The organism is Endozoicomonas sp. Mp262 (assembly GCF_025643335.1).
GTDB lineage: Bacteria > Pseudomonadota > Gammaproteobacteria > Pseudomonadales > Endozoicomonadaceae > Endonucleibacter.
The window spans coordinates 1,100,172-1,215,514 of sequence record NZ_CP092489.1; the positions used below are offsets into that span (position 1 = coordinate 1,100,172).

Genomic DNA, 115,343 nt, shown 5'->3' on the forward strand with positions numbered 1-115,343 from the left:
TCCATTACCAGGCGATTCTGGGGAAACAGCGGGGTCAGGTTTTCAAATAAAATTTTATTACGGGCATTTTCAGGCTGATCAAAATTAATTTCATTCACCTTGAGAAGGGCAAAATAGCGTTCCCCCTCTTTTGGTGGTCTGATTTTGCCTGAAATAGTGTCCCCTGTTCTCAGGTTGAAACGCCTGATTTGGCTGGGGGAAACATAAATATCATCAGGTCCGGCAAGGTAAGAGCTGTCAGCAGAGCGGAGAAAACCAAAACCGTCCTGCAGAATTTCCAAAACGCCATCACCATAGATATCCTCACCACTACGGGCATGCCGCTTGAGAATAGTGAAAATAACATCCTGCTTCCGGGATCGTGCGAGGTTTTCCAGCCCCATTTCATTCGCGATTGCCAGAAGTTCAGGAACAGACTTTTTCTTCAGTTCGGTAAGATGCATAACAGTTTGCGAACATTATATTGAAAGGTAATTGGCCGTCGTCGTTGCAGGAAGATCAGATGTTGTTCGGCTTATATTCGTTCTGGACAGCTGCGCGTCGATGCCTGCGAGTTTGTTTATATCGGCTGTCCAGTTGGGCCAGACCTAGAATACGTCATTGAAATCTGACAGCCCTTGAATTCACAGTCTATATCCTTTATTGGAAAATAATCAAGGTTAAATCTCACGTCAACCAAGATCTTTATTTTTTAAAAAAAATAACAGGAAGACAATAAAGGATGCCTTCCACTCTAAATCACTTAAATGTTGCTGTCCAGAAATGCGGTCAGCTGTGATTTGGATAAGGCTCCCACTTTAGTTGCTTCAACACTTCCTCCCTTGAATAGCATCAGGGTAGGAATACCACGCACACCATACTTTGGAGGCGTTGCTTCGTTCTCATCGATGTTCAGCTTGCAGACTTTCAGTTTGCTTTCATAGTCCTGGGCTATTTCATCCAAAACAGGGGCAATCATCTTGCAAGGGCCACACCATTCAGCCCAATAATCCACCAGAACAGGGCTTTCAGCCTTCAGAACTTCCTCTTCAAAAGATGAGTCTGTCACATTGACAATCTCGCTCATGGAATGGACCTCCTAGCCACTTTGCTTTATGTCAAGAAGAGCATCATATCAAAGGCTGACCCCATGAAACAAATTCATCCCGTTTATCCCCTGAAAATGAATTATTTCCACATAAATTCAAGGCTCCACTCTAAAATTCTGTTGACAGCCCCTAACGTGATACCCAGCTTCTGTTATGCTGCATTATCGAACAGATAACCCTATTTAAAGAGACACGTTCCATGAGAGATAAGGACCACAATGGGGAGGACTGCCCTTCACTGGTGGCAGCCATTGACCTTGGTTCAAACAGTTTCCATATGATTGTCGCCCGGGTAGAACAGGGTGAAATCCGGCCGCTGGACAGGCTTGGAAAAAAAGTCCAGCTGGCAGCAGGACTCAGCCAAGAACATTCGTTGTCTGATGATGCCATTCAACGGGGCCTGGAGTGTTTGGCAGAATTTGCCCAATACCTCTCAGGCAAGCAAATTCAAACCGTTCGAATTGTGGGGACAAATGCGCTGAGAAAAGCCAAAAACAGTGCTATTTTTGTGGAAAAAGCCCAGGAAATTTTTCCGTATCCCATTGAAGTGATTGCGGGACGTGAAGAGGCGCGCCTGATTTATCTGGGCGTTGCACAAACCCAGTCTGACGACTCGGAGCGCCGCCTGGTGATAGATATCGGTGGTGGCAGTACCGAATTTATTATTGGTGAAAGGTTTGAACCCAAACTACTGGAAAGCCTGCATATGGGTTGTGTCACTTTCACTGAACGCTTTTTCAAAAACGGTCAGATTTCTTCCCAACGTTACCAGTCTGCCTATTATGCGGCACGACTGGAATTACTTAATATTGAAAAACAATACTGTAACCTGGGGTGGGTAGATACGGTTGGCTCTTCCGGTTCCATTAAAGCGGTGAGCAATATTCTCCAGCAGGAAACAGGCAGTGATATTATTACTTCCAGGGCCCTTGGGGAATTAAAGCAAAAAATGCTGGGCTACAGCCATATCAGACAGCTACAGATGCCCGGGTTAAGGCCGGATCGACAGACTATCTTTCCTGGTGGCCTGGCAATTTTACAAGCCAGCTTTGATGCCCTGAATATCAAACAGCTACGCTACTCTGAGGGCGCTCTCAGGGAAGGTGTACTGTATGACCTGATGGGACGTCAGCATCATGAGGATGTCAGGGAGCGAACCATCCAGGCCCTTATGACCCGCTATCACGTGGATCCAAAAGATGCCAAAGAACTGAGCACCCATGCAAAACAATGCTTTATGCATGTTTCGAAAGCCTGGGGGCTTTGCATAGAGCAAGATTTACCGTTACTGATCTGGGCTGCCAGAATTTGTAAAATCGGCCTGGATATCTCCCATACCCAGTTTAACAACCATGGCGCTTACCTGATCAGCCACTCTGACTTAATGGGGTTTAGCAAATTCCAGCAACAACAGCTTGCACTTTTAGTGGAAGGACATCGACGCTCTATTCCCAAAAGCAAACTTATCACCTTTCCGCCAGGTGATGCCCATCGCCTGCTGAAACTGATCATCTTGTTAAGAGTGGCCGGCGTTATTACCCATAGCTGTGGAAAACATATACAGCTAGCCTATCAGGTTGAAGCCTATAGACAGGAGATAAAAATCCATTTTGCAGAAAACTGGTTGAAAGAACACCCTTTAACCCGTGCAGAACTGGAAAGGGAGGCGTATTACCTGAAAAAAGCGAATTACACGCTTGAGGCATTTTAATCATGCTTGTGGCGACTATCTGTCACCTTCAGGCATATAGTTTTTAACCACTGAGGCACAGAGAAAAAGTGTTTTTTCTTCGTGCCTCCACGGCTATTTTCTTTCACAGCCGGCTCAATAAACTCCCCCCTTTCAACAATTGATGCTAGCCCTTATTCCCGGTATTCCTCCTTATCACGGGTGAGCATAATCACAGCACCATCGATCAGGCTGGTGCAGGCATCGTGAACATGAGCGCTATCATTAAGAAGGGAGCTGGCCATGTAAGAGTCCACTTGTTCCGACCGAATGAGCCTGTTTAACGTCTCATTGGTTTGCCGATCCTGCTCCAATAACTCCTGCTTTAACTGGACGGCATGTTCATGGATATGATCATAGTTTCGCCTAACCCCAAGGATATCGATAAGTTTTAGCACTGAGGCCAGACAAAGTCTTAGCTGATTATATTGATGACGGATTTGTTCATTATCTGACTCAATATAAAGCCCCATATTTTTATAAATATGCTTCACGTGCTTAATGGCCTGTACAAAATTTCTACAGGCTACTTTCAGGGCAAATAACTCCTGTGCCTGCTGTCTGGGAAGGTTTCCTTCCAGCGCCCCGCAAAAGTGAATAATATCGGCATAAATCCCTTTAATATGGCGAATATAGAGTCCTTTTATGGGCCACGGTTGATCGGTTCGCTTCCATGTCTCCACAAGATCAGGAAGATTATCCGCTTCCCTTAACTTTTCGCCGGTGAGGTAAATGCCATAACAAATCAGCTCAAGCGTATTTCTGTATAACCGCCCACACTCCTTGGTCATAGCTCTCATTGCCGCATCAGGATAAGAAAGAACGGCAGGATTCAGGTAAATAGCCTTCTCCATAGCGGGGTCATCCGCTTCAGCCAAATTTAACGGCATTGGGTCAGATGAATCGACAAACAGTGAGTTGAGCCAGCGAACCAGAGACTGGATAAATGGCAGAAAAACCATAATGCCCAGCACATTAAACAGCGTATGGAAAATAGTGAGTTTAATAGGGTAGTCGTTATCACTTATTCCAAAAAACAACGCCATTTCATCCACCACAGCCATCAGCGGCACTAGCATGACAATAGCAAGAAAGCCCGTGAGAATATTAAAAACGAAATGAGCAACCGCCAATCGTTTTCCCTGAGCATTGGCGCGAATAGAGCCGAGTACAGCGGTAACCGTTGTTCCAATATTTGAACCGATGGCAATGGCCAGTGCATTTTCATAACCCAGCTGGCCTCCTCCCAACGCCGATAGCACAAGCACCATCAGGGCATTCGTGGACTGCATAATCACCGTCGCCACAATACCAACCAGGGTATAAATAAAAATACCGTAACCACCCTGGACATGAAACTTGGTCAAATCAATGGATTCACTAAAGGCATCAAACCCCTCTTTCATATAGTGAATCCCTAAAAATAAAAAGCCGCCTCCCATCAAAATATAACCAATGCCTTTGAAGTGCTTGCCCTCCCGGGTATTCAGAATAAGGCCAAACACCAGCATAGGCATTGCATAAGTAGACAAGTTAATCTTCAGGCCAAAGATGGCCACAAGCCAGGCACCGGCTGTACTGCCCAGATTTGAACCAAAAATAATACCCACACCTGTTGTAAGGCCAATCAACCCCGCACTGAGAAATGAGATGACAATAACAGAAACAAGAGAGCTCGATTGCAATAATGAAGTGGTCACCAGGCCAAAACTGAAACTTTTCCAAACAGTATCAGTGGTTTTCTGAAGGATACTTTCAAGTAACCCTCCAGTATAAAGCTTGAACCCCTTCTCCAGATAAACCATACCCAGCAGGAATATTGCCACCCCCGCAGCAATCACCTTAAATTCCGAGCTTACCCAGAAACCATAAAGCAGGAGAAGTAAAATAGAGGGGAAAAAAAGCCGATTCAGCATAGTATATGATAACCTTCTGAATATTCAGGCAATAAACCCGCAGGTAACCTATTGATATCACTTCACCCAGGCATAATACAGGCAACGGATTTTATTCATTGTTATGCGTTCCCCCAGGCTTACACATTATTAGTCGGTTAAAAATCCATAAACCTGTATTTTTTTTAATCATTGGCAAGAATATATTTTTTTTCACTCAAGTTTTTCTCCCATGATTCGAAGTGATTATTCTTGGTTTTATCTACTTGATAAGTTTCAACCTACCTGCTAATTTCTTCAACTTATTGCTGTTAATTCGCTCCCAGCAGTCATTTATGGTTTCTAATCTCTTGCCAGCGACTTATCGCGGCCATTGCTTATAAAATCAAATGGGACTCGCCAAGCGGGGCATTTCATGAAATCAAGAGTCAATCTTATTAAAATATTATTCACAAAACACTATACCATTTAAAGCAATTCAACTGCTTATTAAATAAGCAACAATCACCTTAAACCCGGAGAGATCAATGGACACTTATATTGAAATACTAAACAGGCTTAGTAGCAAAACCCGTACAAGATCATTATTTAATGACGTGAAACCCTCTGTCATAAAAAAAATCATCATAAACATGAATAACGTGCTGCAAGAAAAACTTGAGCAAAAAGAAATAGAAAAACAGCAAAGGCTGGCAAAAGTGGAAATAATAACCAGTCTTAAAAAGACTTTACAAGACAATGGCTTGTCACTTTCAGACCTGCCTGGATTCGATTCAGAAAAATCCATGATTTCATTGAGAAAAACGACTAAAGAAAAATATACCTTTCAGTATATTTCCCTCTCCGGAGATACCGTATTCTGGTATGGAACAACCGCAGGGCGCCTGCCTAAAGCCTTCCAGGATTACCTTGATAGAACAGGGAAGAAAAGAATGGACTGTATTGTAAACAATGTCTGAAGAAAACAGTTTTTAATTATGCGGCTACAGCTGATCAATCGTAGACGCCATTAAGATTATCAACTTGAAAATATCATCCTGAGTGATATACCGAGGTACTACACTCAAGGTGGCCAGGCCGTTTTCCTGACTGCATATTTTTTCTTTACCAAAACCTTTGCCTAAACAAGCCATCAGGCTCTTTAACCTGGCTTGTCTTATTGATTTGATATCCATCAATAGAGGGAAGAGGGAATAGTTGCTCAAACTATCCTCTATCCCCATTTTAAGTAGTTATGGCAAATTTCTAACCAGCAGGGAAAGCTCATCGGGCTTCATGCCTTCCGGAACGGGGACTTTGACAACATGTCCGGAACCGGGAGCTACGGCAACAGATTCCCCTTGACGGTTTTCTATTTGATCCAATGTGAAAACCCTGTTGCCCTGAGGCGTCATCAGCTCCATAGTATCGCCCGCCTCAAACCTGTTTTTAACGTCAATGGTCATATGCTTACCATTACAATCTACCACTTCCCCTACAAACTGCTGACGGGTTCCCCTGGAGTTTCCAGAAAGATAGTTCTGGTACTCATCATGAACATGGCGACGATAAAAACCTTCGGTATAGCCACGGCTGGCCAAGTTTTCCAAGGTATCCATCATGCTCATATCAAAAGGAATGCCTGCCGCGGCATCATCAATGGTTTTGCGGTAGACCTGCGCCGTTCTGGCTACGTAATAAAAAGACTTGGTACGACCTTCAATTTTCAGGGAATGCACCCCCATGCCCGTTAAACGGTGAACATGTTGAACCGCCCTCAAATCCTTTGAATTCATGATATACGTGCCATGCTCATCTTCAAAAGCTGGCATATATTGATCCGGACGTCCCTGCTCCTGAAGCAGATACATATCATCACTGGTTTCCCCTTTTCCAAGAGTTGGGGTCGGGTTCTGATGAGCAGCCGGGTCAAAAGTCAGGGGAACCACATCGCCTTCATGAGTTTCTTTGGCTTCATGAGCCTGATACTTCCAGCGGCAGGCATTGGTACATGTACCCTGGTTAGGGTCTCGATGGTTGATATAACCCGATAACAGGCAACGGCCGGAATAAGCGATACACAGGGAGCCATGAACAAAAACTTCGAGTTCCATATTCGGGCACTCTTCCCTGATTTCCTGGATTTCATCCAGGGATAGCTCCCGGGAAAGAATAATTCGCTCAACCCCCTGGGTCGCCCAAAATTTCACGGTGGCAAAATTAACTACATTGGCCTGAACAGAAAGATGTACTGGCATATCTGGCCAACGCTCACGAACCATCATGATCAGTCCCGGATCAGACATGATCAGGGCATCAGGCTTCATTGCAATGACCGGCTCCATATCTCTCAGGTACGTTTTCACCTTGCTATTGTGAGGCGCAATATTACTGGCCAGGTAAAATTTCTTACCCTGGGCATGAGCCTCATCAATACCTTTTTGCAGGTTTTCCAGCTTGAAGTCGTTATTACGAACCCTCAGGCTGTACCGGGGCTGCCCGGCATAAACCGCATCTGCTCCATAGGCAAAAGCAAAACGCATGTTTTTCAGGGTTCCCGCAGGAGAAAGTAATTCTGGTTTCATGGCACCTGGTACTGCATATCTGGATAATTTCGTGTAAATACCAAGGGCTGTATATAACAAATACCAACAGTCCCCGGGTTTGGCTGAAAAGGGAAACAGTATTTTCAGGACTGGCATTATATCAGTGAAAACTGAATGAGAAATCAGCAATTTGGGAACTGATAGTAAGGGCTTCACAAGCCATTGAATAACTCAACAGAACCCTTGAGACGAGAAAAAGAGGAGGAATCAGGAAGAAAAAAGGGGCAGCCCTGACCCCAGGCCAGTCGGTTTCATGCTATCAGCAATTGACCGACGGAACCTTAGGGGCTGTTGACGTTTGCTCGTGTGCTCACGATCAAACGTCAACAGCCCCTAGGACAAGGCTTGAGTTCAAACAATAAAGATCTTACTTGATCTTGTATTCCTTGTACTCAACGTGCTTGCGAACCACCGGATCGTACTTCTTGAACACCAGCTTGTCAGGGGTGTTACGCTTGTTCTTGGTGGTTGTGTAGTAATGGCCGGTACCTGCAGAGGAAACCAGCTTGATCTTTTCACGGATGCCTTTTGCCATGACTTATAAGCTCCTGGTGTTAAACCTTCTGACCAGCGGAACGCAGATCAGCCAGAATGGCGTCAATGCCTTTCTTGTCGATAATACGCATGCCTTTAGCAGAAACACGCAGGCGCACAAAACGATTTTCACTGGCTACCCAGAAGCGCTTGTAGTGCAGGTTAGGCACAAAGCGACGACGAGTTTTGTTGTGTGCGTGGGATACGTTGTTCCCGGTGACCGGGCGCTTGCCGGTAACCTGACAAACCTTGGACATTTTGATGGCCTCTCAAACCAATAATCCAGCCATGAGGCCGGAAATCTTCACTGAATTCCAGAGTCTGCTTAGGGCAGAACTGCCCATGGTTTTATTAGCAGCTACCCTCTCACAAAGACCGGGCTTTATACCAGAGACAGGCGTCTGATGCAAATTTACGATGCTAGTAAAAACCACCACACCCCGCTATACATGAGGGATACCACGATTTTATGAATTATTTCCAAATTCACTTGACGGCTTTTTTTGATCGTTTAGTAATCCTTCACCCCCGATGAAATTTATTATTTCTTCGACCCGATCATTAGTCCTGAAATAATGTCCAATTATCCCCCAATCGCTCACATAACGCATTAGCGGTTGTTGTTTTACCCGTACCATGAGCACCTATCAGAGCCACCAGCATGTTGACATGATTCCTGTGAGTTCATCGGTAGCTATCAAAGATAGTTCTTTTTCTGAATAAAGTTGTCATATCAATGCAATTTCAGGTCGCATTCAGAAACATCCCAACCTCTAGTTTTTCTGATAATCACATAAAGAAACACATAGCAATAAATAGTCTCTCCAAAGCAGTAACATAAAAGCATGAATACTTTTAAAGACATTCGTAAGCTGACCATTGACCAGGTTCAGTCCTGGATTGCTGAACGGATGCCAGAACAGGCCAGCCTACAGGCTGGCCGTCTAGCCAACTATTACTTTCAGCGCACCCAGTCCCGGGATTTACTCAACATCTCCGTTGATAATTGCTATGGTTCGTTACTCTGCCTTTGGCAGTTTATCCAGCATAGAAAGTCCGGAGAAATAAAAGTAAGGGCCTATAATCCAGAGCCTGAAGAGCACTACTGGCATTCAACCCACAGTGTTATTGAGATTCTGGTGGATGACATGCCCTTTCTGGTAGCGTCCATCCTGATGGAGCTGGATCGCCAGGAAGTGCTGGTACATAACCTGAATCATCCGGTTATCCAGACCCAGCGAGATAATCAGGGCCAGCTTATTTCGCTGCTCGAGCCAACAGATAAAAAAACCGCGCTAGCACCTGAAGCGCTCATTCGCATAGAAATAGACCGTCAGGCTGATCAACACGAACTAAGCCTGATTGTTTCCGGTATTAAAAATGTTATTAGCGATGTCCTTCAGGTGGTAACAGACTGGTCTGCAATGGAAACCCATCTGAACGAAGCTGTTGACTGGTGTAAGAACCAGCCTCAACCCATTCCGAAAGCAGAACTGAAAGAAACCCTGGATTTCCTCCACTGGTTAAAAAACGACAATTTTCTTTTTATTGGCTATCGCTATTATGAGCTTTGCAACAAAGATCAAAATACTTACCTGAATATTCGCAAAGGCTCTGGACTGGGTACATTCAGGGAGGAGTATCGCAGCAGCCCCTCCAGCCAGCCTCTGTCTCCTTACTTACAGGCCCGGCTACAAGAACCGGAACTACTGGTTATCAGCAAATCATCAAGCCGGTCAACCATTCAGCGACCCGCCCACCTGGACTATCTGGGTATCAAACAGTTTAGTCCTGAAGGCAATATCATTGGAGAGTGGCGTTTTTTCGGTCTGTTCTCGTCCCAGGCATACTCAACCCCCCTGGAACAGGTGCCATTGATCAGAAAGAAAGTAGCAACCCTGCTTGAAGCGGCAGAAACCCCGGAAAACAGCCACCGGGGCAAGGCCCTTCGTCATATCGTCAGTAATTACCCAAGGGATGAAATACTCCAGGCCAGTCCGGATCAGCTGTTAAATACGGTTATGGGCATACTGGAGTGCCAGGAGCGTCGGCAACTCCGGGTGTTCCTGCGCCCCGATAGCTATGACCGGTTCATCACCGCCATGGTTTATGTTCCCAGGGATCATTTCAATACTGAACTGCGCCAGAAACTGCAACAAATTCTTTTGGATGAACTGGAAGGCAATAGCATAGACTTCAGTGTTCATCTATCAGAACACCCTCTTGTACAACTTCAGTTTACCGTACATTGCCATAATTCCCATGAGCTAAGCCTGGATATTGATGCCCTGGAAAAAGCCATGGCTGATGCCATTCTGGACTGGAAAGATCTATTACGTCAGGCCATCCTTGAGAAACACGGTGAAGCCACAGGCAGTCGCCTTTATCGATACTATGCCCAGGCCTTCCCTGCCGCTTACCGGGAAGATGTTCACCCCAGACAGGCTGTAGCAGACATCGAAAGATTTCATAGCCTGGACAGTGATAACCAGATCAGCACCTTCCTGTATCATCCGGTAAACGATTTCGACCGATGGCATTTCAGGGTACTTGGCAAAGGCGAGCCCCTGGCTTTATCCAACGTACTCCCCATACTGGAACAAATGGGCGTTAAGGTATTTAGTGCCCGCCCCTATGTTATCCATCCCCGAAAAAACGACGATGGATGGGTTCTTGACTTCAGCATTGCTCCCTGTAGCAGCCTGAATCTGGAAGACAGTGTGCTACGAGAGCAGTTCCAACAAGTGTTTGTTCGCACCTGGAAAGGCGAGCTGGAAAATGATGGCTTCAATGCCCTGGTGGTAAGCTGCGGACTGGCATGGCGGCAAGTGGTGCTGCTGAGGGCGCTGGCTAAATACCTGCTACAACTGCAAATCCCCTTTAGCCAAACCCATATGGAAGAGGTGCTGAATAGTAATCCAGATATTACCAAACAGCTGATCAAGCTATTTGAAACCCGTTTTAATGTTGAAAGGCAGAGTAATAGTGAAAAGCTGGCAACAGCCATCAAAGGAAAAATCAGTAAGCTGCTGGATGACGTTGCCAACCTTGATGAAGACCGGATTCTCAGACACTTCCTCAGTGTTATTGAAGCGATGCAAAGGACCAATGCCTACCAACTGGATAAAGACAACAACCCTAAGCCCTACCTCTCTTTCAAACTAAAACCCGAGACCATTCCCGCAGCGCCCCAGCCACGCCCTCTGTTTGAAATCTTTGTCTATTCCCCCTGGGTGGAAGGCATCCATATGCGTGGCGGTAAAATCGCCAGGGGAGGACTACGCTGGTCCGATCGCAGGGCTGATTTCAGAACAGAGATTCTGGGACTGGTCAAGGCACAGATGGTTAAAAATGCGATTATTGTCCCCCACGGTGCTAAAGGAGGCTTTATCCCCAAACAGCTTCCGGTTAATGGCTCAAGGGATGAGATCATTGCTGAAGGTATCAGAAGCTACAAAACCTTTATCTGCGGCCTTCTGGATATCACAGACAATCTCCAGCAGGGGGAAATCATTCCTCCTGCCAATGTCATTCGCTACGATGAAGACGACCCTTATCTTGTAGTTGCCGCTGATAAAGGCACAGCCACTTTCTCTGATATCGCCAATGAACTGTCAAACAGTTATGGCTTCTGGCTTGGTGATGCCTTTGCTTCTGGCGGTAGTCAGGGCTATGACCATAAAAAAATGGGTATTACCGCAAGAGGGGCCTGGGAATCCGTCAAGCGACTGTTTAAGGAGCAGGGTGTCGATACCCAGAGTCAGGACTTCACCGTTATCGGTATCGGCGATATGGCAGGGGATGTTTTTGGTAATGGTATGTTGCTATCCCGGCATATTCGCCTGGTGGCCGCCTTTAACCATATGCATATTTTTATCGATCCAGTGCCCAATGCTGAAAGCAGCTACCGGGAAAGAGAGCGGTTATTTAATCTGCCAAGATCCAGCTGGGATGATTATGACCGCAGCCTGATTTCCACTGGAGGCGGAATTTTCAGTCGCCAGGCCAAGAAGATTCGTTTAAGTCCAGAGGCCTGCGAGGCACTTAACATTTCAAAGGCGGTTATCACCCCGGCAGAGCTGATTCAGAACATTCTTAAAGCCCCTGCTGACCTGCTATGGAATGGCGGCATCGGCACCTATGTTAAAGCCAGTACAGAGTCTGACCGGGATGTTGGCGATCGTAATAACGACAGTGTACGTATTAGCGCCAATGAGTTGCAGGTGAAGGTAGTGGGAGAAGGCGGTAACCTGGGACTAACCCAGCAAGCCCGAATTGAATTCTCCCGAAAAGGAGGGCTGATTAATACGGATGCTGTTGATAACTCCGGGGGCGTGGATAGCTCAGACCACGAAGTCAATATCAAGATACTACTGGATCACATTGTTGCGGCTGGAGATATGACGCTGAAGCAGCGTAATCAGATATTGGCTGAAATGACCGATGAAATCGCCTCCCTGGTTCTGCGTCATAACTTCCTGCAAAGCCTGCGACTCAGTCTCAGCAACCACCAGAGCAGTGTCCTGTTCAATGACCACCGGTTCCTGATTCGCCAGTATGAGAAAGAAGGCAGACTAAAGCGTCGACTGGAATGCCTGCCTAGTGACTCGGAACTCAAGGCAAGGGGTAAGGCTGGAGAGGGACTTTCCCGCCCCGAAATATCAGTACTGCTTGCCCATACCAAACTGAAGCAATCAGAGGAACTGGTGACAGCTAAAGTGGATGAAGACAAGTACCTGTCCAGTGCCTTGTATCAGTATTTCCCAACGCCCCTTCGTGAGCGCTTTGAAGCACAGATCAATGAGCATCCCCTTAAAACTGAAATTCTGGCTACCCATCTGACCAATTATGTGGGTAACCGGATGGGAGCCACCTTTGTTGAATACATCCAGCAGGAAACCCGTTGCAGTACCATTGACGCAGTACGGGCTTTTGTAGCCCTGATCGAGATAGAATCCATTCAACCCCTGTGGGGTCAATTCGAGGCCATAGGGTTTGAGGTCAGAGATGCTGTCCAGCGGAATGAGCTGGTGAGGATTCAGCGCCAAATCGAAAAAGCCTGTATCTGGCTACTTCGCACCCACGGCAGCAATCTGGATATTCAGCAACTGATCGATACTTACAAAGAGGGCGTAAAAACCGTTGCCCAACATCTTGATGGACTTTTGGGTGCCAGCGACAGGGAGTGCCTGCAAGCGGTCACTGACCAGCTGGTTCATGAAGGTATGACACCGGAGCTGGCACATCGCTGTGCCACTTTGAGATATCACTACTATGCCCTGAGCATCGTTGCCATTGCCGACCGGAATGGTCAGTCCGTTGAAGATGCCGCCCGTATCTACTTTACCCTGGAAGACCACCTGGCCTTACCCTGGCTTCGCAGCCAGGTCAGGGAACTGCCTGACAGTGACCTCTGGCAACGCAAGGCACAGCTATCCCTTCGGGATCAGCTGGATCGAAGCCTGGGTGAAAACTGTGCACGGGCACTGCACTCCTCTGATAAAGGTGTGGATGCCTCTCTCGCCTCCTGGCTGGAGGATAATAATCAGCAGCTACAACGCTGGCAGGCCACCATCCGGGAAATCCAGTCTTCACCGGAACAAAACCTGGCCATGCTCTCTGTGGCTGTTCAGGAGCTGTCGCTAATGGCTTCAGCGTAAGTTAATTATTGGCTGGGTTCCTGGAGCCCAGCTTTTCTTTGGGGGAAAGATGTTTAAAGCCACCACCAACAATGAAAAAGTGGGTGAACGTATTCTGGATCACGCAGTCTACGGCCTCCACCGCCAGTAGATTACACTTCAAGAAGCGCTGTTTTTTTGGGGGCTGTTGACGTTTGCTCGTGTGCTCAGCCAAAACCAGCGGTTTCGTGGCTAGACGCAGTAGCGCAGGAATAACCTAAAGGTCACACGTACTCACGTCTTTCAAGCTACTGCAACGACGACACGGAATCGCTGGTTTTGGCCCTTCGGGTGGCTCGTAAAGCGGCTTTCCGACTGCGTTGGACTGGCTTAACGTAGAACAACTATGTCTGCACCAGTCCTCCCGGTGTGCCCCATTGGGTATTGCGGAAAACCGCTTTACGAGCCACTGAGCTCACGATCAAACGTCAACAGCCCCTATAAAATCGATAAAAAAGAAGGTCTAAATAATCCCCCTTTCAACCAGGGAAACGGTATCTCCGGCTCCAATAATCATATGATCCAGCACCCGGATATCCACCAGGCCAAGGGCATCAATAATGGTTTGGGTGATGCGGATATCTGCCTGGCTGGGTTCCGGATCACCGGAAGGATGGTTATGGGCCAGAATAACCGCACTGGCATTGAGCTCCAGAGCCCTTTTTACAATTTCCCGGGGATAGACCGCCGCACTGTCAATGGTTCCCTGAAACAGGGTTTCCAAAGACAATACCCGGTGCCGGGTATCCAGAAACAGGCAGGCAAATACCTCTCGCTCCAGCCCCTGAAAATGAAGCTGAAGATAGTGGCGTACCCTGTCAGGACTGGTTATGGCATTGGAACGGTCAACCCGTCGTTTCAGAACCCGACGACACATTTCCAGAATAGCGGCCAGTTGCGCAATTTTTGCCTGCCCCAATCCCTTTACAGAACGAAGCTGCCGGTGATCGGCATTGAGCAGGGCATCCAAACCGCCAAACTGTTCCAACAGAGAGGATGACAGCTCCAGAACAGGCATTCCCTGATAGCCTGTTCTTAACAATATGGCAATAAGCTCTATGTCTGATAATGCCCCGGGACCATACTTCAGCAATCGTTCCCGGGGTAATTCCTGTCCATCCCACGGGGCAGGCGTGTTATTTTTTTGCATATGACATTGACTGTTAAGTTGGAAGTAAATCAGACAAAATACAGTCCAGATAATTCCTGAGAACTTTCCGATCCATGCAACGTTTACGAAACAAACGAGTCGTACTGGGTGTAACCGGAGGCATTGCTGCCTACAAAAGTGCCGAGTTGATTCGACATCTGACTAAACTGGGTGCTGAAGTACAGGTCGTAATGACCTCAGCGGCCTGCGAATTTATCACTCCTTTGACCTTGCAGGCACTTTCCCATAACCCTGTTCACCTGGATCTTCTGGATACCAAAGCAGAAGCAGCCATGGGTCATATTGAGCTGGCACGCTGGGCAGACCTGGTGCTGGTGGCACCGGCAACCGCTGACTTTATGGCCCGGTTGGCAGGGGGGCTCGCCAATGATCTATTAACCACACTGTGCCTGGCTACCAGTGCGCCTCTGTGTCTGGCACCTGCCATGAACCAGGGAATGTGGCGGGACAGCAAAACCCAGCAAAACTGCCAGGAGCTGCTGGAACGAAATATCCGGCTATTTGGCCCTTCAGATGGCAGTCAGGCCTGTGGTGATATAGGCCCTGGACGGATGCTGGAGCCGGAACTCATCGTAGAACAGGCGGCAGATGTCTTTGAAAGCGATATCCTCACCGGTATCAATCTCATGATTACCGCCGGCCCCACCCGGGAAGAAATTGACCCGGTACGCTATATCTCAAACTACAGCTCCGGAAAAATGGGCTATGCCCTGGCAGAGGCTGCCGTTGAGGCAGGAGCAACAGTGACACTGGTTAGCGGCCCGGTCACTATTCCTGCTCCTGACCGGGTCAGCGTTATAGACGTTACCAGCGCACGGGAAATGCATCAAGCGGTTCATGGCAATATGAATGGGCAGGATATTTTTATTGGCTGTGCGGCCGTTTCCGACTACCGTCCGGAAGAGATACTCAGGGAGAAAATCAAAAAAGATCCCGATAATGCCAGTGAAACCCTGGATATAAGACTGGTGAGAAATCCGGATATTATTGCCTCCGTTAGCGCCTTGGAACAGCCGCCTTTTGTGGTAGGCTTTGCCGCTGAAACCCAAAATGTGCTGAACTATGCTGCAGACAAGCTAAACCGCAAACAGCTCGACCTGATCGTTGCCAATGATGTCTCTGACCGGGAGATTGGCTTTAGCAGTGATAATAACGAAGTGGCTATCCTGGGCAAAGACCTCGAAGAAACCTTGCCAAGGGCCTCCAAAAAAGTGCTGGCACGAAAGCTGTTAAAAATTATCGGGCGCAGCTATCACACATGGAAAACAGAACAGGAAAGTGCATGAAAAAGTTAAAAACCCGTATTCTGGATAGTCGACTGGGTACTGAGTTTCCACTGCCTACTCATGCTACATCAGGCTCTGCCGGCATTGATCTTCGAGCCTGCATAGACGCTCCCCTGTCACTGGAGCCAGGCCAGACCGAACTGCTTCCCACCGGCATGGCGATTCATATTGAAGACCCCTCCCTGGCTGCCATGATTCTGCCCCGTTCGGGTCTTGGCCATAAACACGGGATTGTGCTGGGCAACCTGGTTGGCCTGATAGATTCTGACTATCAGGGTCAGCTGATGGTTTCCTGCTGGAACCGGGGGCATAGCACCTTCACCATTAACCCGGGAGAGCGAATTGCCCAGCTGGTTCTGGTTCCTGTGGTGCAGGCAGAACTGGATATTGTTGATACCTTTGATGAAAGCCAGCGGGGAGCGGGTGGCTTTGGGCACTCAGGCAGGCATTAATCGTTGATGGTTGATGGTTGATGGTTGATGGGGAAGTATGGATTTCTACTCCCTATTTCCCATTAACCATTCCCTACTCTTATGCATTGCGACGCCACCCTATAAACCGGTTAAAAGTGCCGATTCACCCCTGAAACTCTATCTGATAATCTACCTTTCAAGCTATCTGACCGGTGTCTACTATAACAATAATTGGAGGATCAATGGACAATGATTCCCTGCCTGCTGAAGGTATCGCCACTGTTCTTACGCAAGCACTGCCTTATCTTCAGCACTTTGCCGGTAAGACTGTTGTCATCAAATATGGCGGCAATGCCATGGAGAATGATGGACTCAAAAGCAGTTTTGCCCGGGATATAGTGATGCTAAAAGCCGTGGGCATAAACCCTGTTGTTGTACATGGAGGAGGCCCGCAAATCGGTGCAATGCTCAAACGTCTGGATATTAGCAGCCGGTTTATACAAGGCATGCGAGTGACGGATCAAAAGGCCATGAGTGTTGTTGAAATGGTTCTTGGTGGACTGGTCAACAAAGAGGTGGTCACATTGATAAATAGTCATGGTGGCAACGCTGTGGGGATCACAGGAAAAGATGCATCCTTTATTGTGGCTGAACCGCTTCTGGTACCCCACCAAGCACCGACCATGCAAACGCCGGAAATGATTGACCTTGGCCATGTGGGGCAAGTTCGTCACATCAACAGGGAAATTATTGACCTGTTACAAAATTCAGGTTTTATACCTGTGGTTGCCCCTATTGGCACTGATGATAAAGGAACATCCTATAACATCAATGCTGACCTTGTGGCTGGCAAGCTGGCAGAAACCCTTCAGGCTGAAAAACTGCTGTTATTAACCAATACACCGGGTATCCTGAACCGGGACAAAGAGCTGTTCAACCACCTGAATCTGACACAAATTGAGTCATTGATTGCAGATGGTACAATACAAGGTGGCATGATCCCCAAGGTAAATTGCGCTACACAAGCCATTGACCAGGGTGTTAACACCGTCCATATCATGGATGGGCGAATTCCCCACGTATTACTTCTGGAGTTACTCACTGACCAGAAGGTTGGCACCTTGATCAGGAGTGCATGATGACCTGATAGCTCATATTTTCCGGTTATATTTCTCCTCTTCATGTGATGAAGCAGCATTATTTTAACGACCACAATACAGGCAGTAATGGATAAAGCGCAGAAACTTTCCAGAAAGGTACACATACTCCAGGCTTTGGCTCACATGCTGGAAACCTCTCCAGGCGAGCGAATCACTACCTCCGCGCTGGCAAAGGAAGTAGGTGTTTCAGAAGCTGCCCTGTATCGTCACTTTCCCAGCAAGGCAAAGATGTTCGAAGGGTTGATTGAGTTTATTGAAGAAACCCTTTTTTCACGTATTAGCCTCATCTTGACCGATGATGACCAAGCACTCATCCGGTGCGAAAAAATACTGTTATTGTTGCTTGGCTTTTGTGAAATGAATCCCGGATTAACCCGGCTTCTGACCGGTGATGCGCTGGCAGGAGAAACCGTTCGCTTAAGACAACGTATTACCCAACTCTTTGAGCGCCTGGAAACTCAAATCAAACAAATATTGAGAGAGGCTGAGTACAAGGAGGGCCTGCGTACTCAAATGACCATCAGTACAACCACAAACCTGATACTCGCCTGCGGGGAAGGACGTATAGGCCAGTATGTACGCAGTGAATTTAAACGACTCCCCACTGCCCACTGGTCTGAGCAGTGGCAGTCGTTATCAACGGTTATCTTTCGCTAGATCCCATACCGTTCCCTGTACGCTTTAATAGACGCCGCATGACTCTTAATTGAGTCATTGCTTTCGGCGTACTCCAACAGGTGTTCCAGAGTAACAATGCTTATTACCGGAATACCAAAGTCACGCTCAACCTCTTGAATGGCAGAGAGTTCTCCCTTTCCCCTTTCTTGCCTGTCAAGGGCAATCATAACGGCTGCCGGTGTTGCTTCTGAACCCTTGATGATCTCCATCACCTCCCGAACGGCAGTCCCTGCGGTAATAACATCATCCACAATAATGGCTTTTCCTTTGAGAGAAGCGCCGACAATATTGCCCCCTTCCCCATGATCCTTGACTTCTTTTCGGTTAAAACACCAGGGAATATTGCAACCATGATGCTCTGATAAAGCAATGGCGGTGGCTGTTGCCAGGGGAATTCCCTTATAGGCAGGCCCGAACAAAATATCAAAGTCGACCCCTGAAGCCATAAGGGCACTGGCATAGAACTGCCCCAGCTTGTTCATGGCTTCGCCCGTATTAAACAACCCGGCATTAAAAAAATAAGGAGACTGTCGTCCCGATTTTAGCGTGAAATCACCAAATCGAATCACTTCCTGTTGAAGGGCAAAGTCCAGGAACTCTTTCTGATAACTCAACATAAATGATGCCTGTTCGTAATTTGAAGCATATAGTGTAACTGCGGATTGCGACCGACAGAAGATGCCGCATTTATGCGGATAAACAATGTGGTTATGACCCGCTATTATTGATTTTTTATAGTTTTTTATTTCCTGTACCGTTGTGCTGCACTGTTTATTCATAAACAAATAACAGTTGCTGTGCGTTATACACGGACGCGCCTACTGCATTATTCCAATCATTTCACTGATAAAGAGTAATGTATTCGCAACGTGATTTAGCAGGAGTAAGCTCAAGCACCGGCGACGGTATATGAAGATAGCTGGGTTTTACCCCTATAGCTAGGAGGTAGCCGGTAATCCCCATAGCCACTAAGCGCCTGTCGCCAACAATATTGTGGTAGTTGCTTTATGTCCGAGTGCTCACTGACTCTGGCAAGGTGTAATCAATGAGAGTAATAAGTTTCAATTGCGAAGGCATTAATAACGCAAGAGAAAAAGGCTTGTTCGACTGGCTTATGGAACAAGATGCCGATGTCGTATGCCTTCAGGATATACGTGAAGATGAATATGCCATGCAGGAGGATAAATACCTTCTGGATGGTTATTTCTGCTATGCCTTTGAAGGGTATAACAGAAAAGATAAAGGTGGCGTTGCCATTTATACACGACAAGCGCCAAAAGCAATAATTAGCGGCTTAGGGTATCCGGAAGCCGATGAAACAGGACGCTTTTTACAAGCTGATTTCGATAAAATAAGTATCGCCAACATCTATGTACCAGAGGGTCATGATGAAGACAGTCAAAACTTCAAGTATCGTTTTTTAGATGGCTACTCTCATACCCTCAACAAGCAGCGTCGTAAAAGACGTGAGTTCATCATGAGCGGTACCTGGAATATTGCCCACCGGAAAATTGATGTGGCTAACTGGAGAGAAGCAGAAGAAATCTCCGGCTTCCAGCTGGCTGAAAGAAACTGGATGGAAGGCTTGCTTGGGGATATGGGCTATTTTGATGCTTATCGTGAAGTAGACCGTGAATCCGGGAAGTACACCTGGTGGCAAGACGAACACCTGAGACACGATAACCTGGGTATGCGTATTGATTACCAAATCATCACCTCCGGTATGCGTCACAGGGTGCTGAATGGTGGCATATACAAGTCACAGATTTTCTCATCCCATGCTCCGGTGATCATTGACTACGACTGGGAACTGAGCATTTAACCTGAAGCCAATGAACCAGCTACCGGCAGACTCTGATGAGCGTCGGTGGCTGGATAGGAAGAGATTCAAACTGATCGTAAAAAGCGATCAACTGCCAAAACAGGTATTATTCCGCCAGCACCTTCTTCTGAAGCTCCACAAGCTCCCCAATACCCTGACGCGCCAGGGCCAGCATAGCTGTCATTTCATTCTGGCTAAACGGAGCACCTTCCGCAGTGCCCTGAATCTCAATAAAGCCCCCCTCTTCTGTCATCACAACATTCATATCCGTTTCAGCGGAGGAGTCTTCAGGATAGTCCAGGTCAAGAACCGGACTTCCCTTGTAGATGCCCACAGAAACAGAAGCAATCATCTGCAATAAGGGGTCGGTTTTAATAATTTTTCTGCGCTGCATATAACGGATAGCATCAACCAGTGCTACACAGGCGCCGGTTATCGATGCAGTTCGGGTGCCACCATCAGCCTGGATCACATCACAATCGATGGTAATCGTGTTTTCGCCCAGCATCTTTAAATCTAATGCCGCACGCAGGGACCGGCCTATCAGCCGCTGAATTTCCAACGTGCGCCCTCCCTGCTTGCCTCGGGCTGCTTCACGTCCCATGCGGTCTGTGGTGGAACGAGGAAGCATACCATACTCTGCGGTAACCCAACCCTGGCCAGAACCTTTAAGAAACCGGGGAACATTTTTTTCAACAGACGCGGTACAAATCACTTTGGTATCGCCGAACTCCACCAGCACCGAACCTTCGGCGTGTTTGGTGTAATTCCGGGTAATAGTGACTTCACGCAGCTGGTCTGCTGTTCTACGACTAGGACGCATGGGTGCTACCTTAGATAACTGCTAAAGACCCCGATTATAACCACTATGACCCTCTGCTAAAACGACAATAGCTCCCAGGGGCTGTTGAGATTTTATCATGTGTTCAGCCAAAGCCCTTGGTTTCGTGGCTAGGCGCAGTAGTGCAGGAATAACCTAAAGGTCACACGTACCCGTGTATTTCAAGCTACTGCAACGACGGCACGGAAACACGGGCTTTGGCCCTTCCAGGTGGTTCGTAAAGCGGCCCTCCGACTGCGTTGAACTGGCTTGACGTAGAATAACTACGCGCTGCGCCAGTTCGCCTTGCGTAAAACCGCTTTACGAACCACTGAACTCACGATAAAACCTCTACAGCCCCTGATGGCTTTATTGAGGATAAAAGGTAAAATCTTCTCCTTTCACTAACCCACTATTGAGTTATTCATGACTTCCAGCATGACCGCATTCGCCCGAGTCCATATCCAGGAGGATTGGGGTGGCCTGGTATGGGAAATTCGCTCAGTCAACCACCGTTATCTTGAGCCTTATTTCAGACTGCCAGAACTAATCCGCGATATAGAGCCATCGATAAGGGAAACCCTGAGAAACAAGCTGAAACGTGGAAAGGTTGAGTGCAGTCTGAAGCTACAGCTTTCTGAATCAGAACAGTCCTTAAGCATCAATCGCCCTGTGCTCGAAAAGGTCAAAAAGGCACTGACTGAAATCGAAGCAGAAATATCAAACTGCCAGGGTGTTAATCCGATGGATATTCTTCAGTGGCCCGGCATGCAGGTCACTGAAGAAAATAACCTCATACCCGTTCGCACGGCAGCGCAAAAAGGCTTTCAAGAAGCCATCAACCAGCTTTCTGATATGCGGAAAAGTGAAGGGGCTGAACTCTCACAGTTTATCCTCACGCGTCTGGAAAACATTACAGAAGAGGTTGCCACCCTCAGGGCGGCTCTGCCAGAAATCCTCAATGGCCAAAGGCAGCGCCTGCTTAATCGCCTTGAAGAGGTAAAACAGGAGCTGGATTCAGACCGTCTGGAACAGGAGATGGTGATACTGGCGCAAAAGCTCGACGTTGAAGAGGAGCTTGACCGGCTGGGTGCCCACATTTCCGAGGTGCAGAGAACCTTAACCAAAAAAGGTGCAATAGGGCGGCGTCTGGATTTCCTGATGCAGGAACTGAACCGTGAGGCCAATACCCTTTCATCCAAATCTATAGATGCCGGACTCACTCAGGCGGCTGTCAATATTAAAGTATTGATAGAGCAGATGAGAGAACAGGTTCAAAATATTGAATAACGGAGCAGTTATGCACAAAGGCAAGCTTTATATTATCGCAGCACCTTCCGGTGCCGGAAAAACCAGCCTGGTTAAGGCGATGGTGGAGTCGACTCCCCATGTAAAAGTGTCCGTTTCCCATACCACCCGCCCCATCCGCCCGGGCGAGCAAGACGGGGTTAACTATCACTTCACCACTGTAGAGAACTTCAAGGAGCTGCTGGGACAAGGCCTGTTTCTCGAGCATGCTGAGGTTTTTGGCAATTTCTATGGCACCTCCAAGACCTGGGTTCGGGAACAGCTTGAACGGGGTGAAGACGTTATTCTGGAAATCGACTGGCAGGGTGCCCAGCAGGTCAGACGCTTGATGCCAGAAGCAGTGAGCATCTTTATTCTTCCTCCTTCCAGAGAAGCACTGCACGAACGGCTGGTTGGTCGTGGCCAGGATCCCGAGGAAGTGATAGAGGGGCGTATGGCCCAGGCCGTCAATGAAATGTCACATTATAATGAATTCGAATATATTGTGATTAATGATGAATTTGATCTGGCTCTGAGAGATCTTCAGACTATTATCAGAAGCCGCCGGTTGTCCCTCGGCTGGATTCAGCACTATAAGGAAGACTTGATACAATCTCTTATTAATTGAAAAAGCTGGCTAAATGCCAGCTTTTTCACAGCTGTTATAGCTAAACAGTGCTAAAAATTAAATATGAAGTATTAGAATATTCAACGACCTGAGCCAGGGAGTGCCTTATGAGTAGAAATGGGGAAATAAAACCAGGGGGGTTAGATTCAATAACTCTTTCCTTGCACAGTGAACTGGATATCCCTACTAAAAAACATCAATCAACCCTAGCTCCTGAAACCCGGGAAGCCATAAGAAAACCCAACGGGCACGAAAAGAAACCACTAACTGATCGAAATATCTCCTTAATAAAGGATACAGAAGAAAGAGAGCAACCAACCCGGTATATGGTAGCCCCCTCCTCTGCTTCTTCATCTTCTTCTTGTGACTCCGATACTGACTTTGAAAAAAAAGAGAGTCCATTTGATAGAAATGATCCCTTAAGAAAAAATATGACACGGTCGGAGGCCAAAAAACTAAAAGGTAATATGAAGGGGTCATCACCACATCTCCCTCACCACTCTACTGATATGACCGCCCCAAAAATCCAAATAGCCGGTTGTACAACAGATAGTAGTACTGATAACTCCGATGACTTACCCCATGTCAAAGCGGAAGTAAGCCTGACCGTTGATAACAAGCCTCATGACAGTACGGCTAAACTTGTTTTTGATAAAAAAATAAAACTCACAAAGGCAAGAAAAAAACAGCAAAAAAAAGCCTTAAAGAAAAAACATGAGGCGAAAAAAAGTATAAAAGCCATCAGAAAATCAAAAAAACCAAAAGAAGCACTTAACAATTACCTTGAAAAATTCTGGGTCGCATTACTAAATCCACACAATGACCCAACGGCTGTTTTCAATGATGTAAGAATAACACCCCTTAGCAAAAATGGAATGCTCCAGCCTGAACATGAAAAAACAACCAACGATGAAAAGTTTAAAATAGATGCATTAAATATTGTTCAGCATGTAAAAAGTTTTATGCGGGAATCCGCAATGGGCCCGGAACTGGACAGGCAAATATTTGAACAGCTGATTAGCCCAAATAAAGAAACCTATGATAGAACCTCTGAAGAGCATAAGGCTAAATTAGGAGCTTATCTATCTGACTCATACCTTGATTTTCTCAGTAAAGTAGCGCATCCAGGCCCTGATTGTAGCAATGAAGAGAGTACTCAAATCAATCAATTTGCCCGCTGGCAGGCCTCTACACAGGCGGTTTTTAAAGAAGCACAAACCACACTGGATCAAGCCATCGAAACAAAATCTCTCAGCCAGTTTCAACAGGAACAACAACGGCATCTGTCAGACTTAAAACAGAAAGCAGCAGAGGGACAGGCCTTGCTTAAGGAGGTGCAGGATCATCAAGATAAAACCCCCATGGAGCCATTAGCTGACCGTATATGCGACAGAATTAATAACGGCGTGGAAAACGTCGCCCCCGGAATAAGTGATTTAAAGAAAACAGAAGAAAAATTTAGTTATGTTGAAAAAATGTTGCACTATAAAGAGCTTATTTCGAACAAGGTAAAAACACACCCGTTGACCAAAACCTTAACCGTCAAATTAGATGATTCCCTGGAAATTAAGCTCGATGAAAAAAATCCGGGAGAGCTTTCTATAAAACTAACAGGGTTTACTGACGAAGCTCAGCGTTTTATAGAAACACCTACAAATATAATGACGCTAAAAAAGGTGTGTCGATCTGCATGGTTTGACCCCATTGGAGAAGCCCCGCTTTAATAATCACGGGGCCATTGATGAAATACCCGGGTGATTAAATCGCCTGAGTCGCTTCTTTCAACCAGACTAAATCATCACCATCCAGCACGCCGGAAAGCTCCTTCAGTACTTTGGCATGATATTGATTAAGCCACTCAACCTCTTCACCGGTTAGCAGATCCATCACCAGAGGCTTGGTATCAATGGGTGCCAGAGTCAATGGTTCCAGCTTGTAGAACTGGCCAAATTCATTTTCCATATCCTCGGTCACCAGCATGATATTCTCGATACGGATCCCGTGCTTACCGGCTCGATACATGCCTGGCTCATTGGTAATCAGCATACCCGGCTTCAAAGGAACGTCCAGACAGCGAGGGCTGACACTCTGGGGCCCTTCATGCACATTCAGGAAATAGCCCACACCGTGACCCGTGCCGTGGTTAAAGTCCATACCCAGTTCCCACAGTGGCATGCGGGTCATCATATCCAGCTGTATCCCCCGGGCACCTTTTTTGAAGCGAGCCTTGGCAAGATTGATATGGCTTTTCAATACCAGAGTGTAATCCCGTTTTTCTTCATCCGTCATATCACCACAGGCAAAGGTACGGGTGATATCAGTGGTACCATCAGGATACTGTCCGCCGGAGTCAACCAATAACAATCCTCGTGGCTCAACAGTCAGGCAGGTGGCTTTTTCAGCCCGGTAGTGGCAAATAGCCCCGTTCGGACCATAACCTGCAATGGTTGGGAAACTGGGTCCCTTAAACTCTGGAGACTCCGCACGAAAACCTTCCAGTTTTTCGTCCAGACTCACCTCATCCTCAGCACGAGTCGGAATCGCACCCTCAAGCCAACGCATAAAGCGGACAATGGCAACTCCGTCCCTGCGATGGCAGTGCTTCATGGACGCAATTTCCACTTCGTTCTTTACCGCCTTCATGAGGTTGGAAGGGGAAGCGCCTTCAATAATCTGAACAGATTCAGGCAAAGATTCAATTAACCAGCGACTGGTGGTTGCCGGATCCAGCTGGATAGTACTGCCACCAGCCAGTTTACCTAGGTCTGCGGCAATAGCATCATAGCTACGCATTACAACATTGGATGCTTTCAGTGCCTGTAATGCCACAGGTTCAATTCTGGCATCATTGATATACAGCTGAACCTGATCCTTTGAGAAAATGGTATAGGCAAGGAATACCGGATTACACTCGATATCAGAACCCCGCAGGTTAAACAGCCAGGCAATATCGTCCAGGCTACTGATCAGGAGGTGATCAGCCCCCTTGGCCGCCATTGCCTTACGAACCTGCTCAAACTTCTGCTCCCGGGTTCTGCCGGCATAGTGATCCTCATGAAGGAATACTTTCTCGGCAGGCAGGGATGGGCGATCAGTCCAGATACCCTCCAAAAGGTCCCGGTCACTGTTAATGACAAAAGACCGATTACCAAAGCTTTTCTCAAGTCGGCGTACCGCTGCCAGGCTCATGGTTTTACCATCGAAGCCTATAGTGCTGCCAGACTCCAGTTGTGCCTGCAGCCATTCACCCATGGTGGGTACACCAGCGTTACCTTCACGCATCAACTGGACACCTGTACCCTGCAACTCTTGCTCGGCCTGAATAAAATAGCGACCGTCGGTCCAGAGACCGGCCTGCTCGCCCAGAACCACCAGAGTTCCTGCAGAACCGCTAAAGCCAGAGGCCCATGCCCGGCCTGTCCAGTGTTCAGCAACATACTCACTCTGATGGGGATCGGAGCTGGGGACAATCCAGGCGTCTATTTGATGCTCTTTCATAGCGGCACGCAGAGCCGCCAGTCTTTCAGATATCCTGACCATTCTGGTTATTTTCCATCAACTACTTATGTATAAAACCCGATAACTATACGCCTAGTTAACATTCGGCTAAAGCTTGTCTGCTTTTGGGTCGTAAAGTACACTGTAAGGTCCGGCGAACTCTCTTATAACCATTGACGATGGAGTAAACATGGCTCGCGTAACTGTTGAAGATTGCCTCGATCACGTAGATAACCGTTTTGAACTGGTAATGGTCGCTTCCAAGCGTGCGCGCCAGCTCACCATTGGCGGCAAGGACCCAAAGCTGGCCTGGGAAAATGACAAGCCCACCGTTATGGCGCTCCGTGAAATTGCCGACGGCCTGGTCACAGCCAAGACCATTGAAGAAAGCAACCTCGAAGATGATGAAGCAGCTATGTTTCTGACCGGAGTTGAAGGATAAGAAGTATAACCCTGGCCGCAATGATTCCTTTGAGGCCAGCCTAATCTGCACGGGAGGAGCGGGCTTTGCTGACCATCAACGAGTTTGCCAGCCGCTTGAAGTCCTACCTGAGTACCGAGCAGGTTAATCTTGTTCGCAGGGCGTACTATTTTGCCGAACAAGCCCATGACGGCCAGATTCGCCGCAGTGGTGAACCTTATATCACCCATCCGCTGGAAGTTGCTGCCATCCTGGCAGATATGCATATGGACCACCCCAGCCTGATGGCGGCGATGCTCCATGATGTGATCGAAGATACCGGTATCGAAAAGCAAGCTATTCAGAAGCAGTTTGGTGAAGTTGTCGCCAACCTGGTGGACGGGGTCAGCAAACTGACCCATATGCACTTCGAAAACAAAACCCTGGCCCAGGCTGAAAACTTCCAGAAAATGGCCCTGGCCATGGCCCGGGATATCCGGGTTATTCTGGTCAAGCTTGCTGACCGCCTTCACAACATGCGAACCCTGGGTGTACTTCGCCCCGAAAAACGCTTTCGAATTGCCCGGGAAACCCTGGATATTTATGTCCCCATAGCCAACCGACTGGGTATGCACACCCTCAGGGTCGAGCTGGAAGACCTTGGCTTTACAGCCATGTATCCCATGCGCTCCCGATTAATACGCCAAGCCGTTCAGCGCGCCAGAAAAAACAGAAAGGATCTGGTCAGCCAGGTTCAGAAAGCCATCGCAACCCGGCTTGAGGAAGAAGGTCTGAAAGGCCGTGTGGTTGGCCGGGAAAAACATCTCTACAGCATCTACCGGAAAATGCGTAACCAGCGGAAGTCCTTTTCCGAAATCATGGATATGTTCGCCTTTCGGATTATCGTGGACAGTGTCGACAGTAGTTATCGAGCCCTGGGTATTTCCCATAATCTCTATAAACCCATCCCCGGCCGTTTTAAAGACTACATCGCCATACCCAAGGCCAATGGTTATCAATCGCTCCATACCACGTTATTTGGCATGCATGGAGTCCCCGTCGAAATCCAGATCCGAACCCAGGAAATGGAAGACATGGCCAATAACGGCATTGCCGCCCACTGGCTTTATAAGAGTGGTGAAGAGGCCCTTTCCGGCAGTCATGCCAGAACACGGCAATGGCTGAAGGGCGTTCTGGAGTTACAGCGCAATGCCGGAGATTCCCTGGAGTTTATAGAAAACGTTAAAATCGACCTGTTCCCCGACGAAGTCTATGTCTTCACCCCCAAGGGGCATATTCTTGAACTGCCGAAAGGGGCTACCCCCGTTGACTTTGCCTATGCTGTCCATACCGATGTAGGTAATGCCTGTGTTGCCTGCCGTATTGATAAAAAACTGGCATCTCTTAGCCAGCCCCTGCAAAGTGGCCAGACCGTTGAAATAGTCACTGCATCGGAGGCAAAACCCAACGCAGCCTGGCTAAATTTTGTGCTGACAGGAAAAGCACGCTCCAATATCCGTCATCTGTTAAAGAGCCAACGCAGAAACGAATCCATTTCTCTCGGCAAACGCCTGCTCAATAAAGCATTAATTGGTTTTGAAACCTCTCTGGAGTTGATAGGCGAAAAGTCTATAGTCCAACAACTGGAACAACTTGGCATAAATTCCCTGGATGATTTTCTGGAAGACATTGGTCTTGGCAACCGCATGGCCTATATAGCCGCCAGGATGTTGATAGAGCCCGAAGATAGCAGCGAAAAGAAAAGCCAGCTGGAAAGCTCGAAGTCCGAGTCCCCTCTCTCCATCAGGGGAACAGAAGGTATGGTCATCAGTTTTGCCCGCTGTTGTTACCCCATTCCCGGAGACCCTATTGTTGGTCATGTGAGTTCTGGACGAGGCATCGTCATACACAGCGACAGCTGCCATAACATTGCTGAAATACGCCACAATCCGAACAAGGTTCTGGAAGTTGAGTGGGATAAAGATGTTAAGGGTGAATTTACCGTTGAACTACAGGTCGAGCTTGAACACCAGAGAGGGATGATTGCCTCTATTGCCACCAGCATCACCGCTGTGGAAGGCAATATCGAAAAGATCAGCATGGAAGAAAAGGATGCCCGTTTCTGTGTAGTTCAGTTGCTGGTGAATGTCACCGACCGATTGCATTTAGCCCGGGTAATTAAACGCCTGCGGGTGATTAAAGGCGTTCATTCTATTAACCGGCTTCGGGAGATATAGTTTTAAAAGTAATTATTTTCACTCCGCTCCCATATAACCATCCCATAAGACATTGAGACAAGAACTTAATAAATCTTTTTCCTTTAATAACTTCACAAATTCTGGATCTAGTTCAAGGAGTATAGTTGTTAAATTCCTTGAATTATTAAGACAACTTGGGTCTTCAGCTATATGCACAGGTGCCCCACTGAAAACAGTTAGATGATTAGCAAAGCCTCTAGTTAACAAATTATTTTCGGATAATTGTGTAATTAGTTTTTCATTATCAGCTTTCAATTCATTAAATTGTTTTTCACATTTACCCATTAGGAGTAATAATTCAATATGGGGTGGAAGTCTTACCTTATCTTTGCAAAAAAAACCTGGTGCTGTAGCGGTGGTTGGCGATTGACTGATAAAAGACTGTGATAACAGTGTACTCCTGTCCTCACCATCTGTATGAACAAAGCCTGCTGTGCTTTTATCATATACCCCATATTTTATAGGACCAATAACAGTCATTTTCAGGTGATTTTTATGGGGCAGTGTACTCAAATTATTTTCTTTTACAAATGTAGCTAGCCTTGCAAAAGCTTGTTTATAGGTTTCCGAGTTCATCAACTCTTTAATAATATGTGATTTCAGCCTACAGTGCTTAATTTCTGGTTCTTCAGCTTCAGTATGTAAGTGATCAGAAAAAGTACTTTCCTCATTTTCATCTAAGGTTGGAATCTGGTCTATTTGAATAACTGAAGGATTTGAGGGCCATTGATATATTGGTTTATAGCTCTCAACTATAACGCCATTATTTTCTCTAGGATTATCTAAAACCATAGCAGTTAGCTTTTTATCACAGTTAAAATAAAATTCATGCCTTCGATTCGCAAAATCACAAGCCAAATGACCACTATTTTCTTCGTAAGGCTCAACCGGAATTGATTCAATATTTCTAATAGTTTGGCTTTCACCATTTTTCACTTCAACAAACATATCAGCTATTCCCGCATGATGAACGTCGATGATCGTTGGTATTGACAATAAGGCAGCAAAAATAATGAAGCCGATCAAAACTGAGCCGCCAATTAACAAAGCGGAGCTTTAAAGAAAAAATGTCACCCCTGAACGTAGCTACGATATGGCCGGTTATGATGTATCGAATGGAATCACCCTTTTCTCTTCAATACCATGAGTTACTGTGTAAAAAAGCCCCTCCCACGTTTTTATCAGCCAATGCAAAAAATAGCCCTGTATCCATTTCCATAATGCTATACGGACTCCTTTTGAGCGGGTTCTTAAAGCTTCCTGAAACTGGGGACAGCACAGTTCCTGTATTTGATCTACGAGAAAAGCAAGCATCGTCAGATAGGCCAGATTTGTGGCTAAGTGCTTCTCACCGTGACCGTAGTTATGTTCGAGATCGTAGCCTTGATTTTTCAGGGTGTTAAACGTCTGGTTCTCAATATGCCATCGGCAGCGCCCTCCTTTCATGACGGGTTCTATGGTTTCTTCGTTAAGCGGAATATCAGTCACCCAGCACCAGATATGCTGTTTACCTTTTTTATCGGTTTCGACAAAATCAAGCACATTAACCTGTTCTGCATATTTTGCCTTGTTCAGCCTGACGTCATTGGCATAGCGAAACCACCACTTAATTCCAGTCTCTTCATTAACTTTTTCAGCACGGTGAACTTTTCCTTCTTTATCCAGCTCATCCATCGCTTCAACCAGCGAGGCATGGTTGCCATCTTTCGCGACAATGATGTAATGCCAGCCATAACTCTTAATCAGTTGGACAGTGGGGTTGTCAGCATAAAGACTGTCCAGAAGAATAACGAACTTTAGACGTGGGTGATGCTCTCGTATGGTGGCAAACAACCGTTTAATGGCATTTTTTTCACAGTCATTTTTGGTCGAACCGTCCTGGCAAACTATGGCTTCCGGTGCCAATGGCAAGACTGTTTTTTGATCCGGGTGAGCAATGCATGCTGCCATTAACTGGTGGTAGTGAGCTTCGTTGGCCTTTCCCTTATTTTTAGTACAGCACTCCTGACAAGGTTTTTTATTATTGCAGGAGTAAAATAGCCCAGTTCCATCGATCGGGAGCAAGTAGTGATTTTTCAAGTTCCCGCAGTGAAATTCGAATGCCTTCAGTAATCCGCCCCTTTGGACGTTAGACAGCAATGTCTTAAAAGGCTTTTTGAACTCTACGGGATCTATTGGATCCAGGATTTCCCGCATACTGGTATCACAGGGAGCACGTTTTTTTATCTGATACAGGTGCTCAAGGTTATGCCTTACTTCTTGCTCTGTTTTATCACGCTCAAACGAGAGGAGCGATGGGTACTTGAGATGCATCATGGCAAAAGCGGACATGGAGGCATCATGTATTGTTATTTTTCTGGAATCCTTGTTTGGTCGGACATCTGGAATTTGCTCATAACTTTCAGAAATCGTAGTAATTAAACTGTTTGCACAAAGATGCTTACGACTTTTTTGGAATGGATAAGCCATGAGAGACAGCCATTGATAAAGTATCCCTATCAAAAGTAGACGTTATTTTGTGCGAAATCACTCCATTTGGAATTTACTGTAAGCCTTGCTGTTGCAGTGATTTAATTGATGTCACGGGAATAGCTGCAAACATATGCTTATCAATATCACTTTCTTTAAGAAATGTTTCTGTTGATGGCATTTTAAATCGTGATAATTCTAATTCCGAAGCTCCCGTGGTTTCAGCAGAATAACCACCAATATCCTCAAGCATAACGACTCTTTTTTGAGAGGGGGGTGGAATAGCTGTTGTAACTACTCGTACTTTTCGTATTGTATTGACAATATTTTCTAAACCCCATCTACAGCTCATTGAAATAGCTGAAAAAACGGTTGAGATCACATTCTTACCAATAGAACATGAACTGTTACCAGTCATTGTATCAGTACTCGTTGACGGTATGTACCTGTTGTCACCAGACAGAGGCTTACACAAAGTTGTTTCACTACTAAGCCTCATACTCTTTGGCTCGACTCCTGGACTGTCCGAACCCGGTGGAATTTTTCTTTTTACACCCTTTATAGATTGAACACGAGAACCTTCAACTGTTTGCTGAGGATTATTATCTGTGCCTGTTACCCCATAGGGCTGAGCTGTCGCCGGTAATATATTCATACTAAATAAGACAGCCAATAGTAGTTTTTTATCCCAAAACACCACTATGTACCTCTGGATAGTAAACAACAACGGCTATAACTCTAGCAGGCTGTACAAAAACTGACTTATTAATCAAAAGCTTCGACTGTTGACCCCAGTAAGTCATCCTCCTACTATTTCAAAGCTTTTTAACAAATAATTAATGTGAACAACCATGAGCAACAGGCAAACCATCCATACTGATAAAGCGCCCAGCGCCATTGGCACTTATTCCCAAGCCGTAAAGGCGGGCACTACCGTCTATATCTCTGGCCAGATTCCACTGATTCCGGAAACCATGGAGTTGGAGGCCGGTGACTTTAAAAACCTGACCCGTCGCTGCTTTGAAAACCTGAAGGCGGTGGCTGAAGCTTCAGGTGGCACTCTGGCAGATGCTGCCAAAGTCACCATTTTCCTGACGGATTTAAGCAACTTTGCGGATGTTAATGAAATTATGGCGGAGTATTTCCAGCAACCCTATCCTGCACGGGCAGCCGTAGGTGTAAAAGAACTGCCAAAAGGGGTTCCTGTGGAAATTGAAGCCATTCTTGAACTGAAGTAAGGAGCTATTGATTTTCCGGTTCCCGAGTACCCCACCCGAGCTGTTTCAGCTTATCCATGTTTCGCCAGGCCGCTTCATGATAGGACGGCGCACTGTCGATAGCATTTTGAAACAGCTCTGCCGCCTTTGCCTCATCGCCCGCCATCATAGCCAGATAACCCACATCATTACTGGCTTCGTGAGGTTCCATATACCGTTCCAGTAGCTCAAGTGCCCTGTCATAACGCCTTGCCCGAATATTCACCAACGCCAGATTATAAATAGCTCGTGTAAACCGGGGACGAATACTCAACGCTTCATGAAGTAAACCTTCAGCCCTTCGCCAGTCGCCTGAGAGATATAGGGAGTAAGCCATATTATTGATTAATTCCGGTGACTCCGGCTCTTGCTCCAGGCCTTGCTGGTAATACGCCTGTGCTTTCTGGTAATCCCCTTCAATATCTGCCAGCTGCCCCAGTCCATTGTAAGCCCCCACAGGGATATAGCTTTGTGAAGCTCTCTCTTTGGCTGTTTGGTTATGGTAAACCGCAACCGCCTTAACCAGAAGACGCCTTGCCTCTTTGATATTGTTTTGCTTTAACAAAATCAGGCCAGCTCCTTCCAGGCTGGCAATATGCCTTGGGGTGCTTTTTAAAACAAAACGATAGATTTGTTCGGCCTGCCCACTATTACCTGCCTGTTGATGAAGGTTCGCCAACTTATAACCGGCACTGGCATTTTTTTTATCCAGTTCAATAGCCCTGGCATAGAATGCCGCAGCCTTATTCATGTTGTTACGCTGCAAAGCCTTATCGGCCAATTGTTCTGCCTCTGTGGATGTTCTGGCTCCTGTTGCATACTGGACACTTTCATCCCAGGCTCCCTCGTAAAGCGCCAACCCGGGTTCATTTTTTTCGGATACCTGTTGCCCACCTGTTTTATTTTTTACGGATAATGATTCTGGCGTAGAACAGCCAGAAACCATGCCAAAAAATAGGATCAACACGGGAGCACAGGATTTTTTTATCATTATTAATACACTGGATGAATGGTTAATCTATCCCGGATATTTCATAAACTGCCCCGAGCATTGCGCTGGACTTTGTGGCTCTAAGAAGTTTTGTGAAGGAGTGCCGTACCGGGGAGTACGGTCAACTGAACAAAACTCCTTAGGGCCACAAAGGACAAGCAAGGCCGGGAGCACGTTTATGAAATATCCGGGCTATCCCCGGCAGCAGGGGCAGCTTCGCTGTCCCTTGCCTGCTGTTGTTAGGTGTCTAAACTTAGCACTATCATTTCTTAGGATGAGTGAAAAGTGAAAGAGTTAGTACTATTGACAGTAATAATATCCTGCTCAAACGCAATAGCTGTAGATATATCTAGTTATGAACAAGATTATGTCATTTATATTGATGACAGTCGCTCTTATGTAGTAATGCCTGAAGATTTGAATGTTTTTAAGATAATGAGCATCACTCATGAAAGCACATTCGTTACAATAGATGGCGACACGATAGTCCAGTTTATGGCCAAAACGAAACAAATAAATACTGATTATACAGAAAACACAGTATTTCAAATATCATATAGAACAAATATTGTCTCTATAGGAAGACAGTATACAGACCCTAACGTCATGACAGTTGATGCTGAAAGCGTTTCTCGAACGAGGAAATCAAGAACACGCTTTACAGCACAACAGTTGATTATATTAAATAATAAATTTAAAGAAAATAAATTTTTAACCCCGGATGTGCGAAATGCTATTTGTACTGAAACAGGTATAGTAGATCCAAAAGTTATTACGGTATGGTTTCAAAACAAAAGAGATAAAATCAAAAAACAGCAAAAAACAATGAAGCCAACAAGTACTGTAACTAATCAAGAAGCTAGCTTTACCAGTGATAGTATTGGCCAATGACACCTAACACCATATTAACCAGCACTCCCCTTAGCTGTCACATAACAGGGATCGGTAGCCTTGACGATAGTCCGGATAAATAAAGCGATACCCGGAAACCAGAATTTTCTTATTGGAACAGCGCCTGTTACCTCTGGCAGGCGGTGAACCCTCATTATGTAATGTCACCTTTAACTGGCTTGCCAACCACTGTAAAACGTCATAAACAGGCGCAGGGTCATGATCAACACCAAGATAAAGAGGCTTCACTGGCTGCCCTTGTAAATCCAGTGCTATCAGATGAGCGAGTATGCCAGCACAGTCATCCCGATGAATCCGGTTGCCATAGACTGCCGGACTGGAAAAACAGCCATTCCCCTCTTTAACACGGTTAATCAAACGGGATCTGCCCGGGCCGTAAATACCACCAAAGCGAACGGTGGTGGTTGGGAAGGAAGCTGCCTGTAACACCGCTTCTGCTTTCAACATGGTTTGTCCGGCAAAAGAGTGTGGCTTTGTTTCGGAGGTTTCATCCACCCATTCGCCACTGGATTGATGGTAAACACTGGTGCTTGAAGTAAAAAAAATTCTGGCAGGATGGTAATTATCACCACTGATCCGCTGGAGTACATGACTCAGTCCCTGGGTATAAGCCCTGTGATAGCCCTCTTCACTGCGTTCATTGGCTGCCGCACAATAAACCACATAATCAATGGATGCGGGCCAGTCTCCCAGGTCACTGGCTGACTCCAGATCTCCCCGCACAGGATAAATCCCCGCCGGCAAACGGTCTGGGTTACGTCTGAGTCCCCAGACATTAAACCGACCCTGCTTCAATAGGGCCAACCCCAGGGCCGAGCCCACATCGCCACATCCAGCAATCAATACATTATTTTTTTTCATAGAAAGCGTCTATCACTTGATATATAAATCAATAAAATCATAATAGATTCAACCCCTACCAATCTATCCAAGCACTTAGAACACAATGACTCTGACAGAACTTCGGTACATAGTTACTCTTGCCAGAGAGCAGCACTTTGGTCAGGCGGCTGCCAAATGCTTTGTTAGCCAGCCAACACTCAGTGTTGGGGTTAAAAAGCTGGAGGATGAACTGGGTATCGCACTGTTTGAACGTACCCGCAGCTCTGTTCGGGTAACCCCCATGGGCGAGAAAGTGGTTCGGCAGGCGCAGAAAGTCCTGGAAGAGGCCGCTGCCGTCAAACAGCTAGCCAATACCGGGCGTGACCAACTCTCAACCCCCTTAAGGGTAGGTGCAATATATACCATTGGCCCTTATTTATTTCCCCACCTGGTTCCCCAGTTAGCCCAGGCTGCACCCAATATGCCACTTTATATAGAAGAAAACTTTACTTCTGTATTACGCCATAAGCTCAGAATGGGTGAACTGGATGCTGTTATCATTGCTCTCCCCTTTACCGAGGCCGATGTACTGACCCAGCCTCTTTATGATGAACCCTTCCGGGTGCTGTTACCTGGAGGGCACCCCTGGGAGGCAAAAAAAGAAATCTGTCCCCTGGAATTAAATGAAGTGGAACTTTTGTTGCTGGGAGAAGGTCACTGTTTCAGGGATCAGGTGCTGGAGGCTTGTCCGACGCTGGTTCAGAAGAAAGATACCGGTAGAGACAATGGCGGCATTGAAGCCACCTCCCTGGAAACCATCAGGCATATGGTGGCTTCAGGTATGGGGATCAGTGTACTGCCACAATCAGCACTGGTTGACAGCCACTATGCCCCCAATGTGCTAATTACCAGACCCTTTAAGTCTCCTGCGCCGTGCCGTACCGTAGCCCTGGCCTGGCGTGCCAGTTTCCCGAGACCGAAGGCTATTGAGATACTTTCACTGGCACTGCGACAGTGTTCTGTGACAAAACCTTAGGAGATAACCACGCCGTGTCCCAGTCGCTCCACGAAATCCCTGTAACGACACTCAAGGGCGTGGGCGATGCCCTGGCCAGCAAGCTGGCAAAGCTGAATATTTTCTCATTGCAGGATTTACTGTTTCACCTGCCCCTGCGGTATCAGGATAGAACCCGTGTGACGCCAATCAGGGAATTACAGCTAGAGGGTGAAACGGTCATTCAGGGAACCGTTGCTTCTTCTGAGATCCTCATGGGAAAACGACGCAGCCTGCTGTGCAAAATTAATGATGGTACCGGAACTGTTGGTTTGCGGTTTTACCACTTTTCAGGAGCACAAAAAAATAATTTAAGCCCTGGTGCCACTATCCGCTGCTTTGGAGAGCCACGCCGTGGTGCCAGTGGCTGGGAGCTTTACCATCCGGAATATCGGGTCATCCAGCCTGATGCTCCTGTTGAGACCGAAGAGAACCTGACACCTGTCTATCCTACAACCGATGGATTAACCCAGCAGCGTATACGTTCTCTTTGTGAGCAGGCACTGGATTGGGTAACCCGTAATGAAGCCCTTCAGGAATGGCTACCCGATAACCTGCTGAACCGGTTCCGGTTGCCCTCCCTCACAGAGGCCGTCCAGCTACTTCACCAGCCTCCCACAAGCCTGGCCTCATCACTTCAGGGGAATGAACGGCATCCTGCGCAAAGGCGACTGGCCTTTGAAGAACTGCTAGCCCATAACCTGAGTTTTCAAAAACGCCGGTTACAGATTCGAAATGTGGGTGGCTTTAGTTTGCCACCAACAGGTCAATTGATTCAGGCTCTGAAAACACAACTGCCTTTCACTCTAACCCGGGCACAAAATAAAGTACTGGATGAAATCAGCACGGATATGACAAGTTCAGCCCCCATGCTAAGGCTGGTTCAGGGGGATGTGGGATCAGGCAAGACTGTAGTGGCCGCCATGGCCGCTCTACAGGCGCTGGAAAATGGCTATCAGGCCGCCATTATGGCACCAACGGAAATTCTTGCAGAACAACATGCCCGTAACTTTAGCGACTGGTTTAAAGCGTTGGGTATTAGCGTTGCCTATCTTTCCGGAAAAACCAAGGGCAAGAAGCGGCAGGAGGCGCTGGAGCATATTGCCAGTGGTGAAGCCATGATGGTTGTTGGGACCCATGCCTTATTCCAGGCCGACGTAGTCTTTAAAAAACTGGGATTGGCCATTATTGACGAACAGCACCGTTTTGGTGTCCACCAGCGCCTTGCCCTTCGTCAGAAAGGTGAAAATGGCGGCGGTGGTCAGCCCGATCAATTGATCATGACCGCTACCCCTATCCCCCGAACACTGGCAATGACCGCTTATGCGGACCTGGACTGTTCAATCATTGATGAACTGCCGCCGGGAAGAACCCCCATTAACACTGCAGTCATTGGCGATGACCGGCGACAGTTGGTCATGGAACGCCTCAGAAACGCCTGTCTGGAAGGGCGTCAGGCCTACTGGGTATGCACCTTGATTGAAGAATCCGAGGCCCTGCAATGTCAGGCAGCCGAAGTCACAGCAGACCAATTGAAAGAGGCATTGCCAGAGTTATCCATAGGGTTGGTTCACGGCCGAATGAAGCCTGCCGAAAAAGCCGAAGTGATGACAGCTTTCAAAGAGGGGCATCTCCATCTTCTGGTGGCAACCACCGTGATAGAAGTAGGCGTGGATGTACCCAACGCCAGCCTGATGATTATCGAAAACCCTGAACGCCTCGGCCTCTCTCAGCTACACCAGCTCAGAGGACGGGTTGGGCGGGGCAGTATTGCCAGCCACTGCCTGCTGATGTATCACGCACCACTTTCCCAACCAAGCAAAGAGCGGCTGCTGGTCATGCGAAATTCATCCGATGGCTTTGTTATTGCCGAAAAAGACCTGGAACTCCGTGGCCCCGGTGAAGTACTCGGAACCCGTCAAACGGGATTAGCCCAGTTTAAGGTTGCTGACCTTGAGCGGGACAACGATCTTCTTGATGATGTTCGTACCGCCGCAGAACATTTAATTAATGAAGCCCCGGACCACTCCAAATCTTTAATTAACCGCTGGCTTGGTGCAGGGGAGCAGTATGCTGGTGTTTAGGGGCTGTTGACGGGGAATTGTAGCCAGTAACGATTCTATAATGAAAATTGACACTTAATAAATGTTATATTATAACATCTCATTTTTAAGAAGTACTTTCCATCCATGATGCACTTGCTAACTAAATCCTATAAAGCCTGGATATCAGGTCTTCTGTTGGCGGCAGCTACCCATTTATATGCCGGTGAACCTCCAAAAGTATTGGCCTCCATCAAGCCTCTTCAGCTTATTGCCCAGGCTATTACCAGCAATGTATCCAACACTGAAGTACTTCTTCCACCGGGAGCATCCCCTCATGACTACAGCCTGAGGTTCTCTGACCGAAGAAAACTGGATTCAGCTGACCTGATTCTATGGGTGGGTCCAAATATGGAAGTGTCCCTCAATAAAATACTTGAGAATGCCAATGGCGATAAAGCCATGAAAATGATGGCAATCCAGGGGATTCACCAGCATAAGGATCATAGCCACCAGGCAGAAAAAGACACCAAAAAACATGATCATGACCATCATCACCACCATGATCACGGCCATCATCACCATGGTGGTGTCGATCCCCATATCTGGCTAAGTACCAATAATGCCCTGTTAATGGCTCGGGCAATTAATACAAAGCTACAGGCCATTGACCAAAACCCGGAGCATCGAAAAATATACAGTGCCAATCTAAAGGCTTTCGAAGCGAGGCTAAAACAGGCTGACGAGAAAAACAATCAGCAACTTGAAGCCGTCAGACATAAACCCTTTTTTGTATTTCATGATGCCTATGGTCATCTTCAGGATAGTTATAATCTGAATATTGCAGGCCACTTTACCTTAAACCCTCAACAGCCGCCTGGAGCAAAACATCTAGAGGAATTAAGAAATAAACTGAAGCACGCTGGCGCTACCTGTGTATTCAGAGAACCCCAATTCAAACCCACTTATATAGATAGCCTGACAAAAGGACTCCCGGTACAGATCGCCGAGCTGGACCCTCTGGGTGAAAACATTGCAGTTGATGAACAAGGCTATATTCACTTTATCAACTCACTGGTTAACGGTATCTATAATTGCTTGAATCGTGATATAGCCAATGCTGGTTGATGGTTGATGGTTGATGGTTGATGGTTGATGGTTGATGGTTGATGGTGAATAGTCTGAAGCCTTATCCTCCATCAACCCAATCCTCATTTCCAAAATGTCATGCCAGCCAGACCTCCCGCAAAAAAAGAGGCTACGGCAAAAAAAGGAACCAGGGCTGCCAGGGCTGTTAACCACGTTTTTAATCGTGCTTTTTCCTGACGTAGATTCCAGCGATCCCGGCAATATGCTCTGTCTTCATCGTACTCTGTAGACAGACCACACTGCTCACAAGTCACCTGCCACATTCGCAGCTCGTTTGCGGTTATGTCTGCAAAATAAGCCTTTCCACCACAACACGGACAGCTTTCCAGCTTCATTTTCACCTCCCTGGCATTGCTTTCAACTATAAGAGGCAGCCCTGAAAGACTATTTCCCTAAAAGTTATTCACAGCTAAAAAGCTCGGAAATAAAAATATAAAAAAAGTTATCCACAAGAAACTCAGTCCAGGATAATAGTTTTTGCCCCATCAACAATCACCCGGTCTTCCAGATGATATCGAAGACCTCGAGCTAACACTGTTTTTTCCACATCCTTTCCTAAACGTACCATGTCTTCAGGCAGGTGATGATGCCCAACCCGAACCACATCCTGCTCAATGATCGGGCCAGCATCCAGCTCGGAGGTCACATAATGACAGGTAGCCCCCACCAGCTTAACTCCCCTTTCATAGGCCTGGTGATAGGGTTTTGCACCAACAAAGGAAGGCAAAAAACTGTGATGGATATTAATCACCTGATTAACATAGTCCTGGCATAAATCAGGTGGCAGTATTTGCATGTATCTGGCCAGGACAACAGTATCAATATTATGCCCGGCCAACAGCTCAGTCATTTTATTGAAAGCGGCTTCTTTATTGCTCTTATCAACGGGGACACAGTGATAAGGAATATCATGCCATTCTACATAGTCCCTCAAGTCTTCATGATTGGAAATAACACAGGGAATATCCATCACCAGGTCGCCACTTCGCCAACGGTACAATAAATCAGACAGGCAGTGGGCTTGCTTACTGGCTAGCAGGGCGACACGGCGTGGAATATCAGAATCCGTAATGCTCCAGGAAAAATTCCATTTTTGCGCGAGGTCACAAAACAAGTCATAAAACGGGTAAATAGTAAGCGGAATACTATTTGCCAGAATTTCATACCGCATATAAAAGCGGTGATTGATGGGGTCTGAATGATGATTGGCTTCAGCAATCCAGCCTCCCTGTGACGCAATAAAACTGCTAACGGCCGCTACAATCCCCTTGGCATCAGGGCATGAAATCAAAAGGCGGTAGGTTCTTGGCATACTGACTTTGACCTATGACAGCTTGGGTGACATCTAGCCCGGGTATTTCATAAACTGCCCCGAGCATTGCGCTGGACTTTGTGGGCTCTAAGGAATTTTGTGAAGGAGCGCCGTACCGGGGAGTACGGTCGACTGAACAAAATTTTCTTAGAGCCGCAAAGGACAAGCAAGGCCGGGAGCATGTTTATGAAATACCCGGGCCAGTACATCATTTCAATATGTTGGACGTGATGTACTAGTATATGCCGAACAGTCACAAATAATAGAGAACTGTTCTTTATGAAACGACCTGACAAACCAGATGTCCCGATGATGGATTATCCTGTTTTATTTGAAAAACAGCCTCCGGTGAGCAGAGATAGCATCACCGACAACGCATTTCAGGATACGCTAAATTAAACTGTCATCATTATCGAGAAGCTGAGTGGTATCTTTGTTATTTTTTAGCTCTTCCCTGTAGCGCCGCCTGTTCAATAGTTTAGTTTGAACCGGCCCGGGCAGCTCAGTAAACTGAATCAGCTCCTTGTGGATCAAAAGATCAATGACATCTTCCAACACCCGAATAAAGTCGGCATCCGCCGCCTGCATCACTTTATTGCCAATAGCAGGGTTGTTATTTAAAAAAGCGTGAAGCGCCTCATCTTCCAGACTAACAGGCTTCCAGTCAGACGTAATGGCCTTTTCAGAAACAGCCATAATTGCACCCTTCTCATCCCTGAGAGCATAAAGCATTAAAAATGCCTCCTTAATTAGGTTCTGTTGACATAAGATTGCGAGCTCAGTGGTTTGTAAGGCCGCATTCCGCAATACCCAAAGGGCTCAATCGGGAGCGATTGTGGACTGCGTTACGATCACTTGAAAGACATCAGTATTCCTGCGTAATCGCGCCTTGCCACAATCGCTCCCGGTTGAGCTGAGCACGTAATCTTATGTCAACAGAACCTATAGTCCTATTGCCGCCGATTGACAGGCATGGACTCCAGAAGATCAACAATCAGGTTCTGGCATACTTTATGGATATTTTCACCCGCCATTCCCTCACTTGCCCCGCTGACACTCCAAAGCCCCTGTCCTGTCCTGGCATCAGTAACATACAGCGTCAAGGCAACCTGGGGGCGCCCATCCCGGTCAATAAACCAGTCTTGAATTTCCCCTCCAATGGCAAACCCGACACCCTGAACATCCGCCCAGTTTTTAGCCCGCTTTAAACTTCCAGGCTTCGCAAGCTTTTCAGTAGAACCGGAAGCTACAGAGTCTGGATACAGTACAGGATTGTCCACACCCACTGAGGGCAGTAGGACAAAAAGCATTCGCTCCACCTGGGCTCCCACCCCCTCAGCCTGTGAATAATTGATAAATGGCAAAATACTCCAAGAGGCCGTGCCAGGAAACCCATCCCGGTACAAGCCCGAGACACTTCCCTGACATCCTGTAAGAAGAATTAAAAAAGCCAATAAAGTATGAGCAGCAGTGGCTTTAACCATATTCCTCCTCCGGCGTCCTGATGCCAAAAGTAGATCCCGGTAGACCTATATCCCTAGCAGCCTGTCGGACTTAGCCGATCGTAGCGAGAAAAAGACCGGTTTGAGCCATTTTTTATGCTGATTCGAGGCGAATAGTGGTTCTATTTAACGAGAATCAGCATAAAAAATGGCCAAATCCGGCTTTTTCGCAGTAGGTCAGAGCTAAGTCCGACAGGCTGCTAGGGGCTGTTGACGTTTGCTCGTGTGCTCACGATCAAACGTCAACAGCCCCTAATTCTTTATGATGCAATTTTAACCACTGCAGGGCAATCACTGCCGGAGCATTGGCAATGCGTCCATCAGTCACCATTGAATAGGCTTCATCAAAAGGAATGACATGCACCTTGATATCTTCTCCTTCCTCAGCCAGGCCAAAAGTGCCTCCCGCTTCACTGGCATCAACAATACCGCAGAAAAGCTTCATTTTTTCATTGGAAGCCCCGGGACTCATATAAAAATCAGCAATTGACATTAACTTCTGTATGGAACAGTCAGATTCTTCCTGTACTTCCCGATAAGCCACACTCTCCAGGCTTTCCCCGGGTTCGGAAATACCCGCAACGATCTCCAGCAACCAGGGATCCTCACCTGATGCAAAAGGACCAAGCCGAAACTGTTCAACTAATACAACGCAGTGAAGTACAGGGTCATATAACAGAACGCCCACAGAGGGAGGCCGGATAATGGTTTCCCGATCAAGCAGCCTGCTTTCCCTGCCATCAAATAAACGATGGCGAAGTTTAAACAACCAGACTTTCAAAAACCCTGAAGAAAGGGCCGTCTTCTCTTCAATATCTACGTCTTGGCAACCCAAGCCCGAGAGCTTCATAGTCATTCCTTCAGGATTGATATAAACCTTTACCTTGAATGTAGTCCTGGACTGTCGGTAAAAGCAATGAATTCAAAACACATCCATTTTCACATCGAGACTCCAGCAGGCCGCCAGCAATGGCTTGACGAACCTGACTGCTTCTTGCCTGGACTCTTTCTTTTGCCGTAAACAGTTTCCAGCGCTTTTCGATATCACCGGCCCTGTAAAACCTGTTCCAAACTTCAGGCACGGCATTATCCGGGCCTCGAATAAAACTGAGCTCCACCGTCTTACCATAATATGTTTCAAGAGCATCCATCAAATCGTAGGTATAGACTGCCGAGTCCGGAGTCTCTGCCAACAACTGATATTCCAGGTCACATACTTCCATATCACATGAGTCAATGGCTGCCTCTGTTACAAAACAGTCAAGCATTGCAAGTCTGTGGGAAAATAATTGCATGGTCTTGGCAAATGCATGAGATGCGCTGGGAACCAGAAGAATCTTATCAAAATAAGGAGCTGCCTGGCTGATCACATCAAGATGCCCCCGGGTTGGAGGATCAAATGCGGAACCAAAAACACCAATTTTTACTTTACTCATATAATTTCAGGTTATGTCAAACTGCATATAAAAAAGGAAGGAATACCAATAAGACCAGATGAATAAACTATGACTACAACAGCAGTACAAAAAACAGAATTTCCACCTAAAAAATAAGTATTACACTCTGACTTTACAACAAAAACATTCGCATGATCACATCACCACAGCTAAAGCTAACTAATCTCATCAGACAAAAAATATTATACCCGACACCCTGCCGATATCGACCACCAAACCTGTCAGTCCGATTACGTATCAACCAACGACCATCTACTGATGGCAATAAAACGTTGCTGACGTATTATTAATGGCGTTAATTACTCCCTGACTCTGGTTGGAATTTTGTTAAGACTTGGCATCACCCCTCCTCCTTCCCCCTCCGATGCCAAGTCTTTTTTTATTCTCACTTCAAACGACTTCTGTTTGACCTGACATATTAACTGTCACTATTTTTCTAATTATCCCTTCATAAATTAATTAAAAAGCCTCTTATTTTTGCGGAAATGTTCCCGGTATCTCAACTTCGACAGCAACGGGTAGGTGATCAGAAACAGGCATATTAAGAACATTGACCTGGTTAACCTGTAAGGATGGACTCACCAGAACATGATCCAGAGAACGTTTGGGTCGCCAGCTTGGAAAGGTGTTTTCCCCCCAATTAACAGCATGAAGGTCGATATCTTTCAAAGGAGAGTCATGTAACAACTGATCCGCATGGGTGTTCATATCCCCCATCAATACTACATGGTCATACCCCTCAATAAGCTCCCTGATGTAAGACAACTGAATGTTTCGCGTCCTCTGGCTCAAAGACAGATGCATCATTACAACTATCAGAGGATTTTGCTCTTCTCCGAAACGCGCCATAATAGCGCCTCGCCCGGGAATCAGTCCCGGCAACTTGTGGTCTTCCAGGGCCAAAGGCCGAAACCGGCTTAGCAGGCCATTACTGTGCTGGGCAAGTTTTCCAAGATTCCGGTTTAATTGTTGATACCAGTAGGGAAAATGTCCTTTAAGGGCAAGGTATTCGGTTTGATTGACAAATCCTGTTCTCAGGCTGCCACCATCCACTTCCTGCAGGGCTACAATATCAAAGTCAGGCAATACTGAAGCAATCCTGTCAAGATTGCCAACCCTGTCAGAATGAGGAAGTACGTGCTGCCAACCCTTGGTTATATAGTGCCGGTAAAACTGCGTATTAATTCCAACCTGTATATTGTAACTAAGCAATCGAATAGGGCGGTTCAAAAAAGGATAAGAGTTGTTGAATTCCAGCTCTCTACAATGAACCTGGCGAGACATTTGTCTGTTTATACGGCGGGAAATAGCACCTTTTAATGATCGGATAGGCATTTTATCAATTGCCTCAGCCCTGATGTCTATAAACACTCAGGGCTTATCTATGACTAAGAGAAAACCAGGCTTCAGGGTCAAGCAGCCGGAGCTACTTCTGGAAGCTTACCTGGTGTCTTATCACCTTTTAGTTTCTTATCGGCCTTTTCTTTCTCTCGATCAGCTTTAACCTTGGTAATCAGGTAGTCGCTAATGGCTGTCATATTTTCAAGTGAACCGGCAAGGCGTGGCTCAACAACATAGCGCCCATCAACTACAATGGCAGGAACGCCTGTTAAACCATAGCTTCTGATCATGGAAGATGCTTTCAGCAACTGATGGACAATTCCTATGGAATTAAAGCTGCTTTCAAATTTTGCTTTTTCTACCCCATAATTTTTATTTAAAAACGCTGCCATGGCATCGCTATTTTTCAGATAGTTCTTCTTGTTTTGAATTTCGTTAAAGACTGCATCATGCACCTTCTCCAGGATCCCCATGCTGTCAAGAGTATAGTAAAGCTGGGCATGGGTTTTCCAAATATTGGGGCCGTAGAAAGCAGGCACCCGAACAAAATGAGCATCCTTTGGCAACTTCGGCTTCCACGCATCCACAATGCCTTCCAGAGAGTAGCAATGAGGGCAGCCGTACCAAAATACTTCAGCAACTTCCACCTGGTCAGCCTTTGTATCGGTCTGGGCTGGCATTTTCAGCACTCGATAGTCCTTGCCTTCCTTATAAATAGTTTTGGCAACAGAAGGCTTTTTATCCCCGGCAACAGCTGCCGGCTTAAGGCTATCAACAGGCTTGGCCACCTCAGCCTGAACAGCAAGAGGTATAAGAACAAGCAACCACAGGTACCGCACCAGTTTTGCCATAGAGAACTCCTGAACAAATAAATAGGTCATTAAACACTAACGAATGATGCGATAGAGTCCAACAAGGAACTCTACCCACTGGAGTCTTACCAGGCAGAATAGGCATACGGATAAGTAGATTATCCTGCCACCATCTATGTTATGCAGAAGCTACATACCCAGTCCCTGGATATAGTGAGATACAGCCTCAACTTCCTTATTACTGAGTTTTTCTGCAATCATTCTCATAATTTTGGTATCTCCATCATTCATCCGCTCTCCTTCCCTGAAGTCACGCAGCTGTTTGGCAGTATACTGGGCATGTTGACCGCTGATATACGGGAATCCCGCCAATGAATTTCCCTGGCCTGAAGGAGAATGACATGCCCCACAGGCAGGAATCCCTTTTTTGGCATTCCCTGCGCGATAGAGTTCTTCACCAAGAGAAATATATTTTTTATCCGTAACACCTGTTGGTGCTGACTGGCTGGCATAAAATGCCGCCATATCTTCAGCGTCCTCAAGAGTGATATTGCTGACAAAGGGCATCATTTCAGGAACACTACGGACTCCAGACTTGATATCCATTATTTGTTTAACCAGATAGCGTTCCCCCTGACCAGCAAGGTTGGGATAATTCGGTACCAGGCTAACCCCTGTAGCACCATGACATGCTGTGCAATTGGAAACTTTTGACTTACCTATGGCAGCATCTCCTTTGGCAAGCGCCAAACCTGTTACTCCCAAAGATACTACCAGACTGAGAATGACTTTATTCATACCTGACCCAGCTACGGCATTTGCCACGAATGGCTGTTATTATTCGTCTGACCCTACTACGCTTTAAAAGCCATAGCAGGAGACTCAATCTTACTGCATATGCCCCTGAAAAGCTGAAAGTATATAATAAGGGGCTAGTACTATTGTCACTACTTTTGGCTCCCCATGCAAAGCCGACTTTCTCTATGACTGAACAAACTACTTTGAATTATCAAAAAACCCACTTTCTGAAAAGTGCCGCCAAGCTAAATCAGTGTCCTCCTGACACTGGCCGTGAAGTTGCCTTTGCAGGCCGTTCCAATGCCGGTAAGTCCAGCGCCCTTAATGCACTCACAGGCTCCAGCAAACTGGCAAGAACCAGTAAAACCCCGGGTCGAACCCAGCTGATTAACTTTTTTACCGTTGAAGAAGGGCTTTACCTGGTAGACCTGCCAGGATATGGCTATGCCAAGGTCCCGGAAGCCATGAAAAAAGAGTGGCAGTATCACCTTAATGATTACCTGTCCCGCAGGGAATCCCTGTGCGGCTTGGTGCTGCTGGTTGATATCCGACATCCTATGAAGGAGTTCGACCAGATGATGCTTCAGTGGAGCATTGAATCACAGCTGCCACTGCATATATTGCTAACAAAAGCAGATAAACTAAAACAGGGGGCTGCCAAACAAGTTCTGAACAAACTTAAAAATCAGCTTCGGGACTATCCTCTTGTCAGTATCCAGCTTTTTTCTTCCCTGAAGAAGGCAGGCGTTGAACAATTGTCTGCAACCCTTGATGACTGGCTATTGGAAGAAGCATCTAACCTATCTGAAGAATAATAGCGGGTTTGCTAGCACAAGGCTCAGCACCAATGTGCAGCCTTGTGCCCCTACCCGAGGTGAAGACTAAGTCACTGTTTTTACAATAGAGACAGAATATTCCTCCGGTTATCAGGCATTTTATTTATCTTCTTCATCCATTTTGACACTTCATTTACTTTTTCTTGAGATTCACGGGAAGCTTTTGTAGAGTGACTCGCAGGTGGTGATGGGCTTGGTTGATTTGCCATCAATCGAATAAGCAAGACAGGAATGCCGCTTATAGTTGTTGCCTTTCTTACTTCCTTCCTCAAAGTGTAAAAGCCTGTTGCTCCCTGTTTTATTATCGTTGTATTGATTTATATGGTGGCCCTCCTTCCCTGGCCATCATTATTTTTTTATACAGAAAGCTTTGCTTTATCTACTCCCTCAAAATAATTCCCTCTCTCCTTTAACTATACTGTTGTGCTGACCAGCTCGTTTACTGCTTTGTTTACCTCAAAGAAGTAATCCTGATATAGAAAACCATGACAGGTATTGGAGTAGACTTCGGGATATACCTGGATCGCACTGAAAGCAAGGCACAGAGGGTTTGGTTACCATAAAAAAAACCAGTTACCTTTGGGGGGGGAGGTGGTAACTGGTTATATAAACTGCAACGTCTATAGGGGAATAGAGGCTGCATTTTGTCAACACTAAACACACAAGGAGTTTATGAGTGCCACTCTTGGCTGCTCATATAACATCAGACTCCCCTTTTCCGGAAAAGTTCCCGGTATTCGAAAAAAAAAGCAAAAAAAACCAGTTACCTTCGGGGGAGACGGTAACTGGTTATATAGTTCGCAACATCTATCGGGAATAGAGGCTGCATTTTGCCAACACTAAACACACAAGGAGTTTATGAGTGCCACTCTTGGCTGCTCATATAACATCAGACTCCCCTTTTCCGGAAAAGTTCCGGGTCTTTGAAAAAAATATAAAAAAGTTATTTAGTGCGCCTGATCCCAATTATCACCTGCGCCCACCTCAACAAGTAATGGAACATCCAGACTGGCGGCCTTCTCCATTTTATCTTTTATACCTACAACAACCACCTCAAGATCCTTATCTGCAACCTCCAATACCAGTTCATCATGAACCTGCATAATGACCTTGGCATCCATAGCGCTGTTTACCAGCCATTGATCCACAGATAACATGGCTTTTTTAATAATATCTGCCGCTGTTCCCTGCATAGGGGCATTGATGGCTGTCCTTTCTGCTGCTTGTCGGCGCATACCGTTGCGGGCGTTAATCTCGGATAAGTACAGCCGTCTGCCAAAGAGTGTTTCTACATAGCCTTTTTCCTTTGCTGAGGCCTTGGTTTCTTCCATATATCGAAGTACACCGGGATAACGATCAAAGTAGAGATCGATATACTCCTGGGCAGACTGTCTGGAAACCCCTAACTGACGGGCTAACCCAAAAGCAGACATACCATAGATCAAACCAAAGTTAATGGCCTTGGCGCTGCGACGCTGTTCCGTGGACACCTGATCCAGTGCAACACCAAAAACTTCCGCAGCAGTGGCCTTATGGATATCCAGGCCATTGGCAAAGGCATCCAGTAATCCTTTATCCCCGGATAAGTGAGCCATAATCCTTAGCTCAATCTGTGAATAGTCCGCTGCAACCAGGGTATAGCCTTCAGGCGCAACAAATGCCTGGCGAACCCTGCGTCCTTCCTCAGTACGAATCGGAATATTTTGTAAGTTAGGGTCTGATGAAGAGAGTCTTCCGGTTGCGGTTCCCGCCTGATGATAGGAGGTGTGTATACGGCTAGTAGCCGGATTAATCATCTGGGGAAGTTTATCCGTATAGGTGGATTTCAACTTACTCAGGCTTCTGTGCTCAAGGATTAGGCGGGGCAAAGGGTAATCCAGGGCCAACTCCTGTAACACTTCCTCCGCTGTTGAAGGCTGGCCTTTTGGTGTTTTTTTAATAACTGGAAGTCCCAGCTTGTTGAATAGCAGCTCTTGGAGCTGTTTTGGAGAACTCAGGTTAAACACTTCTCCCGCATCTTCATGAGCCTGCTTTTCCAGCTCAGACAACCGTTTGCCGATTTCGATACTCTGCTGCCCCAACAATGTACCATCAACCAATGCCCCATTTCTTTCGATTCTGGAAATAACATCCACCAGCGGCATTTCAATATCATCAAATACCTTTTTCAGGGATTCTTCCTGTTCCAGCTGAGGCCAGAGTGCCTGATGAAGCCTGAGGGTAATATCTGCATCTTCTGCCGCGTAGGGTCCGGCCTTATCCAGCTCTATCTGGTTAAAGGTCAGCTGCTTTACCCCTTTACCGGCAATAGCCTCAAAAGAGACGGTTGAAACGCCAAGATACCGTTTGGCAAGGCTATCCATATCATGTCGGGAAGCGGTGGAGTTGAGGACATAAGACTCCAGCATGGTATCAAATGCCATCCCTCTCAGTTCTATGCCATGGCGAGCCAGAACACTTTGGTCATACTTGAGGTTCTGACCCACTTTTCTCCGTTGCGGATTTTCCAGTAATGGTTTCAGCTGTTCCAATACCCACTGTCGGTCCAGCTGTTGCGGAGCACCAATATAGTCATGGGCAACAGGAACATAAGCCGCCTTTCCCGGTTCACAGGCAAAGGATACCCCTACCAGTTCTGCGGTCATGTAGTCCAGACTGGTGGTTTCCGTATCAAAGGCAAAAAGATCAGACCGGTTCAGTTGGTCAAGCCACTGAAGGAACTCTTTTTGCTCTGTAATAACTGTATAGTCAGCCACAACCGCAGGCTGTTCATCTTCCCCGGCTTCACCCTTTTCCAGCTCACTGATCATGGACCGGAATTCAAACTCACGATAAAGCGTCAGCAATGCTTCAGTATCTGCCGGTGTTGATTTGAGATCCTCGATAGAGTGGGGTAACTCAACATCGGTTTTAATGGTGGCCAGTTCCCGGGAAAGCAGAACCATGTCTTTATGTTCTTCAAATTTTTTGGCGAATGTTTTACTTCCCCTAAATCCCAGGGCAGCCACCTTATCAAGATTCTCCGATAGGGTGTCAATGCTGCCGATACCCTGCAACAAAGCCAGTGCCGTTTTTTGGCCTACGCCAGGCATACCCGGAATGTTATCACTGGAATCGCCCATCAGTGCCAGATAATCTATTATCAGCTCCGCCGGAATACCAAACTTATCCACCACCCCATCCCTATCTGTCTTCACGTCATTCATGGTGTCAATCAGGGTGACATGCTCGGTAACCAGTTGGGCGATATCCTTATCCCCGGTGGAAATAACCGTATCGATCTTCTTTTCCGTAGCCTCCCGGGCCAGGGTTCCGATAACATCATCCGCCTCCACGCCATCAACCATCAAAAGAGGCAACCCCAAGGCCCTGACAATGTCATGGATTGGTTTAACCTGGGAACGCAGATCATCAGGCATAGGTTTTCTGGTGGCCTTATACTCATCAAAGAGTTCATGGCGAAAGTTCTTGCCCCTGGCATCAAAGATCACCACAACATGGCTTTCCGGATATTGACGCACCAGGCTTTTAAGCATATTGGTCATCACCCGGATCGCACCGGTGGGTCGCCCATCGGACGTGCGCAAATTGGCTCGTTCAGAAGCATGGAATGCCCTGTAGAGATATGAAGACCCATCCACCAGAATCAGGGGGGCGCTGGCTTGTTCAGACATTGGCTGCTTCCATTATGATATGGCTGTTTACAGACATTAGAGTAAAATAATGAGGCTATTCTAATAAACTTTGAGGTCCGCCATGAAATACCGCTTGCTGGGGATAGTGATTCCCTTAGTACTGGCAGGCTGCACAAGTCCTTCCCCAACCAGCCCTGATGTTCAGGGCAAGAGTCACGGAAAGGAAGCCTCTCCTACAGAAACCCTGACCAAAGAATTAAAGAGGTTACCCAAAGATCTCCGGCCAGAAGACCTGGAACGACGGGATGACACCACCGTAGTCATCAGGGAAAGCAAAGAACACAAAATCAAAGAGTACCGTGTTGCCGGTGTTCTGTATGGTATTCAGGTTATTCCCAAAGTAGGGTCCCCTTACTTCCTGATTCCCGCCAAAGACCCCAACTTCTTTATACGACAGGACAAGCCTGACATACTGATACCCTCCTGGCAGGTATTTAAATGGAAATAATGTTATTTATGTAGCCAGCATAAAAAAAACAGGCTGGCTTCTATCGCAATATGGGGGGGGAAATATGGCTGTTTACACCCGGCTGGATAAAAAAGGTATCTGCTCTTTGTTGTCCCGGTATCACCTTGGAGAACTGGTGACATTCCAGGGCATTGCCGGTGGGGTGGAAAACACCAACTACTTCCTCGATATTGCCACGCCTCTTCACACCCAACGCTATGTACTCACCATTTTTGAATACTTGCCTGAAAGCAGCCTGCCATTTTTTATCGATTATACCGATGAGCTCAACAGCGCTGGCTTACCTGTACCCGCTGCCATCAGGGACAAACAAGAAAAGGCCGTGCAACGGATAAAAGGAAAGCCGGCAGTTATAGTCCCCTGCCTTCCCGGTGAACATTTAAAAAAACTTAATGGCAATCACTGCCAGCAGGTAGGTGAGTTGCTGGGTAAAATTCATCAGGCAGGCCTTCAATCCCGCTTAAAGCAGAGCAATATAAGGGGGATTGACTGGCTGGATACACAACAGAAGCGGCTATCCAACTTGCTGCCAAAGGAAGAAGTACACTATATGCAGGGGCAATGGCAAGGCATAAAAAACGAACTTCCTTCCACCTCAGAATTACCAAAGGGCCTGATTCACGGTGACCTCTTTCATGACAACGCCCTGTTCACCGGGGATAAGTTAACCGGTGTGATTGATTTCTATCAGTCCTGCCATGACTATTTATTGTATGACCTCGCAGTGACGGTTAATGACTGGTGCATCAATTCAGACCTGGAGCTGGATCATTTAAAAACATCCGCTCTGCTAAAAGCCTATGGGTCTATTCGCCCCTTCACCCCAACCGAACAAGATGCCTGGCCCTTAATGCTAAGGCTGGCAGCCTTCCGTTTCTGGATATCAAGAATTATTACCTTCGTACACCCCGAGCAAGCCATGGACTCCGCCCACCAGCAAATGCTGGAACGCTGCTTTCTTGATCCCGAGAAATTCAAGGCAATGCTGGAGCTGAGAAATATAAGGGATACCTCTTTGCCTTGTTTTTTGAGTGATTGATGGAAGCAAGCGTCATTAACTATTTTCATGCAAAAGCACGTTTTCTGGTCTAAAAAATATTATGATATAACATACCCAGCTAGTACAGATCAGGTAAACAATGGCCACTCCACAGGATAATGCCTATAAACCCCACAACCATAACCTTTGCATCAAAAGCGCACTGCAAGAGGCCAGAACCCTTTGCCAGAACCGTGGTGCAAGATTAACCCCTCTCAGGGAAAAGGTTTTAGAACTGGTCTGGCAGAACCATCAACCAGTAGGCGCCTATGATATTCTGGCAGAGCTGGCAAGGCAGGAGTCCCGTCCTGCCCAGCCCCCCACCGTATACAGAGCTCTGGAATTCCTGCTGGAACAGGGACTGGTGCATCGCCTGTCATCAATCAATGCCTATATTGGCTGTCCTAACCCTGACTCACATTCCAGCAAGGTGGATCAAAGCTGTTTCCTGATCTGTGAAAATTGCCGGATTACCATTGAAATGGAGAATCCGGTGATCACTCAGGCTCTCAATGACTGTGCCAAAGAACATCGTTTCTCCGTTTCCAGTTCCACCATAGAGCTAACAGGACTCTGTACCAACTGTTCTAAATCAAAGCACTCCCATGACTGACTCTTTAATCAATCTGCGTGATGTTCATATCCGCTTTCAGGAGCAAAAAATACTCTCTGGCGTTGACCTGGAGGTAAAACCCGGGGAAATAGTCACCCTGATTGGGCCTAATGGAGCGGGTAAAACCACCCTGGTTCGTGTTGTTCTTGGGTTACAGAAACCGGATTCCGGTGTGCGATGGATTCAGTCCGGCCTGAAAATTGGCTATATGCCCCAAAAGCTCCATGTAGATAACAGTATGCCGCTGGTGGTCAGACGGTTTCTGTCGCTGACAGGTGGAAAATTGCCAGCCATAGAGTCTGCCCTTGAGCGAACCGGCGTTCTCAATGTAATCAATTCCCCCGTTCAGTCTCTTTCCGGCGGTGAACTACAGCGTGTTCTTCTGGCCAGGGCATTACTCAAGAAACCCCATCTGCTGGTTCTTGATGAGCCGGTGCAAGGGGTGGATGTTAATGGACAGCGGGAGCTTTACCACTTAATCACCGAACTGAGAAACGAACAAAATTGCTCAGTACTGATGGTATCTCATGACTTGCACCTGGTGATGGCATCCACAGACAAGGTGGTCTGCCTGAACCAACATGTTTGCTGCTCTGGCCATCCCCATCAGGTCAGACGTCACCCCGCCTACCTGAAACTCTTTGGGGGAGAATCCAACGAGCTGGCTATTTATACCCATCACCATGACCACCAGCACGATGTTAATGGCAAGGTCATTCCTAGTAGTGGAGAAGGGAAATAATGTCTGAGCTATTGCTCTATGCTTTATTGGCTGGCTATGGTGTAGCCGTTATAACCGGCCCTTTGGGCTGCTTTGTTATCTGGCGGAGAATGGCGTACTTTGGAGACACACTGTCCCATTCAGCACTTCTTGGTGTCTCACTGGGATTACTGCTTGAGGTTAACCTCAACCTTGCAGTGATTGTCTGTTCACTGTTTCTGGCAGTGGTGCTTGCCGGTCTTCAAAACAAACGGGATATCGCATCGGACACATTGTTGGGTATCCTTGCCCACAGCAGTCTCTCCCTGGGCCTGGTGGCCGTCAGCTTCGCGGATAACGTGCGGGTTGACATGATGTCTTATCTGTTTGGAGATCTGTTGGCTGTTAATCTTCAGGATCTTTTCTGGATATATGGCGGTGGCAGTATTGTACTGGCTCTGCTGACCTGGCTATGGCGGCCTTTGCTGGCTATGTCGGTGCATGCTGAGCTGGCTCAGGTTGAAGGGATTCCGGTAAAAAAAGTCAGGCTGGTATTAACCCTGCTGATGGCTCTAGTGATTGCCGTTGCCATGAAGATTGTGGGAGTACTACTGATTACCGCCCTGTTGATTATCCCTGCTGCTGCCGCCCAGCGTTTTTCCAATACTCCCGAACAGATGGCCGTTAAAGCCAGTTTATTTGGTATGGCTGGCGTCACCGGTGGTCTTGCGGCATCCTGGTATATTGACACTCCCGCAGGGCCTTCAGTGGTTGTTAGCTGCTTTGCTCTATTCCTCGTCAGCCTTTTGCATCAGCCACGATAGTCCTTTTCGATAGCGCTCAAAATAATGCTGAGTTTTTCCGGCTCCAGAGGGGGTCGGATAAAGCCATGATAATCCCCCCGCGGATTAATTATCACCAGATTTGCGCTATGATCCACCAGATAAAACTCATCCTCCTGTTCAACCACTGGCGTAAAGGCAATGTTCAACTGTTGGGTTAAGTGATAAATTCCTGTGATACTGCCGGTAACACCTACAAAGTCACGGTTAAAATAAGGTATATAACTCCCCAGTTTTTCCACCGTATCCCTGCGCGGATCCACCGACACCATCATATAACGCATTTGCTGTGCCAGCAGAGGGTCGTTTTCTTTCAGCGCTTTATCCAGCTTATTTAATTGCCCCAGGGATGCCGGACAAATATCCGGACAGAAGGTGTAACCAAAGTAAATCAGTCCCCACCCACCACTAAGGTTTGCTTCAGTAAAAGGCTGCCCTTTATGATTGACCAACTCCTTAACCTCAAAGGATCTCGGGTTTTCAAAAACCACAGCGCCCATTGACTGCAACTGGTCTTTGGTCAGGGCTGGTTTATTCATATATTGATAAAATGTCAGCCCTGACACTGCAGCAATAATGGCCAATAGAAAAAATACGGTTTTGGTGACGGCAGGTTGACTCCCCATCCTTATTAACTCCGGTTATTGTTATATTTATTTAAAAACTATACCCACAAATAAAATACATAGTGATCCACCAGCAGGAATATGAAAAGTACCATTAAATAGGTAATGGAATACTTAAACGTCTTGATGGCAGCATGGGGGCGGCTGTTTTTCATCAATACCACGGACCAGTACAAAAACCGTCCTCCCAATACCAGCGCCCCTAACAGGTAGATCAAGCCACTCATGCCCGTTAAAAATGGCAGGACACTCACCAATAACATAATGACGGTATAGAGCAGAATATGAAGCCGGGTATAGGACTCACCATGGGTGACAGGCAACATGGGAATATCCGCCTTGGCATATTCATCTTTTCGGTGAATGGCAAGAGCCCAGAAATGGGGTGGTGTCCAGGCAAAAATAATCAAAACCAGCAGCAGCGCATGGCCTTCAAAATAACCGGTTACAGATGTCCAACCCAACAAGGGCGGAGCGGCACCCGCAAGGCCACCAATCACAATATTCTGGGGGGTTGCCCTCTTTAATACCGTGGTATAAATAACTGCATATCCCAATAGTGACGCCAGGGTTAGCCAAGCCGTCAGCGGGTTTACCAGAAAGACCAGCGTTGCCATCCCTATGGAGCCAATCACCAGGGCAAAACAAAGCGCCTGAACCGGCCCCACCCTCCCCTGGGCAACCGGCCGCTTTTGGGTACGGGCCATAAGGGTATCAATGCGACGATCCACAACATGATTAATCACCGCTGCTGAACCTGCGCAAAGGGCAATACCAAGGTTGCCAAATATCAGGGCATTCCATGGAACCCAACCGGGGGTGGCCAGGCACATACCGATCAGAGAGGTAAGAATCATCAGGGCAACCACTTTAGGCTTGGTGAGCTCCAGATAATCCTTCCAGCCTGCCCGAACATTTTCTGGACCAGCCCTGCCTGAAAGCGTCGAACCCATTATTTTACTTTGAGCCATTTCCTTTACTCCTGTTTATCCATCCCTTTCAACCAGAGCACTGAGCCGATAATTAAAAGCAACCAGTGATAGCAGCAGCAGCGCCCCTCCCAGATTATGGGCAACCGCAATAAACAGGGGTAAATGCCAGATAATATTACTGATACCCAGAGTCAGCTGCAGAACCAATGCCAACAGAATTAAGAAAGACAACTGTTGCACACTTTGCCTTTCATCACTGGCAAGCCCCTTGGCATACTCTTTTGCAGCAAAGAGCATAAAAAGCAGTATCCCGAAGACTATGATCGCGCCTATTCGATGCCCCATATGAATTGCTGTTCTGGCGTCAGAATCCAGCTGGCCACCCAGATAGTTAGGCCCTATGGATTGTCCAATATCAAAGCCTTTCTGAAAATTCATATCAGGCCAATAGACACCCTGACAGGTGGGTAAATCAGGGCAGGCCAGTGCCGCATAATTAGAACTGGTCCAGCCTCCCAAGGTAATCTGGACAATGACTGCCAGTAAACTGATCAGGGCAAGTCCTTTCAAGCGCCCCAACCGCCAGGTAGAAGGTAACCGGATCCAGCCTGTATCTGATAATCGGAGCGTCAGTAAAAAAAGCAGGCTCAAGGTGGCAAAACCTCCCAGCAAATGAGCTGTCACTACCTGAGGCCAAAGCTTGAGAGTCACAGTCCACATACCGAAGACAGCCTGTAATGAGATCAGACCAAGAATAAAGAGAGGCAATAACCAGGGCTGATTGATGTTACGACGATGGCGGAATGTTTGAACCGTTAACACCAGCACCAGAATCATTAACAATCCCGCAATATACCGATGCCCCATTTCAGCCCAGCCTTTGGCAATATCCACGGGAGCATCAGGAAAACGGTTTTCGGCGGTTTCAATAGCCTCTTTGGATTCCGGTACGGTTAAAAAGCCATAGCATCCGGGCCAGTCAGGACAACCCAGCCCCGCATGAACCAGTCGGGTATAAGCACCCACCCCAACCACAATGAAAGCGAGAAAGGTAGCGGCTAAAGCCAGATAGTAGCCTTTCTTGTTTTTCTTATTCGCTGGCATACTCATTATTCCATTTCAGTGAAATTCCATCTAAAACAACGTGCCTTATCCTATTTTCGAGGCTTTTAACAGCCGTTGCATATCTTTCAGAAGATCTCCCCCTTCCTGACCTGGCTGATAACTCATCATCATGTTGCCCAATGGATCAACAATAAAGTACTGGTCTTCAGGCCAATGATCCAGAGACAGAGCCTTCTGCACTGAATCCATTTGAGTGCTTAGCCAGAAAACGGCAGGATGTTCCTCAACCAAAGCCTTATCAAGCGTTGGTGTTTCCTCTGCAATATAAACCCGTGCCACTCGATCAGCCTCACGCCCAAGACCTATATGAACCTGACGTGTCTTATAAAGGACATCCTGGCATTGTTCCCCAGTGCAATGGGAAGAACCAAAAATAACAATCACCCACTTTCCTTCAAGCTGCTTTATTGGAAAGGAGTGGTTCTTATCAATCAGCTGTAACTGGCCAAAATCACCGGGGGGCAGTAACAACGCTCCTTTATTGGTTCTACCTTCCGGTAGCCATTGCCCCGAGAAATACATAAACCAGGCCAGACCAAACATTAAGAAAGGTAATATAAAAACAATGGCCGCCTGAAATCGTCCCCTGACAAGCCCTCTCTTTTTTCCAGGTAATGTCCCCTGCATTGCTACTGCTCCCTTTTTCTTATTTGAATTCCGTATAACCCTGACAATACCAGAGCCATGGTGAACCATTGCAGGGCATAACCCAGATGTTTAGCCGATGACATAACAGCCTTTATCGGTCTGACCTGTAATGATCCGGGTTCATTGGCATTTAAAACCAGCAAAAGTGGTGGAATAGCCTGGCTTAAAACACTGGATATTCTGGAATAATCCACCGCCTGAATAACTTTGGGCCAGCCCTCTTGCCACTGATCCTCTGCCAATAAAAAAGGCTTACCCATAGCCCGGTAAATGGTACCGGAAAGCTCGTACTGGCGGTTATCAATACCAGCAGCCGGTAACTCTTCTCTTGATCCGGTGGATGGCAACCAGCCGCGATTAACTAAAATCCACTGACCTTCGTTGGTGACAAAGGGCATAAGTAACTCATACCCTGCCTGGCCATTGAAAACCTGATTATCCAGTAGAAAATAAGTGTCGCTTACAAAACGGCCCTGGACTTTTATGGGGAGGTAAAGAGGATCCTGATAGTCGTTTAATCGACTGATAGGCATTGGTGCCAGTTGCTTGCGAGCTTCCCAGGTCTGCTCAAGCTCCAGTTTCTGCTGATAGCGGGACAGTTGCCAAAGCCCGAGCCCCACAAGCAGCGGGAGAAGCAGTAATACCAACAGTGACAACCTTAACTTAAATACTGACATCTGGTTAATATCGTTTGAGGCGTGCCTGCTTATAACTCCGAAGACTGTTATGCTTCCAACAGTAAAAATAAAAACAACTGCTTCAGGAAATGGTTATGTGGCACACAATAATGATTGTTATTCTTTTCCTTGCCATTCTTATCAGCCTGGGTTCCGGTCTCTATTTTTTATTAATGGACAGAAACAGTTCTGCCAGACTGGTGACTTCTCTCACTATCCGTATTGTTCTTACCTTACTGTTAATGCTGGTGGTTATTATTGCATGGCTACAGGGTGATATCAGCAGCCATGCCCCCTGGCTTTATCGCTAGAGACTGTTGAGGTTATACAAGATAAACAAAAATAAATAACCCCACCCAGACCACGTCAACAAAGTGCCAGTACCAGCTGGCCGCTTCAAAGGCAAAATGTTTTTCTGGCTCAAAGTGGCCTTTATACACCCTGAACAGCATGACCGTTAGAATTATCGCACCCAGGGTAACATGAGCCCCGTGGAACCCGGTCAAAATAAAAAATGTTGATCCGTAGATTCCTGCTTGCAGGGTTAACCCAAGTTCTGTGTAGGCTTCAATATATTCTTCCACCTGGAAGAATAGAAATGCAAAGCCAAAAACCAACGTTGCAATTAGCCACAGCTTAAGCTTATAGCGGTCATTCCTTCTAAGGGCATGATGAGCAAAGGTAACAGTGACACTGGAGGTTATCAAAAGCAGGGTATTTAACAGGGGCAAATGGAAAGGATCAATTAGCCCGGAAGCTCCGGGATACCGCTCGTTATCAGGGTTCTGCATCAATGGCCAGTCTGCGGTAAATCCGGGCCAGAGCAGCTCATTGGTCATGGCTCCCACCCCCTCGCCCCCCAGCCAGGGAATAGAAAAAAAGCGGACATAAAACAGGACACCAAAAAAAGCGCCAAAAAACATCACTTCAGAGAAAATAAACCAGCCCATCCCCCAGCGGAAGCTACGATCCATCTGTGGGCTATACAGACCAGACCTGGACTCCTGAATAACGTTGCCAAACCAGCCAAACAGCATCCACGCCATCAATAGGCCGCCGGCAAACAGTATCCAGTGCGGAGTGGAGCTTTTTTCCCCAGCACTCATATCATTCATCATCATGGCCGTACCCGTCAGGGTCAAAAACAGACCAATGGATGCAATTATTGGCCATTTACTCTGGGCGGGTACGTAATAAGATCCTTCATTAGCCATTATAATCTCCTGAAACCCCTGTAAATGCTCAACCTATTTATTCTGTTACATCAAACAGTGTGTAAGACAGCGTTAACTTATTGATATGCTTCGGCAGTTCCTGGTCCACAATAACCCTTAACGGCATTTCTTTTTCTTCACCGGCTTCCAGGGTCTGGGTTGTAAAGCAAAAGCACTCAACCTTATGCAAAAAATTTGTGGCCTGAAACGGTGAAACACTGGGAATCGCCTGCCCGACAATGCGCCTGTCCCCCGGGTTTCTGGCAAAAAAAACCAGCTTTCCCACTTCACCAGGATGGAGATTGATTTCTGAGATGCTGGGAGCAAAATCCCAGCTCATATCTCCATTTTTTGTGGCCACAAACTGCACCTTGATGGTTCTACTGGTATCAATGCTGGATTCTTTTGCCTGATAGGGAACCGGGTCAGTCTTTCCATTCAAGCCTGTTACCTGACAAAACACGTCATACAAGGGCACCATGGCAAAGCCAAAGCCAAACATGCCCAGGGCTATAAGTATCAAACGAATCAGAGTGCGTCTGGTTTGTTTCTCCAGCGGTTCATCCATTTTTTTCCACCTACAGCATTTTTTGTTATCCGGTAACCCGCCCGGTTACTTCACTTCCGGTGGTGTAGAAAATGTATGATAGGGTGCAGGAGAGGGCACACTCCATTCGAGTCCTTCTGCACCTTCCCAGGATTTAGCCTCACTCTTTTTGCCCCCTAAAATGCACTTGACCACAATAAACAGGAACAGTAACTGGGTCAGTCCAAACATAAATCCGCCAACACTGGAAATCTGGTTAAAGTCAGCAAACTGCAGGGCATAATCCGGTATCCGGCGCGGCATACCCGCTAGACCCACAAAGTGCATCGGGAAGAAAGTTAAGTTCATCCCGATAAATGACATCCAGAAATGCACTTTAGCCAGGGTTTCGTCATACATATGCCCGGTCCATTTGGGCAGCCAGTAGTAAGTACCGGCAAAAATGGCAAAGATCGCCCCGGGCACCAGAACATAATGGAAGTGGGCAACTACGAAATAGGTATCGTGGTACTGGAAATCAGCCGGGGCAATGGACAGCATCAGCCCCGAAAAACCACCCAGAGTAAATAGCACAACAAAGGCAATTGAGAATAACATGGGGGTTTCAAAGGTCATTGACCCCCTGAACATGGTTGTTACCCAGTTGAAGATTTTTACGCCAGTGGGCACTGCAATCAGCATGGTGGCATACATAAAGAACAGCTCGCCTACCAAAGGAATACCCACCGTAAACATATGGTGAACCCAGACAATAAACGACAAAAATGCAATACTGGCCGTGGCATAAACCATGGAGGTATAACCAAAGAGTGGCTTACGGGCAAACGCCGGAATAATGCAGGAAACAATGCCGAAGGAAGGCAGGATCATTATATAAACTTCAGGATGCCCGAAGAACCAGAATATATGCTGGAACAGAACCGGGTCACCACCACCTCCGGCATTAAAGAAGCTGGTACCAAAGTGAATATCCATCAGCATCATGGTGACAGCCCCCGCCAATACAGGCATGACGGCAATCAACAAATAAGCGGTAATAAGCCAGGTCCAGCAAAACAGCGGCATCTTCATCAGGGTCATGCCGGGGGCACGCATATTCAGGATGGTGGCAATAATATTAATCGCTCCCATAATGGAAGAGATACCCAGCATATGGATGGCAAAAATAAAATAGGTGGTTGAAGGGGGTGCATAATCGGTGGATAGCGGCGCATAAAAGGTCCAGCCAAAGTTAGGTCCACCTCCTTCCATAAAGAGCGTGCTCACCAGCATCAATGCCGCAAAGGGCAAAATCCAGAAACTCCAGTTATTCATTCTGGGCAGTGCCATGTCAGGAGCACCCACCATCAGAGGAATCATCCAGTTGGCCAATCCAACAAACGCCGGCATTACGGCTCCGAACACCATAATAAGGCCATGCATGGTGGTCATCTGGTTAAAAAACCCCGGATCCACAATATGCAACCCGGGCTGAAACAGTTCAGCCCGAATCACCATGGCCATGGCGCCTCCCACCAGGAACATGACAAAGCTGAACCACAGGTACATTGAGCCAATATCTTTATGATTGGTGGTATATACCCAGCGCATCAGTCCCTTGGCAGGGCCATGATGATGCTCATCGTGATTATCGTTATTCTGATCACCTGTCACAGCTGTCATAATTGCGCTCCTTACAGACCAGCCTTAAATTCACCTGTTTCCTTAAACTCAAGGATCTGTTTAGGTGTCACCATCTCCCCGGTGTTATTGCCCCAGGCATTTCTTTCATAGGTAATCACTGCCGCCAGGTCCACTTCACTTAACTGACCGGCAAATGCCTGCATGGCACTACCCTTTTTGCCGTTCATTACAATGGCTACATGCGCTCCAATCATGTCTTTTGACGTGACCATGGGAGTGCCTTTCAGAGATGGGAATACCGGTGGCATGCCTTGTCCACCCGGCATATGGCAAGCGGCACAAACTTTGTTATAAACCGGCTCACCTTTGGCCACCAATTCCTCAAGTGTCCAGTCCTTGCTGGTCAACTCCCTGATTTTCGCAGCTTCAGCTTTCTTCTCCGCCAACCAGGCCTGATAGTCTTCTTCTGTTCGGGCATCTACCACCACAGGCATATAGCCATGGTCTTTACCGCAAAGCTCTGCACACTGCCCCCTGTAAATTCCCGGCTCCTCGATGCGGGTCCATGCCTCATTTATAAATCCGGGAATGGCATCTCGTTTAACAGCAAGGTCTGGGACCCACCATGAGTGAATAACATCTGCCGCCGTCACCAGAAAACGAACTTTTTTACCTACCGGTATAACCAGTGGCTCATCAACTTCCAAAAGATACTCAGGGCTTTTAGCTCTCAGGTTATAAATTTGTTCTTTCGATGTATTGAGATTACTGAAGAATGAGACGTCCTCTCCCAGATATTCATACTGCCATTTCCACTGATAGCCGGTAATTTTGATATCGATATCCGCTTCATCCGTATCATAAATTTCAATCAGGGTTTTTGTGGCGGGAATAGCCATTAACACAAGAATTATGAAGGGAATCGCGGTCCAGGCCACTTCCGCTAACGTACTATCATGAAATTGGGCAGGCTTGGCTCCCCGGGATTTTCTATGGGCAAAAATAGAGTAAAACATGACTCCAAAGACAATAACCCCGATTGCAACGCAAATCAGAAATATGGTCATATGCAAGTCATAGATGGAGCGACTGATGGCCGTCACCCCTTCCGGCATATTGACTTCCCAGGCTGCCCTGGCATTGGCTGACAGCATCAGCCCCACAAGAAGAAACAGAGTTCGTGCTCGCTGCATCATTCCCTTACATCCCCTGATTTTCCGCCCAACAAGCGGAAACTTCTTATTATTATTAGGTAGACTCCAAGTCCTTCATTCAGAGGTTTTACCACAAAAAACGGTAGAAACTCCGTTATCTATACCACTAACCCTGATTACAACACTGGCTATACTTATACTCTATACATGTAACCTTATAATTCCAATAGATAAAGTTAATAGAAGCAAGAAAAAAATAAACTTATACTTAAAATATCAATGATATACTTGCCATCAAGGTATTAAACGACAAATACACATTATATAAAAATAGACAACAAGCTGTTTATAAACTAGTGTTTATAGTTCTTATTTTTCACCGCCATTCTTAAGAGTGCTTCAACACTCTTTATCTTATCTGACTTATTTTCTTTACTTACATCCTTATTAAAAGTATTTTGGATCTCAAAATGACTTCGTTTTTTCGCACTTTATTAACCTTATCATTTTTAATCCATATATGTGGAGCTATAGCCCATATTGATAACAATAAAACCAGCCACCTAAGCAGGCAGCCAACCCATGTTTTACAGAGTAGTATTCACAAAGATCACATTAGAGGAACAGCACAATATGTCAGAAAAAGTATTATCAGAACAACAGAGGAAGAAAAAAGAACAGAAAATCATTTACCAGAAGCTCCTGATAAGAGCAGTGTAGCTTTACCTGAAGAGTTTAATTCCCACGCAACGGTACCAAAACAAGTACCCCTTATTAGCCCCTATAAAGCAATATTACCAGAACTGGATTCTGCTAATTCCAGTGGACAATGTTCAGAGGCCTTCTTGAATAGGGATAAAGAAAAATATCAACAACTAACAAAAAAATGTGAAGCTTTTTTACACTCAGACCTCATAAAAAGCATCCGTGTACATGACCAGCATTGCAGCCACTGGTACTCCATCTCAATTTCAGAAGTAACTCATAACAGTTCTCTTGCAACAATATATACACTCAAAGGACATCCTTCTATAGAAACAGTCACAGCAATCAGCACAACACAGACTCTGGCAGGTACATCAAAAGAAAAAACAGGAATCTCTAAAACCTATAATTTCTTATCATTACAAAAATTAATATTCACTTTACATAATCAAACTAAAAGACAAGTAACTTTTGATATCAGAAAAAACAAAAGAATAGATCAAACGGTCTTGCTAATGGTATATAGCCCTAGGTATTTATCCAGAAATTTTTTCCCCCAACTCACTCAACCAAAATATAGGAAAGCGGATAAACAGGCCAGGGGCCAGAATAAATCAGCTCCTTCTACCCTGGATTTAGCGCTATATGAAGCAGAAGCACTCGTAGCAAATGGTCAATTGGTAAAATATACTCCATTATGCCAAAGCATAATGCTCAACCCTTTATCCCCTGACTTGCTGGATGTTATCCTCGCTATGGATGAGCATGAAATAACGGAAGCCCAATTTTTCACCAATATCAATAGACATGCAAACAGATTCTATCCATTTGACTTCCAGACCTCATTCTATGAAGAGTCTATTTCATTCTGGGATAGCATCAGAACCCACTTCACTCCTGCACATTATTTTATTAGGCATAGAGAGGTCATAAATACGATAATAAAGCTAAGAGAAGACGCATTATCAGCAGTCCAATCAAGAAAACAGACATTTATACAAGAATCTAAAATTTTGGAAGACTCTATAAGCCCTTCGTTACAATTCACTATAGATAAAGTCACTGGTGAAGTCTCCACCATGGTTGTAGACACATTTGATAAATTCTCCTTTGCTATAACAGTAAAACACCATGAGTCTCACATATACCCTTACTCAATCACTACATTATTGTAACGGTAATCTTACATCTGAGTTCAGAAAGCAAGCTTATGCCAAAGCCTGGAAGACACAACAACACTTCCAACCATTCTGCTTTGGCAAAGAGATAATCACTGCTACACTACCGCGCCAGCAAAACCATAAGCTGAGGAGTCATCATGGGTTTTCTTGAGCAAATAGATAGAGCAATGGAAACAAACAACTCTCTGGTATGCGTGGGATTAGACCCCCTTCCAGAACGTTTTCCCATGGTACTAAAAAACCATCACCAGGCCATCTTTGAATTCAACAAAGCCATCATTGATGCAACTGCCGACCTGGTATGTGCCTATAAGCCCCAGGCTGCCCATTATCATGCTCAGGGCGCAGAGGATCAACTGGCTCTCACTATTGAGTATCTTCATACTAATTACCCTAATATCCCGGTAATACTGGATTCTAAACGAGGTGATATCGGTAGCACTGCAGATCAGTACGCCAAAGAAGCCTTTGAACGCTACAAGGCAGATGCAGTGACTGTTAACCCTTATATGGGCATCGATACCATTGAACCTTTCAGCCGCTATCAGGATAAAGGCGTTATTGTACTTTGCCGAACATCGAATCCGGGTGCTGGAGCCATACAAAATCTGAAAATAGAAGGACGTCCTCTCTATCAACTCCTAGCAGAAAAAGCGGTGCAGGAATGGAATGGCAACAATAATATTCTATTAGTTGTAGGAGCAACCAATCCGGATGAACTTGGCCATATCCGTCAATTAACCAATGAAATGACCTTCCTGGTACCCGGTCTTGGTGCCCAAGGCGGCAGTGTAGAAGCTACCGTAAGGAATGGCCTGAATAGTCAGGGTAAAGGAATGATTGTTAATTCATCCAGGGGAATTATTTATGCCGGTTCTGGTAACGACTTTGCCACCTCTGCAAGACAGGCAACCATTGAACTAAAAGATACTATCAATAAATTTCGTTAATCTATCCTGATTCATTACCTGTCAGCTAAGGTTTTATAAACCTTGGCTGACAAAATAGAGTTTATTATAAATATAAAAAATCTAACCTAATGAAAAAATAAATTTTCAAGCTATCCTACAGTTTTATATTGATTGAAAGGTCAGCCTGTATTTAAAGTAAATAGTACTTTAATGCAAAACCCATTAACAAATAAATCAGGATAAAACTTATGGACAACCAAAAATACCATATAACCATGCGGTTAATTCACTGGCTAATGGCGCTTATGCTATTAAGCCTTATCACTAGTGGTTGGTATATGACCCACCTGGAAGACAGTGTCAACTATAAATATGATATTTACCACTGGCATAAATCTTTTGGTGTCCTTGTACTCTTTTTATTAGTAGCCAGAATATTTTTTAGATGGGTTTATAAAGTGCCTCCTATACCTCATAGTCTTCCCCATCACGAAAAAAAATTAGCCAAAATTACACACTGGGTACTTTATCTCTTTATGTTTCTGGTTCCTGCCAGTGGGTACCTGATGTCCGGAGCAGCCCCTAACAGAAAGGTCCCATTTTTCGGGCTGACTATGCCTGATATTGTTGATAAAAATCGAGAACTCGCTGATATTCTGCACAGTGTGCATATTTGGATTCCCTATATTTTTCTTGGAATCATTACTCTACATGTGATAGGGGCACTGAAACACCGGTACTTTGACAAGCCTGAAAATGATGTATTCCGTCGTATACTCTAATATTAATGGGGAATAGTGTAAACCACGATTCCCCATTTAGTAATGAGATAATATGGATATTAAAGCTTAGCAGGTTGGCTCACGGGTTTTCTGCCACTGTGCCCCCCTTCCCCGTCCTTCTGCTATCAATAATCCCTCATCCCTGAATTGTTGGATCACTTTTTTCACCAGCTCCCGACTGACGGTTGGTAGTTGAATACAAATATCTGCCACTGAAAACAGACCTTCAGATTGTTCAATAGCCGTTCTGATTAACTGTGTTTTCGGAGCCCTGATTCCCTGCCGTCTCAGCGCACTAACCCGGTGTTCCCATTCCGAGTACGCCCCAATTAAAACATCCAGAAAAAACTCAATCCAGGGCATGGGATTATGAATACCCTGGTGCCAATTCCTGACACTTTCTTTCAGTGCTTCATTATAGGCATCTTCATGCTGTGCAAAAATACGTTCAATGCTTATAAACTGTCCCACCCGGTAGCCATTCAGCGATAGCATTAATAGCATTAACAATCGGCTAATACGGCCATTACCATCACTGAACGGGTGTATGCATAAAAAATCAAGAATCGCGGCACTGATTAGCAGTAGCGGATCGACTCCAGCTCTAAGCCCTTTGTGATATTGCCTGATAGTCTCACACATGGCCTGGTCAATATCTGCCGCTGGAATGGTACGATAGAGAGTACCGGTAATTATTCCTTTAGCATTCCGCTCGATAATATCCTTGTTAGTTGCTCGCCAACGTCCTCCTTCATGAAGTAAATGCCCATACAACATGGCATGCAGCTGTCCGACCAAGCCTACAGAAACCTCCATATGCTCTGCTGGATCTACCACTAAGTCCAATCCATCTGAATAACCTGCAACTTGTCTTTCCAATGGTGTCGTGGGCTTTGCCTCTTTGAGAACCAGCTTCCTCACCACATTCGGAGAAATAAAGACGCTATCAAGATGATTACTCCTCTCAACAGACTCCAGCCAGGCAACCTGCCTCAAGGTGTCAAGTATTTCAGGTTGTTGCCTGATAATCTGATGCTGTCGCCCTTTGAACTCACCCAGCTGCCTGAAGGTTCGTAAATGCTGTGCTTTAAAACGGTATTCTGACAATTTGATCAATGTCTTCATGATACCCCCATTATCAGATAATTATCGGGTACTAATTTATCAAACTAACCTATAAAAATCATTTAATAACCATAAAGTTAGAAGCTATATTTAGCCTTAAAAAATAAGATAAAAAATGTGTAATTCGTACGTTTTTTATACGATTTAGCGGTAATCTTACCTTATCCTCTTCAATTAGCAGAAAATAGATCAAAAAACGTACTCCATACAACCAAATCAAACACTCATCTCCTACAGAACTGTGTTAATTGATTCTGGGAGTGAGATACAGATATTAAAGAATCGAACCTGCAACCAGCTCTTGCAAATGAAAGGCTTTATCATTCTGCTTTTTTAGTTTAACAGTGGAAATTGTATTATAACTATAGGTTTTTATAACAGAAGCTTTAACTAACCTATCTTCTTTTATTAATTTTATTTTTTCCCTATCAGCAAAATCATTTAACACATTTATTTGCTTTTTAATTACAGGTATTTCAACTTGTTTTTCAACTTCGCTATTATAACCTGCCCAGTAATTTTCAGTTTCTTCCACATCTAAATCAAGAACCCTGGCAACTATGACAGGCTCTTTTTCCCTTTCAGGAATTTTCAAAACTGCAGAAACCTTAATTTTATTGATATTTTTCCCAATAAATGCATCTGGATTCACCCTGGCAATTTCTTTCATCAAATGTTTCCAGGACTTTATATCAGGATAATATTTTTTTAATTTCATTGCGATTGAACTAAGAGAGTCACCTGATTTTACAGTATAAAAGTCCAGATTAAAAATATCTTTATGGCTCTTATACCCCCCTAAACTTTGTACCACCTGTATTTTTTTATTTAGACTTTTCTTGTCAACAGGCACAGCATTTATTCTATGCTGCTTCTTACTCGCAACTGCTAGTTTAGGCTTTTTGATACCATGTAGCCGGGCAAATAACTTTCTGGAAGGCAAATTCCGCAAGTCTTTTCTTTGAAAAAAACCATGCTTCTTACTGGCTGGTTTTACCTTATGGCTATCATCACCAGCATAATTTTCTATGGGGCTTTTTGGAGGAGTGGGGTCAACCTTACCCGCTATTTTTTTGAGTTTTTGTTGACTTACTTCTTTAGCTGACATTTTTTGTTTTGAAATCAGTTCAACGGTTGACGGTCCAAATTTTTTTTCCACTCTTGATTTTGAAGCTAATAGCCTGTCTTTTTTCCAGGGTATAGACAACCTGTTAGCGGCCACAACCGGTGGTTGACTGGTTAAACGTATCTGCGGCAACAAAAAGTGGTATTTACCAAAAGACTTTCCTTCAGCTGAAAGCATCATCACCAATAAGTCAATATTCTGATCCATCATAGGCTCATTACTTTTGACTCGAATACTGGATTTACCTCGAAGATCCTTTTCTATAGAGGCTTGGAGGTCAGAAATATAGTACTTTCTATCTACTCTATGACGCATAAAATCGATTTTCGATGCCAGATCAACAATCACCGGACCTTTCATCATTTCTTCAGATTCAGCTATGTCAATCCTGGCTTCAAGAGGCTCATTGAGAGAGGACAAAACACGTATAGCCCCCATCTCATAAGCCAAACTGCCGGGCATAAAGCAGCCTATGATAAAAAAAACAGGCCATCTAGAAAGTTTTTTTAGCACCATTTACCCCAAGCACAGGTTTCATTGCGATTAAACGCCATGAATGCACTATCGGCACTTTTTTAGTGTACTCAAGTAACTGGCAACCACTTTTGTGGAATGCTTTCTTCCCAACAAAATTTTCTGATTATATTTGACATTGTTTGGTCCAAAGGTGCTACAAAACTGAGTCCTGAACCAGTAACCGGATGAGTCAATGACATTTCCACACAAGACAGTAATAAACGGCCAGCTGCCAGGTGCCTGGCAAAATAGCGATTATGCTTCCCCTTGCCATGCTTGGCATCACCAATAATTGGATGAGATATATGTTTCAGATGCCTGCGAATTTGGTGCTTTCGACCTGTTTCCGGTGTTAACTGAAGCAATGAATAGCGACTTGTTGGATAGCGATCTATACACACAGGCAATTCAATATCAGCCAGGCGCCTATAGTGGGTAATCGCATCCTGGGCAGGCTTATCTTTTTGCGCTTTTCTATCCGTTATTTTATCAAGTTGCTCTCTTAAAGCATGATCAATCAAACCTTTTTCATCTGTAACCCCTCGAACTATAGCCAGGTAGCTTTTTGATACGCTATGCTGCTGAAACTGCTCTCCGGCCAGTTTTGCCACCTCTGGAGACAAAGCAAATAATAGTACCCCTGAGGTGGGTTTATCTAATCTGTGTAGTGGGTAGACGCGCTGGCCAATCTGATCACGAACCATCTGCATAGCAAAGCGAGTTTCATGACGATCAATCATTGAGCGGTGAACCAATAGCCCTGAAGGTTTATTAATAGCAACAAGATATTCATCCTGGTAAATGATAGGCAGTTGTTCTGGAAGTGGGTTCATTATTTAGCAGCAAAACGTAGTATTTTATAAATTAAATAAAGCAAAGTCACTGTATAAACATACATTCGCCCCTTTTTTTATTCCGGCTCAACCACAGAAGGGAGCTTTTCTGAAAAAGCTTTTATTTTATTAAAGTAAGGCCCGGAATGATAAATATTATTCCAACCCAGCAAAATAATAGATAATGTATTTCTAATCTGAGCCATATCAAAATCGATATTGCCGTCTAATGCTTGAACCATTTTCTGCGAGGGGCTATAGGCTGATAATATAGCTTTCTTTGTTTTTTCAACGGCAGGCACAGACTGCTTTCCCATCAAAAGAAAGCTAATTCCAACTTCAGCAATAATTACCGATTCTACACGGGTAATAATTTCATCAATATTCTTTTCAAAATAATCAGTAATCCACTCAAGACTTTGATCACTCACAGGCTCTTGGAAATTACCACTTGCTGCAATAACTAAATGAGCCATGCTGGTGATTTTTGTCATATATTGCTGGTCACTTAAAAGCACATCCTTATTATCAGGAAAAACTTTCTTAAAGGAGTTGGTAAATATCTCTCTATAGTCACCGAGGTCAATATCTTTTAGCCAATACACCTGATAGGCTTGACGAGAAGCCCAGGCTCTTATCATATCAGGGTTAGTAAAACCTGGTTCAAAGTCAAAAGCTGATATTTTTTGTATTATTTTTTCATTATCATTTTTTAATTGCATGCCAAACTCACTAACCCTGTGTAACTCCGGTAATAATAAATTTGCATAAAATATATGGTCATTAAACCATCTTGCCGTTTCACTTCTAAGTGCACGACAGACTTTATTGACACCCAAAAAACAAGATCCATCATCAATCTCTCTTTTTATTCTCTGGGTTCTATAGGTTGCGCAATAGACTCCTCTACTCAGTTCACTTAACCGGTCAGCAGATATATACAACTCATGCAAAATCGCATTAAGATAACTTTTATCACCGGTTGTTCGGTACATTTTTACAGCATATTCACCATCTTTCCTGAAAGAAAATCTGTAGGATAAATTATTTAAATTTTCCCTGATCTGCTCAGATACCACCTCAGGGGCAATATTTTTTGGATTTAGGTCATCAGCAGCCAGTTTGGAGGTCGCAGGTTGATTTTGAACAGCACCTCCCATAACCAATGATGACTGATATATAAATACGACAACAATAAATAATCTAAATAGTAGCATTATATTTACTTTTAAAAAGTGACTATCAATCAGGGCAATCATAGTTTTTTTACACATAACCGCCACTCAAGTATTCAGATATTAAAATAGTTACAAGAGCTGGTTGCAGATAGACTAGACAAGATGACTCATAACTCGACTCACTAAAACGATTGCAATACACTGCTTATCTTTTAACACTTGGAATAGCTGTACATGTCAAACGACCTTCTTGTGGAGCAGATTTACAACGGTGCCAATGAACTGTCTCTGCCACTCACTGAAATCCAAGCAAGGTCTCTGGGCCAATACGTCGAACTTCTGGCCAAGTGGAATAAAGCCTATAACTTAACAGCAGTTCGTGAACCTGATCAGATGGTATCCCGCCATATTCTTGATAGCCTTAGCATTGTCCCTTACATCAAGGGAGATAATATCCTGGATGTGGGTTCTGGCCCTGGATTACCCGGTATACCTCTAGCTATCATGTATCCTGAAAAGCGTATTACGACCCTTGACAGTAATGGCAAAAAAACCCGCTTTATGACCCAGGCAAAGATAGAAATGGGCTTAAAAAACCTCACTGTGGTGAATACCCGGGTTGAATCCTATCAACCAGACCATCTCTTCGATGGTATAACATCCCGGGCTTTTAGCTCACTATCTGATATGGTAGAAGGAACAAAACACCTATTAGCTGACTCAGGTGTTTATCTGGCGATGAAAGGGCTATATCCTGAAGAAGAGCTTAGCGAGCTGACGCAACAATTCAGCTGTGAACTGGTAGAGTCTATATCTCTTAACGTTCCAGGCAGTGATGGAGAACGTCATCTCGTGATTCTGCGAAACAAGTATTAAACGGTGGCAGAAGATTGTGGGAAAAATTCTTGCGATAACCAATCAAAAAGGGGGAGTGGGCAAGACTACTTCCTGCGTTAACCTGGCAGCCTCCCTGGCTGCCTCCGGCAGCCGGGTTCTGCTGGTAGACCTGGATCCACAAGGTAATGCCACCATGGGCAGTGGCGTCAATAAACATGACCTGAAATTTTCGGTTTACCATGTTCTAACCGGGCGCTGCGAAGTAGAAAGCGCCCTATGCCAGCCCACTGACTCAGGCTTTGACGTGCTGCCAGCCAATGCAGATTTAACGGCAGCTGAAGTAGAACTGGTGAAAAAAAAGAATAAAGAGTCCAGGCTAAAAATGGCTTTGGAAAAAATACTGGATCAGTATGACTTCATTCTCATTGACTGCCCTCCCTCCCTTAATATGTTAACAGTCAATGCCATGGTGGCCGCACGAGGGGTAATTATCCCCATGCAATGCGAATACTATGCCTTGGAAGGGCTAACATCACTCATGGATACCATCTCGGGAATAAGGAAAACCATTAATCCTGACCTGCATATTGAAGGCCTGCTGCGAACCATGTATGACCCCAGAACGAGTTTGACAACAGAGGTTTCAAGGCAATTAATCAGCCACTTTGGTGACCAGGTATATAAAACAGTGATTCCCAGAAATATCCGGTTGGCAGAGGCTCCCAGCCACGGCAAGCCCGTTATCACCTACGACAAAAACTCCCGTGGGGCCATTGCCTATTTAGCCTTGGCTGGAGAACTTCTTCGTAAGCAGGATTCCAGCAAAACAGTTAAGAAAACAGGAACCCGGTAACCCATGGCGAAACAACGTTTAGGCACCAATCTGAATGCATTGTTGGGCAGTGCTAATCTGGATGCCTCAACCCCGGAGCATCTTTCAACAGACTCATCAGCTCTTCCTGAACGCTCTGTCGAGCTTTTGGACTTGCCTGTAGAGTTCATTACCAGGGGCAAATACCAGCCACGAAGAGATATGCACCCTGATGCTCTTGAGGAGCTTGCAGAAAGCATTAAGGCGCAAGGTGTAATGCAACCCATTGTTGTTCGCCCCGTTACAGAGAATCGCTATGAAATTATTGCAGGTGAACGACGCTGGCGAGCAGCCCAGATTGCCGGATTGGCAGATATCCCGGCATTGATTCGCGAAGTTCCCGACGAAGCTGCCGTGGCAATGGCCTTGATTGAAAATATTCAGCGGGAAGACCTGAATCCGATAGAGGAAGCTATTGCCCTCTCGCGATTACAAAAGGAATTTGAACTAACCCAGCAGGAAGTCGCCCAGGCTGTTGGAAAATCCAGAACCGCCGTTACCAATCTCCTGAGGCTTATGTCCCTCGGATCTGAAGTGAAGAAAATGCTGGAGTACGGTGACCTGGAAATGGGACATGCCAGAGCACTGCTTACTCTTTCAGAAAAAGATCAACTGGACATCGCGCGAACTATTGTTGCCAAGGGACTATCTGTCAGGCAGGCAGAAGCATTGGTTAGACGCCTTCAACAGCAGAGCCAGAAAAGCAATAAAAATAAAAAACGGATTGATCCTGATATTAAACGGCTTGAGGAAGATTTGGCCGAACGTATAGGAGCCAAGGTAGCGATACAATGCAATGCCAAAGGCAAAGGCAAGCTGGTTATCTCCTACAACAGTCTTGATGAACTGGATGGTGTTTTAGAACATATAAAATAAAACAGGTGAGGTGTATAAACTCACCTCACTCACTTTTCAGGAATATATCTCGATAAGCCACATAGCTTCCAGCAATAATAACTGGTACGGCCACTAATAAACCAACACCTAAGAGTAAAGTACCAATAATAGCAATAAAAATTGCCAGGATATTAAACACTGTTAATGGAATGATATTTTTAAGGCTACCACTAAAGCTCATTTTTATTGCTTCAATAACAGGCACCTCATTAATTACGATAAGCGGCCCTGCAAAGAAATACCCCATCATAAGCAGGAGAAAAACTACGGATAATAAAATACCAGGTATCAGAGCACCTGCCCCTGAAGCGGCTCCCATGAATGTGATAAAGAACCCGCCAACCATGACTACAGACATGACTATACATAAACCAATTAAGGGCAATGATTTTTTTAATGCCTTAAATGTATCACCGACTTTTAAATCATTACCATTATCTTGCTGATAAGCACCGTACATCAGCCCTGGATACATTGCCAACCCCAGAATCATTCCTGCTACCTGACCAATAATAGGAATAATATTGACAACAACTGACACAATAATCCAGGCTAGCAGAGCCAAAATCCAGCTAACCGGATTTTGCTTGAAAAAATAAATCCCTTCTTTAATCCATTTTAAACCATTTCCTGCCTTTCCTGATTTCACCTCACTAACAGCATCATCACTATCATCTTCAAAATATATTTCATTAAGATCGTTATGTTTAAATGAATGATTAGCTTGAACAAACAGGGATTCTTTTTCAGAACCAGACTTTTTGCTTTCTTCTAAATCTACCTCCTCTCCATCAACACTTAATATAATGCATTCAAGACCCATTTTTTTAAGATTCTTTTTATAGCGAATGGCATCCGATTTACTGACACTCTTTTTTATCGTGACATTTTTTCCCGCATGAAAAATTTTATTAACCCTGTTTTTATCATTAATCTTAAAAAATTTGGAAAAATGTAATTTAGCTTGGTCGAGAGAAAAACCTGCTAGTGTTTTTCCCGTCAATTGCAGTGAATAATTCATATAACATTCCATGTAACAAAATAAGCCAATTGATAGCAGACAACCGTCATTTTTTCGACAGCCTTAGAAGGTTTTAAATAAATCTATAAGTAAAACTATAGTTTATAATAGAGCTGACAGTTACCCATGATAAATCTCTGACCAACGAATAAAAAACGCGCTCACAGCATTCAAGCTGGCTATAAAAACATCTGAAAAGAAGAATATCGTGAACCTGACCACAAACAAGCCACTCTGCACTAGCTATGTATGGTGCACTAAAGCACTATTTTGGGGCACCCCCTCTCTCAGTCTCAATGATTCGTTGACGTCTTAAGCCCGATAACCACTCAACAAAATAGTAAGCTGATCCATCTATTTAGACTGGCATCTTAATTGCATTACTCAAGTTAGTTTTTTTTGGCCACTATCACATAGCTGTCATCCTATGGGTTAATGGTTAGGATCAGAAAATGGCAGATTTTTTAAGGAAAATCGATACTGAAACAAAGCTGTCATAAAAAGTTCAACTTTACTCACTAATAATAAATAAAAAAGAAATGGAGCACCTAATGACATCTTGTCAGCTATTCCCGCATGATGAACGTCGATGATCGTTGGTATTGACAATAAGGCAGCAAAAATAATGAAGCCGATCAAAACTGAGCCGCCAATTAACAAAGCGGAGCTTTAAAGAAAAAATGTCACCCCTGAACGTAGCTACGATATGGCCGGTTATGATGTATCGAATGGAATCACCCTTTTCTCTTCAATACCATGAGTTACTGTGTAAAAAAGCCCCTCCCACGTTTTTATCAGCCAATGCAAAAAATAGCCCTGTATCCATTTCCATAATGCTATACGGACTCCTTTTGAGCGGGTTCTTAAAGCTTCCTGAAACTGGGGACAGCACAGTTCCTGTATTTGATCTACGAGAAAAGCAAGCATCGTCAGATAGGCCAGATTTGTGGCTAAGTGCTTCTCACCGTGACCGTAGTTATGTTCGAGATCGTAGCCTTGATTTTTCAGGGTGTTAAACGTCTGGTTCTCAATATGCCATCGGCAGCGCCCTCCTTTCATGACGGGTTCTATGGTTTCTTCGTTAAGCGGAATATCAGTCACCCAGCACCAGATATGCTGTTTACCTTTTTTATCGGTTTCGACAAAATCAAGCACATTAACCTGTTCTGCATATTTTGCCTTGTTCAGCCTGACGTCATTGGCATAGCGAAACCACCACTTAATTCCAGTCTCTTCATTAACTTTTTCAGCACGGTGAACTTTTCCTTCTTTATCCAGCTCATCCATCGCTTCAACCAGCGAGGCATGGTTGCCATCTTTCGCGACAATGATGTAATGCCAGCCATAACTCTTAATCAGTTGGACAGTGGGGTTGTCAGCATAAAGACTGTCCAGAAGAATAACGAACTTTAGACGTGGGTGATGCTCTCGTATGGTGGCAAACAACCGTTTAATGGCATTTTTTTCACAGTCATTTTTGGTCGAACCGTCCTGGCAAACTATGGCTTCCGGTGCCAATGGCAAGACTGTTTTTTGATCCGGGTGAGCAATGCATGCTGCCATTAACTGGTGGTAGTGAGCTTCGTTGGCCTTTCCCTTATTTTTAGTACAGCACTCCTGACAAGGTTTTTTATTATTGCAGGAGTAAAATAGCCCAGTTCCATCGATCGGGAGCAAGTAGTGATTTTTCAAGTTCCCGCAGTGAAATTCGAATGCCTTCAGTAATCCGCCCCTTTGGACGTTAGACAGCAATGTCTTAAAAGGCTTTTTGAACTCTACGGGATCTATTGGATCCAGGATTTCCCGCATACTGGTATCACAGGGAGCACGTTTTTTTATCTGATACAGGTGCTCAAGGTTATGCCTTACTTCTTGCTCTGTTTTATCACGCTCAAACGAGAGGAGCGATGGGTACTTGAGATGCATCATGGCAAAAGCGGACATGGAGGCATCATGTATTGTTATTTTTCTGGAATCCTTGTTTGGTCGGACATCTGGAATTTGCTCATAACTTTCAGAAATCGTAGTAATTAAACTGTTTGCACAAAGATGCTTACGACTTTTTTGGAATGGATAAGCCATGAGAGACAGCCATTGATAAAGTATCCCTATCAAAAGTAGACGTTATTTTGTGCGAAATCACTCCATTTGGAATTTACTGTAAGCCTTGCTGTTGCAGTGATTTAATTGATGTCACGGGAATAGCTGACATCTTGTCATATTGTATTTTTACCTGGATTATTTGCCCGGGGTTGGATCTGGAATACTGTTGCCCAGGAATTTAGAAAACAGGGGCACACTGTTACAGTGCTTGAACCATCAATTCCCGAGATATTTGGCGGAGGACTCTCTAGCGCCCAAGTTATAAGTAGTGTATAGATTGCTTTCGAATAATTTAACCATCCAGTCGGACAGTATTAGAAAATGAGATCATATACTCCTCTCCAAATGAAAAAAGCACCCGTTCAACTTCTTTTTCAAATTCCGCAAAGCTCTTGATTGACAAGAGGTTGAGCCATTCATACTTTATTTTCCTCCACAGGATTTCAATCAGGTTGAGCTCAGGTGAATATGTTGGCAGAAAGCAGACCAGCAATTTCTTTTCAATCATCCAGTCATCAATTCTGGCACAAAACTTTTTGCTGGTGTGAATGCTGGCATTATCCACCATAACTACCGTGTAACGATCATTTGAGCTGTATTTTTCATCTGCCATTTTCTCTGCAAAGTCATCAAAGGCCGCAATCACCGTATCGCTATTCACTGAACCCACAACAGGATAATGAAATAGCTCACAGCTTCGGTTCATAAACCCCAGTACGTTGATGCGTTTACTTTTGACTGATGGTATTCTGAGCTGCTTTCCTTTTTCCTGCCAACCGTATGGCACACAAGGTTCCTGGGTAAAGCCGGACTCATCAAAATAAAATAAATTGATTAACCCTTTGCTCTCGGCTTCCTGGGCATCTTTCAGAGCAGTTTTACAGTCATGGAATTGCTCTTCGTCCCGTTTATGTTTGCATGATTTACGGAGTCTTTTGTAAACCAGCCCTGCTTTTTTACAATGTTTGCCAGAGTAATTTTTGATGAAGATTTACCGGTTTCATCCTCGATCTTGGATTTGACATACGATAAGCGACGAGGCTCTTCAGCCACTAATTCTTTTATGCGTTGCACTTCGGATTCGTCATATATGCACGGCCTACCGCCACCATGCCCCTTGTACAAGGCACGAATACCATATTCTTCCCAATCATCAATCCACTGAGAAGCAGTTTGATATCTAATTTCAAGTATTTCGGCAATTTGCTCAAGGGTAAAGCCACGATTGCTCAATAAAAGGCTATGGGCTCTTTCCCTTATACATCTCAGAGGTCCGTAGTGTTTGGCGAATTTCAAAGTTAATAAAACAGCTTCATCAGTGATTGTAGTGACGTACTTCATAGGGAGAGGGATTTAAAGACCAGTACTCTCTTTATAATAGAGTAAATGTATCATTCAATAGCTATCTGATCGTTAGATCAAGAAGTAGATTTCTCGTACTGGCCGAACATCCAGTTTATTTGAAACCAAACTATGACCTACTTACTACAGGACTGCCTCTATCGAAAATCCGGTATCAGACCTGTGGTGTTAGTCGGTAACTCCATGAGCGGCCTGATTGCTCTTGATTTTGCCAGTAACTTCCCAGAAGCCGTTGATGGTTTGATTATGAGTGGTTCACCAGGACTTGTTGAATTAAACGCCGGTGTTTCACTCAATAGTTTAAGAAAGGGATCAATGGAAACCGCTCAAAGTCTTGGCAACAGGGTCTTTTATGATATAGAGAAAGTTCCCCCAAGAGGCATTGAAGATATCCAGAAAATCTGCTCTCAGCCTGAAAATATGAAAGCGATGATCAAATGGCTCAATATCAGCAGAAAGTATGATATTGAATCAGCTGCTGCACAACTGGAATGCCCTGTTCAACTTATTTGGGGGGATCATGATCTGATTACCCCAGGGAAGGAATGGTCCGAATTTGCAGAAAAAAATAGCGGAATAACCTATAACGAAGTAGCTTTCTGTGGACATAGCCCCATGCTGGAAAGGCCTTTTGAGTTTATAGAACTTATGTCGTTTTATATAAATTCCATACAACAACCACTAATCCAAACAGCCTAGGATTCTATTCTGGAATAGTACCAGTAGCGAAAGTCTCAGAATAAGGAAGCAATAATGAAAATTATAAAAATAATCGCCACTTGTCTTACAGTAGCTACAACGTCACTCACTTTTGCTATGGGTGGAACCTATGTACGGGACAAAACTTTAAGTAAAATCTGAAAATCAATCTGATCACTTTTTGAACATCCATTCTTCAAAACTCTTCGGAGCATATCCAACCCCAGTCGGAACAGGCTTTTGGCTGGTCGCCAGTGCTTATTGAGAGGCAGCCCTTCCGCTTCCCCGTATTTCCAATGCCCTGCTATCAGACACCAGGCAAATGCCAGTGCAAGAACCCCCATCAGCTTATCCATACGGTCAAGCTCAGTCATATGAGTCGATTCAAGGTCAAATCCCCTGCTTTTAAGGCAGCCAAACAGAGTCTCAATAGACCAGCGCTTATAATAGTCTTCGATCATAGTTTCAGGTTTCTTCGTTGCCACTACAATCAAAAGACCTTTTATCGTGCGTCTGGCAGCGATATATAAACAGACACCAGATACTTTACGCTTGGTGAACCAAGTTTCTGTCTGATTGAGTTTTACATTCCTGAATAGTTGTTTGGCATTAATGTCTTTACCACAGCTACCAAGAACAGGAGTGTCTTCCTTTATTCGAAGCCGACAGATAATGCCTTGCTCATCCAGCCACTTAAACCAATCACGGCCAACAAACTCCCGGTCGGCGAGCAGTTCATCAATCTTGTCTGCCGGGATCAACGCCAGCACTCTCTTCATGATGGCTATGCGCTCGGCGGTATTAGAGTTGCCGCCTGACTTATCCAGACATACCCAGGCGATAGGAATGGCAGCACCCTGCCAGGCAATTGAAACCACCAGATAGTTGACGTGATGAGAGCCAAATTTCCAGTTAGTTCTATCCATGCAGAGTGTGTAGGTGGTGAGACTCAGCCAATGTAAAATCAACCGTCCGAGCTGCTCATAGCAATATGTGTAGCCTGAAAAAAATCGTTTTATGCGCCGATAGCTGGAGTCTTCCAGCGCTTTGCTCTGGAACTCTTCTGCCACACGGCAAAGGTTGCAGGAGCGTGCCCTTATGAGAGCAAGTATGAACTGGGCAAGAAATATAATCCGGGCTTGATGCCAGGGGAGATGAGCTTTAAGCTCTTGGGCTAATGAGCTGACGTCTTCCATGTACGACTACGGTAACTGTACGGAGGTTAGAGACCATACAGGTTACTCTACATGGGCGTCAGCTCATACCCCTTGGTTTTTCTAGCTTTCCTGATTTTTGTCCCGTACACAGGGGTGGAACCCCATCTGCGGTCTGTTATGTCAATGGAAAACTAGTCTCTACCAACATGCCTGTCAGTCACTGCCAGTATCAACTGAAGGGAGATCCCAGTATGGATATATCAACTGAGAAAGCAAAGAAGAAAAAAGAAGAAATTAATAAGTAAAAAAAAGACTGCACATATGTGCAGTCTAATGCGTCTTCTGCGGTAACATCAGGTACAGAAAATTCGGTCTTACTTCAAGTGTTTGTCTGCTTCACGGAAGAAGAGTGCCATATCATTCCAGGGTGTAGACTTCCTGAGGATACGCTTGCAGTTTAGTACAGTCTCAAAATTACGGGACTGCTTCTTCAGTTCTATCCAATTATTGATTGAAGAATTTTTCATTACCTGCTCCTCAAAGCGTCCTGAAGAATCAGGGGTATCTAAAGAATAAAATCAGTATATGGTGACTATTGACCAGTGAATAATCAATAAAATTTTGGCATCCCATCAACCCTGCTTATGACTTCTGGCAATTGATGCAGTATTAATGCTCACATGTACTTTTGTCCATTCTGGAATAAAGTAAACTTTCTTCCCGGATATCACAGTACTCCCCTTCTCTTTGTGCTGGATATAACACATAGCCTGCATGCCTGACCATACACCAGACAAACAGAGTACTAGACTGGGGGAGTTATACAGCAAACCTGCACAAGCGAAATTTAACGGAGTACGCCCCATGCATATCACTTTGCGCCAGCTTGAAATATTCAGAGCTGTCGCCCAGAGTGGTCGGGTTACAGCTGCCGCTGAAGCCCTTCATATTTCCCAGCCTGCTGCCAGCATGGCGCTATCGGAACTGGAGAAGCACTTGGGTCCACTTTTTGATCGGCACCAGGGGGCGTGTTTAAGTCTAAATGATTCTGGTCGTGCTTTACTATCAAAAGCCTGTGAAATGATGGATCGTGCCCTTGAGATTGAGCAGCAATTTTCACGGGATGCCTGCTACCAGGAAGGCTCATTAATCATTAACTCCAGCTCAACCGTTGGCAATAACCTGATGCCCGCCATCATTGGTGAATTTACTGATATTAACCCGGGAATAAGTGTAGACCTGAAAGTAGACAACACTCGTCAGATAGAACAGCGATTACTAGGCTTTGAAATTGATATGGCTGTGGTTGAAGGTATTTGTCTACACCCTGATATTGAAGTGAAAACATGGCGGAGTGATGAACTGGTTATCGTTTGCCATCCATCACACCCTCTTGCGAATAAAGATGATGTCAGCCTGAACGAACTGGCAGATGATCCCTGGTTGTTGAGAGAGTCTGGATCAGGTACCCGGGAAGTATTCGATGAAGTTATCGCTACCCGGTTAGGTGAACCCAAAGTGAAAATGGTATTAAACCGCGCCGAAGCCATCAAACAGGCTGCTGCTGATGGCCAGGGCATCGCCTGTCTTTCCCGTCTGGCCGTATGGCGAGCTTTGCGCAAAAATGACCTGGCCACTATCAACGTGAAAGACCTGGCTCTAAAACGACACTTCTATCTAATTATGCATAAACATAAATACCGTAGTGGTGTAATAAAAAAATTCTCGGAATTTATCTTAAGTTATAAAAACCATAGATAACTGGTATTAGTGAATGGCCTCTGCTGTATAATCGGGGGTCGTTATATTTATTAACTTCTGCGATACCTTATGCTGCGGCAATTGGTAATTCCAAGGGATATTGGTAATAAAGTTCCTATTAAGTCAACAACCATGGGTGTTTAGTTATTTTCACCAGTAAAATTAGGTGATTAACACCTCAACAACCGGTTGATTTATAGGTATTACTACTAATATACTGACGCGCACCAGGGAGTCGAAATAAAGTTAATAAATAGCTCTTTGTGTGTTTCTTTATTGAACGATTGTATTGTTGACTCTTTTACGTACAATCGCGACTCCCTCGTATATGATTCCAGGTTTTTACATACGGCCAGCAATGGATGTGTGTAAGAGTTACAGTAGCCTTGTACATTTCAGGGTCTAGCTGATTTAGCAGGACTGGGTCAGCACCAGACCTGCTTGACTGGTGTAATCGTACAAGAGCAGAATGGTTGGCAACGATAAACAGCGAACATATGTCCGAAGTTAAATTCTGGCAATTCAGCAAGAAGTACCTGCAGCAACAGGCCGGATTCTATGAAAGTAGAGGGCAACACCCTCACCTTCGCAAACCGGCTATGCACAGAGTGTCAGTTGCACAGTTTGTCTTAACACTACTTCTGTCTCTGATACTTTTACCTGTTAGTATCAATACTGCTGTGTCCGCCTTTATGGGGGGGCTTTGCTGTAGCATTCCGAATGCCTTTCTGATCTGGAGGGCATTTCGTTACAGGGGTGCCAGTGCTGCGAAGCAAATCGCAAGCTCTTTTTACCAGGGAGAAGCTGGCAAGTTTGTTTTAACCATCATCGCATTCGTGTTGGTTTTCACACTGGTAAAGCCGATTGAGCCACTAGCACTCTTTGGTGCTTTTGCAGTGGTTCAATCGATTAACTGGTTAACGCCTTTGCTGATAAAAAACTGATGGTGTACAGGAAAAGCCATGGCAAGCGAAAATCTGACTGCATCTGAATATATCGTGCATCACTTGCAGAACCTGACGTTCGGCAAGCTGCCTGCAGGATTCGAGAGATACGATGGTTCAGTGCTAACTGACCCGATTTGGACTATAGCCCATGGCAGTGCGGAAGCTAAAGCCATGGGATTCTGGGCCTTCCACCTGGATAGCCTGTTCTGGTCGGTATTTCTCGGACTGGTGTTTATTGTTTTGTTCCGTTCGGTAGCCAAAAAGGCAACCAGTGGTGTTCCCGGTGGCTTGCAAAATGCCATCGAGAGTGTCGTGGAATTCGTTGACGGCAGCGTCAAGGATACATTCCATGGTAAGAATCCACTGATAGCCCCTCTGGCTCTGACTATTTTTGTGTGGGTGTTCTTTATGAACCTTATGGATCTGGTTCCAGTTGACTGGATTCCAGGCCTTGCAGGTGCCGCAGGGATCCCCCACATGAAAATAGTTCCGAGTACCGATCCGAACATAACACTGGGCATGTCTCTTACTGTGTTCGCGTTAATTATATTTTACTCGATCAAGGTAAAAGGCATTGGTGGATTTATCGGAGAGTTAACACTGCATCCATTTAACAGCCCTAACAAGGCTGTGCAGGCTCTGTTGATCCCCGTAAACTTCCTGCTGGAATCCGTTACCCTGCTGGCCAAGCCAATTTCTTTGGCCTTGCGTTTGTTTGGTAACCTCTATGCGGGTGAGCTGATCTTCATCCTTATAGCCATGGTAGGGTATTTCCAATTACCTCTGCACTTTGGCTGGGCGGTGTTCCATATTCTGGTTATTACTTTGCAGGCATTCATTTTTATGATGCTGACCATTGTATACCTGAGTCTGGCCCATGAAGATCACTAGGGACCATGAAGTTGTAGGGCTTATACCTGAAAATATAAGTCCTGCGTTTCCCTGGAGTTCATTCCAGGCCCTTATTATATGACCATAGTTGTTTACAACTTTTTCTGATTTATCACACAAGACGACATACTCGGGAGAGGAAATATGGATTTGGTAGTTGGTCTGACCGCTGTTGCAGTTGCTCTGCTAATTGGTTTTGGTGCCCTGGGTACTGCGATCGGCTTTGGACTGCTGGGTGGTAAATTCCTGGAAGGTGCTGCTCGCCAGCCAGAAATGGTACCTATGCTACAGGTTAAGATGTTCATCGTCGCAGGTCTGCTGGATGCCGTAACCATGATCGGTGTAGGTATTGCACTGTTCTTCACCTTCGCCAACCCATTCCTGGATCTGGTGAAGTAAGGCCGAAGTTAATGAGTAGCCGTGAGCTACGAGCATTGGGAGCTCTTTCGCTCGTAGCCCTAAGCTCGGAGCTTTTGAAACCATTAGCTCGTGTAACCATTAACTGAAGCGAGAGGTGTTGGCGTGAATATTAATGCAACCCTGATCGGTCAGAGCATCGCATTTGCCGTCTTCGTGTGGTTCTGCATGAAGTACGTGTGGCCACCGCTGATGCAGGCTCTGAGCGATCGACAAAAGAAAATTGCCGATGGCCTGGCTGCCGCTGAAAAAGCACAAAAGGATCTTGATCTGGCTCGGGAAAAAGCCAGTGCTCAGCTGCGTGAAGCCCGGGCTCAGGCTCAGGAAATTATTGACCAGGCTAACAAGCGTGCCACCCAAATCATTGACGAGTCTAAAGAACAGGCCCGTGAAGAGGGCGCTCGCCTGAAAGTCGCAGCTGAAGCAGAAATCGAACAGGAAGCCAATCGCGCCCGTGAAGCCCTGCGCTCCCAGGTGGCAGCCCTTGCTGTTGCCGGTGCCGAGAGGATACTTGGCGAACAGCTCAACGAAGCTGCCAACAGCCGACTGGTCGACGACCTGGCCGCTCAGCTGTAAAGGAGTGTTTCCATGGAATTGACCACCTGTGCCCGTCCCTATGCGCGGGCTGCATTTGAACATGCAAAGCAAGCAGGTCAACTCTCTGAGTGGGCTGGCATGCTTTTATTGTGTGCTGATGTTGCCCGCCAAGACAGTGTTGACCTGTTATTAACCAAACCATCGTTAACGGGTGAACAGCAGGCAAATGCTTTTCTTGCCATCTGTGAGGGAAGCCTGAGCAGTGACGTGGAAAATTTTATCCGTGTTCTTTCAGAGAACCGGCGAATTCCACTTCTGCCAGAAATTCACTCACTGTTTGAGCAATTAAAAGCAGAGGAAGAGCGCTCCCAGGATGTGAGTGTCACCTCAGCCTTTCCGTTGTCTGAAGATCAGCTGAGTATTTTGGCGAAAAAAGTAGAAACTCGCCTGGGACGCAGTGTCAAACTAAATACCCAGGTAGACAAAGATCTGATCGGCGGTGTCATTATCAAGGCGGGTGACCTGGTCATAGATGGTAGCCTCCGGGCCCGGCTGACAAAGCTGGCCGATGCGATGATTTCCTGAGTACAAACAGCCATGCGCCAAGAAAATACGGAGCGTGTACCAACAACAATGACATCTGTATTTTCAAGGTAAACTGGGCAGGTAAGCTATGCAGCAACTGAATCCTTCCGAGATCAGCGACATCATCAAGACTCGTATTGAGCAACTTGATATGTCCAGTGAAGCCCAAAATGAGGGCACCATCGTCAGTGTTACTGACGGTATTGTTCGTATACATGGCCTGGCAGATGTCATGTATGGGGAAATGATTAAATTCCCTGGCGGTGTATACGGTATGGCACTGAACCTGGAGCAAGACTCCGTTGGTGCTGTAGTATTAGGCGACTACGGTCATCTTGCAGAAGGCCAGACCGTACAATGTACTGGCCGAATTCTGGAAGTACCGGTTGGCCCTGAACTTCTGGGCCGCGTCGTGGACCCATTGGGCAACCCTATTGATGGAAAAGGCCCAATCGAGAGCGCTGAAACCTCTCCTATTGAAAAAGTAGCGCCGGGAGTAATTGCCCGTCAGTCCGTAGATGAACCGGTTCAAACCGGTTATAAGTCTGTGGACTCCATGGTTCCTATCGGTCGTGGCCAGCGAGAGCTGATCATCGGCGACCGTCAGACCGGTAAGAGTGCGCTAGCTATTGATGCCATCATCAACCAGAAAAGCTCTGGTATTAAGTGTATCTATGTTGCCATTGGACAAAAGCAGTCGTCTATTGCGGGCGTTGTTCGCAAGCTTGAAGAACATGGCGCCATGGATCACACCATTGTAGTAGCAGCCGGTGCCGCAGATCCTGCCGCTATGCAATATCTGGCTCCTTTTGCCGGTTGTTCCATGGGAGAGTACTTCCGTGACCGTGGCGAAGATGCGCTTATCATTTATGATGACCTGACCAAGCAGGCATGGGCTTATCGTCAGATTTCCCTGTTGCTGCGTCGTCCACCCGGTCGTGAAGCCTATCCTGGCGATGTCTTCTATTTGCACTCCCGTCTGCTTGAACGTGCTGCCCGTGTTAATGCGGATCATGTGGAAAAGCTGACCAATGGTGCGGTAAAAGGCCAGACAGGCTCATTAACAGCACTGCCGATCATCGAAACCCAGGCGGGTGACGTATCTGCATTCGTACCCACCAACGTAATCTCCATTACCGATGGTCAGATATTCCTGGAAACAGACCTGTTTAATGCGGGTATCCGCCCGGCAATGAACGCCGGTATTTCTGTATCCCGGGTAGGTGGTGCAGCGCAGACCAAGATCATCAAGAAGCTCGGTGGGGGTATTCGTCTCGCCCTGGCTCAGTACCGTGAACTCCAGGCATTTGCCCAGTTTGCGTCAGACCTTGATGAGGCCACTCGTAAACAGCTTGAGCATGGTGTTCGGGTAACCGAGCTGATGAAGCAGAAACAGTACGCACCTCTCTCTGTAGCAGAAATGGGCGTGGTGATTTATGCGGCTGAAAAAGGGTATCTGGAAGATGTGGAGCTGAAGAAGATTGGTGACTTTGAGGCTGCCCTGCTGAGTTTTGCCAATGCCGAGTATTCTGAGCTGATGGCCCAGATTAATAATACCGGTGATTACAATGGCGAAATTGAGGCGAGCCTTAAAGAGCTTATCGAGAAGTTCAAAGCCACCCAGAGCTGGTAAGAAGCAACAAGTCATTCAGCTGCAGGTTTTATTGCTTGCAGCCTGAAGCTTGCAGCTGAGGATTACACTATGGCAGGCGCAAAAGAAATCAGGACGCAGATTGCGTCCATTAAAAGTACTCAAAAAATCACCAATGCCATGGAAATGGTAGCGGCCAGTAAAATGCGCAAAGCCCAGGATCGGATGCAAACCAGCCGACCCTACGCAGAGCGTATTCGCCAGGTAGTTGGTCATGTTGCCCATGCCAACGCTGAGTACAAACACACCTTTATGACTGAACGGGACGTCAAACGGGTCGGTTTTATTGTTGTTGCTACCGACCGGGGGCTTTGTGGTGGTTTGAATATCAATCTGTTCAAACAAACCATTGAAAGCATGTCGGCCTGGCGGAATAAGGGTGCTGAAATCGATCTTTGCCTGATTGGCAGCAAGGCTGTTTCTTTTTTCCGCAATTACGGTGGAAATGTGGTTGCAGCCATGACCCAAATTGGTGATACCCCAAATATTGCCGACCTGATCGGTGGGGTAAAAGTCATGCTGGACAGCTATGAAAAGGGACGAATTGATCGTCTGTTTGTGGTTCACAACGAATTTATCAATACCATGACCCAGAAGCCGCTGGTACAGCAACTTCTGCCACTGGTACCTGATGAAGATGAATCACTGAATAAGCCCTGGGACTATATTTACGAACCCGATGCCAAACAGCTATTGGATGGTCTGTTGGTCCGTTATATCGAGTCACAGGTGTTTCAGGCAGTGGTAGAAAACAACGCCTGTGAACAGGCGGCAAGAATGGTTGCCATGAAGAGTGCAACCGATAACGCCGGCAACCTGATTGATGATTTGCAGCTGGTCTACAACAAGGCCCGTCAGGCTGCTATTACCCAGGAACTTTCTGAAATCGTCGGTGGCGCAGCAGCTGTATAAGCCTGCTATGGAAAAAAACAGACCATCCTGAATTGTAACAATGGATTCCGGAGGTTGTTTGAAAGCCACAAAAAACAAGGGTGAGGAAAAGGCAAGGCTATGAGTAGCGGTCGTATCGTCCAAATTATCGGCGCTGTCATCGACGTCGAATTTCCCCGGGACAATGTCCCTAAAGTCTATGACGCGTTAAGCGTTGAAGATAAGGACCTGGTACTCGAAGTCCAGCAACAGCTGGGTGATGGTATCGTCCGTTCTATTGCCATGGGCTCTACTGAAGGTGTCGCCCGTGGTCTTAAGACCATCAATACCGGCAAACCCATTCAGGTTCCAGTAGGTACTAAAACCCTGGGCCGGATTATGGATGTACTGGGTCAGCCCATTGATGAAAAAGGCCCTATCGGTGAGGAAGAGCGCGCCTCTATCCATCGTAAGCCACCCAGCTATGCGGAACAGTCAGCCAGTAACGAACTGCTGGAAACCGGCATCAAAGTTATCGACCTGGTGGCTCCCTTCGCCAAGGGAGGTAAGGTAGGTCTGTTCGGTGGTGCCGGTGTAGGTAAAACCGTAAACATGATGGAGTTGATCCGGAATATTGCCATTGAGCACTCCGGTTTCTCTGTTTTCGCCGGGGTGGGTGAACGTACCCGTGAAGGGAACGACTTCTACCACGAGATGCAGGACTCCAACGTACTGGATAAGGTATCCCTGGTTTACGGTCAGATGAATGAACCACCAGGAAACCGTCTGCGTGTAGCACTGACGGGCCTGACCATGGCGGAAAAATTCCGTGATGAAGGTCGTGACGTACTGTTGTTTATCGACAACATCTACCGTTATACCCTGGCGGGAACAGAAGTATCTGCACTATTGGGTCGTATGCCATCAGCGGTAGGTTATCAGCCAACACTGGCAGAGGAGATGGGGGTACTGCAGGAACGGATTACTTCCACCAAGAAGGGCTCCATCACATCCATTCAGGCCGTATATGTACCTGCGGATGACTTGACTGACCCCTCTCCTGCAACTACCTTCTCACACCTGGATGCTACTGTCGTATTGAGCCGTGATATCGCTGCCAAGGGTATCTATCCTGCGGTTGACCCTCTGGACTCCACCTCCCGCCAGCTGGACCCATTGGTGATTGGTCAGGAACACTACGAAGTGGCTCGTGGTGTTCAGACAGTGTTACAGCGTTATAAAGAGCTGAAGGATATCATTGCTATTCTTGGTATGGACGAGCTGTCTGAAGAAGACAAGCAGACAGTATCCCGTGCCCGTAAGATTGAGCGATTCCTGTCCCAGGCATTCTTTGTTGCGGAAGTCTTTACCGGTTCCCCAGGTAAGTATGTCCCACTTAAAGATACCATTCGTGGCTTTAAGGGCATTCTGGAAGGTGAATACGATAACCTTCCTGAACAGGCTTTCTATATGGTTGGCTCCATTGATGAAGCAGTAGAAAAAGCCAAAACCCTTTAACCATCTGACCTTCCTACTTACGACAGTGTACTGCTGGTTTACAGTGTTAACCACTTGCCAGCAGAGCACGTTGATAGGAAGCCAGAAGGAGTAAACGAGACTATGGCAATGACAGTACATTGTGACATTGTCAGCGCCGAGAAGGAGATCTTCTCAGGGCTGGTAGAAATGGTAATCGCCACCGGCACTTTAGGGGATCTGGGTGTTGCTCCTGGTCATGCCCCATTACTCACAGAGCTCAGACCTGGCCCCATTCGTCTGACCACTCAGGGTGGTGCTGAAGAGGTGTTTTACATCTCAGGTGGTTTTTTGGAAATTCAGCCTAGCCAGATCAAGGTACTTGCGGATACAGCGCTTCGTGCTGATGATATGGATGAAGCGGCAGCACAGGAAGCCAAGCGTCAAGCTGAGCAGCAGCTATCCAATCAGAGCGGTGAATTTGATTATTCCCGTGCAGCGACCCAGCTGGCTGAAGCCGCTGCCCAGCTCAGAACCTTGCAGGCTATTCGTAAAAAACTGGGCAAATAACACTATGAAAATAAAAACGCGCTTTCGCGCGTTTTTATTTTTAATACTGAAGTTAACTTCAGTCTATCACGCGACCATCGACTTCTTTTTTAAATGAATAAGCAATAATGATACTGCCGCTGGCGTCATCCCCTGAATTCTGGATGCCCGACCCAACGTTTCCGGTTTATGCTCCAACAGCTTCTGCCGTATCTCATTGGATAACCCCTTGATCTTTTTAAAATCCAGGTCCTCAGGAATACGGGTATTTTCATACCGTCTTAGTCGTTCAATTTCATCTGTCTGCCGATCAATATATCCCTGATACTTTGTCTGGATCTCCACCTGCTCAGTAACCTGCGGATTAGTCTCAGGCTCTCCGGAAAGCCCGGCAATATCGGAATACTTCATTTCAGGCCGCCGGAGCAATTCAAGCAAACTATACTCCCGGCTAATAGGGTTCGTCAGTTTTGCTTCTATTTTTCTGGTGGCCTCAGAGTTCGGCTGAATATAGGTTGAACGCAGGCGTGCCGCTTCTTTTTCAATACGTTCTTTTTTATCACAGAAAGCCGCCCAACGTTTATCGCCTACCAGCCCCAGCTCCCGACCTTTTTCGGTGAGACGAAGATCCGCATTGTCTTCCCTGAGAATCAACCGGTATTCTGCCCGGCTGGTAAACATCCGGTAGGGTTCACTGGTTCCATTGGTAATCAGGTCATCCACCAGTACACCGATGTAAGCCTCATCCCGTCGTGGGCACCAGCTCTCTTTATCCTGGGCACGTAAAGCCGCATTAAGGCCCGCCAACAGTCCCTGAGCTGCCGCTTCTTCATAACCGGTGGTGCCATTGATTTGCCCGGCAAAGAACAAACCGCCAATCGCTTTAGTTTCCAGTGAGTAGTGCAAATCCCTGGGATCAAAGTAGTCATACTCTATGGCATAACCCGGACGGGTAATATGGGCATTCTCCAGCCCCCGGATAGATCGGACCAGATTAATTTGTACATCAAAGGGAAGACTGGTGGAAATGCCATTAGGATAAAGCTCATGAGTGCTTAGCCCTTCCGGCTCCAGAAATATCTGATGGGAAGCCTTGTCAGCAAACCGTGTGATTTTATCCTCAATGGATGGACAATAGCGTGGCCCAACCCCTTCAATCACGCCAGTAAACATGGGAGAGCGGTTCAGACCGCCTCTGATAAGCTCATGGGTGGATTCATTGGTATGGGTAATATGGCAGCATACCTGTTCAGGATGATCCGTCACAGAGCCCATATAGGACATCACTGGGATCGGTGTATCCCCGGGCTGTAATTCCATTACGGAAAAATCCACAGAGCGGGCATCAATTCGTGGTGGCGTACCTGTCTTAAGACGTTCTACCCGGAGAGGAAGGGATCTTAGTCGCTCAGCCAGGGCAATGGAAGGGGGATCACCGACACGGCCGCCGCTGTGATTATCCAGTCCTATATGTATTTTGCCTCCCAGGAAAGTACCTGCGGTTAATACTACATTAGGGGCAAGAAACCTGACCCCCATATTAGTCACCACACCACGAACCTGGTTATGGACAGAACCTTCCCCCAGAATCAGATCATCCGCTGACTGCTGAAATATCCACAGATTCTCCTGGTTTTCCAGGATAGTACGGATAGCCGCTTTATACAGAGACCGATCCGCCTGAGCCCTGGTTGCCCTGACAGCCGGTCCCTTTCTGGCATTCAGTACCCGAAACTGAATTCCCCCTTTGTCAGTAGCCAGAGCCATGGCTCCACCCAGTGCATCCACCTCTTTAACCAGATGACTCTTGCCGATCCCCCCGATGGCAGGGTTACAGGACATCATCCCCAGAGTTTCAATATTATGGGTTAGTAACAGGGTTTTAACCCCCATACGAGCTGATGCAAGAGCCGCCTCTGTTCCAGCATGCCCTCCCCCAATCACAATGACATCAAACCGGGTCGGAAAATCCACTGCCAAATCAATCACCTGACGCGCTGTAAAAAAGGCAGAAGTATAACACTCCTGTATAAATTAGCAGGCGTCACTATTCACAAATTCATGGTTACAAGTCGTTCTGATCTGGGTAATCGCCGAAATAGTCATTTGTCAGAAATAAAATATATATTTCTCTTTTAAGTATGTAGTATTGTTTTTGTTATTGATATTAAAGACCGCCTTTTCTGTGGATAACTGATTTATTCACAACTAAATCAGCAAATTATCGAAAGGATAATGGTGTTTGCTGTTTACGTATAAGCATTGATTTTTCTGTGTCTGACTTGTGGAAAAATCACGAGATATCCACACAAAAATTTATTATCATTTTATCCACAAAGTTCCCGTAGGTTTTTATACATGCTTTTCCACACAATCAAAAATGATGCATTTATATAATTATTTAATATTAATCAAGCTATTAGATTAGAATAGGAATAAATGGCTTTTAATGTTATCCACAGCACTTTTCTTAAAGAAAGTTAAAATTCAATGGAATATTAAAAATCTATAAATAATTACTCTTATTTATATAAATACGCTTTCTTAAATCCTGAATTTTCCGGATGGGTGAAAGTCTCAAATTGACCGAGCTTCTTCAGCTTGCCAACCGGGGAAAGTAGTAGGCAGCTATTTTTTCAATGCTTAAACAGAAGGCAGCCAATCACAGGTATGATGTTGATAGCACACAACACCTTGCCAGTGAGAGGCCGCCCCATGGAAGTATGTCAGCTACGGACTGAAGCCGCCACCATTTCTTGTGATGCGATTCAACGGTTAGGCCACCAATTGCAGGCTCTGCGAGAGTCTGGCAATCCTATCAGGCACTTTGAAGAGTTTGAGCAGACCGTTAATGCTCTCTTTAATCAAGCTCAGCAAGATTTTTTAGCAGAGGCGCTGGCTGAGCTTGATATTGATACCCCAGCTATTGAGGTCAGCGGGATCACTTATAAGCAGGTGTTGCGCAGTTATAAAACCTACCAGACAGCGGTTGGTTCAGTCCGGGTTATGCGAACACTTTACCGTAACGGCAAAGAGCCGTGTATCGTGCCCATGGAGTTGAAAGCCGGGATCGTGGAAGGCTTCTGGACGCCTCGGGCTGCAAAGCAAGCTGCCTGGGTTGTTGCTCAAATGTCTCCCGGTGAAGCAAAAAGCCTCCTTGATCTCATGGGAGGTATGTCTCCCTCAGAAAGCAGTCTTGCTCGTTTCCCCAGGCAATTTAATACTCAGTGGGAACAGCACCGTGAGCCTTTTGAAGAGATGCTTATTGAGAAACTTAACGTGCCCACCAATGCGGTCACAGTAGCCGCCTCCCTGGATGGCGTTATGCTGCCCATGAAAGATGGCAAACGAGTAGAAAAGCGAGCCAGGAGCGCTTCTGAAGGCAAACGGACTCAAGGGCCAACAGGTTGCAAGGAGGCCAGTTGCGGAACTTTGTCGTTTTACGATCAACAGGGGGAGCGTTTATCAACAGTCCGCATAGGACGAATGCCAGAAACTAAAAAACTCACACTCAAGCAGTCTTTGTCAGCACTATTGCAAGAAGCGTTGCGACAAAAGCCACAGCTGTCACTGGTCAAAGTCGCTGATGGCGCCAAGGACAACTGGTCATACCTTTCCCGGGAACTACCAGCGGGTGTTGAGGTTATTGATTACTACCACGCAGCCGATCACCTGAAGAAAGCATTTGACCAGGCTTATGGAGAAAACAGCATCAAGTCCAAAGAAAAGTTTGTCACTTACCGACACGTCCTCAAAGAGGAACTTGATGGGGTTGAGCGCATTATTAAAGCCCTGGCTTATCAGCATAAAAAGCATCCGCGCCGCTCAAAATTAAAGACCGAGCTGGAGTATTTCAGAAAAAATCGCCAGCGTATGCGCTATGCTGAACACTTGTCGAATAACCTTCCGATCGGCTCTGGTGTGGTAGAGGCAGCCTGTAAAACCTTGGTTACCCAGCGGATGAAGTGCTCAGGTATGCGCTGGAGAAATCCGGGTGGTCAGGGCATATTGACGCTTCGGTCATTAGTTCAGAGCCACTGGTTTGAAAATGGCTGGAAGTTATTTGCTGCAACTTATTGCGAGAAAGTCACCAAGGCTGCTACAAGCAATGTCATACCATTCCCTGAGAAAGGTGGCAGTGTTTAGTTGTGGTCAATATGAGACTTTCACCCTTCCGGATTATACTTGTCTCCTGATTATTGCAAGGAGTTACAATGCAGTGCTGATGGGCAGTGTAAGCACAATAACGTAAACATAGCTAGGCTATGCAACTGGTATGATCGCTCTCCATAGATCAAATAAAACACCATCAACTCAACTGTATTTCATAAATACATCATGCATAGAAAATATCCATTCAATTAAACGTCCCGGTTAAGAGTATTATTATAAATACGTCAATTGTTTAATAAACAGTGTTTATATATTTTTATAAAATAATAAATTATTATTACTATAGTTATATAGCATATTTAATACCGTTAAATTAAACAGTAATTGCCGCTTAACACTAATAAAAACTAAATCGTCGTGCAATTTAGTGCGACCTGTGGATAAAATTAATATTTAAATAATGACTTTAACGATTAGAAAATAAATTCGATAAAAAAAACTGTTGATAACTATGCAAAGGGAAAAATCCCTTTGCATAGTTATCAACAACAACCTATTTTCCTATACAGAACGATGAGAAAATTCTTCCTAATAAATCATCACTACTAAACTCTCCGGTGATTTCCCCCAAGGCCTTTTGGGCATGACGCAAATCTTCAGCCAGAAGTTCCCCTGCTCCCATGCACTCCAGTTGCATCTGGCCATTTTCCAGAATATCCCTTGCCCGGTGTAAAGCATCAAGGTGCCTTCTGCGAGCAGAAAATCCACCTTCCAAAGCACCTTCAAAGCCCATACATTGTTTCAAGTGTTCCTTCAGCCTATCCAAGCCACTCTCTTCAGCCGCGCTTAGCTTAAATACAGGAACCCCGTTCTCCACAACATCTGTGGGCTTCTCTCCCGTTAAATCAATTTTATTACGAATAACTGTAAGCTTTGACCGGGATGGCAAGCGGTCAGCAAAATCAGGCCAAATATCATGGGGGGCTGATGAGTCAGTTAATGTCCCATCTGTTATAAGGAGTACTCGGTCAGCGTCTTTTATTTCTTTAAACGCCCGTTCCACTCCAATTTGCTCAACTTTGTCGTCTGTATCCCGTAGGCCGGCTGTATCTATTATGTGAAGTGGCATTCCATCAATATGAATATGCTCTCTTAGTACGTCGCGTGTTGTTCCGGCAATATCCGTGACAATCGCTGTTTCTCTTCCAGCCAGAGCATTCAGGAGGCTTGATTTACCTGCATTTGGTCGTCCAGCGATAACCACCGTCATTCCTTCTCTGAGAATCGCTCCCTGGCTAGCCTCAGCCACTACAGCATCCAAGCTGGCAATCAGGTTGGATAAATCACTGGTCACCTTGCCATCCGCCAGAAAATCTATCTCTTCCTCAGGAAAGTCGATGGCTGCCTCAACATAAATTCTCAACTGTATAAGGGCTTCTACCAATGTATTGACACGTTTGGAAAATGCCCCCTGTAAGGAACGAAGTGCTGAACGGGCAGCTTGCTCTGATGTGCTATCAATAAGGTCGGCAATGGCTTCTGCCTGGGTTAAATCCATTTTGTCATTAAGAAACGCCCGTTCCGAGAATTCTCCCGGATTTGCCTGTCGCACCCCAAGGGCCAGTATCCTCCTCAGCAGCAAATCCATCACCACGGGGCCGCCATGTCCCTGTAGCTCCAGAACATCTTCTCCAGTAAATGAGTTAGGCCCCGGGAAAAGCAGTGCAATCCCCTCATCCAGGGTTTCCCCTTCATGCCCATGAAAGACACCGTAGTGTGCATAACGAGGCTTCAGAGGCACCCTGAGGACTTCCTCAGCCACTTTTATAGCATCAGGGCCAGATACCCGGATAATACCAACTCCACCCCTTCCCGGAGCAGTAGCCTGAGCAGCAATAGTATCCTTATGAATAGCGGTGAAATCGGTCATGAGCGGATGTTACACAGTATATTTTGAAAATAGCGCCATAGACTACATTATCATTGAGACCTGCGCCATTACTGAAAAGCAGGCAATAAAAAAGCGAGCATTCAGCTCGCTTTTTTATATTGGATCACCGATGGCCTATGCCTTTTTCAGCTCACCACCTGCTTCTATCTTACGGGTAATAAAGTACTGCTGAATAATAGACAGCACGTTATTGGTCACCCAGTACAGAACCAGCCCTGAGGGGAACCACAGGAAGAAGAAAGTAAAGATAACGGGCATCAGCTTCATTACCTTCGCCTGAACAGGATCCGGCGGTGTCGGGTTCAGCAGCTGCTGAGCAAACATGGAGGCACCCATGATCAAAGGCAAGATGAAATAGGGATCCATCTGTGAAAGATCCTGAATCCATCCTAACCAGGGCGCCTGACGCAGTTCAACGGACTCCAGCAATACCCAGTACAGGGAGATAAATACAGGCATTTGCACCAGAATGGGTAAACAACCCCCCATGGGGTTTACCTTTTCCTTCTTGTACAACTCCATCATCGCCTGAGACATCTTCTGGCGATCGTCTCCGTGCTGCTCTTTCAGCGACTGCATCTTTGGTCCCAACTTGCGCATCTTGGCCATGGAACGGAAGCTGGTAGCATTTAGCGGGTAGAAGACACCTTTAACCAGCACGGTCAAAAGAATAATGGACCATCCCCAGTTACCCACAATAGCCTGAATCAGGTGTAGTAACTTGAACAGAGGCTGGGCAAGGAACCATAGAACACCGTAATCTACTGTTAACTGTAAACCGTCAGCTAAAGACTCCAGTTTTTTCTGGAGCTTGGGTCCAGCATAAAGCGTTGCACCCGTTGTCGCTGTTTCTCCCGGAGCAGCTACAAGAGCATCGTCGTAAAAGCCTACAAAATAGTAATTGCCTTCACGGCTTTCATTTGTGAAGTAATTATGGGATGTCTTTTGATCAGGTACCCATGCACTAACAAAGTAATGTTGGAGCATGGCAGCATAGCCCCCGTTGACTCTTTCATCAAATTTCTCTTTTTTGAAATCATCAAAGGGCAATTTATGGTAGGGCTGATCTCCAGAGCGAACGGCTGCACCCAGGTAAGTATTCATGGGAGCATGGGAGTTAGCCTTGCTGGGATCTTGTGAGCCATCACGCTTCAGCTGGGCATAAAACTGATCTCTCCAAACCTGGCCACTATTATTCTTGACCAGATAATCCACTCTGATCTCATAGCTGCCACGCTCAAAGGTGTAGCGTTTGGTAATATCAACATCACCGTCTTTGCGTTGGAGATTAACAACCAGCTGGTTTTGCCCATTGGGCAGCTCATACTGTTGTTTCTCTACGCTGTAGACTGCCCGCTGATTATTGCTATCAGGGCCATCAACCTTAACCAAGGCACTTTGAGCGGTATACACACAGGTTTTATCACCAGAACAGCCTGGCTGATTAACCATCAGCTGGAAAGACTGGGATTTTTCGCCTTCTTTAGGGAGCCACGCCGGATACTCTGGTAGAGAAAGCCCAACAATATCTCCACCGGCCGGATCAATATCCACATCAAAGGTGTCTGTTTTTACCTTGATCAGTTCGGTAGAAGGTTGGGCTATACCATTATCGCTTAGCGGTCCAGTATTAATTGTTGGAATGTCTGATCCGCTATGGGCAGATGTGACAGTCGAAACAACTGTATCACTTGTCGGTCTGACCTGATTATAGTCCTCATTCCACTGTCGTAGTGTGAATACACCAACAATGGCAAGGGCACCTATCAGGAGTGTTCTTTGCAAATCCATGATTTACGGGCCACAGATACGGGTTGATATGTATGATTGTCAGATTGTGTCTGGTGAAGCCCGTCTGGGCGTTCCGGTACTGGATCAAAGCCTCCCGGGTGCCAGGGGTGGCAGCATAATAACCGTTTTACGGTAAGGAAACTGCCCTTCAGCAAACCATGACGATCAAGGGCTTCCAGAGCATAGGCTGAGCAGGTGGGATAAAAGCGACAACGCCCGCCCATCAGCGGACTGATGCAGTAACGATAGAGTTTGATCAGCCCGGTTAACAGGAACCTGGGCACGTTTAAAAGTTTGGCCATAGAGTGCCTGTAATGCCTGAATGTTGTTGTTAACTGCCAGTAAGTTAGGGCCAGATTTGCCAATTTGGCCACTTCCTCAAGTTCAGCTACATGAATAATTCAGTTTTCAGGGTATTATTGGCGCAGAAGGCGCCACCTTCTGCATCAACAGGCTAGTCATATTGGTACTGGAAGAACTTTTAACGGAAGGTCTGCTTAGTGGGAGGCCTTCCAGGCTTCCAGACGCTGACTCAGTTTTAGCCACTGTCTGGCCAGCAATCTGTTCATTTCGCTGTCTTCGAGCTCACCAAAGCCTCTACGAACCAATACAACAACATCAAGATGATCCAGTCTGCTCTGGCTGAGACGAAAGGATTCCCGTATATGTCGTTTGGCACGATTTCGGCTAACAGCATGACGGATATTTTTTTTGGCAACAACAAGACCTAACCTGGGGTTTTCCTGTTTGCCAACTTTTGCAAGTATCAACAGCTGTCTGCACGATACCTTGATATCCGTTCTATCGAAAACCTGTTTGAACTCGGCCGCTGAGCCAAGCCGTTTATCACGGCCAAAAGCAAAACCCACTTTAATCAGCCTAGTAATCAGGCTGTCAGGCGCTTGCGACCTTTAGCACGACGACGCTTGATAACCTGCTGGCCGTTCTTGGTTGCCATGCGTGCGCGGAATCCGTGATCACGCTTGCGCTTCAGGTTGCTTGGCTGAAAAGTTCTCTTCATGACTATTACCGTCTTTTACGTGGTTACAAAAGATAGGCATTCTAAGAAATTGGCAGATTAGCGTCAATTTGCATTTGTCAAGATTGTCCACAGTTAGGGGTAAGACCTTTTATTTTAGTTACAGTCCAGTATTGGTTTTAGTAAAGAATACCCTGTTTAACCCTGTGAATAAGACTAAATGATAAAATCAATCTTTGCTGTAAAAATATTTTGCTTCTGTGTTTTCCATGGACTTGGGTAGGGCAAAATACAATATGTTTTTTTTACTATGGGCATTTGTGAATAAAATAAAAATCTTAGTATATTTGTTTTTTGTTTTGTATATGAAGTTATTATTACTGACCCCTTTATCTGTGGATAACTAGGCTTTTCGCCTGTTGCCCTAAGCCTTGCCCTTGTGTATTAGCTTGTAGAAAAAACGTCACTAACCTGTTGTTCTTTTGGGGATTTTTTGTGTGTAATTCGATACCTTATCCACAGAGGGGGTTTTAACACAGGTTATTAACAGCTAAATACAATGTTTTTCCATAAGATATATACAGGTTTATCCACAACAAGGAAAAAATCTTGAAACACCCATGAAAATTAGCGCTAAGTATTTGTAACTATCTGAATTATATAAGGTATTTTAACTTGTTAAGTGTAATGGGTTAGGGTGTGGATAACTTTATTGAGAAAGGATACAATAAATAGTTTCCCTGCCTATCGAGAAGTCCTTCAGCAGGCAGGCTGACTGACTTCCGCTTCATCCGTATTCAGGAGAAAGCCTGTGCCTCTAGAGCTCTGGCAAAAATGTGTGGACCTTCTTCAGGACGAGCTGTCCTCACAGCAGTTTAATACTTGGATTCGCCCTCTTAAGGTGATGGGGGATGATCATGATCTTTGTCTTTTAGCGCCAAATCGCTTTGTTGCTGACTGGGTAAAGGAAAAATTTCTACCCAGGATCGAGGAGATACTGGAAGATATTTCTGAAGATCATGCTCCAGCTGTCGCCTTGGCGGTTTCAAATAGACGACCAAGATCTCTTAGTAAGCGAACTGCTCCTGTGAACAGAGCTGTTTCTAATAAACCAAAAGCAGAAGTAAAGCCTCTAGAAAAAGCGGCTGTGACTCATGAGTTGGTATCTTCTCTGTCAGTATCCGGTGATACCGCTGGGGAAGCCCCTTCCACCACCGAGAAACCGGTCATTCAAAGGAAAATTAATCCTTTGAAGGAGATTATCGATGGAGACGTTGCTCATGAGACGGTTGAAGAAAGTGAGGCTACTATTCGAGAGGTTGAAGTAGAAGGGTCAATCAAGCATCACAGTTCACTCAATACTCAGTTTACCTTTGAAACATTTGTTGAAGGTAAATCCAACCAACTGGCCCTGGCAGCTGCACGACAGGTGGCTGAAAATCCCGGGGCTGCTTATAACCCATTGTTCCTATATGGCGGTGTAGGACTGGGGAAAACCCACCTTATGCATGCTGTGGGTAACTCTCTGGTTAAACAAAACCGTAACGCCAGAGTTGTTTATTTACATTCTGAGCGCTTTGTTGCTGATATGGTCAAAGCGTTACAGTTAAATGCTATCAATGACTTTAAACGCTATTATCGTTCCGTTGACGCCCTGCTGATTGATGATATTCAGTTTTTCGCCGGTAAAGAGCGTTCCCAGGAAGAGTTTTTCCACACCTTTAATGCGTTGCTTGAAGGGGGTCAGCAAATGATTCTTACCTGCGACCGTTACCCGAAAGAAATCAGTGGTGTTGAGGAGCGTTTGAAATCCCGCTTTGGCTGGGGCCTTACGGTTGCTGTCGAGCCTCCCGAGTTGGAAACCCGCGTTGCTATCTTGATGAAAAAAGCCAGCCAGCAAAAAGTTGAGCTGCCTCATGAAGCGGCCTTTTTTATTGCTCAACGTATTCGTTCCAATGTTCGTGAGCTTGAAGGCGCACTGAAAAGAGTGATAGCAAGTGCTCACTTCATGGGGCGGAAAATTGATATTGACTTGATTAGGGAGTCCCTGAAAGATCTTCTGGCGCTTCAGGATAAGCAGGTGAGTATTGATAATATCCAGAGAACGGTGGCTGAGTATTATAAAATCAAGATTTCCGATATTTTATCCAAGCGGCGCAGTCGTTCAGTGGCAAGACCTCGCCAGATAGCCATGGCTTTGTCTAAAGAGTTAACCAGCCATAGTTTGCCTGAAATAGGTGATGCCTACGGTGGCCGCGATCACACAACAGTGCTTCATGCCTGTCGTAAGGTGAAAGAACTGGTTGATGCTGATACCGAAATCCGCAGTGATTATAAAAATTTATTACGATCATTGACCAGTTAATAGTAGTGGTGCAGGGTTCACTGAACTTGGGGAAGGATATATTTTTTCCTTCCTTATCTAGCAAAGAGAAAGGAAAACGATGAAATTTACCATTAATCGGGAAGCATTGCTCAAGCCTTTGCAGCTGGTAGCTGGAGTCGTTGAGCGCAGACAGACACTCCCTGTATTGTCCAATGTCCTGATGGTGGTGGACGGCAATCAGTTGTCTCTGACAGGAACAGACCTGGAGGTAGAGCTGGTTGGACGTGTCACTTTGGATGATGTGGTTGAAGCAGGTGAGGTGACTGTTCCTGCAAGAAAGTTAATGGATATTTGTAAATCTCTTCCTGAAAATGTCCAGATTGAATTTTCCCAGGATGAGCAGCGGGTCAAGTTAAAAGCAGGTCGTTCCCGTTTCACACTTTCATCTTTGCCTGCTAATGAGTTTCCAAGCATTGAAGAAGAGTCTGGGTCATTAACGTTTACCATTGGCCAGCCTCGACTTCGCAGATTGATTGATCGAACCGGCTTCGCAATGGCGCAGCAGGATGTTCGCTATTACCTTAACGGAATGCTACTGGAGGTGAGCCAAAATAAACTTCGCTCGGTGGCAACAGATGGGCATCGTTTGGCTATGTGTGTGGTTGATGCGGACATTAATCAGCAAGACCGGCATCAGGTGATTGTCCCCAGAAAAGGTATTCTGGAAATGGCCCGTTTGCTCACTGAGGGTGATGAGATGGTTCATATATCCCTGGGAGCTAACCATATCCGGGCTAAAACCGGTGATTTTATGTTTACCTCCAAGCTGGTTGATGGAAAGTTTCCTGACTATGACCGGGTTCTGCCTCGCGGTGGGGATAAGATACTGGTTGGGGATCGTCAGCAGCTTCGACAGGCTTTTCAGCGGGCTTCTATCCTTTCCAACGAGAAGTATCGGGGGATTCGATTAATCCTGTCTGAAGGTCTGCTTAAGGTTATTGCTAACAACCCTGAGCAGGAGGAAGCTGAGGAGGAGTTAAGTCTGGCTTACCACTCCAGTGATATTGAAATAGGATTTAATGTTAGCTACTTGCTGGATGTCCTTTCTGTCTTGTCTGGTGACTCTGTTAAAATCACGCTTTCTGACCCTAATAGCAGTGCACTTTTAGAGGAAGACTCCGATGAAGGTGACTCCACCTATGTTGTTATGCCAATGCGATTATAGGTACTAGGGAACCAGGTGGAGAGAGATAAAGAGCCGTCCTTATGAGATATGCAGCAAGCTCTCTAATAAGAAAAAGCGGCTTTTTAACCTTCTTGATGACCGCATTGATGAACGAATTCACAGGTGGCTTTAAACCCAGGGTGGTTTTTACCGTTAATATGCTAGACTCTCTGGGTTCTTACTATCTATGACGATTCGGCAGCTGACTATTTCTGATCTCAGGAATCTGACATCAGTATCCATTAAACCTTCATCTGAAATTAATATATTTTATGGCCTAAACGGTAGTGGCAAGACCAGTATTTTAGAGGCTATTCATATTCTGGGTCTTGCTCGTTCCTTTCGGACACCTAAAGTTAAATCGGTCGTACAGACAGGTAAGGATAAATATACTATTTTTGGTTTGATGAAGGATTTGCATCGACAGATACCTGTTGGTGTTTCACGAAGCATTCATGAGGATAGTATCCAGATCCGGATCTCTGGTAATGCTATTCGATCCTCGGCAGAGTTAGCCGCCTTACTTCCTTTACAGATAATAAATCCTGATACGTTCAAATTACTGGAAGGTAGCCCGGGTTTGAGAAGGAATTTTCTCGACTGGGGAGTGTTTCACGTGAAACACAAGGATTTTTTACCGGTTTGGAAGCATATGCAGATGGCGCTTAAGCAACGGAACAGCCTTATTCGTCATGGTAGAATATCCGGAAGCGAGCTATCCATTTGGACTCAGGCATTTTCCAAATATGCCTGTCAGGTTGATCAGTTGAGGCAGGCTTATGTTGAGCAGTTGCTGCCCTATTTCTCTAAAGTTCTTCAGGAGCTTTGTAAACTTGATGGGATAAAAATAAATTACTATCGAGGTTGGGATAAAGATCGTGATCTGGATGAAGTGCTAGAAGCTGGTTTATCCAGAGATATTCAATCTGGTTATACATTCTATGGCCCTCAGCGAGCGGACCTGCGAGTTCGTATTGGTAATAGCAATGCCACTGAAATACTCTCTCGTGGACAGTTAAAACTGGTGGTCTGTGCTTTGAAATTGGCACAAGGTTACTTGCTATCAGAAGCTACAGATCAGAAAAGTATATTTCTTGTGGATGATCTCTCATCTGAGCTGGATATTCCACACCGGATGGCGTTATGCCATTTATTGCAGAAAATTGAAAGCCAGGTATTCATTACCTGTGTTGAGAAAAACGCATTAGCTGATTGCTGGTTGCCCGAAACTCACTACAAGATGTTTCACGTGAAACAAGGGCAGGTTGAATTAGTTGAGAACCCTGGGCGGGCGGGTCGCCAGGCTAAATCGTTGGAGATAGAGCATGACTGAGCAGAATTATGATGCATCTAACATCAAGGTATTAAAAGGCCTTGATGCTGTGCGAAAGCGCCCGGGTATGTATATTGGGGATACCGATGATGGTACGGGTCTCCACCATATGGTGTTTGAGGTTGTTGACAACTCTATTGATGAAGCCTTGGCAGGATACTGCGACAAAATCGAGGTTATTATCCACCCGGATGAGTCAATTACCGTCAGGGATAATGGACGCGGGATACCCGTAGATATCCATGAGGAAGAAGGCGTCTCTGCCGCAGAAGTTATTATGACAGTGCTTCATGCGGGCGGAAAATTTGATGATAACACCTACAAAGTCTCTGGTGGCTTGCACGGTGTGGGTGTTTCTGTGGTAAACGCTCTTTCAAAGGAACTGAAGCTGACTATTCGCCGTAAGGGACAGGTTCATCAGCAAATTTATGTTCACGGGGTTCCACAAGAGCCTATGAGTGTGATTGGGGAAACTGAAACCACAGGTACTGAACTGCACTTCAAACCCTCTGAAGAAACATTTTCTAATATCCAGTTTATTTACGAAATCCTTGCCAAGCGTCTGAGAGAGTTATCTTTCCTTAACTCGGGCGTCTACATCAAGCTGATTGATGAGCGCAGTGGGAAAACGGATGATTTTCGTTATGAAGGGGGATTGAGTGCTTTTGTGGAGTATCTTAACCAAAACAAGAGCACTATTAATAAAGTCTTCCACTTCACTATGACCCGGCCTGACGGTATTGGTGTTGAGGTGGCCTTACAATGGAATGATGGTTTTCAGGAAAATATCTTCTGTTTTACCAATAATATTCCCCAGAGGGATGGTGGAACGCACCTTGCCGGTTTTAGAGGGGCTTTGACCAGAAACCTCAATAGTTATATTGAAAAAGAACATATGCTGAAAAAGCAAAAGGTTTCCACATCTGGTGATGATGCGCGGGAAGGTCTTACTGCTATTATTTCGGTTAAGGTTCCTGATCCCAAGTTTTCCTCTCAGACAAAAGATAAGCTAGTGTCTTCTGAAGTGAAAACCGCCGTTGAGCAGGAAATGAGCAAATACTTCTCTGACTTTCTTCTCGAGAACCCTCAGGAAGCCAAGTCTGTTGTGGGTAAAATGCTTGATGCTGCCAGGGCCCGTGAGGCAGCCAGGAAAGCCCGGGAGATGACCCGGCGTAAAGGGGCTCTGGATATTGCCGGATTACCCGGAAAGCTTGCTGATTGTCAGGAAAAAGACCCAGGTTTATCTGAATTATATATAGTGGAGGGTGACTCTGCGGGCGGTTCTGCAAAACAAGGGCGAAACAGAAAGACCCAGGCGATCCTGCCTCTGAAAGGTAAAATTCTTAATGTTGAGAAAGCCCGCTTTGATAAAATGCTATCTTCTGCTGAAGTGGGCACATTGATCACTGCCCTTGGCTGCGGTATTGGTCGTCAGGAGTTTAATATCGACAAACTCCGCTACCACAATATCATTATCATGACTGATGCTGATGTGGATGGCTCCCATATTCGTACGCTGCTGTTAACCTTCTTCTTCCGGCAAATGCCTGAGTTAATTGAACGTGGTTATATTTATATTGCCCAGCCCCCGTTGTATAAAGTGAAAAAAGGTAAGCAAGAGCAATATCTGAAAGATGATGTGGCTCTGGAAGATTACCTGACCCAGTCTGCCCTGGAAAATGCCAGCTTGCACGTGAATGAAAATGCCCCGGGAATTGCTGACTCCCGGCTGGAGAGTATTGTTAAGGATTACCGCAAGGTGATGGGGATTGTGAACCGGCTTTCACGACTTTATCCCAGCGATGTATTGCGGGAAGTGGTTTATATGCCTGTGGTTTCTGAAGATGCCCTCAAAAATGAAAACTTCATGCGGCAGTGGGTTGACCAGCTGGCTGGCCGTGTTGAAGGTTTGAGGCTTTCTGGCTACAGCATGACCTTTGAGGTGGTGGAAGATAAGGAGCACAATGCCTGGCTACCAAAGGTGACTATTGTTGCCCACGGTGTACCTAGCGAGTACCTGTGGGGTATCGATTTCTTTGCATCAGCGGATTATCGCTCTATTGTTGAGCTGGGCGAGCAACTTCAGGATTTGATTGAAGAGGGTGCGTTCATTCAGAAAGGTGAGCGAAAGAAAGAGATCACCAGCTTTGAAGAAGGCCTGAACTGGCTGATGAAGGAATCCACCAAGAGACATAATATCCAGCGTTATAAGGGATTGGGTGAGATGAATCCGGATCAGTTGTGGGAGACCACCATGGATCCTGATACTCGCCGTATGCTGAAAGTAACCATTGAAGATGCTATTGCTGCTGACCAGATCTTCAATACCTTGATGGGGGATCATGTGGAGCCCAGAAGAGACTTTATTGAAAGCAATGCGCTGAAAGTGGCAAACCTGGATATTTAAATTTTTTAAGCCGGTTATATACCGGCTTTTTAGTATTTCTAATAGAAATAAAGGCTGATCAATGTCTTCTGAATACAAAGACCTTGTTAGACAAGAACTGGAAGAAGCTGTCATTGTTCTTAATCGCTTCCTTGATGACGAGAAAAACCTTGAGGCCATTGATGGCGCTGCCAGGCTTATAGCTGAATCCTTCAAGCAAGGTGGCAAGGTTATTTCCTGTGGTAATGGCGGGTCCCACTGTGACGCCATGCATTTTGCAGAAGAGCTCACCGGGCGCTACCGTGATAACCGTCCGGCTTATCCGGCAATTGCAATTTCTGATCCCAGTCATCTTTCCTGTGTATCCAATGATTTTGGCTATGACTACGTTTTTTCCCGCTACATTGAGGGGCTTGGCCAGCCTGGTGATGTATTGTTGGGAATCAGTACCAGTGGTAATTCCGGGAATATTATTAAGGCGGTTGAGCTTGCCAAAGAAAAAGGGATGAAGGTGGTTCTGCTGTCAGGTAAAGATGGCGGAAAAATGGCAGGTATGGCGGATATCGAAATCCGGGTTCCCCATTTTGGTTATGCGGATAGAATCCAGGAGGTTCATATAAAAGCGATTCATATCATGATTCAGTTGATTGAAAAGCATATGGAAAAAAACTGAGCTTACGCTCAGTTTTTTTTGCTGGCCAATGTTGTAGCAATCCACTCCCTGGCTTCATTGGTCAATTTGGCAGGTCCTTTTCCCTCCGTTTTAATGAGCTTTCCTATATGCACCTCAATGACCCCGGGTTTTTTGATCCAGGTCTTGTTTGGCCAGTGATCTCCGGCATTATGGGCTATAGGCAATATATCCACTTCAGAGGTGGAGGCCAGGCTGGCACCGCCCCTGGAAAAATTACCCAGCTGACCGCTGGGATTACGGGTACCTTCCGGAAAGATTAAAACGGATATCTTCCGGGCAAGAGATTCTTTACCTTGTTTCCTGACCCGCTGCATGGCTCCCCGGGGATCCTTCCGGTCAATGGCTATGGGTTTTGTTGTTCGAAGTGCCCAGCCAAAAAAAGGAATGGATAGCAGCTCTTTTTTTAACACCTGGGTTTGAGGCGAAATAAGGGTTTGCAGAAAAAAGGTTTCCCAGGTGCTTTGGTGGTTGCTGATAATGACACAGGCCTCTGCCGGAATATTTTCCTCACCATACACTTTCCATCTAACACCACAAATCAACCGGCACAGCACAACAGCAACCTTGCTCCAGGTGTTTACCAGGATGCGATGCCGGAACCGGAAGGGGATAAGCCAAATGATCAACAGCATTAATATTGGATAAGTGACAGTCCATACTGCCAGGGACAGATAAAAAATAACCGTTCTGATAATATTAAGAACCGATGACATTAATCACCTGCTGACAACAACTGATCACAAAAATCTGAAAGGTCTTCTAACACCAATGTGTCTTGCAACCCTTCTCCTCTGGAAAGGGTTTTTAAACCATTTCCTGTTTTCACCAAGGCGGTTTTACATCCTGCTGCCTTGCCTGCCTGAATATCCTTCAGAGAATCCCCTACCATCCAGGTTTCTGATGCAGGTTTATCCAATACTTTTAAGATTGATAAAATCATGCCAGGCTCAGGCTTACGGCAAGAACAATTTATCTCGGGGTGATGAGGGCAATATTTAATAACTGCTATTTTCCCTCCAGCCACCTCAACCAGCCCAATAAGCTTTTCATGCATGGCCTGTAATTCATTCTCGGTAAAATAACCCCGGGCTAATCCTGACTGGTTTGTGGCTATAGCAATGGCATAACCGGCCTGAGAGAGTTTGGCTATGGCTTTAATACTCCCTGGGATCGGTATCCACTCCTCAGCTGATCTTATGTAGTTCGCCGAGTCTTTATTAACAACTCCGTCCCGGTCGAGAATAATTAATTTATTCATGCTCATGAATGTTGCCGAGTATCATCGGCATTACCTCCAGCTATTGTCTCTCTGATAATAAACAGGGTTCAAGGAAAAACCTTGAACCCTGTAAGCTAATCAGTCTTATGATTTTTGTAACAGAGAGATATCTGCCACGTGGAGGAACAGGTTGCGAAGCTGTTTCAGTAAGGCATAGCGATTCAGGCGCACTTGCTGATCTTCTGCATTCACCAGTACTTTATCAAAGAAACTGTCTACAGGCTCTTTCAGGGTAGCCAGGCTTTCCATAACCTGAGCGTAGTGGCGCTGTTCCAGCAGGGAGGAAATAGCCTCTTGCTTAACAGTCAGGGCTTTAGCCAGTGCTTGCTCCTCGGCTTCAGCCAGCAGCGCTTCATCAATCCTATCAGGTATAACAATATCACCGGCTTTGGCCAGAATATTTGAAACCCGCTTATTGGCGGAGGCCAGGGCATTAGCCTCAGTCATTTCATAAAAACCGGTTATGGCTTTGATGCGCTGGTCAAAGTCCAGAGGACGGGTGGGACGCAGGGCTTTAACGGAGTTAATGATTTCCGTGGCTACGCCCTCTTCCTGATAGGCCGCATCAAATCGCTCCAGCATATAGTCCACAGCGGTTGTTTGTAGCCGTGCTGCTTCAGGTAACTCAACGCCTGTTTCCAGATAGCCCGCTGCTGCCTGGCGGATCAGTTCATCCAGATCCAGATTCAGCTTTTTCTCTACGATAATACGCAGTACGCCGATACTGGCTCTACGCAAGGCAAAGGGGTCTTTACTACCGGTGGGTAACTGACCAATACCGAAAATACCTGCGATGGTATCGATCTTATCAGCGATAGCCACAGCACAGCCTGTCAGGGTTTCTGGCAAGTTATCCCCCGCATAGCGAGGCATATACTGCTCATTCAGAGCCTTGCTAACCTCTTCAGCCTCTCCGTCATGGGCGGCATAGTATTGTCCCATAATGCCCTGGAGTTCAGGGAATTCCAGTACCATGTCAGACACCAGGTCAGATTTGCACAATAGTCCTGCACGGGAGGCCAGCTCCGGTTTACCTTGCTCTTGAGAGGCAATCCATGCAGCCAGTTTGGCAATGCGTTCTGTTTTATTGAACAGGGAACCCAGTTGCGCCTGGAATACGATGGCCTGGAGTTTTTCACGGCGGGCTTCAAGGGTGGTCTTCTTGTCGGTTTCAAAGAAGAACTTGGCATCTGCCAGACGAGGGCGGATAACCTTTTCGTTACCAGAAATAACTTGTTGTGGATCCCGGCTCTCAATATTGGAGACGGTGATAAAGAAAGGCTTTAAGGCGCCTTTTTCATCCACCACATGGAAATATTTCTGATGCTCCTTCATGGAAGAGATCAGGGACTCGGCAGGCACTGACAGGAACTCATCATCAAAGCGGCCTGCCAAGGCTACAGGCCATTCTACCAGAGCTGTGACTTCATCAAGCAGGTCTTCATCGATAACCGCCTGACCACCTAACTGACTGGCCGTGGTTTCTACCTGTTGTTTAATGGTTTCACGACGGGCCATAAAGTCTGGCTGAACCCGGCCCTCTTCTTCCAGTACTTTCTGGTAGTCAACAGGCTGGCCAATGACAAGAGGTTGATTGGCATGGAAGCGATGACCCCTGGACTCACTGCCCGCTTTCAGGCCGAGGATTTCACAATCCACCACTTCATCACCAAACAGCATAACCAGCCAATGAACAGGGCGTACAAACTCTTCCCTGAGAGCTCCCCAGCGCATGCGCTTGGGAATCGGCAGGTTAGCCAGGGACTGGGAGATAATTTCTGGCAGTAAAGAGGTGGTCTTGACGCCTTGCTTCACGGAACGATAAACCAGCCAGGCTCCCTTGGGGGTATCAAGGGTTTCCAGCTGCTCAACACTGACACCGTTGGATCGGGCAAAACCTTCTGCGGCTTTGGTGGGGTTGCCGGCAGCATCAAACGCCGCCTGCACCGCCGGGCCACGACGCTCAAGCTTTTGGTCTGGCTGAGCCACTTCCAGCCCTTTAATCAGCAATGCCAGACGACGTGGGGCTGCAAAGGAATGATACTCGCCGTAAGAGAGTTGAGCACTGTCCAGGCCAGTAATAATTCCCTGGGTAAAGGCATGGGAGAGTTTCTTCAGCGCCTTGGGAGGCAGCTCTTCTGTTCCCAGCTCAACGAGAAAGTCCTGCGTGCTCATTATTTTTCCTCCTTTGCCAGCTGATCCAGTACAAATTTCCGGTTGGCTTCATCAGCCAGAGGGAAGCCCAGCTTATGTCGTGCATCAAAATAGGCTTTTGCCACAGCACGGGCCAGGGTTCTTACTTTCAGGATATAGCGCTGTCTTTCTGTAACAGAGATGGCGTGGCGGGCATCCAGGAGGTTAAAGGTATGAGACGCTTTCAGCACGAACTCATAGGCAGGCAGAGGCAGGTTCAGTTCCACCAGACGGTGAGCTTCACTTTCGAAGAAAGAGAACTGATGGAATAGCTCTTTTGTATCTGCATGCTCAAAATTGAATGTGGACATTTCCACTTCGTTCTGATGGTAGACATCGCCGTAGGTTACTTTACCCTGGGGACCCTCTGTCCAGATCAGGTCGTAGACGTTATCCACACCCTGGATATACATGGCCAGGCGTTCGAGACCATAAGTGATTTCACCGGTAACGGGGAAGCACTCCAGCCCACCCACCTGCTGGAAGTAAGTGAACTGGGAGACTTCCATACCATTCATCCAGACTTCCCAGCCAAGGCCCCAGGCACCCAGTGTGGGAGATTCCCAGTTATCCTCAACGAAACGAAGATCGTGAACCAGGGGATCTACACCCAGTTCTTTCAAGGACTCCAGATACAGCTCCTGAATATTGTCAGGAGAAGGCTTCATGACAACCTGGAATTGATAATAATGTTGAAGGCGGTTTGGGTTTTCACCATAGCGCCCGTCTGTAGGTCTTCTGCTGGGCTGGACATAGGCGGAGTTCCAGTTTTCAGGACCTATGGCACGAAGGAAGGTGGCTGGGTGGAATGTACCCGCGCCTACTTCCATATCCAGAGGCTGCATGATAACGCAACCCTGGCGGGCCCAAAATTGTTGCAGGGCGAAAATCAGCCCCTGAAATGTATTAATGTCTGGCGTACTTTGGGAAGTCACTGCTCTACCTCATGGAGGCTTGGAATAGGTGTCACTTAAAGTGTTTTGATACCGGGTAAGGTAATCGAAACTGTAGGAGTTGCAGTTTTTCAAACAATAATGAGCAAAGACAAGAAAATAAAACATTTTGCAGCTGTTTTGCTCATTTTGTTATGTGAAAGTTGTGTTTTCACAGCAAACAAGGCGGATTATACCGATTTGCACCGGAGAGTATAAGGTTGTGGATAAAATGTGGAATAGTGTGGATAGAATCGTTTTAACCTGGTACTTGCTGTTTATTCTGACGTTAAAGGGGGAGGTGAATTAGTTTGGTGGCGCGAATCTTTAATGCTTATATTAAGTAGGCATCAACAACTGGAAAAGGGGAATAGAAGTCATCTCCTACTCCCATGATTGAGTCTTTTTCAATAGCGCCAGAATGTCGGGGTAAACAAAATGATCAAAGTAAAAATTTCAAGCCGCCCCAGAAGCATTGCAAAACAGAGAATCCATTTTGCTGTATCCGGCAATGACTGATAATTACTGGTGGCGTCACCCAGTGCCGGGCCCAGGTTATTCATACAGGATGCTACTGTTGAAAATGCAGTTTCCAGATCCAGTCCTGTGGCCATTAATCCCAGAAACATCACAATAAACAGCACCACATAGGCGGAGAAAAATCCCCAGACCGCCTCACCGATTCTATGGTTAACTGATTTTCCCCCCAGCTTAATAACAAAGATGGCATTGGGGTGAACCAGTCGGCGTAACTCTCGCATTCCCTGTTTGAAAATCAGCAGAATCCGGATCACTTTCATGCCTCCGGCTGTTGAGCCGGAACAACCGCCAGCGAAACTGGTTAGAAATAACAGAAATGGCAGAAATGTTGGCCAGGTGGAAAAACCGGTTGATGCAAAACCTGTGGTTGTTGCCACTGAAACCACTTCAAAGACGCCATGTTTGATGGCATCCGGAAGGTCATAAATGGCAGAGAAGTAGAGTACAGGCACGGTAATAGCAGTAACCATGCCGAGGATAAGCAGGTATCCCTTAAACTCCGGATCCTGGATATAGTACTTCAATGACCGGCCTCTCCAGGCAATAAAATGCAGAGCAAAATTAACGCCTGAGATCAACATAAAAAAGATGGCTACGGTATGAATAGCTGGCGAGGCATAATGGCCAATGCTGGCATCATGGGTAGAAAAACCACCGATTGCCACGGTACTGAAGCTATGGCTGATGGCATCAAATAGATTCATCCCTGCAAGCCAGTATCCGGCAGTGCAGGCCACTGTCAGCCCCAGATAGATATACCAAAGCACTTTTGCTGTCTCGGTAATTCTGGGTGTAAGTTTCTTGTCTTTAACGGGACCCGGGGTTTCTGTGCGATACAACTGCATGCCACCGATTCCCAGCATAGGCAGTATGGCCACAGCCAGCACAATGATCCCCATACCACCAAGCCATTGAAGTTGCTGACGGTAGAAGAGAATGGATTTTGGCAACTCATCAATGCCTGTCAGAATGGTTGCCCCTGTTGTAGTCAGGCCGGACAGGGATTCAAAAAAAGCATCGGTGATGGTCAGGGATGGAGTCTCCATCATAAGTAGTGGCAAGGCACCTACAGCGCTGAGGACAATCCACAGCAGCACGGTAACCACGAAACCGTCCCTGTTGCGCATTTGAATCCGGGTATTGCGATAGGGAAGCCTGAGCAGAATCCCCATGGAGAGCGTTATCAGAAAAGTATAAATAAAAAGGCTGACTTCTGGCTCTGAATAAATCAGCGCAACAACCATGGGTGGAATACTGGAAGTGCTGAACAGTATCAGCAAAATACCCAATACGGGAATAATAACCGGCAACTGCATGGCAACCCTGCTTTCTCTTATTTATTTAATGAATCAGATATTGATTCATGGTTATTGTTTTAAATTCCGTTTTCCTGTCAGGAATAACATTCAGGTTATTCTTTAGACTGAAAACTGATTAATGGGTTAATGTAATCATTTTGCCTATTTTTAATACTGATATACAGCATACTATGGTTCTTTCAATGTGATTGAACCGATAAAATAGCCAGAAACAGTATGTCCATTTCTGGCTTAATTAGCGAATAATTAGAACAAATAGACGATTTTTAAATTATTTTAAGGATTTTATAGCTAGAAGAAGCCAAGACCAACCTGGAATAGCTGCTCGACTTCCCGGATTCGTTTCTTATTGGTAAGAAACAGAATAATGTGATCCTCAGACTCTATCCGGGTGGTATCGTGGGCAATCATCACCTCATCATTGCGCACGACGGCACCGATAGTTGTACCCGGAGGTAGCTCAATTTCCTGAATGGTTCGCCCAACCACCCTGGAGGATTGCTCGTCACCGTGGGCAATGGCTTCCATCGCTTCGGCAGCCCCTCTACGCAGGGAGTGCACATTAACCACATCACCCTTGCGAACATGCTTCAATAGACTGCCTGTGGTAGCCAGTTGTGGGGATATGGCGATATCTATTTCTCCCCCCTGAACCAGGTCAACATACGCAGGGTTGTTGATCAATGCCATAACTTTTCGGGCGCCCAGCCGCTTGGCAAGCATGGCGGCCATAACATTGGCTTCGTCATCATTGGTGAGGGCGCAAAAAATATCGGTTTCTTCAATATTTTCCGCAATCAAAAGCTCCTTGTCTGAGGCATTGCCATTAAAGACCATAGCTTTTGTAAGGGTTTCAGAGAGGAACTGGCAGCGCTCCATACTCCGCTCAATAACCTTCACTTTATAATCATTTTCTATGGCGCTTGCCAAACGCAGTCCTATATTGCCACCGCCAGCAATAATAATACGTTTATAGTCATCACCCAGGCGCTGAAGCTCTCCCATCACAGCGCGGATATGGCGGCGGTCAGCAATAAAGAAGACTTCGTCGTCTGCCTCAATAACCGTCGTACCTTTGGGCATGATGGCTTTGCCCCTTCTGAAGATGGCTGCGACCCGGGTATCCACATTCGGCATATGCTCACGGATATAACGGAGTTCTTGTCCCACAAGAGGACCACCGTAATAGGCTTTCATGGCAACCAGCTGGGCGCGGCCATCGGCAAAGTCCAGTACCTGCAGGGCACCGGGTCGTTCCAGAAGACGCTTGATGTAATTGGTGACCACCTGCTCAGGACTGATCAATACATCAATGGGAAGCGCATCATCACAGAACAGATTCGCCTTATTCAGGTAAGCTGCCTGGCGAATGCGGGCAATTTTCGAAGGGGTGTGAAACATGGTGTAGGCAATCTGACAGGCGATCATATTCACTTCATCGCTGTTGGTGACCGCTACCAGCATATCCGCTTCATCTGCCCCGGCCTGTTTGAGAACAGAAGGGAATGAAGCCATGCCCTGGATTGTACGAATATCAATCCGGTCCTGAAGCTCCCGAAGACGATCACCGTTAGTATCCACAACGGTAATATCATTTTCTTCACTGGCCAGGTTTTCAGCCAGAGTTCCGCCTACTTGGCCGGCACCGAGAATAATTATTTTCATCGTTACTTTCGTTAAAACTGATTAGTGAGCAGACTTACTTAA

General features: G+C 45.9%; 106 protein-coding genes (2 of these 106 cut by a window edge). 48 read left to right on the top strand and 58 right to left on the bottom strand.

Annotated features, from left to right (window positions below):
* Both rho and trxA read right to left on the bottom strand, forming a co-directional pair.
* Nucleotides 1-443 carry the 5' end (the start) of a transcription termination factor Rho gene (rho, locus tag MJ595_RS04820; RefSeq protein ID WP_263081346.1) on the bottom strand. The gene continues 817 nt to the left of window position 1, outside the view, so 443 of the gene's 1,260 nt are visible here — the first part of the coding sequence; the start codon lies at nt 441-443; its stop codon lies beyond the left edge, outside the window.
* Between the two features lie 299 nt (nt 444-742).
* Nucleotides 743-1,066: a thioredoxin TrxA gene (gene trxA / locus MJ595_RS04825; RefSeq protein WP_263081347.1), complete on the bottom strand. Its 324-nt coding sequence runs from the start codon at nt 1,064-1,066 to the stop codon at nt 743-745.
* 221 nt (nt 1,067-1,287) lie between these two features.
* On the opposite strand from trxA, the gene MJ595_RS04830 reads away from it, so the two are divergent.
* Nucleotides 1,288-2,799: a Ppx/GppA family phosphatase gene (locus MJ595_RS04830; protein WP_263081348.1), complete on the top strand. Its 1,512-nt coding sequence runs from the start codon at nt 1,288-1,290 to the stop codon at nt 2,797-2,799.
* A gap of 152 nt (nt 2,800-2,951) precedes the next feature.
* Here MJ595_RS04830 and MJ595_RS04835 read toward each other — a convergent pair whose 3' ends face one another.
* Entirely contained in the window at nt 2,952-4,733 is a 1,782-nt protein-coding gene (locus MJ595_RS04835; protein WP_263081349.1) for a Na/Pi symporter, read from the bottom strand.
* A 611-nt stretch (nt 4,734-5,344) separates the two neighbouring features.
* Here MJ595_RS04835 and MJ595_RS04840 point away from each other — a divergent pair.
* Nucleotides 5,345-5,671 (top strand): hypothetical protein, encoded by a 327-nt coding sequence (locus MJ595_RS04840; protein WP_263081350.1) that lies wholly within the window; start codon nt 5,345-5,347, stop codon nt 5,669-5,671.
* Between the two features lie 24 nt (nt 5,672-5,695).
* Here the strand turns inward: MJ595_RS04840 and MJ595_RS04845 are convergent, their stop codons facing one another.
* From MJ595_RS04845 to rpmB, 4 genes are all read right to left on the bottom strand, one after another.
* Entirely contained in the window at nt 5,696-5,917 is a 222-nt protein-coding gene (locus tag MJ595_RS04845; protein ID WP_263081351.1) for a hypothetical protein, read from the bottom strand.
* A 27-nt stretch (nt 5,918-5,944) separates the two neighbouring features.
* On the bottom strand, nt 5,945-7,276 hold the full coding sequence (gene yegQ, locus MJ595_RS04850; protein WP_263081352.1) for a tRNA 5-hydroxyuridine modification protein YegQ: 1,332 nt from the start codon (nt 7,274-7,276) through the stop codon (nt 5,945-5,947).
* Between the two features lie 388 nt (nt 7,277-7,664).
* On the bottom strand, nt 7,665-7,832 hold the full coding sequence (gene rpmG, locus MJ595_RS04855) for a 50S ribosomal protein L33 (protein WP_034834535.1): 168 nt from the start codon (nt 7,830-7,832) through the stop codon (nt 7,665-7,667).
* 19 nt (nt 7,833-7,851) lie between these two features.
* Complete coding sequence (gene rpmB, locus MJ595_RS04860; protein ID WP_263081353.1) at nt 7,852-8,088, bottom strand: 50S ribosomal protein L28; 237 nt, start codon at nt 8,086-8,088, stop codon at nt 7,852-7,854.
* A 588-nt stretch (nt 8,089-8,676) separates the two neighbouring features.
* On the opposite strand from rpmB, the gene MJ595_RS04865 reads away from it, so the two are divergent.
* Complete coding sequence (locus tag MJ595_RS04865; RefSeq protein ID WP_263081354.1) at nt 8,677-13,491, top strand: NAD-glutamate dehydrogenase; 4,815 nt, start codon at nt 8,677-8,679, stop codon at nt 13,489-13,491.
* A 481-nt stretch (nt 13,492-13,972) separates the two neighbouring features.
* Here MJ595_RS04865 and radC read toward each other — a convergent pair whose 3' ends face one another.
* On the bottom strand, nt 13,973-14,659 hold the full coding sequence (gene radC / locus MJ595_RS04870; protein WP_263081355.1) for a DNA repair protein RadC: 687 nt from the start codon (nt 14,657-14,659) through the stop codon (nt 13,973-13,975).
* A 74-nt stretch (nt 14,660-14,733) separates the two neighbouring features.
* Between radC and coaBC the strand changes: the two genes are divergently transcribed.
* From coaBC to slmA, 4 genes are all read left to right on the top strand, one after another.
* Nucleotides 14,734-15,966 carry a bifunctional phosphopantothenoylcysteine decarboxylase/phosphopantothenate--cysteine ligase CoaBC gene (coaBC, locus tag MJ595_RS04875; protein ID WP_263081356.1) on the top strand — a complete coding sequence of 411 codons (1,233 nt, stop codon included), beginning with the start codon at nt 14,734-14,736 and terminating at the stop codon, nt 15,964-15,966.
* Nucleotides 15,963-16,418: a dUTP diphosphatase gene (gene dut / locus MJ595_RS04880; protein ID WP_263081357.1), complete on the top strand. Its 456-nt coding sequence runs from the start codon at nt 15,963-15,965 to the stop codon at nt 16,416-16,418. The genes coaBC and dut overlap by 4 nt, the downstream gene beginning before the upstream one ends.
* Before the next feature lie 203 nt (nt 16,419-16,621).
* A complete protein-coding gene (argB, locus tag MJ595_RS04885) occupies nt 16,622-17,518 on the top strand; it encodes an acetylglutamate kinase (RefSeq protein WP_263081358.1) in 897 nt (298 codons plus the stop codon).
* 87 nt (nt 17,519-17,605) lie between these two features.
* Complete coding sequence (slmA, locus tag MJ595_RS04890; RefSeq protein ID WP_263081359.1) at nt 17,606-18,196, top strand: nucleoid occlusion factor SlmA; 591 nt, start codon at nt 17,606-17,608, stop codon at nt 18,194-18,196.
* Here slmA and pyrE read toward each other — a convergent pair.
* Nucleotides 18,193-18,834, bottom strand: a complete 642-nt coding sequence (pyrE, locus tag MJ595_RS04895) for an orotate phosphoribosyltransferase (protein ID WP_263081360.1) — start codon at nt 18,832-18,834, stop codon at nt 18,193-18,195. The genes slmA and pyrE overlap by 4 nt on opposite strands.
* 428 nt (nt 18,835-19,262) lie before the next feature.
* Here pyrE and MJ595_RS04900 point away from each other — a divergent pair, with 428 nt between their 5' ends.
* The gene (locus MJ595_RS04900) at nt 19,263-20,039 is read left to right on the top strand and encodes an exodeoxyribonuclease III (RefSeq protein ID WP_263081361.1); all 777 of its coding nucleotides are present in this window, start codon (nt 19,263-19,265) and stop codon (nt 20,037-20,039) included.
* 106 nt (nt 20,040-20,145) lie between these two features.
* Here MJ595_RS04900 and rph read toward each other — a convergent pair whose 3' ends face one another.
* The gene (rph, locus tag MJ595_RS04905) at nt 20,146-20,862 is read right to left on the bottom strand and encodes a ribonuclease PH (protein WP_263081362.1); all 717 of its coding nucleotides are present in this window, start codon (nt 20,860-20,862) and stop codon (nt 20,146-20,148) included.
* A gap of 423 nt (nt 20,863-21,285) precedes the next feature.
* Between rph and MJ595_RS04910 the strand changes: the two genes are divergently transcribed.
* From MJ595_RS04910 to MJ595_RS04920, 3 genes are all read left to right on the top strand, one after another.
* Complete coding sequence (locus tag MJ595_RS04910; protein ID WP_263081363.1) at nt 21,286-22,149, top strand: YicC family protein; 864 nt, start codon at nt 21,286-21,288, stop codon at nt 22,147-22,149.
* A gap of 10 nt (nt 22,150-22,159) precedes the next feature.
* Nucleotides 22,160-22,774: a guanylate kinase gene (gmk, locus tag MJ595_RS04915; RefSeq protein WP_263322460.1), complete on the top strand. Its 615-nt coding sequence runs from the start codon at nt 22,160-22,162 to the stop codon at nt 22,772-22,774.
* 107 nt (nt 22,775-22,881) lie between these two features.
* A complete protein-coding gene (locus tag MJ595_RS04920) occupies nt 22,882-24,498 on the top strand; it encodes a hypothetical protein (protein WP_263081364.1) in 1,617 nt (538 codons plus the stop codon).
* 34 nt (nt 24,499-24,532) lie between these two features.
* Here MJ595_RS04920 and MJ595_RS04925 read toward each other — a convergent pair whose 3' ends face one another.
* Nucleotides 24,533-26,314: an aminopeptidase P family protein gene (locus MJ595_RS04925; protein ID WP_263081365.1), complete on the bottom strand. Its 1,782-nt coding sequence runs from the start codon at nt 26,312-26,314 to the stop codon at nt 24,533-24,535.
* A gap of 148 nt (nt 26,315-26,462) precedes the next feature.
* Here MJ595_RS04925 and rpoZ point away from each other — a divergent pair, with 148 nt between their 5' ends.
* Nucleotides 26,463-26,714, top strand: coding sequence for a DNA-directed RNA polymerase subunit omega (gene rpoZ, locus MJ595_RS04930; protein ID WP_263081366.1), 252 nt, complete (start codon nt 26,463-26,465; stop codon nt 26,712-26,714).
* A gap of 65 nt (nt 26,715-26,779) precedes the next feature.
* Nucleotides 26,780-28,909: a bifunctional GTP diphosphokinase/guanosine-3',5'-bis pyrophosphate 3'-pyrophosphohydrolase gene (gene spoT, locus MJ595_RS04935; protein ID WP_263081367.1), complete on the top strand. Its 2,130-nt coding sequence runs from the start codon at nt 26,780-26,782 to the stop codon at nt 28,907-28,909.
* An 18-nt stretch (nt 28,910-28,927) separates the two neighbouring features.
* On the opposite strand, the gene MJ595_RS04940 is transcribed toward spoT, so the two are convergent.
* The 3 genes from MJ595_RS04940 to MJ595_RS04950 form a co-directional block, all read right to left on the bottom strand.
* The gene (locus MJ595_RS04940; protein WP_263081368.1) at nt 28,928-29,878 is read right to left on the bottom strand and encodes a hypothetical protein; all 951 of its coding nucleotides are present in this window, start codon (nt 29,876-29,878) and stop codon (nt 28,928-28,930) included.
* A 153-nt stretch (nt 29,879-30,031) separates the two neighbouring features.
* Nucleotides 30,032-31,399: a transposase gene (locus tag MJ595_RS04945; RefSeq protein WP_263078002.1), complete on the bottom strand. Its 1,368-nt coding sequence runs from the start codon at nt 31,397-31,399 to the stop codon at nt 30,032-30,034.
* A gap of 73 nt (nt 31,400-31,472) precedes the next feature.
* Nucleotides 31,473-32,096 carry a hypothetical protein gene (locus MJ595_RS04950; RefSeq protein WP_263081369.1) on the bottom strand — a complete coding sequence of 208 codons (624 nt, stop codon included), beginning with the start codon at nt 32,094-32,096 and terminating at the stop codon, nt 31,473-31,475.
* A gap of 154 nt (nt 32,097-32,250) precedes the next feature.
* On the opposite strand from MJ595_RS04950, the gene MJ595_RS04955 reads away from it, so the two are divergent.
* Nucleotides 32,251-32,637 (top strand): RidA family protein, encoded by a 387-nt coding sequence (locus MJ595_RS04955; RefSeq protein WP_263081370.1) that lies wholly within the window; start codon nt 32,251-32,253, stop codon nt 32,635-32,637.
* Nucleotides 32,638-32,641: 4 nt separating this feature from the next.
* Here MJ595_RS04955 and MJ595_RS04960 read toward each other — a convergent pair whose 3' ends face one another.
* Nucleotides 32,642-33,622: a tetratricopeptide repeat protein gene (locus MJ595_RS04960; RefSeq protein WP_263081371.1), complete on the bottom strand. Its 981-nt coding sequence runs from the start codon at nt 33,620-33,622 to the stop codon at nt 32,642-32,644.
* 309 nt (nt 33,623-33,931) lie between these two features.
* Here MJ595_RS04960 and MJ595_RS04965 point away from each other — a divergent pair, with 309 nt between their 5' ends.
* Nucleotides 33,932-34,537 carry a homeobox domain-containing protein gene (locus MJ595_RS04965; protein WP_263081372.1) on the top strand — a complete coding sequence of 202 codons (606 nt, stop codon included), beginning with the start codon at nt 33,932-33,934 and terminating at the stop codon, nt 34,535-34,537.
* A 30-nt stretch (nt 34,538-34,567) separates the two neighbouring features.
* Here MJ595_RS04965 and MJ595_RS04970 read toward each other — a convergent pair whose 3' ends face one another.
* Entirely contained in the window at nt 34,568-35,419 is an 852-nt protein-coding gene (locus MJ595_RS04970; RefSeq protein ID WP_263081373.1) for an SDR family oxidoreductase, read from the bottom strand.
* Nucleotides 35,420-35,504: 85 nt separating this feature from the next.
* Between MJ595_RS04970 and MJ595_RS04975 the strand changes: the two genes are divergently transcribed.
* From MJ595_RS04975 to znuA, 3 genes are all read left to right on the top strand, one after another.
* Nucleotides 35,505-36,416 (top strand): LysR substrate-binding domain-containing protein, encoded by a 912-nt coding sequence (locus MJ595_RS04975; protein ID WP_263081374.1) that lies wholly within the window; start codon nt 35,505-35,507, stop codon nt 36,414-36,416.
* Between the two features lie 14 nt (nt 36,417-36,430).
* Nucleotides 36,431-38,518 (top strand): ATP-dependent DNA helicase RecG, encoded by a 2,088-nt coding sequence (gene recG, locus MJ595_RS04980; protein WP_263081375.1) that lies wholly within the window; start codon nt 36,431-36,433, stop codon nt 38,516-38,518.
* Nucleotides 38,519-38,623: 105 nt separating this feature from the next.
* A complete protein-coding gene (gene znuA, locus MJ595_RS04985) occupies nt 38,624-39,604 on the top strand; it encodes a zinc ABC transporter substrate-binding protein ZnuA (protein ID WP_263081376.1) in 981 nt (326 codons plus the stop codon).
* Nucleotides 39,605-39,687: 83 nt separating this feature from the next.
* Here znuA and MJ595_RS04990 read toward each other — a convergent pair whose 3' ends face one another.
* The 9 genes from MJ595_RS04990 to MJ595_RS05030 all read right to left on the bottom strand — a co-directional run bounded on the left by MJ595_RS04990 (nt 39,688) and on the right by MJ595_RS05030 (nt 46,847).
* Nucleotides 39,688-39,960 (bottom strand): hypothetical protein, encoded by a 273-nt coding sequence (locus tag MJ595_RS04990; protein ID WP_263081377.1) that lies wholly within the window; start codon nt 39,958-39,960, stop codon nt 39,688-39,690.
* 122 nt (nt 39,961-40,082) lie between these two features.
* Complete coding sequence (gene purU / locus MJ595_RS04995) at nt 40,083-40,937, bottom strand: formyltetrahydrofolate deformylase (RefSeq protein ID WP_263081378.1); 855 nt, start codon at nt 40,935-40,937, stop codon at nt 40,083-40,085.
* A 390-nt stretch (nt 40,938-41,327) separates the two neighbouring features.
* Complete coding sequence (locus tag MJ595_RS05000) at nt 41,328-41,669, bottom strand: tryptophan synthase subunit beta like protein (protein ID WP_263081379.1); 342 nt, start codon at nt 41,667-41,669, stop codon at nt 41,328-41,330.
* 218 nt (nt 41,670-41,887) lie between these two features.
* Nucleotides 41,888-42,421: a hypothetical protein gene (locus tag MJ595_RS05005; protein WP_263081380.1), complete on the bottom strand. Its 534-nt coding sequence runs from the start codon at nt 42,419-42,421 to the stop codon at nt 41,888-41,890.
* A gap of 253 nt (nt 42,422-42,674) precedes the next feature.
* Nucleotides 42,675-43,289 carry an NUDIX domain-containing protein gene (locus MJ595_RS05010; protein ID WP_263081381.1) on the bottom strand — a complete coding sequence of 205 codons (615 nt, stop codon included), beginning with the start codon at nt 43,287-43,289 and terminating at the stop codon, nt 42,675-42,677.
* Between the two features lie 10 nt (nt 43,290-43,299).
* Nucleotides 43,300-43,875 (bottom strand): adenylyltransferase/cytidyltransferase family protein, encoded by a 576-nt coding sequence (locus MJ595_RS05015; protein ID WP_263081382.1) that lies wholly within the window; start codon nt 43,873-43,875, stop codon nt 43,300-43,302.
* Between the two features lie 492 nt (nt 43,876-44,367).
* Nucleotides 44,368-45,231, bottom strand: a complete 864-nt coding sequence (locus MJ595_RS05020; protein WP_263081383.1) for an endonuclease/exonuclease/phosphatase family protein — start codon at nt 45,229-45,231, stop codon at nt 44,368-44,370.
* Nucleotides 45,232-45,308: 77 nt separating this feature from the next.
* The gene (locus tag MJ595_RS05025; RefSeq protein WP_263081384.1) at nt 45,309-46,088 is read right to left on the bottom strand and encodes a thiol:disulfide interchange protein DsbA/DsbL; all 780 of its coding nucleotides are present in this window, start codon (nt 46,086-46,088) and stop codon (nt 45,309-45,311) included.
* A gap of 150 nt (nt 46,089-46,238) precedes the next feature.
* The gene (locus MJ595_RS05030; RefSeq protein WP_263081385.1) at nt 46,239-46,847 is read right to left on the bottom strand and encodes a cytochrome c4; all 609 of its coding nucleotides are present in this window, start codon (nt 46,845-46,847) and stop codon (nt 46,239-46,241) included.
* A 185-nt stretch (nt 46,848-47,032) separates the two neighbouring features.
* Here MJ595_RS05030 and yihA point away from each other — a divergent pair, with 185 nt between their 5' ends.
* On the top strand, nt 47,033-47,662 hold the full coding sequence (yihA, locus tag MJ595_RS05035; RefSeq protein WP_263081386.1) for a ribosome biogenesis GTP-binding protein YihA/YsxC: 630 nt from the start codon (nt 47,033-47,035) through the stop codon (nt 47,660-47,662).
* Between the two features lie 968 nt (nt 47,663-48,630).
* Here yihA and polA read toward each other — a convergent pair.
* A complete protein-coding gene (polA, locus tag MJ595_RS05040; protein ID WP_263081387.1) occupies nt 48,631-51,357 on the bottom strand; it encodes a DNA polymerase I in 2,727 nt (908 codons plus the stop codon).
* An 82-nt stretch (nt 51,358-51,439) separates the two neighbouring features.
* On the opposite strand from polA, the gene MJ595_RS05045 reads away from it, so the two are divergent.
* The 5 genes from MJ595_RS05045 (at nt 51,440) to znuB (ending at nt 55,023) form a co-directional block, all read left to right on the top strand.
* Nucleotides 51,440-51,826, top strand: coding sequence for a DUF2782 domain-containing protein (locus MJ595_RS05045; RefSeq protein ID WP_263081388.1), 387 nt, complete (start codon nt 51,440-51,442; stop codon nt 51,824-51,826).
* A gap of 64 nt (nt 51,827-51,890) precedes the next feature.
* Nucleotides 51,891-52,886 (top strand): homoserine kinase, encoded by a 996-nt coding sequence (locus tag MJ595_RS05050; protein WP_263081389.1) that lies wholly within the window; start codon nt 51,891-51,893, stop codon nt 52,884-52,886.
* Nucleotides 52,887-52,986: 100 nt separating this feature from the next.
* A complete protein-coding gene (locus MJ595_RS05055) occupies nt 52,987-53,499 on the top strand; it encodes a transcriptional repressor (RefSeq protein ID WP_263081390.1) in 513 nt (170 codons plus the stop codon).
* Nucleotides 53,492-54,241, top strand: coding sequence for a zinc ABC transporter ATP-binding protein ZnuC (gene znuC, locus MJ595_RS05060; RefSeq protein ID WP_263081391.1), 750 nt, complete (start codon nt 53,492-53,494; stop codon nt 54,239-54,241). Before MJ595_RS05055 ends, znuC begins: the two co-directional genes overlap by 8 nt.
* Entirely contained in the window at nt 54,241-55,023 is a 783-nt protein-coding gene (gene znuB / locus MJ595_RS05065) for a zinc ABC transporter permease subunit ZnuB (RefSeq protein WP_263081392.1), read from the top strand. The genes znuC and znuB overlap by 1 nt, the downstream gene beginning before the upstream one ends.
* Here the strand turns inward: znuB and MJ595_RS05070 are convergent.
* Genes MJ595_RS05070 through MJ595_RS05090 form a run of 5 tightly spaced genes read right to left on the bottom strand, consistent with a single transcriptional unit; the run spans nt 55,011 to nt 59,049 of the window.
* The gene (locus tag MJ595_RS05070) at nt 55,011-55,667 is read right to left on the bottom strand and encodes an SCO family protein (protein WP_263081393.1); all 657 of its coding nucleotides are present in this window, start codon (nt 55,665-55,667) and stop codon (nt 55,011-55,013) included. The genes znuB and MJ595_RS05070 overlap by 13 nt on opposite strands.
* A 38-nt stretch (nt 55,668-55,705) precedes the next feature.
* Nucleotides 55,706-56,620, bottom strand: a complete 915-nt coding sequence (gene cyoE, locus MJ595_RS05075; RefSeq protein WP_263322461.1) for a heme o synthase — start codon at nt 56,618-56,620, stop codon at nt 55,706-55,708.
* A 33-nt stretch (nt 56,621-56,653) separates the two neighbouring features.
* Nucleotides 56,654-57,703 carry a COX15/CtaA family protein gene (locus tag MJ595_RS05080; RefSeq protein ID WP_263081394.1) on the bottom strand — a complete coding sequence of 350 codons (1,050 nt, stop codon included), beginning with the start codon at nt 57,701-57,703 and terminating at the stop codon, nt 56,654-56,656.
* Between the two features lie 45 nt (nt 57,704-57,748).
* Nucleotides 57,749-58,351, bottom strand: coding sequence for a hypothetical protein (locus MJ595_RS05085; protein WP_263081395.1), 603 nt, complete (start codon nt 58,349-58,351; stop codon nt 57,749-57,751).
* A 2-nt stretch (nt 58,352-58,353) separates the two neighbouring features.
* Nucleotides 58,354-59,049, bottom strand: coding sequence for an SURF1 family protein (locus MJ595_RS05090; RefSeq protein ID WP_263081396.1), 696 nt, complete (start codon nt 59,047-59,049; stop codon nt 58,354-58,356).
* A 95-nt stretch (nt 59,050-59,144) separates the two neighbouring features.
* Between MJ595_RS05090 and MJ595_RS05095 the strand changes: the two genes are divergently transcribed.
* The gene (locus MJ595_RS05095) at nt 59,145-59,360 is read left to right on the top strand and encodes a DUF2909 domain-containing protein (protein WP_263081397.1); all 216 of its coding nucleotides are present in this window, start codon (nt 59,145-59,147) and stop codon (nt 59,358-59,360) included.
* Nucleotides 59,361-59,372: 12 nt separating this feature from the next.
* Here the strand turns inward: MJ595_RS05095 and MJ595_RS05100 are convergent, their stop codons facing one another.
* The 4 genes from MJ595_RS05100 to coxB are packed head-to-tail and all read right to left on the bottom strand — an operon-like array spanning nt 59,373 to nt 63,629.
* Entirely contained in the window at nt 59,373-60,263 is an 891-nt protein-coding gene (locus tag MJ595_RS05100; RefSeq protein ID WP_263081398.1) for a cytochrome c oxidase subunit 3, read from the bottom strand.
* A 37-nt stretch (nt 60,264-60,300) separates the two neighbouring features.
* Nucleotides 60,301-60,831, bottom strand: a complete 531-nt coding sequence (locus MJ595_RS05105) for a cytochrome c oxidase assembly protein (RefSeq protein WP_263081399.1) — start codon at nt 60,829-60,831, stop codon at nt 60,301-60,303.
* A 45-nt stretch (nt 60,832-60,876) separates the two neighbouring features.
* The gene (gene ctaD / locus MJ595_RS05110) at nt 60,877-62,472 is read right to left on the bottom strand and encodes a cytochrome c oxidase subunit I (RefSeq protein WP_263081400.1); all 1,596 of its coding nucleotides are present in this window, start codon (nt 62,470-62,472) and stop codon (nt 60,877-60,879) included.
* A gap of 11 nt (nt 62,473-62,483) precedes the next feature.
* The gene (coxB, locus tag MJ595_RS05115) at nt 62,484-63,629 is read right to left on the bottom strand and encodes a cytochrome c oxidase subunit II (RefSeq protein ID WP_263081401.1); all 1,146 of its coding nucleotides are present in this window, start codon (nt 63,627-63,629) and stop codon (nt 62,484-62,486) included.
* A gap of 428 nt (nt 63,630-64,057) precedes the next feature.
* Between coxB and MJ595_RS05120 the strand changes: the two genes are divergently transcribed.
* The 3 genes from MJ595_RS05120 (at nt 64,058) to MJ595_RS05130 (ending at nt 67,166) form a co-directional block, all read left to right on the top strand.
* Nucleotides 64,058-65,467, top strand: coding sequence for a hypothetical protein (locus MJ595_RS05120; protein WP_263081402.1), 1,410 nt, complete (start codon nt 64,058-64,060; stop codon nt 65,465-65,467).
* A gap of 143 nt (nt 65,468-65,610) precedes the next feature.
* Nucleotides 65,611-66,423, top strand: coding sequence for an orotidine-5'-phosphate decarboxylase (gene pyrF, locus MJ595_RS05125; protein ID WP_263081403.1), 813 nt, complete (start codon nt 65,611-65,613; stop codon nt 66,421-66,423).
* 209 nt (nt 66,424-66,632) lie between these two features.
* Nucleotides 66,633-67,166 (top strand): cytochrome b, encoded by a 534-nt coding sequence (locus MJ595_RS05130; protein ID WP_263081404.1) that lies wholly within the window; start codon nt 66,633-66,635, stop codon nt 67,164-67,166.
* A 66-nt stretch (nt 67,167-67,232) separates the two neighbouring features.
* On the opposite strand, the gene MJ595_RS05135 is transcribed toward MJ595_RS05130, so the two are convergent.
* The 4 genes from MJ595_RS05135 to MJ595_RS05150 form a co-directional block, all read right to left on the bottom strand.
* A complete protein-coding gene (locus tag MJ595_RS05135; RefSeq protein WP_263081405.1) occupies nt 67,233-68,291 on the bottom strand; it encodes a Fic family protein in 1,059 nt (352 codons plus the stop codon).
* Nucleotides 68,292-68,565: 274 nt separating this feature from the next.
* Nucleotides 68,566-69,933: a LysM peptidoglycan-binding domain-containing protein gene (locus MJ595_RS05140; protein WP_263081406.1), complete on the bottom strand. Its 1,368-nt coding sequence runs from the start codon at nt 69,931-69,933 to the stop codon at nt 68,566-68,568.
* Nucleotides 69,934-70,001: 68 nt separating this feature from the next.
* On the bottom strand, nt 70,002-70,766 hold the full coding sequence (truC, locus tag MJ595_RS05145) for a tRNA pseudouridine(65) synthase TruC (RefSeq protein ID WP_263081407.1): 765 nt from the start codon (nt 70,764-70,766) through the stop codon (nt 70,002-70,004).
* Between the two features lie 77 nt (nt 70,767-70,843).
* Entirely contained in the window at nt 70,844-72,025 is a 1,182-nt protein-coding gene (locus tag MJ595_RS05150) for a DUF3541 domain-containing protein (RefSeq protein WP_263081408.1), read from the bottom strand.
* Nucleotides 72,026-72,178: 153 nt separating this feature from the next.
* On the opposite strand from MJ595_RS05150, the gene rsmG reads away from it, so the two are divergent.
* Genes rsmG through MJ595_RS05165 form a run of 3 tightly spaced genes read left to right on the top strand, consistent with a single transcriptional unit; the run spans nt 72,179 to nt 74,528 of the window.
* Nucleotides 72,179-72,820, top strand: a complete 642-nt coding sequence (gene rsmG / locus MJ595_RS05155) for a 16S rRNA (guanine(527)-N(7))-methyltransferase RsmG (protein WP_263081409.1) — start codon at nt 72,179-72,181, stop codon at nt 72,818-72,820.
* A 16-nt stretch (nt 72,821-72,836) separates the two neighbouring features.
* Nucleotides 72,837-73,634 carry a ParA family protein gene (locus MJ595_RS05160; RefSeq protein ID WP_263081410.1) on the top strand — a complete coding sequence of 266 codons (798 nt, stop codon included), beginning with the start codon at nt 72,837-72,839 and terminating at the stop codon, nt 73,632-73,634.
* Nucleotides 73,635-73,637: 3 nt separating this feature from the next.
* On the top strand, nt 73,638-74,528 hold the full coding sequence (locus tag MJ595_RS05165) for a ParB/RepB/Spo0J family partition protein (RefSeq protein ID WP_263081411.1): 891 nt from the start codon (nt 73,638-73,640) through the stop codon (nt 74,526-74,528).
* 25 nt (nt 74,529-74,553) lie between these two features.
* On the opposite strand, the gene MJ595_RS05170 is transcribed toward MJ595_RS05165, so the two are convergent.
* The 4 genes from MJ595_RS05170 to MJ595_RS05185 form a co-directional block, all read right to left on the bottom strand.
* The gene (locus MJ595_RS05170) at nt 74,554-75,570 is read right to left on the bottom strand and encodes a BPSS1780 family membrane protein (protein WP_263081412.1); all 1,017 of its coding nucleotides are present in this window, start codon (nt 75,568-75,570) and stop codon (nt 74,554-74,556) included.
* Nucleotides 75,571-76,284: 714 nt separating this feature from the next.
* Nucleotides 76,285-77,652 (bottom strand): transposase, encoded by a 1,368-nt coding sequence (locus MJ595_RS05175; protein WP_263078002.1) that lies wholly within the window; start codon nt 77,650-77,652, stop codon nt 76,285-76,287.
* Nucleotides 77,653-77,965: 313 nt separating this feature from the next.
* The gene (locus MJ595_RS05180; protein WP_263322427.1) at nt 77,966-78,619 is read right to left on the bottom strand and encodes an IS630 family transposase; all 654 of its coding nucleotides are present in this window, start codon (nt 78,617-78,619) and stop codon (nt 77,966-77,968) included.
* Nucleotides 78,541-79,014 carry a helix-turn-helix domain-containing protein gene (locus MJ595_RS05185; protein ID WP_263078037.1) on the bottom strand — a complete coding sequence of 158 codons (474 nt, stop codon included), beginning with the start codon at nt 79,012-79,014 and terminating at the stop codon, nt 78,541-78,543. Before MJ595_RS05185 ends, MJ595_RS05180 begins: the two co-directional genes overlap by 79 nt.
* 132 nt (nt 79,015-79,146) lie before the next feature.
* Between MJ595_RS05185 and MJ595_RS05190 the strand changes: the two genes are divergently transcribed.
* Nucleotides 79,147-79,734 (top strand): alpha/beta hydrolase, encoded by a 588-nt coding sequence (locus MJ595_RS05190; protein ID WP_263081413.1) that lies wholly within the window; start codon nt 79,147-79,149, stop codon nt 79,732-79,734.
* Between the two features lie 128 nt (nt 79,735-79,862).
* On the opposite strand, the gene MJ595_RS05195 is transcribed toward MJ595_RS05190, so the two are convergent.
* Nucleotides 79,863-80,930, bottom strand: a complete 1,068-nt coding sequence (locus tag MJ595_RS05195) for an IS4 family transposase (RefSeq protein ID WP_263079463.1) — start codon at nt 80,928-80,930, stop codon at nt 79,863-79,865.
* A 335-nt stretch (nt 80,931-81,265) separates the two neighbouring features.
* On the bottom strand, nt 81,266-81,418 hold the full coding sequence (locus tag MJ595_RS05200; protein ID WP_263081414.1) for a hypothetical protein: 153 nt from the start codon (nt 81,416-81,418) through the stop codon (nt 81,266-81,268).
* Between the two features lie 337 nt (nt 81,419-81,755).
* Between MJ595_RS05200 and MJ595_RS05205 the strand changes: the two genes are divergently transcribed.
* From MJ595_RS05205 to MJ595_RS05250, 10 genes are all read left to right on the top strand, one after another.
* The gene (locus MJ595_RS05205; RefSeq protein ID WP_263081415.1) at nt 81,756-82,652 is read left to right on the top strand and encodes a LysR substrate-binding domain-containing protein; all 897 of its coding nucleotides are present in this window, start codon (nt 81,756-81,758) and stop codon (nt 82,650-82,652) included.
* Nucleotides 82,653-83,149: 497 nt separating this feature from the next.
* The gene (locus tag MJ595_RS05210) at nt 83,150-83,596 is read left to right on the top strand and encodes a F0F1 ATP synthase subunit I (protein ID WP_263081416.1); all 447 of its coding nucleotides are present in this window, start codon (nt 83,150-83,152) and stop codon (nt 83,594-83,596) included.
* Between the two features lie 18 nt (nt 83,597-83,614).
* Nucleotides 83,615-84,490, top strand: coding sequence for a F0F1 ATP synthase subunit A (gene atpB / locus MJ595_RS05215; RefSeq protein ID WP_263081417.1), 876 nt, complete (start codon nt 83,615-83,617; stop codon nt 84,488-84,490).
* A gap of 144 nt (nt 84,491-84,634) precedes the next feature.
* Nucleotides 84,635-84,889, top strand: a complete 255-nt coding sequence (gene atpE, locus MJ595_RS05220; protein ID WP_263081418.1) for a F0F1 ATP synthase subunit C — start codon at nt 84,635-84,637, stop codon at nt 84,887-84,889.
* Nucleotides 84,890-85,012: 123 nt separating this feature from the next.
* A complete protein-coding gene (locus tag MJ595_RS05225; RefSeq protein ID WP_263081419.1) occupies nt 85,013-85,483 on the top strand; it encodes a F0F1 ATP synthase subunit B in 471 nt (156 codons plus the stop codon).
* 12 nt (nt 85,484-85,495) lie between these two features.
* Nucleotides 85,496-86,029, top strand: coding sequence for a F0F1 ATP synthase subunit delta (locus MJ595_RS05230; RefSeq protein WP_263081420.1), 534 nt, complete (start codon nt 85,496-85,498; stop codon nt 86,027-86,029).
* 88 nt (nt 86,030-86,117) lie between these two features.
* Entirely contained in the window at nt 86,118-87,662 is a 1,545-nt protein-coding gene (gene atpA / locus MJ595_RS05235) for a F0F1 ATP synthase subunit alpha (RefSeq protein ID WP_263081421.1), read from the top strand.
* Between the two features lie 69 nt (nt 87,663-87,731).
* Complete coding sequence (gene atpG, locus MJ595_RS05240) at nt 87,732-88,592, top strand: F0F1 ATP synthase subunit gamma (RefSeq protein ID WP_263081422.1); 861 nt, start codon at nt 87,732-87,734, stop codon at nt 88,590-88,592.
* Between the two features lie 99 nt (nt 88,593-88,691).
* Nucleotides 88,692-90,068, top strand: coding sequence for a F0F1 ATP synthase subunit beta (gene atpD / locus MJ595_RS05245; RefSeq protein ID WP_263081423.1), 1,377 nt, complete (start codon nt 88,692-88,694; stop codon nt 90,066-90,068).
* Between the two features lie 102 nt (nt 90,069-90,170).
* The gene (locus MJ595_RS05250) at nt 90,171-90,596 is read left to right on the top strand and encodes a F0F1 ATP synthase subunit epsilon (RefSeq protein ID WP_263081424.1); all 426 of its coding nucleotides are present in this window, start codon (nt 90,171-90,173) and stop codon (nt 90,594-90,596) included.
* Between the two features lie 66 nt (nt 90,597-90,662).
* On the opposite strand, the gene mnmG is transcribed toward MJ595_RS05250, so the two are convergent.
* Nucleotides 90,663-92,549, bottom strand: a complete 1,887-nt coding sequence (gene mnmG / locus MJ595_RS05255) for a tRNA uridine-5-carboxymethylaminomethyl(34) synthesis enzyme MnmG (RefSeq protein ID WP_263322462.1) — start codon at nt 92,547-92,549, stop codon at nt 90,663-90,665.
* Between the two features lie 696 nt (nt 92,550-93,245).
* Between mnmG and MJ595_RS05260 the strand changes: the two genes are divergently transcribed.
* A complete protein-coding gene (locus MJ595_RS05260; RefSeq protein WP_263078329.1) occupies nt 93,246-94,721 on the top strand; it encodes a hypothetical protein in 1,476 nt (491 codons plus the stop codon).
* Between the two features lie 520 nt (nt 94,722-95,241).
* Here MJ595_RS05260 and mnmE read toward each other — a convergent pair.
* The 5 genes from mnmE to rpmH form a co-directional block, all read right to left on the bottom strand.
* Entirely contained in the window at nt 95,242-96,618 is a 1,377-nt protein-coding gene (gene mnmE, locus MJ595_RS05265; protein ID WP_263081425.1) for a tRNA uridine-5-carboxymethylaminomethyl(34) synthesis GTPase MnmE, read from the bottom strand.
* Nucleotides 96,619-96,753: 135 nt separating this feature from the next.
* A complete protein-coding gene (gene yidC, locus MJ595_RS05270; protein ID WP_263081426.1) occupies nt 96,754-98,430 on the bottom strand; it encodes a membrane protein insertase YidC in 1,677 nt (558 codons plus the stop codon).
* Nucleotides 98,406-98,732 (bottom strand): membrane protein insertion efficiency factor YidD, encoded by a 327-nt coding sequence (gene yidD, locus MJ595_RS05275; RefSeq protein WP_263081427.1) that lies wholly within the window; start codon nt 98,730-98,732, stop codon nt 98,406-98,408. The genes yidC and yidD overlap by 25 nt, the downstream gene beginning before the upstream one ends.
* Before the next feature lie 195 nt (nt 98,733-98,927).
* Nucleotides 98,928-99,299, bottom strand: a complete 372-nt coding sequence (gene rnpA, locus MJ595_RS05280; protein WP_263081428.1) for a ribonuclease P protein component — start codon at nt 99,297-99,299, stop codon at nt 98,928-98,930.
* Between the two features lie 17 nt (nt 99,300-99,316).
* Entirely contained in the window at nt 99,317-99,451 is a 135-nt protein-coding gene (gene rpmH, locus MJ595_RS05285) for a 50S ribosomal protein L34 (RefSeq protein WP_263081429.1), read from the bottom strand.
* A 769-nt stretch (nt 99,452-100,220) separates the two neighbouring features.
* Here rpmH and dnaA point away from each other — a divergent pair.
* The 5 genes from dnaA to lpcA all read left to right on the top strand — a co-directional run bounded on the left by dnaA (nt 100,221) and on the right by lpcA (nt 107,352).
* Nucleotides 100,221-101,774, top strand: a complete 1,554-nt coding sequence (gene dnaA / locus MJ595_RS05290; protein WP_263081430.1) for a chromosomal replication initiator protein DnaA — start codon at nt 100,221-100,223, stop codon at nt 101,772-101,774.
* A 79-nt stretch (nt 101,775-101,853) separates the two neighbouring features.
* Nucleotides 101,854-102,960: a DNA polymerase III subunit beta gene (dnaN, locus tag MJ595_RS05295; RefSeq protein ID WP_263081431.1), complete on the top strand. Its 1,107-nt coding sequence runs from the start codon at nt 101,854-101,856 to the stop codon at nt 102,958-102,960.
* Between the two features lie 187 nt (nt 102,961-103,147).
* A complete protein-coding gene (recF, locus tag MJ595_RS05300) occupies nt 103,148-104,293 on the top strand; it encodes a DNA replication/repair protein RecF (protein ID WP_263081432.1) in 1,146 nt (381 codons plus the stop codon).
* A complete protein-coding gene (gyrB, locus tag MJ595_RS05305) occupies nt 104,286-106,700 on the top strand; it encodes a DNA topoisomerase (ATP-hydrolyzing) subunit B (RefSeq protein ID WP_263081433.1) in 2,415 nt (804 codons plus the stop codon). The genes recF and gyrB overlap by 8 nt, the downstream gene beginning before the upstream one ends.
* A gap of 61 nt (nt 106,701-106,761) precedes the next feature.
* Nucleotides 106,762-107,352, top strand: coding sequence for a D-sedoheptulose 7-phosphate isomerase (lpcA, locus tag MJ595_RS05310; protein WP_263081434.1), 591 nt, complete (start codon nt 106,762-106,764; stop codon nt 107,350-107,352).
* A gap of 8 nt (nt 107,353-107,360) precedes the next feature.
* Here lpcA and MJ595_RS05315 read toward each other — a convergent pair whose 3' ends face one another.
* The 7 genes from MJ595_RS05315 to rsmB form a co-directional block, all read right to left on the bottom strand.
* Entirely contained in the window at nt 107,361-108,086 is a 726-nt protein-coding gene (locus MJ595_RS05315; RefSeq protein ID WP_263081435.1) for a 1-acyl-sn-glycerol-3-phosphate acyltransferase, read from the bottom strand.
* Nucleotides 108,086-108,637, bottom strand: a complete 552-nt coding sequence (gmhB, locus tag MJ595_RS05320) for a D-glycero-beta-D-manno-heptose 1,7-bisphosphate 7-phosphatase (protein ID WP_263081436.1) — start codon at nt 108,635-108,637, stop codon at nt 108,086-108,088. Before gmhB ends, MJ595_RS05315 begins: the two co-directional genes overlap by 1 nt.
* Before the next feature lie 99 nt (nt 108,638-108,736).
* Nucleotides 108,737-110,827 (bottom strand): glycine--tRNA ligase subunit beta, encoded by a 2,091-nt coding sequence (gene glyS, locus MJ595_RS05325; RefSeq protein WP_263081437.1) that lies wholly within the window; start codon nt 110,825-110,827, stop codon nt 108,737-108,739.
* Nucleotides 110,827-111,780 carry a glycine--tRNA ligase subunit alpha gene (gene glyQ, locus MJ595_RS05330; RefSeq protein ID WP_263081438.1) on the bottom strand — a complete coding sequence of 318 codons (954 nt, stop codon included), beginning with the start codon at nt 111,778-111,780 and terminating at the stop codon, nt 110,827-110,829. The genes glyS and glyQ overlap by 1 nt, the downstream gene beginning before the upstream one ends.
* Before the next feature lie 404 nt (nt 111,781-112,184).
* A complete protein-coding gene (locus MJ595_RS05335) occupies nt 112,185-113,633 on the bottom strand; it encodes a TrkH family potassium uptake protein (protein WP_263081439.1) in 1,449 nt (482 codons plus the stop codon).
* Between the two features lie 294 nt (nt 113,634-113,927).
* Complete coding sequence (gene trkA, locus MJ595_RS05340) at nt 113,928-115,301, bottom strand: Trk system potassium transporter TrkA (protein WP_263081440.1); 1,374 nt, start codon at nt 115,299-115,301, stop codon at nt 113,928-113,930.
* A gap of 21 nt (nt 115,302-115,322) precedes the next feature.
* Nucleotides 115,323-115,343 carry the end of a 16S rRNA (cytosine(967)-C(5))-methyltransferase RsmB gene (rsmB, locus tag MJ595_RS05345; RefSeq protein WP_263081441.1) on the bottom strand. 1,281 nt of this gene lie beyond the right edge of the window, so only the last 21 of its 1,302 coding nucleotides appear in the window; the start codon falls outside the window, past its right edge; its stop codon occupies nt 115,323-115,325.

What these genes read in the sequence shown, in the direction of transcription:
- trxA (WP_263081347.1), bottom strand. Translation starts at nt 1,066, where the DNA reads ATGAGCGAGATTGTCAATGTGACAGACTCATCTTTTGAAGAGGAAGTT.
- MJ595_RS04830 (WP_263081348.1), top strand. Translation starts at nt 1,288, where the DNA reads ATGAGAGATAAGGACCACAATGGGGAGGACTGCCCTTCACTGGTGGCA.
- MJ595_RS04835 (WP_263081349.1), bottom strand. Translation starts at nt 4,733, where the DNA reads ATGCTGAATCGGCTTTTTTTCCCCTCTATTTTACTTCTCCTGCTTTAT.
- MJ595_RS04840 (WP_263081350.1), top strand. Translation starts at nt 5,345, where the DNA reads ATGAATAACGTGCTGCAAGAAAAACTTGAGCAAAAAGAAATAGAAAAA.
- yegQ (WP_263081352.1), bottom strand. Translation starts at nt 7,276, where the DNA reads ATGAAACCAGAATTACTTTCTCCTGCGGGAACCCTGAAAAACATGCGT.
- rpmG (WP_034834535.1), bottom strand. Translation starts at nt 7,832, where the DNA reads ATGGCAAAAGGCATCCGTGAAAAGATCAAGCTGGTTTCCTCTGCAGGT.
- rpmB (WP_263081353.1), bottom strand. Translation starts at nt 8,088, where the DNA reads ATGTCCAAGGTTTGTCAGGTTACCGGCAAGCGCCCGGTCACCGGGAAC.
- MJ595_RS04865 (WP_263081354.1), top strand. Translation starts at nt 8,677, where the DNA reads ATGAATACTTTTAAAGACATTCGTAAGCTGACCATTGACCAGGTTCAG.
- radC (WP_263081355.1), bottom strand. Translation starts at nt 14,659, where the DNA reads ATGCAAAAAAATAACACGCCTGCCCCGTGGGATGGACAGGAATTACCC.
- coaBC (WP_263081356.1), top strand. Translation starts at nt 14,734, where the DNA reads ATGCAACGTTTACGAAACAAACGAGTCGTACTGGGTGTAACCGGAGGC.
- dut (WP_263081357.1), top strand. Translation starts at nt 15,963, where the DNA reads ATGAAAAAGTTAAAAACCCGTATTCTGGATAGTCGACTGGGTACTGAG.
- argB (WP_263081358.1), top strand. Translation starts at nt 16,622, where the DNA reads ATGGACAATGATTCCCTGCCTGCTGAAGGTATCGCCACTGTTCTTACG.
- slmA (WP_263081359.1), top strand. Translation starts at nt 17,606, where the DNA reads ATGGATAAAGCGCAGAAACTTTCCAGAAAGGTACACATACTCCAGGCT.
- pyrE (WP_263081360.1), bottom strand. Translation starts at nt 18,834, where the DNA reads ATGTTGAGTTATCAGAAAGAGTTCCTGGACTTTGCCCTTCAACAGGAA.
- MJ595_RS04900 (WP_263081361.1), top strand. Translation starts at nt 19,263, where the DNA reads ATGAGAGTAATAAGTTTCAATTGCGAAGGCATTAATAACGCAAGAGAA.
- rph (WP_263081362.1), bottom strand. Translation starts at nt 20,862, where the DNA reads ATGCGTCCTAGTCGTAGAACAGCAGACCAGCTGCGTGAAGTCACTATT.
- MJ595_RS04910 (WP_263081363.1), top strand. Translation starts at nt 21,286, where the DNA reads ATGACTTCCAGCATGACCGCATTCGCCCGAGTCCATATCCAGGAGGAT.
- gmk (WP_263322460.1), top strand. Translation starts at nt 22,160, where the DNA reads ATGCACAAAGGCAAGCTTTATATTATCGCAGCACCTTCCGGTGCCGGA.
- MJ595_RS04920 (WP_263081364.1), top strand. Translation starts at nt 22,882, where the DNA reads ATGAGTAGAAATGGGGAAATAAAACCAGGGGGGTTAGATTCAATAACT.
- MJ595_RS04925 (WP_263081365.1), bottom strand. Translation starts at nt 26,314, where the DNA reads ATGGTCAGGATATCTGAAAGACTGGCGGCTCTGCGTGCCGCTATGAAA.
- rpoZ (WP_263081366.1), top strand. Translation starts at nt 26,463, where the DNA reads ATGGCTCGCGTAACTGTTGAAGATTGCCTCGATCACGTAGATAACCGT.
- MJ595_RS04940 (WP_263081368.1), bottom strand. Translation starts at nt 29,878, where the DNA reads ATGTTTGTTGAAGTGAAAAATGGTGAAAGCCAAACTATTAGAAATATT.
- MJ595_RS04945 (WP_263078002.1), bottom strand. Translation starts at nt 31,399, where the DNA reads ATGGCTTATCCATTCCAAAAAAGTCGTAAGCATCTTTGTGCAAACAGT.
- MJ595_RS04955 (WP_263081370.1), top strand. Translation starts at nt 32,251, where the DNA reads ATGAGCAACAGGCAAACCATCCATACTGATAAAGCGCCCAGCGCCATT.
- MJ595_RS04970 (WP_263081373.1), bottom strand. Translation starts at nt 35,419, where the DNA reads ATGAAAAAAAATAATGTATTGATTGCTGGATGTGGCGATGTGGGCTCG.
- MJ595_RS04975 (WP_263081374.1), top strand. Translation starts at nt 35,505, where the DNA reads ATGACTCTGACAGAACTTCGGTACATAGTTACTCTTGCCAGAGAGCAG.
- znuA (WP_263081376.1), top strand. Translation starts at nt 38,624, where the DNA reads ATGATGCACTTGCTAACTAAATCCTATAAAGCCTGGATATCAGGTCTT.
- MJ595_RS04990 (WP_263081377.1), bottom strand. Translation starts at nt 39,960, where the DNA reads ATGAAGCTGGAAAGCTGTCCGTGTTGTGGTGGAAAGGCTTATTTTGCA.
- purU (WP_263081378.1), bottom strand. Translation starts at nt 40,937, where the DNA reads ATGCCAAGAACCTACCGCCTTTTGATTTCATGCCCTGATGCCAAGGGG.
- MJ595_RS05000 (WP_263081379.1), bottom strand. Translation starts at nt 41,669, where the DNA reads ATGCTTTATGCTCTCAGGGATGAGAAGGGTGCAATTATGGCTGTTTCT.
- MJ595_RS05005 (WP_263081380.1), bottom strand. Translation starts at nt 42,421, where the DNA reads ATGGTTAAAGCCACTGCTGCTCATACTTTATTGGCTTTTTTAATTCTT.
- MJ595_RS05010 (WP_263081381.1), bottom strand. Translation starts at nt 43,289, where the DNA reads ATGAAGCTCTCGGGCTTGGGTTGCCAAGACGTAGATATTGAAGAGAAG.
- MJ595_RS05015 (WP_263081382.1), bottom strand. Translation starts at nt 43,875, where the DNA reads ATGAGTAAAGTAAAAATTGGTGTTTTTGGTTCCGCATTTGATCCTCCA.
- MJ595_RS05020 (WP_263081383.1), bottom strand. Translation starts at nt 45,231, where the DNA reads ATGCCTATCCGATCATTAAAAGGTGCTATTTCCCGCCGTATAAACAGA.
- MJ595_RS05025 (WP_263081384.1), bottom strand. Translation starts at nt 46,088, where the DNA reads ATGGCAAAACTGGTGCGGTACCTGTGGTTGCTTGTTCTTATACCTCTT.
- MJ595_RS05030 (WP_263081385.1), bottom strand. Translation starts at nt 46,847, where the DNA reads ATGAATAAAGTCATTCTCAGTCTGGTAGTATCTTTGGGAGTAACAGGT.
- yihA (WP_263081386.1), top strand. Translation starts at nt 47,033, where the DNA reads ATGACTGAACAAACTACTTTGAATTATCAAAAAACCCACTTTCTGAAA.
- polA (WP_263081387.1), bottom strand. Translation starts at nt 51,357, where the DNA reads ATGTCTGAACAAGCCAGCGCCCCCCTGATTCTGGTGGATGGGTCTTCA.
- MJ595_RS05045 (WP_263081388.1), top strand. Translation starts at nt 51,440, where the DNA reads ATGAAATACCGCTTGCTGGGGATAGTGATTCCCTTAGTACTGGCAGGC.
- MJ595_RS05050 (WP_263081389.1), top strand. Translation starts at nt 51,891, where the DNA reads ATGGCTGTTTACACCCGGCTGGATAAAAAAGGTATCTGCTCTTTGTTG.
- MJ595_RS05055 (WP_263081390.1), top strand. Translation starts at nt 52,987, where the DNA reads ATGGCCACTCCACAGGATAATGCCTATAAACCCCACAACCATAACCTT.
- znuC (WP_263081391.1), top strand. Translation starts at nt 53,492, where the DNA reads ATGACTGACTCTTTAATCAATCTGCGTGATGTTCATATCCGCTTTCAG.
- znuB (WP_263081392.1), top strand. Translation starts at nt 54,241, where the DNA reads ATGTCTGAGCTATTGCTCTATGCTTTATTGGCTGGCTATGGTGTAGCC.
- MJ595_RS05070 (WP_263081393.1), bottom strand. Translation starts at nt 55,667, where the DNA reads ATGGGGAGTCAACCTGCCGTCACCAAAACCGTATTTTTTCTATTGGCC.
- cyoE (WP_263322461.1), bottom strand. Translation starts at nt 56,620, where the DNA reads ATGGGTTCGACGCTTTCAGGCAGGGCTGGTCCAGAAAATGTTCGGGCA.
- MJ595_RS05080 (WP_263081394.1), bottom strand. Translation starts at nt 57,703, where the DNA reads ATGCCAGCGAATAAGAAAAACAAGAAAGGCTACTATCTGGCTTTAGCC.
- MJ595_RS05085 (WP_263081395.1), bottom strand. Translation starts at nt 58,351, where the DNA reads ATGCAGGGGACATTACCTGGAAAAAAGAGAGGGCTTGTCAGGGGACGA.
- MJ595_RS05090 (WP_263081396.1), bottom strand. Translation starts at nt 59,049, where the DNA reads ATGTCAGTATTTAAGTTAAGGTTGTCACTGTTGGTATTACTGCTTCTC.
- MJ595_RS05095 (WP_263081397.1), top strand. Translation starts at nt 59,145, where the DNA reads ATGTGGCACACAATAATGATTGTTATTCTTTTCCTTGCCATTCTTATC.
- MJ595_RS05100 (WP_263081398.1), bottom strand. Translation starts at nt 60,263, where the DNA reads ATGGCTAATGAAGGATCTTATTACGTACCCGCCCAGAGTAAATGGCCA.
- MJ595_RS05105 (WP_263081399.1), bottom strand. Translation starts at nt 60,831, where the DNA reads ATGGATGAACCGCTGGAGAAACAAACCAGACGCACTCTGATTCGTTTG.
- ctaD (WP_263081400.1), bottom strand. Translation starts at nt 62,472, where the DNA reads ATGACAGCTGTGACAGGTGATCAGAATAACGATAATCACGATGAGCAT.
- coxB (WP_263081401.1), bottom strand. Translation starts at nt 63,629, where the DNA reads ATGATGCAGCGAGCACGAACTCTGTTTCTTCTTGTGGGGCTGATGCTG.
- MJ595_RS05120 (WP_263081402.1), top strand. Translation starts at nt 64,058, where the DNA reads ATGACTTCGTTTTTTCGCACTTTATTAACCTTATCATTTTTAATCCAT.
- pyrF (WP_263081403.1), top strand. Translation starts at nt 65,611, where the DNA reads ATGGGTTTTCTTGAGCAAATAGATAGAGCAATGGAAACAAACAACTCT.
- MJ595_RS05130 (WP_263081404.1), top strand. Translation starts at nt 66,633, where the DNA reads ATGGACAACCAAAAATACCATATAACCATGCGGTTAATTCACTGGCTA.
- MJ595_RS05135 (WP_263081405.1), bottom strand. Translation starts at nt 68,291, where the DNA reads ATGAAGACATTGATCAAATTGTCAGAATACCGTTTTAAAGCACAGCAT.
- MJ595_RS05140 (WP_263081406.1), bottom strand. Translation starts at nt 69,933, where the DNA reads ATGGTGCTAAAAAAACTTTCTAGATGGCCTGTTTTTTTTATCATAGGC.
- truC (WP_263081407.1), bottom strand. Translation starts at nt 70,766, where the DNA reads ATGAACCCACTTCCAGAACAACTGCCTATCATTTACCAGGATGAATAT.
- MJ595_RS05150 (WP_263081408.1), bottom strand. Translation starts at nt 72,025, where the DNA reads ATGATTGCCCTGATTGATAGTCACTTTTTAAAAGTAAATATAATGCTA.
- rsmG (WP_263081409.1), top strand. Translation starts at nt 72,179, where the DNA reads ATGTCAAACGACCTTCTTGTGGAGCAGATTTACAACGGTGCCAATGAA.
- MJ595_RS05165 (WP_263081411.1), top strand. Translation starts at nt 73,638, where the DNA reads ATGGCGAAACAACGTTTAGGCACCAATCTGAATGCATTGTTGGGCAGT.
- MJ595_RS05170 (WP_263081412.1), bottom strand. Translation starts at nt 75,570, where the DNA reads ATGAATTATTCACTGCAATTGACGGGAAAAACACTAGCAGGTTTTTCT.
- MJ595_RS05175 (WP_263078002.1), bottom strand. Translation starts at nt 77,652, where the DNA reads ATGGCTTATCCATTCCAAAAAAGTCGTAAGCATCTTTGTGCAAACAGT.
- MJ595_RS05185 (WP_263078037.1), bottom strand. Translation starts at nt 79,014, where the DNA reads ATGAAGTACGTCACTACAATCACTGATGAAGCTGTTTTATTAACTTTG.
- MJ595_RS05190 (WP_263081413.1), top strand. Translation starts at nt 79,147, where the DNA reads ATGACCTACTTACTACAGGACTGCCTCTATCGAAAATCCGGTATCAGA.
- MJ595_RS05195 (WP_263079463.1), bottom strand. Translation starts at nt 80,930, where the DNA reads ATGGAAGACGTCAGCTCATTAGCCCAAGAGCTTAAAGCTCATCTCCCC.
- MJ595_RS05200 (WP_263081414.1), bottom strand. Translation starts at nt 81,418, where the DNA reads ATGAAAAATTCTTCAATCAATAATTGGATAGAACTGAAGAAGCAGTCC.
- MJ595_RS05205 (WP_263081415.1), top strand. Translation starts at nt 81,756, where the DNA reads ATGCATATCACTTTGCGCCAGCTTGAAATATTCAGAGCTGTCGCCCAG.
- MJ595_RS05210 (WP_263081416.1), top strand. Translation starts at nt 83,150, where the DNA reads ATGTCCGAAGTTAAATTCTGGCAATTCAGCAAGAAGTACCTGCAGCAA.
- atpB (WP_263081417.1), top strand. Translation starts at nt 83,615, where the DNA reads ATGGCAAGCGAAAATCTGACTGCATCTGAATATATCGTGCATCACTTG.
- atpE (WP_263081418.1), top strand. Translation starts at nt 84,635, where the DNA reads ATGGATTTGGTAGTTGGTCTGACCGCTGTTGCAGTTGCTCTGCTAATT.
- MJ595_RS05230 (WP_263081420.1), top strand. Translation starts at nt 85,496, where the DNA reads ATGGAATTGACCACCTGTGCCCGTCCCTATGCGCGGGCTGCATTTGAA.
- atpA (WP_263081421.1), top strand. Translation starts at nt 86,118, where the DNA reads ATGCAGCAACTGAATCCTTCCGAGATCAGCGACATCATCAAGACTCGT.
- atpG (WP_263081422.1), top strand. Translation starts at nt 87,732, where the DNA reads ATGGCAGGCGCAAAAGAAATCAGGACGCAGATTGCGTCCATTAAAAGT.
- atpD (WP_263081423.1), top strand. Translation starts at nt 88,692, where the DNA reads ATGAGTAGCGGTCGTATCGTCCAAATTATCGGCGCTGTCATCGACGTC.
- MJ595_RS05250 (WP_263081424.1), top strand. Translation starts at nt 90,171, where the DNA reads ATGGCAATGACAGTACATTGTGACATTGTCAGCGCCGAGAAGGAGATC.
- MJ595_RS05260 (WP_263078329.1), top strand. Translation starts at nt 93,246, where the DNA reads ATGATGTTGATAGCACACAACACCTTGCCAGTGAGAGGCCGCCCCATG.
- mnmE (WP_263081425.1), bottom strand. Translation starts at nt 96,618, where the DNA reads ATGACCGATTTCACCGCTATTCATAAGGATACTATTGCTGCTCAGGCT.
- yidC (WP_263081426.1), bottom strand. Translation starts at nt 98,430, where the DNA reads ATGGATTTGCAAAGAACACTCCTGATAGGTGCCCTTGCCATTGTTGGT.
- yidD (WP_263081427.1), bottom strand. Translation starts at nt 98,732, where the DNA reads ATGGCCAAACTTTTAAACGTGCCCAGGTTCCTGTTAACCGGGCTGATC.
- rpmH (WP_263081429.1), bottom strand. Translation starts at nt 99,451, where the DNA reads ATGAAGAGAACTTTTCAGCCAAGCAACCTGAAGCGCAAGCGTGATCAC.
- dnaN (WP_263081431.1), top strand. Translation starts at nt 101,854, where the DNA reads ATGAAATTTACCATTAATCGGGAAGCATTGCTCAAGCCTTTGCAGCTG.
- recF (WP_263081432.1), top strand. Translation starts at nt 103,148, where the DNA reads ATGACGATTCGGCAGCTGACTATTTCTGATCTCAGGAATCTGACATCA.
- gyrB (WP_263081433.1), top strand. Translation starts at nt 104,286, where the DNA reads ATGACTGAGCAGAATTATGATGCATCTAACATCAAGGTATTAAAAGGC.
- lpcA (WP_263081434.1), top strand. Translation starts at nt 106,762, where the DNA reads ATGTCTTCTGAATACAAAGACCTTGTTAGACAAGAACTGGAAGAAGCT.
- MJ595_RS05315 (WP_263081435.1), bottom strand. Translation starts at nt 108,086, where the DNA reads ATGTCATCGGTTCTTAATATTATCAGAACGGTTATTTTTTATCTGTCC.
- gmhB (WP_263081436.1), bottom strand. Translation starts at nt 108,637, where the DNA reads ATGAGCATGAATAAATTAATTATTCTCGACCGGGACGGAGTTGTTAAT.
- glyS (WP_263081437.1), bottom strand. Translation starts at nt 110,827, where the DNA reads ATGAGCACGCAGGACTTTCTCGTTGAGCTGGGAACAGAAGAGCTGCCT.
- MJ595_RS05335 (WP_263081439.1), bottom strand. Translation starts at nt 113,633, where the DNA reads ATGCAGTTGCCGGTTATTATTCCCGTATTGGGTATTTTGCTGATACTG.
- trkA (WP_263081440.1), bottom strand. Translation starts at nt 115,301, where the DNA reads ATGAAAATAATTATTCTCGGTGCCGGCCAAGTAGGCGGAACTCTGGCT.